The organism is Streptococcus sp. SM5 (assembly GCF_027497975.1).
This window is the reverse complement of sequence record NZ_JAJNSC010000010.1, coordinates 1-115,343: the sequence shown is the minus strand read 5'-3', so window position 1 is coordinate 115,343 and position 115,343 is coordinate 1. Positions and strand designations below refer to the sequence as shown.

Sequence of the window (115,343 nt, the reverse complement as noted above, 5' to 3'; positions counted from 1 at the left end):
TTGAAGATTTTGGTTGGATACTTAAAGCGCAGGTGACGTTTGACATCACGGTTAAAATACTCTGAATCTGAATACTTGATGGGTGTCTTCAAGTCCACCAAGTCCGCATTCCCAGTTACCATGTCCACCTTGATATACTCACCGATTCCCTTGGCCTGATTGTTAAACCATTTGATAGGATCTGCGTATTCTAGTGGCGTCACTCGATAAGGTTTCCCATCAATCGTCAATTGGGTATAGGTATCTGCCGCCACATACTGCGAAACCTTATCCGTTAGGGAACCCAAGTAGCGGTCCCCAATTTTTTCAGCAGTACTTCTATCCAAAATAGGAACCTTACTGGTGTCACTCTTAGGAAATTCAGTAAAGTCTTTTTCCGTAACCGTGACTACATTGGCATAATTTTTAGCCTGAAAAATACTGGAAGTCACCAAGGAAACCAAGCCAGCCAAGAGCAAAATTCCTCCAATAGAAGCTAGAAGAATTTTCCCTAACCGATTGATTTTGACATCCTCTAGATTTAAGGCAGCTTCCGCCTTGCCGTGGCGCACATGAACCGTTTTGACCAGATTGATTCCTCTGCCAAAGCCAAATAAAACTGCTACAACCAGTAAATGCCCACAGAGGAAAAAGAGAAACTCCCAGCTGGTCAGGTTAAGAGGCGGTAAAAATATATACCAAGTTGTTGCGATAAAAATAAGTTCGAAGACTATTCGTTTCATTTGCTTTCCTCCTAAATGATTCGTCCTTCCAAGTGATCCAGTTCATGCTGGCAAATCTGGGCTGGGAAGCCTGTCAAGGTAATGGTCTGTTCCTGCCACTTGCTGTCACGATAGGATACCGTAATCGTTTCATAACGGGTCGTCGATCGAACCCCAGTCAAAGACAAACAGCCTTCTTCTGTCTCATAAGGTCCTTCAAAGGACAGAAGTACTGGATTAAACATGACCACAGGAACCAAACCAAGATTAAAGATAATCACGCGCTTCTGCACCCCAATCATATTGGCAGCCAGACCGACACAAGTCTCACGATTTGCTAAAAGCGTATCCTGTAAATCTCTGGCAAGATAAAGGTCTTCCTGACTTGCCGGCTGAGATACCTGAGATAAAAACAAAATATCCTTCACAATTTTCTTTTCCACTTCCTCACACCCCTCTTGCTTTTTACTATATTATAGCAATTATAGCACAAAAGCCGATAACTGCAAGCCCTTTCCCTCAACTGTAGCAAAAAGCCATCCGAAGATGACTTTTTCTTTTTAAATCGCATTCTTGTCAAAACCGAGTTTACGTTGAACAAACTTAACGATTTCAACAATGATAATCATTGAGAAGCTACCGCCCATAACGATTCCCCATTGTGACAAGTCTAGTTTGGTTACGTGGAAGATTCCTTCAAGCGGTTCTACGACGATTGTTGCCATGAGAAGAATGAAGGATACCAAGATGGACCAGTTGAAGGTCTTAGACTTGAATGGGCCAACTGTCAAGATGGATTGGTAAACAGACTTGACATTGTAGGCATGGAAGAGCTGAATCAAGCCAAGGGTTGCAAAGGCCATAGTAAGAGCATCCGCATGAATGGCATGATTGTCACCCACATGAACTGGGTAAAGAAGGGCAAGACCATAAACACTCATAACAATTGCTGCTTGGAGTACACCTTGATAGATGATAGAACTCAAAACACCACCTGAGAAGAAGCTTGCCTTGCGTCCACGTGGTTTATGGTTCATGACACCAGGCTCAGCAGGTTCAACACCAAGAGCGATAGCTGGGAAAGTATCCGTTACCAAGTTAATCCACAAAAGATGAACTGGCTGTAAGACATCCCAACCAAACAAGGTTGATAGGAAGATAGTTAATACTTCAGCAGTATTGGCAGAAAGCAGATACTGGATAGTCTTTTGAATATTTGAGAAGACCTTACGTCCTTCTTCAACTGCGACGATGATAGTCGCAAAGTTATCATCTGCAAGAATCATGTCAGATGCCCCCTTAGAAACCTCTGTACCAGTGATTCCCATACCGATACCGATATCGGCTGTTTTCAGAGCTGGCGCATCATTGACACCATCACCTGTCATGGCAACGACTTTACCTTGTTTTTGCCAAGCCTTGACGATACGAACCTTGTGTTCTGGAGACACACGGGCATAAACAGAGTATTGACCAACGACTTTTTCAAAGTCTTCATCAGATAGTTCGTTGAGCTCAGCACCAGTTAAAACGTGTCCTTCTGTATCATTTGCATCAATGATTCCCAAACGTTTGGCAATAGCTTCTGCAGTATCTTGGTGGTCACCTGTAATCATAATTGGACGAATTCCCGCTTCCTTAGCCACACGAACAGCCTCAGCAGCTTCAGGACGTTCAGGGTCAATCATCCCAATCAAACCAGTAAAGATTAAATCATTTTCAAGCTCTTCAGAGATCAGGTTTTCTGGAATACTATCGATAATCTTATAAGCACCTGCAAGGACACGCAAGGCTTGGTGGGCCATTTCAGAGTTGTTTGTGTGAATGAGGTTTGTAACCTTCTCGTCAATCGGAGCAATATCCCCAGCCTTATCACGAAGAACACAACGTTTCAAGAGTTGGTCTGGCGCACCTTTAACAGCTACGAGGAAGCGTCCATCTGCAAGTGGATGAACTGTTGACATGAGCTTACGTTCAGAATCAAATGGCAACTCAGCCACACGTGGATATTTCTCTAAGAAACCTTTAACATCGTAGCCCTTGTCCAAGGCATACTGGATGAAGGCTGTTTCAGTAGGGTCACCAATCAGATTGCCTTCGACATCAATCTTAGTATCGTTAGCTAAGACTACTGAACGTAGAAGCGGCATTTCAAGACCCAGTTCAATGTCACCAGCTGAGTCATGTAGGACTGCATCATAGAAGACTTTTTCAACGGTCATCTTGTTCATGGTCAACGTACCAGTCTTATCAGAAGCGATGATTTCTGTTGAACCAAGAGTTTCAACTGCTGGCAACTTACGAACGATTGAGTTTCGTTTGGCTAAAACTTGAGTACCAAGGGCAAGAACAATAGTTACGATAGCTGGGAGCCCTTCTGGAATAGCTGCAACGGCAAGGGCAACAGAGATCATCAACTCACCGAGTGGATTTTTCCCTTGAATGAAAACACCCACTACAAAAGTAACAAGTGCAATAACCAAGATAGCATAGGTCAAGACTTTAGAAAGGTTGTTCAAGTTTTGTTTAAGTGGTGTATCTGTCTCATCCGCATCTTGAAGCATACCAGCGATATGACCAACTTCAGTGTACATCCCTGTATTGACAACAACACCCATCCCACGACCATAGGTCACGTTTGAGTTTTGGAAGGCCATATTGACACGGTCCCCAATACCAGCATCTGCAGCAAGTTCAACTGTCAAGTCTTTTTCGACTGGCACAGACTCACCTGTCAAGGCAGCTTCTTCGATCTTAAGAGAATTAGCTTCTAGCAAACGTAGGTCTGCAGGTACTACATCACCAGCTTCGAGAGCGACGATATCACCTGGTACCAATTCTTTAGAATCAATCTCCGCCATATGACCATCACGAAGAACGCGGGCAGCTGGACTAGACATGGATTTGAGGGCTTCGATAGCTTCTTCTGCTTTCCCTTCTTGGTAAACACCAAAGGCAGCATTGATGATTACCACGGCTAAGATGATAATGGCATCTGCGATATCTTCCCCACCAGAAGTCACGACTGACAAGATTGCTGCAGCAACTAGGATGATAATCATCAAATCCTTAAATTGCTCGATAAATTTGACCAGGATTGATCGTTTCTCGCCTTCTTCGAGTTCATTGTGGCCAAATTCTGCAAGGCGCTTTTCCGCCTCACTTGATGACAAACCTTGCTCGGTCGCATCCACAGCCTTCAAGACCTCTTCAGGACTCTGAGTGTAAAACGCTTGGCGTTTTTGTTCTTTTGACATGTGTCTCCTCCTTGACATTGTGTGCAAAACAGACTCTCTTTTCCCTCATCGCATCTTTTCACGACAAACAAGAAGAGACCTGTTAATCATAACAAGTCTCGCTGTTTAAGATAGTGCCGGAAAGCATACTTTTCAGTATAAAATTCGGAATGACGACACTATCACAGGTTTCTGCCAGCTACTCCCTTGAGTAGTACTATTATACCAAATTTTGAAAAGTTTTCAAAGAGTAAAAAATGACTTATTTGAATTTTCCCTTGAAAACCAGTATAATGGTAGAATGCTATATGACTAGAAAGGAAGTTGAATGAAGCAATCTATCTCAAATCTCAAGTTAGCTGAGCGTGGGGCCATTATCAGTATTTCGACCTATTTGATCTTGTCTGCAGCCAAATTAGCAACTGGTCACCTCCTTCATTCATCCAGTTTGGTGGCCGATGGTTTTAACAACGTGTCGGACATCATTGGAAATGTGGCCCTCTTGATTGGAATCCGGATGGCGCGCCAGCCTGCAGACCGAGACCACCGTTTTGGCCACTGGAAGATTGAGGATTTGGCTAGCTTGGTCACTTCCATCATCATGTTCTATGTTGGTTTTGATGTTCTAAGGGATACCATTCAAAAGATTCTCAGTCATGAAGAAACGGTTATTGACCCTCTGGGTGCAACTCTAGGAATCATTTCTGCAGCGATTATGTTTCTAGTTTATCTCTACAATACTCGCCTCAGTAAGAAATCCAACTCCAAGGCACTCAAGGCTGCCGCCCAGGACAATCTTTCTGATGCTGTTACCTCACTTGGTACTACCATTGCCATCCTGGCCAGCAGTTTCAATTATCCCATTGTGGATAAACTGGTTGCCATTATCATCACTTTCTTTATCTTGAAGACTGCCTATGATATCTTTATCGAGTCTTCCTTTAGCCTTTCCGATGGTTTTGACGACCGCCTGCTTGAGGACTATCAAAAGGCCATTATGGAAATTCCCAAAATTAGCAAGGTTAAATCTCAAAGAGGTCGCACCTACGGTAGCAACATTTACCTTGATATTACGCTAGAAATGAATCCTGACTTGTCTGTTTTTGAGAGTCATGAAATCGCGGATCAAGTCGAGTCTATGCTGGAGGAACGTTTTGGCGTCTTTGATACCGATGTCCATATCGAGCCAGCACCTATCCCTGAGGATGAGATTTTAGACAATGTCTATAAAAAATTGCTCATGCGCGAACAATTGATTGATCAGGGAAATCAACTGGAAGAACTCTTAGCTGACGATTTTATCTATATTCGTCAGGATGGAGAGCAGATGGATAAAGAGGCTTATAAAGCTGAAAAAGATTTGAATTCAGCTATCAAGGATATTCAGATCACTTCCATCAGTCAAAAGACCAAACTCATCTGCTATGAGTTAGATGGTATCGTCCATACCAGTATCTGGCGTCGCCACGAAACTTGGCAAAATGTCTTTCATCAAGAGACCAAAAAAGAATAGAGAAATCCTGTCATGAGACGGGATTTTTCTATTCTTCTAGCTATCAAATTCACTTAAATATTCATAGCGTTCGTATTTTTCAAGGAGTGCTTCGTTTTTCTCATCCAGTTCTTTTTGAAGAGTAGCTAGCTTACCAAAGTCAGAACCATTGGCCTGCATCTCCTCTTCAATAGCAGCGATACGATTTTCCAAGACTTCAATATCGCCTTCAATGCTTGCCCACTCCTGCTTTTCTTGATAGGTCATGCGTTTCTTGTCTTCACGCACCTTGACCACTTTTTCTTTTTCAGCCTTTTGCACTTGATTGGCCATCTCTGTTTCAAAGGCCTTTTCATCAAGGTAGTCAGTATAATGACCAAAGAATGGACGAATCTTGCCATCCTCAAAAGCTAGAATCTTGGTCGCTACCTTATCCAAGAAATAACGGTCGTGACTAACTGTCAAAACAGGTCCCGCAAATCCTTGCAAGAAATTCTCTAAAACTGTCAAGGTTGCAATATCCAAATCATTTGTCGGCTCGTCCAAGAGAAGAACATTTGGTTTTTCCAATAGCAATTTGAGGAGATAAAGACGCTTTTTCTCTCCACCAGACAATTTCTCAATCAAGGTTCCATGCGTCGAACGTGGGAAGAGGAACTGCTCCAGCAACTCTGCAATCGAAGTAGTAGAACCACCGCTGGTCTTGACCTCTTCTGCAACTTCCTGCAAGTAATTGATAACTCGCTTGCTTTCATCCAAGCCCTCAATTTGTTGAGAGAAATAGGCGATACGAACGGTTTCCCCAATCACCACTCGTCCTGCTGTCGGCTCAAGACCTCCTGCAATCAGGTTGAGTAGGGTTGATTTTCCAACACCGTTGTCTCCAACAATTCCGATACGGTCTTTGGCCTGCACCAAGAGATTAAAATCTTGCAAAATGGGCTTGTTTTCATAGGAGAAGGAAACATCCTGAAACTCGATGACTTTCTTCCCAATCCGACTAGTCTCAAAATTCATGGTTAAGTCTGTCTCAGCAACACCACCTGAAACTTCTTTCTTCAGGTCATGAAAACGATTGATACGAGCCTGTTGCTTGGTCGCACGCGCCTGCGGTTGTCTGCGCATCCAGGCCAATTCTTGCTTATAAAGCTGTTCTTTTTTGTGAAGAAGAGCCGCGTCGCGCTCATCCTGTTCTGCCTTTAGGCGAACATAGTCCTGATAATTGCCCTGATATTCGGTCAAGCCTGCGCGATCCAATTCGAAAATCCGAGTTGACAAAGCGTCTAGGAAATAACGGTCGTGGGTAATAAAAAGGACTGTCTTCTTGGAATTTTTTAAAAAGAGGGTCAGCCACTCAATAGTCGAAATATCTAAGTGGTTGGTCGGCTCGTCCAGCAGCAAGAGGTCGTGGTTGCCAAGTAAGACTTGTGCCAACTGGACCCGTCTTCTCAGACCACCTGACAATTCCCCAACAGGAGTCGACAAGTCCTGAATCCCCAGCTTGCTAAGAACCGTCTTGACCTGACTCTCAATTTCCCAAGCTTGGAGAGAGTCCATTTCTGCCATGACACGTTCTAAACGAGCCTGCTTGTCCTCACTGTAGTTGAGCATGATCAATTCATACTCACGAATGAGCTGGATTTCCTTGAGATCGCTAGATAGGACCGTATCCAAGACCGTCTTGCTATCATCAAAATCAGGATCTTGAGTCAAGTAACCAATCTGGTAATCATTCTTAGCTGAAAAGGGACTGACATCCCCATCAAAGCCAGAAACACCAGAAAGAACATCTAAAAGGGTGGTCTTCCCAGTCCCATTGACACCAATCAAACCAATTCTGTCTAGGTCATGGATGATAAAGGAAATATCCTTAAAAACGGTCTTGTCACCGACGGATTTACTTAGTTTTTCAACGATAAAATCACTCATTTTTTCTCCCTCAGATAAGCATGGATGGCTTGACGGTCATTTTCCAATTCTCCATCGACAATGGCATACTCAATCTCTGTTAAAATCTCTCCCAAATCCGGACCTGGTTGATAGCCATATTCCTTAATCAAAATGCCACCATTAATCTGAATTTCTTTCTTATCATGAATGGTCAAACTCTGGTAAGTTTCAGTGATGGCTTGTGGGTTGACTGGTTTCCCTTGAGCCTGACGGAGATTTTCAGCCTGTAAAAGAAAATCCAAGTCAAAGCGATAACAATCGCGCTTGCTCAATTCTCCCTTTTCACGCAAGGCCAAAATAGTCAGTAAATCCTGAACTTGCTTAGCAAACTGACGTGAGGTCTTCCAAGCCTTCAAAAATGGCTGCGCATTTTCAATCTCCAAAGCCCACAGTAGAGCAGCCCAGGCTTGCTCTGAAGATTCAAAGGTGAAATCAGTCTCCAAATCAAACAGTCTGTTAAGTTTGTCTTTGCTAGATGCCATATCAGGGAGATAGTCATAAGCTTGACTCTCAATCATGGAAGCCAAACCCCTTCTCCAAAATGGAGCCAGCAAGAGTTTATCAAACTCAACGAAGGTACGCTCCACAGAAATTTTCTCCAAAAGTGGCGTCAAGGTCTTCATTGCTTTAAACGTTTCTGTCTCAAGTTCAAAACCAAGACTGGCTTGAAAACGGAAACCACGCATAATCCGCAAAGCATCTTCGTTGAAACGCTCACTTGCCACTCCAACTGCTCGTAAGACTTGCTTTTCCAAATCTTCTAAACCATGAAACAAGTCAATGATTTCTCCTGTATCGTCCAAGGCAAAGGCGTTGACTGTGAAATCACGGCGTTTGAGGTCTTCTTCTAGCGAGCGCACAAAAGAGACCGCACTGGGTCTGCGATAGTCCACATAGACATCCTCTGTCCGAAAAGTAGTCACCTCATACTCCTCGTCCCCATCTAAGACCAAGACAGTTCCATGCTCGATTCCGATATCGGCTGTTCGCGGAAAAATCTGCTTGGTTTCTTCTGGATAAGAAGACGTCGCAATATCCACATCATGGATAGGACGATTGAGGAGGGCATCTCGAACAGAACCTCCAACAAAATAGGCCTCAAAACCTGCTTCTTTAATTTTTTCTAATACTGGTAAAGCCTTCTGAAATTCAGAAGGCATTTGCGTTAATCTCATAATAAGTGTTCTAATCCATAGACAAGCTCATGACGCTTGACAACTTCTTTAATTCCCAAATTCACCCCTGTCATGAAGGAGCTGCGATCATAGGAGTCATGACGGAGTGTCAATCCTTCTCCCTGATTACCAAAGATGACTTCCTGATGGGCTACCAAACCTGGCAAACGCACTGAATGGATCCGCATGCCATCAAAGTTAGCACCACGAGCTCCTGCAATCAATTCTTCCTCATCAGGCGCACCTTGCTGGATAGACTCTCGAACTTCTGCCATTAACTCAGCTGTTTTAATAGCTGTTCCACTCGGAGCATCCTTTTTCTTGTCATGATGGAGCTCGATAATCTCCACATTTGGGAAATATTTAGCAGCCTGCCTTGCAAATTGCATGAGTAAAACAGCACCCAAGGCAAAATTTGGAGCGATCAAACCACCCAAATTTTGTTCACGAGAAAATGCTTTCAGCTCTGCAATTTCTTCACTCGTGAAACCAGTTGTTCCAACAACTGGAGCAAAGCCATTCTCAAGAGCAAAGCGTGTATTTTCATAGGCAACAGCTGGTGTAGTAAAGTCTACCCAGACATCCGCTTCAAAACCAACCAAATCAGCCTTATCCTTGAAAACAGGAATTCCCTGCCATTCTGACTCAGACTCAAAAGGATCCAAAACTGCTACCAAGTCCAAGTCTGGATCAGCCAAGACCATCTGACAAGCAGCCTGACCCATCTTTCCCTTAAAACCAGCAATAATTACTCGAATACTCATCTCTACTCCTGACTAAGATACGAAGGACGTTAGCTGCCCTTGAAAAATAGGGAATGACGCTGACTTTCCATGAAAGGCAAGACAGGTATCTTTTTTTATGAGGCAGGTAGTCCGTGTTCAATTTCTAAGATACAAAGCCTGTAAGAACACAAAGTGAAAATAAGAGGTCTGATCAATGAGTAGATACTCCTTGGAAGAACTATCTTTTTCACACAAGGTTTCAGGCGTGTTCATTTGTTAACTTCTTAACTAAGCTAAAAGTCCCAACTAAATCACTGGAATATAGCCTAGAGCAATGCTTCCTGCTCCTAGGTGTGTGCCAATGACACTACCAAATGTAGCAAGTGAAACATCCGTACCTACTCCAGATTCAAGTAAGTGCTGACGCAATTCCTCAGCCTTTTCAGGGGCATTTCCGTGAATAACAATGATACGGTATTGGCCTGAAGCTGTGGCTTCCTTGATAATTTCAATTAAGCGCTTGGTTGCTTTCTTTTCAGTACGAACTTTTTCGTATACTTCAATTACACCTTGGTCATTGAAATAGAGGATTGGCTTAATGCTTAGCAGATTGCCCAAAATCGCAGCTCCATTTGAAAGGCGTCCACCTTTAACCAAGTGGTCCAAATCATCCACCATGATGAAAGCAGATGTATGACTAATCTGAATAGCTAGCTTATCCTGAATAATGGCAAAGTCATCACCCTGGTCTCGCCAGTTAAAGACACTTTCAACCATGATACCCAGAGGAGCACTTGTAATCAAAGTGTCTGGGAAGGCAATGGTTAAGCCCTCATAATCATCGACCATGTACTGGATATTTTGGTAAAAACCTGAAATTCCAGAAGATAGGAAAAGCCCCAAAGCATGTGTATAACCTTGTTCTTTGAGCGAAATTAGAATCTCATCTAACTTGGCAATACTTGGTTGACTGGTCTTAGGCAATTCAGAAGCCTGAGCCATTTTTTGGTAAAATTCCTCAGCAGTCAGATTAATACCCTCGACATACTCCTCACCATCAATATTGACAGGAATATCCAAGACATATAAATCTTCTCTTTGCAGGGTCTCTGCACTGAGATAGGCAGAGGAATCTGTGATAACAGCTAATTTCATATTAGAACTCCAAATTGATTCCTGGTAAGTCTAATGCAATTTCAGTTACTTCGTAAGTCAAACGGTTGAGCATGTTCAAACATGGACGAGCCAAAGTTTCAACTTCCTCTTGATTAAACTCACTTGGTTCATTTACAATACGACCTTCCACATGGTTAACTTGGGAAATCGTTCCACTGATAACAAATTTGTCAAAGACAATCATAAAACTTAAGACAACCACTAAAGATGTCACTTGATTTTCTTGGTCATGTTGGAGTAATTGGAAGTTCACATCCACCTTAGTTTCAGGAGTTCCATTTTCATTTTCCCATTCAAAATTACGCGCATCAAAATGATACTGACTGACAAATTCTTGTTCACGTTTAAGATTCATGTCTTTCTCCCTCGGCTACAATATTATAAGCTATTGTACCATAATTTTTTATTTTCATCTAGTTTTCTCGGATTTAGTCAATCCCGATTTCAGCTCGAACTACGTCTGCGATGGTATCAACATAGTAGTCCACTTCTTCTGTTGTAGGCGCTTCTGCCATGACACGCAAGAGGGGTTCTGTTCCACTTGGGCGTACTAGGATACGGCCATTCCCTGCCATTTCTTCTTCCATCTTCTCGATGATATCCTTGATAGCTGGCACTTCCATAGCCTTTTCCTTCATGGCATTTTCCACTCGGATATTGACTAATTTTTGTGGATAGATGGTTACTTCTGCTGCCAACTCTGACAAACTCTTACCAGTTTCCTTCATGATTTTTGTCAATTGAACAGCAGATAATTGGCCATCACCTGTTGTATTGTAGTCCATCAAGATGACGTGACCAGACTGTTCACCACCGAGGTTGTAACCTGATTTTCTCATTTCTTCAACAACGTAGCGGTCGCCAACTGCAGTGACTGCCTTGTTAATGCCTTCACGGTCCAAGGCCTTGTGGAAACCAAGGTTAGACATAACAGTTGTCACGATTGTATTTTGAGCCAATTGTCCTTTTTCAGAAAGGTATTTCCCGATGATGTACATGATTTTATCACCATCAACGATATCCCCATTTTCATCAACAGCAATCAAGCGGTCACTGTCTCCGTCAAAGGCCAAACCAATAGCTGATCCACTTTCTTTGACCACTTCTTGAAGGGTTTCTGGGTGGGTTGAACCAACATTAAGGTTGATATTAAGACCATCTGGTGTTTCCCCTATAACAGTTGATTGAGCTCCAAGGTCTGCAAAGATTTGACGGGCACTTGTAGAAGCGGCACCATTGGCTGTATCCAAGGCAACCTTCATTCCATCAAGAGGAGTTCCAGTTGAGACAAGGTAGCCCTCATACTTACGCAAGCCTTCTGGATAATCTACCAAGGTTCCCAAGCCTTCAGCACTTGGACGAGGAAGAGTATCTTCTGCAGCATCTAACAAGGCTTCAATTTCTGCTTCTTTTTCATCATCTAGTTTGAAGCCATCACCGCCAAAGAACTTAATTCCATTATCAAGGGCTGGGTTGTGGCTAGCAGAAATCATGACACCAGCACTTGCTCCTTCAGTTTTTACCAAGTAAGCTACTGCTGGTGTTGCAAGGACACCAAGTTTGTAGACGTGAATCCCTACAGAGAGGAGACCTGCCACCAAAGCAGATTCTAGCATTTCCCCTGAAATACGTGTGTCACGTCCTACAAAGACTTTCGGTGCTTCCGTTTCATGTTGACTAAGAACATAGCCTCCAAAACGTCCTAGTTTAAAGGCCAATTCTGGTGTTAGTTCTACGTTAGCTTCTCCACGGACTCCATCAGTCCCAAAATATTTACCCATTTTTATAAAATCCTTTTCCTATTTTTTAATTCGTTTTTGAACTATTTGATTTAGTTGACGAAGACGTCTCCGACGAACTACTTGCACTTGAATTAGATGCACTTGAACTTGGTGCTACTGGTTTTGTAGTCACCTTCATTGTTGTGTCGAACGGAGTAATAACTGCCGGTAAGACAACACCATTGCGATCGATTGCCTGCAAAGGTACTGAACCACTGTAATTACCGGTTATGCGTTCGCTGGTTGGTAAAAGCGCAATAATACGATCGATTTTAGCTAATGTTTCTTGGTCAGTTGTGACAGAAACTCGTTCGTTTGACACGGTTACACTATCAATTTGTAGCTTGGAATCAATCTGGCTTTGGTCAACTTGTGGCACAACAATCATCCCATCTCGCTTAACCTTCTTCCCAACTTTCACTGTAATCTTTTGAGGCGTTGCCACAGCGGTCAATCCGCTTGGAAGATTTTCAATATTCAAGGGAACTTCAATCGTTCCAACACTGGCATCCGTCAAATCCGCTGTGACCTTAAACTTACGAGTGCTCTCCTGCATTTCGCTGGCCAAGGTCACACGATTAGCTCCGGTTAATATCACTGAAACTTCTGATGCAAATCCACTAATGAAATACTGGTCATTATCATAGTGAATATCGATAGGAACGTTCGTTATCGTATTGGTGTAGGTTTCTGATTTGACCTGCCTTGCGGTATTGCTATTTTGAAAGTTGGTTGACGTTGCATAAATGAATAAGACACAAGCAAAAAAGAGAGATGAAATGATATATAGACTATTTTTTCTCATATTTCCAACCTCCTAGCAAACGGTCCTTGAAACTGACTTTTTCCTCAACAGCTGGCAAAAGAATTGCTCGTAGCTCTGCTTCAAATTCTTCAATCGTCAAGTCGTTCTTGAAAACACCGTTATAGGTAATAGAAATGCCTCCTGTTTCCTCTGAGACGATGAAGGTCAAGGCATCGGATACTTCTGACAAACCGATAGCCGCCCGGTGTCTGGTCCCAAATTCCTTGGAAATCCCTGTGCTTTCTGTCAAGGGAAGATAGGCAGAGGTTACTGCTATTCGATTTTCTCTGATAATCACAGCACCATCGTGTAGGGGAGTGTTGGGGATAAAGATATTAATAAGGAGTTCAGCTGAAATATTGGCATCCAAAGGAATCCCTGTCGCAATGTATTCTTGTAAGGTCCGAACTCGTTGGATGGCAACCAGAGCACCAATCTTACGAGGACTCATATATTCAACCGACTTGACAAAGGCACGAATCATTTGCTCCTCTGCACTAATTTGAGCAGTAGAAAAGAAATCTGTCGCCCTTCCCAAGCGTTCCAAACCAGTCCGAATCTCTGGAGAGAAGATAACAACCGCAGCAATAACCCCATAGGTGATAATCTGATTAATCAACCAAGAAATCGTTGTTAAATCAAGGATATTGGCCACAACCTGGGCTAATACAAAGATCACGACCCCACGCACCAAAATCATAATCTTGGTGCCAGCTATCGCTTTTGTAAAACGATATAAAATATAGGCCACAATCAAAATATCAAACAGATTGATGGCAATACTCCAAGGACTAGAAAACAAGCTAGTCCAATATTGCAGATTGGATAATTGTTGAAAGTTCATCTGCTGTCTCCTCTCTGTCCAAACACGTTCCTTTCTATTATACCATTTTTCTGGCATTTTTTTCCCTATCCTACTTCATTTTAAATTAAGGAAAAATATGATAAAATAAACTGACTAGAAAAAACAAAGGAGAAACCATGTCTCAACTCTATGATATTACCATTGTAGGTGGTGGTCCTGTCGGGCTTTTTGCAGCCTTCTATGCCCACCTACGCCAAGCCAAGGTCCAAATCATCGACTCTCTTCCCCAACTAGGTGGACAACCTGCTATTCTCTACCCTGAAAAGGAAATTTTAGACGTCCCGGGTTTCCCAAACCTGACTGGAGAAGAGTTGACTAACCGTCTAATCGAGCAATTAAATGGCTTTGATACCCCTATTCATCTCAACGAAACGGTTCTTGAGATTGAAAAACAAGAAGAAGGATTTGTCATCACAACTTCTAAAGGAAGTCATCTGTCTAAAACTGTTATCATTGCTATGGGGGGTGGTGCCTTCAAACCACGTCCGCTGGAACTAGAAGGCGTTGAGGGCTATGAAAATATCCACTACCACGTTTCTAACATTCAGCAATATGCTGGTAAGAAAGTGACGATTCTGGGTGGTGGGGACTCAGCTGTTGATTGGGCTTTAGCTTTTGAAAAAATTGCGCCAACTACCCTTGTCCACCGTAGAGATAATTTCCGCGCCTTGGAACACAGTGTCCAAGCTTTGCAGGAATCTTCTGTGATCATCAAGACACCATTCGTCCCTAGCCAACTCCTTGGAGATGGAAAAACACTCGATAAACTTGAAATCACAAAAGTCAAATCTGATGAAACAGAAACTATTGACCTAGACCACCTCTTTGTCAACTATGGTTTCAAATCTTCTGTTGGTAACCTTAAAAACTGGGGTCTGGACCTCAACCGTCACAAGATTATCGTCAATAGCAAGCAAGAATCTAGCCAAGCAGGTATCTATGCTATCGGTGACTGTTGCTACTATGACGGAAAAATTGATCTGATTGCGACAGGGCTTGGAGAAGCACCAACCGCTGTTAACAATGCCATTAACTACATCGACCCAGAACAAAAAGTACAACCAAAACACTCTACTAGTTTATAGAAAAAGAACCACGAGTCACATAGGATTCGTGGTTTTATAGTTCATCGGCTAATTTGTTAGCTCATATTTCCCCCTTCTTTAACAAAAATAAAAATGCCTATCAAACTGATAAAACATGTGATATAATAGGGACGGCACTAACAATACGCCTTGGAAAAGGAGGTATTACAGATGCTAGAACTTCTCAAAATAGTACTTATCGCAGTCATCGAGAGTATCATCTCATGGCTGGTGACTCGTTGGTTAGACGATCACTTCGACAAGTAACCTTCCTGGTTAGTGCTATCTAACCCAGAAAAAAATCCCCTCAGTATTGCAGTACCGAGGGGATTTCTGTTAGCACTAAAATGCTAGAACTTCTCAATTCCCCTTTATTATCTCACATACTCTATTTAATTGTCAAGAAAGAGGTGTTTTATATCTTTATAACTCATCGGCTATCTTATTGATTTTTCTGAGTCTGTGGTTAACACCACTTTTGGTCAGAGGGGCGCTAAGGCTATCAGCTAACTGCTGAATAGAATAGTCTGGGTGTTGAATCCGCAACTGCGCTACCTCCTGCAAATCCACTGGAAGGTTTTCTAAGCCCATGATATCTTTGATTTTACTGATATTGTTGATAGTCTTCATGCTGGCAGAAACTGTCCGAGCAATATTGGCTGTTTCTGCATTATTGGCCCTATTGAGGTCGTTACGGGTTTCTCGCAAAATCTTAACTCGCTCAAAATCGTCACGCGCCTGCATGGCTCCAATTACTATCAAGAAGTCCATAATGTCTTCGGCACGCTGGAGATAAGTCACAGCCCCCTTCTTGCGCTCAAGCACCTTAGCATCCAGTAAAAATTGCTGGAGAAGGGAGGCAATCCCTTGCGCGTGGTCCAGATAAACAGAACTGATTTCCAACTGGTACTTGCCTGACTCAGGGTCACGAATGCTTCCATTTGCCAAGAAAGCACCACAAATATAAGCACGACCTGCTTCCTCATCCGATAAAATCTCCTCATCAATACCTGTTTCCAAACCAAAGAAAGAGTCTGCCAAGTGCAAATCACTCAACAAGTCCTGCACTTTTTCATCTGTAAAAACAGTATAGACCCGATTTTTGCGAAGATTGCTCCTCTGGTGGTGGCGAATTTCCGATTTGATTTCATAGAAATGGAGAAAGGACTCATAGAGGTGACGAGCCAGCTTAGCATTTTCTGTCACGACAGACAAGGTCAAGCCCGAAGTCGAGAGACCGATACTGCCAGACATTTTGATAATGGCAGATAATTCATGCCGGCTCAGATGGTGCTGACCCAGGATTTCTTCTTTTACTGCTACTGTGAAACTCATTTTCTCACCTGTATAATCCGCATCAACTCGTCCACAATCAAATCCCCATCGTGGAAGGCACCTCCATTTTCCAGACGAAGGAAGTTGGATGAAATCACGCGCGGAACTTGCTTACAAAGACCAGTAAAGTCATGTTCCACCTGCACCAAGTATTCATCAAAACGGTTGGAATTCATGTATTCCTGAGGCACTTTTTCAATATTCACCAAGACAGTATCGATAAAAGGTCGACCAAGGTGACGATGCAAGACCTCCACGTGGTCACTATCTGTAAAGTGTTCCGTCTCCCCACGTTGGGTCATGATATTGCAGACATAGGCGATTTCTGCCTTGGTTTCCAAAAGGGCCTGCCCGATTTCTTTAATCACGATATTGGGCAAAATCGAGGTAAAGAGGGAACCAGGTCCTAGGACAATCATGTCACTTTCAAGAATGGTCTGCACCACTCGACGGCTAGCCAGAGGCGTATCATCGTTGAGGGTATTGGTCACATAGACATGGTCAATCATGCCTGGATGGTCTGCAATATGACTCTCTCCAGCCACTTCTGTACCATCCTGAAAGACTGCATGAAGGGTCAAGGGATGGTCACTGGAAGGATAAATCTTCCCTGTTGTATGGAAAAATTTGCTCAACAACTGCATGGCATTATAGGTTGAACCCTGCATTTCTGACAGCCCTGCAATAATGAGATTGCCCAATGGATGGCCAGCAAAGGCTCCCGCATCTTCAGAAAAGCGGTACTGAAAGACTTTCTCATAAAACTTAGGCATATCCGACATGGCCACAAGGACATTGCGAAGATCACCTGGCGGTGTCAACTGTTGCATATTTTTTCGGAGTTCACCTGATGAACCACCATCATCCGCCACCGTTACAATAGCCGCGATTTCCACATCTTTTTCACGCAGACTTTTAAGAATGACGGGGATCCCAGTCCCTCCACCAATCACCGTTATCTTTGGTTTTCTCATGAACGGTTTACCGTTTCCTTTCTTCGGTCTTTGTCACGATGTCCTTCATTGACAGGCCAATTCTTGGATAAGTCCTGTGCCAAGCGTTTGGCAAAGGCCACACTACGATGTTGTCCACCTGTACATCCCATGGCAATGGTCAAAACTGACTTACCTTCCTTTTGGTAACTTGGCAAAATTGGCTCAATCAAGGCCAACAAATGCTGGTAAAATTCTTCTGACTCGGGATGGTTCATGACATAGTCATAAACTGGTTCATCCACACCCGTTTGATTACGCAGTTCTGGTAGATAATAGGGATTTGGTAAGAAACGAACATCAAAGACCAAGTCCGCATCAATCGGAATTCCATATTTAAAGCCAAAAGACATGACTTCGATACGGAAAGACTGGGCTTGTTCTTGGTCTGAAAACTGCTCTGCGAGGGTTTTACGCAGCTCACGTGGAGTAAGTTCAGTTGTATCCACTACATTTTGACTCATATTTTTTAAAGGTGCCAAGAGCTCACGTTCCAGCTTGATTCCATCCAAAATCCGACCATCTGCAGCCAGAGGGTGGCTCCTTCTGGTTTCCTTGTAACGAGCGACCAATTCCTTATCTGCCGCATCCAAAAAGAGGATTTTAAAGTCCAGTTCTTCCTTGTTTTCCAACTCATCCAAAACAGCTTGAATCTCTGAGAAGAAAGAACGGCTACGCATATCCACTACCAAAGCCAACTTATGGTCGTCTTCCCTTGTTTCCACCAACTGCAAAAACTTAGGTAAGAGAGCTGGCGGCATATTATCAATAGTGAAATATCCCAGATCCTCGAAGGACTGAATGGCTACAGTTTTTCCTGCACCACTCATCCCTGTCACAATCACCAAGTGAAGTTGTTTCTTTGTCATCTATCTCTCCTTATATCAAAAGAAGTTTGGCAACACCAAACTTCAACTAGCTTATCCAATCTCTGCGATGACTTCAATTTCGACTTTTACATCACGAGGAAGACGAGCTACTTCCACAGCTGAACGAGCTGGAAATTCCTCTTTAAAGGCCGTTTGGTAAACCTCATTAAAAGTAACAAAGTCGTTCATATCGCTCAAGAAGCAAGTTGTTTTGACAACATGGTCAAAATCTGTTCCTGCTTCTGCCAAAATAGCACCGATGTTTTTCAAGACTTGTTCTGTCTGTTCTTGGATTGTTTCTCCAACGATTTCCCCAGTTTCAGGAGATAGAGGAACTTGACCGCTAGCAAACAAAAGATTGCCAACGATTTTTCCTTGAACATATGGTCCGATAGCCTTTGGAGCCTTATCTGTATGAATTGTTTTTGCCATTTCTTTCCCTCACAATTTTTCTAAGATTGCATCCCAAGCCTCATCCATCCCTGCCTTGCTGACAGATGAAAAGAGGATAAAGTCGTCACTTGGGTCAAAGTTTAATTTCTTTTTGATTACTGATTCGTGCTTATTCCATTTACCACGAGGAATCTTGTCCGCCTTGGTCGCCACAATGATGACTGGAATCTCATAATACTTGAGAAATTCATACATCTGCACATCATCTGCTGACGGGTCATGACGGAGGTCAACTAGACTGACTACCGCACGGAGATTTTCCCGAGTCGTTAAGTACTCCTCAATCATGCGCCCCCACTTTTCACGTTCCTTTTTAGAAACACGGGCATAGCCATAACCAGGCACATCCACAAAGCGCATCTTGTCATCAATGTTAAAGAAGTTGAGAAGCTGGGTTTTCCCAGGTTTCCCTGACGTACGAGCCAGATTCTTACGGTTCAGCATGGTGTTGATAAAGCTAGACTTGCCAACATTTGAACGCCCTGCTAGGGCAATCTCTGGCAGTTCATCCTGTGGGTAGTGGGATTTATTCGCCGCACTGAGCAAGATTTCAGCATTGTGTGTATTGATTTCCATAGTCACCTCTAGGCTGTTTCCAAGATTGGTTTATCCGTTCCATCGACAGCTTCTTTTGTGATGCGAACCAATTTCACATTTTCCTGACTCGGTACTTCAAACATGACGTCTAGCATGGTTTCTTCAATAATTGAGCGAAGACCACGCGCACCTGTCTTCCGTTCGATGGCCTTATTGGCGATTTCTTGAAGGGCTTCGTCGTCAAATTCCAACTCGACATCATCATAAGAAAGCAAGGTTTGATATTGTTTAACCAAGGCATTTCTTGGCTCTTTCAAGATACGAACCAAGTCATCAACCGTCAATTGCTCAAGAGCAGCAAAGACAGGCAAACGTCCAATCAACTCAGGGATAATACCAAATTTTTGAATATCTTCCGCGATGATTTCTTGCATGTATGAGCTGTTTTCATCAATCGCTTTATTGTTTTGGCCAAATCCGATGACTTTTTCACCAAGACGTTGTTTGACGATTTCTTCAATGCCATCAAAGGCACCACCCACGATGAAGAGGATATTTTTAGTATCCACTTGAATCATTTCTTGTTGCGGATGTTTGCGTCCACCTTGAGGCGGTACGCTGGCAACCGTTCCCTCAATAATCTTGAGAAGGGCTTGTTGCACTCCTTCACCAGAAACGTCACGTGTGATCGATACATTCTCGCTCTTCTTGGCAATCTTGTCAATTTCATCCACGTAGATAATGCCACGCTCTGCACGTTCAATGTTAAAGTCAGCAGCCTGCAAGAGTTTGAGGAGGATATTTTCCACATCCTCACCTACATAACCAGCCTCCGTAAGAGCTGTCGCATCCGCAATTGCAAAAGGTACATTCAAGCTCTTAGCCAAGGTCTGAGCAAGGAAAGTTTTCCCCGAACCAGTTGGGCCAATCATCAAGATGTTTGACTTCTGCAAATCCACATCTTCTGACTCTTCACGCGTATCGTGGAAATTGATGCGTTTGTAATGGTTGTAAACAGCTACTGCCAAGGCACGCTTGGCACGATCTTGACCGATTACGTAGTGGTTCAAGATATGGAGAAGTTCGATTGGTTTTGGAACTTCAGACAAGTCTGCCAAGACTTCCTCAGCCAACTCCTCCCGAATAATTTCCTGGGCTAACTCCACACATTCATTACAGATAAAGGCGTTGTTACCTGCGATTATTTTTTGTACTTCTTCCTGGCTTTTGCCACAAAATGAGCAATAAACCATCATATCATTATTCCTATTTGTAGGCATGATTTCCTTCCGTTCTATTCTATACTGTCATTCTATCTAAAATAAGGTCATGTAAAAAGCATGGATACTATTGACCAAATTGGTAAAGGCATTTAACCAGAGCAGGACAGAAAGTCCATAGCGCTTTTTACGAAAAGCCTGTACTCCTGCAAGTAAGCAGACCAAACACAGCATGGCTGTGAAAAAACCAAATATACTACGTTCCATTAGACTTCCTTTCTCTTGCGGTATTGGATGGTAAAATCATAAGGATTTTTGTCATCTTTGGTATAAGATTTGCTTGAAACCGTCTCAAAAAGAGACAAGTCAAACTCCTCAGGAAAATAGGTATCTCCTTCCACCCGAGCATGAATTTGAGTCACAATCACTTCATCAAGGTAGGATTCAAAAGCCTGAAAAATCTGCTTTCCACCAATAATATAGAGATTCTTTTCTTGAGCCTGATACCAGTCCAAGACAGACTGGACATCATGAAAAGTAGTAACCCCATCTATCTTTTCTACTGGATTACGAGTCAAAATCAGGGTCTCCCTTTTTGGAAGCAAGCGACGCTCCATTCCATCAAAGGTCACGCGCCCCATCAAGATGGCATGATTCAGAGTTGTTTCTTTGAAGTGTTGCAGTTCTGCTGGCAAATGCCAAGGCAGACGATTGTCCTTACCAATCACACCCTCTTCATCCTGGGCCCAAATAGCTACAATTTTCTTAGTCATGCTTCCATCCTTTTCACTGATAGTACTATTTTATCAAAAAACTCAAAAAAAGACTGGTTTGGAATGCGTTCAGTTTGATAGAAAAGAAGCAGGCTAGATTTAGCCTGCTTCTCCGGTCCCTAGGACATGCGTTTTTTTGCTTCTGATTCAATTTTTTTGACTACTTCTTGAATACTTAGTCCAGTTGTGTCAAGGTAAACTGCATCCTCTGCTTGTTTGAGAGGTGAAGTCTCACGATGACTATCCTTGTAGTCACGCGCAGCAATTTCCTCTTTTAGCGTTTCAAGGTCTGTTTCAATTCCCTTGGCAATATTTTCCTTGTAACGGCGCTCTGCTCTTTCATCAACAGAAGCTACTAGGAAAATTTTCAATTCTGCTTGTGGCAATACAACAGTCCCAATATCGCGACCATCCATGACAATCCCACCTTGCTGGGCAATCTCTTGTTGGAGGGAAACTAGTTTCTCACGTACTTCAGGAATTGCTGCAATAGCAGAAACATGATTGGTCACTTCATTTTCACGAATAGGATGAGTAATGTCCACATCTCCTACAAAGACAAGTTGTTCTCCAGTTTCTGAGCGCCCAAAGCTGATTGGATGCTGGTCCAATAAGTCTAGAAGTGCTTCAACTTCTTCAACTCCTAATTGGTTCTTGAGAGCCATGTATGTTGCTGCACGATACATAGCACCTGTATCAAGATAGGTATAACCAAAATCCTTAGCAATAATCTTTGCGACTGTACTCTTACCACTTGAAGCAGGACCGTCAATAGCAATTTGAATTGTTTTCATATCAACTCCTATTTGATTTTGATAACATCACCTGGATTAGCAAACCAAGACCCTGTAGCCATATGCCCAGGATTCAAGGCCTCTAGCTGAGCAATCGAGATTCCTGCACGAGCGGCAATGGTTGCTTCTCCTTCTCCAGCCTGAACTGTAATTGTCCCTTCACTATCAGTATGCTCTTCAGAATGACTTTCACTAGATGAGCTCTCTGTAGAAGTTGCTTCTTCACTCTTGCTAGATGAAGATGCAGATTCTTCTGTTACAGAGGTTGAAACAGGGGCAGATGAATCATAAAAATCTTTCAAGGCTGCTGTACGATTACTCCCTCCACTTGAAAGGTAAATCAATACTATTATCATTACTACAACAATCACGAAAAAGAGACTAGCTAGAATCGTCAAGACACGATTTGCAACAATACCTGTACCTTTTTGATTACGTTGACGTCGTTCCGTTCTTATCTGTTCTTCCTGATTCTCATAAATATCTTCTTGCCACGGTTCTTTTGCCATACCTTACTCCTTGTTTTTTTTTACTTTTCTTATTACAATATAAATATGAAAATCACACTTATACCTGAACGCTGCATTGCCTGTGGGCTTTGTCAAACTTATTCTGAATTATTTGATTACCACGATAATGGAATCGTGCGTTTTTACGATGATCCTGATCAACTAGAAAAAGAAATTTCTCCTAGTCAGGACGTCGTAGAAGCTGTTAGAAACTGTCCGACACGTGCCTTGATTAAAGATCAACTCTAATATCGACAAGAACGTTCCACTCCTTCTAGTTTAGCATATTTCCATGCAAAATTATAGTCTTTTCTCTTTATTTTTTTCTGTAAAATCAGGAAGATCACTTTTTTCTTTGATAAGATAAAGTGGTCTTTTTTTGGTCTCTAGATAAATCTTACTGATGTACTTGCCGAGAATCCCAATGGTCAAGAGTTGAATCCCACCAAGGAAGAGAATAACAGCCATCAGAGAGGTCCAACCTGACGTCGGATTGCCCAAAATAAGAGTCCGAACCACAACAAAAAAAGTCATTAGTAGAGAAATAAAACAAGATAGGAGACCTGCCACAAAGGCTATAATCAAGGGAAAATCTGAAAAATTAACAATCCCTTCAATGGAGTAGAAAAAGAGTTGCCTAAAACTCCAACTGGTCTTGCCGGCCTGTCTTTCGACATTTGGATAGTCCAGATAGTGGGTTTTAAAACCGACCCAGGCAAAAAGTCCTTTAGAAAAACGATTGGACTCAGTCAAGCTTAAAATGGCATCGACCACAGACCTTCTCATCATGCGAAAATCACGGACACCTGACGGCAAGGCTACTGGACTAATTTTTTGCATAAGGCGATAAAAGAGATTAGCGCAGAGACTACGTAAAACTGGTTCTCCCCCTCGACTGGTTCTCCGTGTTCCTACACAGTCCAAATCTGCATTTTGGTCTAGTAAGTTTTTCATCTCAAGCAACATACTAGGAGGATCCTGGAGGTCTGCATCCATCACCACCACTAGGTCTCCTGTCGCATATTGTAAGCCTGCATACAGAGCTGCTTCTTTGCCAAAATTTCGTGAGAAAGAAATATAATGCACTGCCGGATTTTGCTCCCGATAGGCCTTTAAGAGTTTCAAGGTCCCATCACTTGATCCATCATCGACAAAGACGTACTCGATTTCCGTTTCCAAATCTGGAAGTAAAGCTTCCAAAGCCTGATAAAAAAGAGGAAGTACTTCCTCTTCGTTTAAACAGGGGACAATGATTGACATCACCATCTTAGTCTTCAAATCCATTTGGATGCTTGCTCTGCCAACGCCATGCGTCTTCACACATTTGAGTGATGCCGAGTTCTGCTTCCCAGCCCAGTTCTGCTTTAGCTTTTGCAGGATCTGAATAGCAGGCTGCGATATCACCTGGGCGGCGTTCAACGATACGGTAAGGAATTGGGCGCCCCACTGCTTTTTCCATGTTTTGGATAATTTCAAGAACAGAATAACCTTTACCTGTTCCAAGGTTATAAACGTTTAGACCTGAACCTTTTTGGATTTTTTTCAGTGCTGCAACGTGACCTTTAGCCAAATCGACAACGTGGATATAGTCACGAACACCAGTTCCGTCTTCCGTATCGTAATCATCCCCAAATACTTGCACTTGCTCTAATTTACCAACGGCTACTTGAGTCACATATGGCAAGAGGTTGTTTGGAATACCGTTTGGATTTTCTCCCAAATCACCACTCTCATGGGCTCCGATTGGGTTGAAATAACGAAGCAAGACCACATTCCATTCTGAGTCTGCCTTGTAAATATCCGTCAAAATTTCCTCAAGCATAAGCTTAGTGCGGCCATAGGGATTGGTCACTGAAAGTGGGAAATCTTCCAAGATTGGCACTGTATGAGGATCTCCGTAAACTGTCGCAGAAGAACTGAAGATGATGTTTTTACAGTTGTTTTCTTCCATAACTTTCAAAAGGCTAACAGTCCCTGCGATATTGTTATCATAATAGGCAAGAGGAATACGAGTAGATTCACCGACAGCCTTCAAACCAGCAAAGTGAATAACCCCTGTTGGTTCTTCTTGCTTGAAAATATCTCTGAGGGTATCAGTGTCACGGATATCTGCCTCATAGAAAGGCACTTCAACTCCTGTGATTCTCTCAACAACTTCTAAACTTTTTCTGTTACTATTAACAAGGTTATCCACCACAACAACTTGATGACCTGCTTGGATTAACTCAATAACAGTGTGGGTTCCGATAAATCCTGCTCCACCCGTTACCAAAATCTTTTCTTGCATCTTCTTTCCTCGATTCTCGGATTATTTTTTCTTATTTTACCATTTTTGATAGGGAATGTCATTTGCCATCCTAGAGGGATGACTAAAATTTTAGTAAAATGCTTATTCGCTTTTTACCCGTTTGACATAGTTTTCAATTGGGTAGTTTAGAGGGTCCAAGGTTAACTCCCTATCTTGAATCAGTTGAGCTAGATGGTAACCAATGATAGGACCAGTTGTGAGACCTGATGAACCTAGTCCACTAGCAACATAGACACCTGCTAAGCCAGGTACTTGCCCAAAGAAAGGAGAGAAATCGCTGGTATAGGCACGGATTCCCACTCGTTCACTTCTGGAAGTCGCTTCCGAAAAAACAGGATAGTGGGGCAAGGCTGCCTCCTCCATTTGTTTGAGCAAGGTTTCATCTACCGTCAAATCAAATCCCATATCATTTTCATGGGTAGCGCCTAGGGATAATTTCCCACCTGCAAAAGGAATCAAATCCCACTCCCCTTCTGGCATAACAACAGGGTAAGCTTCCATGTCTTGGGCAAGTTGATAATCTCGGAGTTGCCCCTTTTGGGGACGAACATCTACTTCATAACCTAAAGGCTCTAACAGGTGTCCCAACCAAGCTCCCGTCGCCAAAATAACCTGATCAAATACCTCTTCGTCAATCTGGTAACCTGATGCTAAAGGTGTCAGAGTTACTTTTTCTTTGACCAGTTTGACCTGACTAGCTTCTAGCAAACGAGTCACTAAGAGTTGACCATCTACTCTCGCTCCACCAGAAGCATAGAGCAAGCGATCAAATCCCTGCAAACCAGGGAATAATTCGTTAGCTGATGCTTGGTCCAGAATGGCTAATTGCCCTATCAAAGGAGATTCTTCCCTGCGCTGGAAGGCTAGTTGATAGAGTTCTTCCAACTTAGTTCCATCCTTTTTCAGGAGAAAGACTCCCGAACGCTGGTAAAAGTCGATTTCTTGCCCTGACTTCTCTAAATCAGCCAACAAATCCACATAAAAGTCAGCCCCCAAGCGCGCCATTTTGTACCAGGCCTTATTGCGACGTTTGGAAAACCAAGGGCTGATAATTCCTGCTGCAGCCTTGGTTGCCTGACCTTGTCCATGATCAAAAACGGTCACCTCTAGGTCACTTTCTTGTGAGAGGTAGTAGGCAGCTGTTGCTCCCACAATTCCTGCTCCGATAATAGCAACTTTTTTCATTGTTTTCACTTTCTAACTAGATATGGTGGAAAGGATTGGTCGATGCTTGACTAGGTACAATATCGATTGTCCAGCCATTTTCTCCTTTCCATTGACTAAGGAGTGCTGCGATTTTTTCCACAAAAAGCACTTCGATATAGTGACCTGGGTCCAATGCTAGCAAGCCATCAGACAGCATATCCTGGGCAGTGTGGTAGTAAATATCACCAGTGATATAGACATCCGCTCCTTTAGCCAAAGCATCCTTATAGAATAACTGCCCACTTCCACCACAGATGGCCACTCTTGAAATAGGCTTCTGCAAATCTCTCTCTTGATAATGCACCAATCGAAGGCTATCTAAACCAAAGACTTGCTTGACATGCTGGGCCAATTCCCCAAATGTCTGAGGCTGAACATTCCCAATACGTCCAATTCCACGTTCAGGACCTGTCTCCTGCAGATAGGTCGTTTCTTCGATACCTAGCATCTGACAGAACCAATCATTGAGACCATTTTCAACGATATCAATATTGGTATGGCTGACATAAACTGCAATGTTATGCTTGATGAGGTCGATGTAAATCTGATTTTGCGGACGGCTAGATACCAAGTCCTTGATAGGACGGAAAATCGGCGCGTGCTTGGCAATAATCAAGTCCACACCCTTTTCAATGGCTTCAGCCACCGTTTCTTCACGAATATCGAGAGCCACCATGACCCTTTGGATATCCTTGTCCAAAGTGCCAATTTGCAGACCACGACTGTCTCCCTCCATGGAAAATTCCTGAGGACAAAAGGCTTCATACACGTTAATCACTTCACTTGCTAACATGGAGCACCTCCTTGATGGCTTGAATTTTATCTACTAGAACTTGACGTTCTTCCAAATTTTTTTCAGGGATTTGTCCAAGGGCGAACTCTAGCTTAGCAGCTTCTTTTTGCCATTTTTGGACAAAGACTGGACTGATCTCTTTGGACAAGAAAGGTCCAAAGCGAACATCACTGGCTGATAGCTTCATTTGTCCTGCTTCCACCACCAAAATCTCGTAAAACTTGCCAGCTTCTTCTAAGATGCTTTCAGCTACAATCTGAAATCCGTTCTCTTGTAGCCAGATACGCAAGTCGTCTTCACGATTATTGGGCTGAAGGATCAATCGTTCTACATTAGCTAACTTGTCCAAGCCTTCTTCTAAAATCCTAGCAATCAAACGACCACCCATACCAGCAATGGTAATGACAGACACTTGGTCTGACTCTTCAAAGGCTGCCAAGCCATTGGCTAAACGAACCTGGATTTTCTCCTTTAGGCTGTGAGCCTCAACATTTTTGACTGCAGATTGGTAGGGACCTTCCACCACCTCACCTGCAATGGCACTTTCGATTTTTCCTCTTTCGACCAAGTCGATAGGCAGATAAGCATGGTCACTTCCCACATCTAGTAAAATAGCTCCCTGTGGCACAAAGGAAGCCACTAATTCTAATCTCTTTGAAATCATTTTCTCTCACTTTCCAAAACTCTATTACCTCTTATTATACCACATTTCAGCTGGCAATCTTGTACCTAAAAAGACCGCAATCCACAGATTGCAGCCTTTCTTTATTTTCTGGCTTGATAGCGACTAGTCAGGATGAAAATCACGGTAAAGACCAACATCATGACACCATAAACAGGTAGTGTTTGTCCTGTCAAGGTTGAAATTTCAAGCAGTTTTTGAATTCTTGGGAAGAGAGCTGTGGCTAGGAATCCTCCTACTGACCAAACAATCAAGAGGACACGCCATAGGGTAAATGGCATGCAGGCTCTAAATACGGATAAGAAACCGATAGACCCCAGTAGATAATAGAGGAGGGTTGAGATTTCTAACTCAGACCAGCCTTGGCTACTTCCAAATATTTTCACAAAGAGAACGCTGAAGACGACCATGAGAGCGCTTGGTAGGGCACGAAGCATGGATCTTCTGAGGAAGTTTGGCTCGACAGGTTTGATATTTCGCTCAAAAGTCAGAACGAATGGTGGGAAACCTTCCACGAACTGGTCTATCATGGTAATCTGGATTGGAATGAAGGGGAAAATTAAGATCCATTCAGACCGTCCCAGAAGAGCACTGGCAATACAGATAACTGCCAACAGGAAGGAATAGATAGTTTTAATCAAGAAAATCGGTGCGATGTGGGCAATGTTATTGACCACCCGACGGCCTTCGAAGAGAATCTCAGGAACATCATTAAAGTCAGAGTTCAAGAGAACCAGATTGGCAATCTGACGAGTCGCAGGATCTCCCTCAGCCATCACGATGGAACAATCTGCCTCACGAAGGGCCAGAATATCATTGACCCCGTCCCCTGTCATAGCTGTTGTATGACCCGCTTTTTTCAGCGTTTGGATGATGAGTTTCTTTTGATGAGGGGAAACACGTCCGAAAATAGCTGTCTCTTCAGCTATAGCAATCAATTCCTCATCCGTCATTTTCGAGCAATCTACATAACTGTGGTAGTCCGCAAAACCTGCCTTCTGAGCAATGCTGGAAACCGTAACGGGATTGTCACCAGAGATAATCTTGAGGCCCACTTCCTGAGAACGGAGATAGTCCAGCGTCTCTGCTGCTCCCTCTCGAATGGGGTCCAAGATTTCCAGCAAGGCTAGAGCCTGAATATCAGATGGTTTTTGTGGCTTGTGATAGTCAAGTTTTTCTTGACTGAGCGCTAAGACCAAGACACGAGATCCTCGTTCAAGAGCTTCTCTGGCTTCTGGGACTTCAGCATCCAACAACATCTCCGGTGCGCCTAGGAAAACAGTGCCTAGACCTTCTAACTCCATAGCTCCCCACTTTCGGTCGCTTGAGAAAGGAAGATTCGAAAGCATAGGGTAGGCTACCTGATCTTGGAAACGCTGGCGAATAGCTTGAGCTGTTGGATTTTTATCCTCACTATGGGCTATATAGCTGGCCAAGATGCTAGCAAGCGCTGACTCTCCATACTCTTCGGTCAAAGGAAGAACAGACTCCACCTGCATCTTTCCTTGGGTAATGGTACCCGTCTTGTCCAAACAGAGCATATCCACACGCGCCAAGGTCTCAACAGAGTACATCTCCTGTACCAAGACTTTTTTCAAGCCAAGCTTAATCACCGCGGTAAGGAGCGAAGTAATGGTCAAAAGGGCGATTCCTTTGGGCAACATCCCCAAAAGGGCTGTAGACGAATTTACAACAGATGACTTAAGTGGCAAGCCTTTTAAAAGCAAGGCTTCTAGCAAGAGAGCTAGACCAAAAGGAATGATAATCTTTCCAGTAAAACCTGCTAACTTATCCAGCGATTTCATAATTCGGGAGTTGATAGGTTTCACTGTCTTTGCTTCCAGCATGAGTTTGGCAGCATAGTTGTCTGCACCGACATGGTGAACTTGAGCTAAAACTGCCCCACTGGCTAAGAAACTTCCTGACAAAAGTAAGGCATCCACTTCCTTTTGCACCAAATCACTTTCTCCCGTTAGCATGGCTTCATTAACCTCCGCAAAGCCTTCCAAAACCAAGGCATCACTAGGAATCTGCTCTCCTGCAGACAAACGAATGACATCTCCTAACACCAATTCTTCAGGATTCAGAGACACTTCTTGGCCATCACGGATAGTTTTGACCTTTTCCTTGGTCATGAGATTAAGCTTGTCCACCATATGTTTGGCGCGTAGCTCGGTCACAATTCCAGAAAAAGCGTTAAAGCAGATAACAGCAAAGAAGACCAGATTGCTCCAAGCCTGCACAAAGGCTAGTGCCAAAGCAATGGCAAAGTTCAAAGCGTTAAAAAGAGTAAAGACATTTCGTTTGATGATTTGCCAAGTGCTGGTACTGGCCGAAGCAGTAAAATCATTGACCAAGCCCTTAGCCTGTCTTTCCTTGACTTCTCTTTGGGTTAATCCCATAATCTTATTTTTATCCATAAATTCTATCATATCATTTTTTCTAAAAGAATTCTAATCTCATCCCAAATATGCATCTAGTCAAGGGAAAAGTTTGCCAGCCCTCCTTTGATAAGGTATAATAATAACAAGAAATAATCGAAGGAGATCGCATGTTTTATACTTATTTACGTGGATTGGTTGTATTGCTCCTATGGTCTGTTAATGGCAATGCCCACTATCATAATACTGATAAAATTCCTAATCAAGATGAAAATTATATCCTGGTTGCACCTCACCGCACTTGGTGGGATCCAGTTTACATGGCTTTTGCGACCAAGCCAAAACAGTTTATCTTTATGGCCAAAAAAGAGCTCTTTACCAACCGTATCTTTGGTTGGTGGATTCGTATGTGTGGTGCCTTTCCTATCGACCGGGAAAATCCTAGCGCTTCTGCCATCAAATACCCTATCAATGTTCTCAAAAAAAGTGACCGCTCTCTCATCATGTTTCCAAGTGGGAGCCGTCACTCAAACGATGTAAAAGGTGGCGTAGCTCTGATTGCCAAAATGGCCAAGGTCCGTATCATGCCGGTTACCTACACAGGTCCCATGACCTTGAAAGGCTTGGTTAGCCGTGAGCGTGTCGATATGAACTTTGGAAATCCAATCGATATCTCCGATATCAAGAAAATGAATGATGAAGGCATTGAAACAGTAGCCAATCGCATTCAAGCAGAATTCCAACGTTTGGACCAAGAAACGAAACAATGGCACAATAATAAAAAACCAAACCCACTCTGGTGGCTTATCCGCATCCCTGCCCTCATCCTTGCCATTATCCTCGCTATCCTAACCATCATCTTTAGCTTTATCGCAAGCTTCGTATGGAATCCAGATAAGAAAAGAGAAAAACTTATTTAAATAAATACAACAATCCCTTGGCAAAAGCCAAGGGATAAATCTTTTATTCGATTTTCCATTTTTGAGCTAACCAGTTAGAAAAAGCTAGAAATCTCTCATCCACTTGTTCATGATGCCCATAAGGGTCAAAGACAAACTGACAGTTCGGATAGTGTTTCTGAAGACTGGTATGGATCTGCTCAGCATAGACTGGTGCTTGAGCCAAGCGATTAGTATGGTGTGCTCCTTCTGTTTGACCGTTCTGTAAATACAGCAAACAGTCCAAATTTTTCACTGTCTCTGTCTTGCAGTAAGTCACAAAATCAGGATACCAAAAGGAACCGCAGATCGAAAAGACACAGGAAACCTTGTCAAAGCTGAAAAGACTGTAGACTGCCGCTAAACCACCTAGTGAATAACCTCCATAAGCAAGGCGTGCTTCATCCAGGCGATAAAGCGACTGCAACTTGTCTAAAAGACCTCCAAATAAATGATCATGATAGACGTTGGCCTGACCTCCAAACTCTGGAGCTCCATCTCTCAGAGCAGCTGCCTTCCAAGGAGTGTAGTCATCTAGGCGATTTTTAGAGGTCAATCCCACTAAAATCACAGATTCGGAAAGGGACGATAGGAAGTCCAAGTTTCCATCATTCAATAAAATTGCCGGATAGATTTGATTGGGGTCGTAGTTAGAAGGAAGGCTGATTTTAACTTGAATTCCTTCCCAATCAAACTCATTATTTATTGATAAAGTCATTGATTTTCTCAAGGGAATCAATCACTGCTGGACCATAGTCCATCAATTCATCGTAAGAGATGGTCATGATTTTTTGATTCTTAATAGCAGGAACGCTTTCCAAAACAGCATTTGCCTTCATCAACTCTACTGCTTTTTCATCCAATTTTTTATTGCGGTCGCTGGTTACATAGATAATCAATTCAGGATCCATTGACACGAGATTTTCCAAGGTCAAGCCTGATGTACCCGTAGCAACGTTTGTATAACCAAGTTGGTTCAGCAAACTTTCTTGCAAAGCAGACTTGTAGGCACCGAAGGTTTCATCATTATAGGCAACCATAATCAAAGCCTTTTTCTTTTCACCTTGACTTGCTGGGTTTGCTTTCTTAACAGCATCAATTTTAGTTTGTAATTGGGATGCGTATTCATTAGCCTTGTCCTGAACATTAAAAATCATGCCAAGATTTTTGACATCTTCTACGATATTCCCCAAATCTTGCTGAATTGTAGAGAGAGAAGCTTTTTGCGTATAAATTGGGATTTTGTTTTCATTCCAAGCGCTAACTGTCCCCAAGGATTTTTCAGAAAACATCATGTTTCGCCCCATCACAGCGTCCGGCTCATAAGAAAGGACTGTCTCTTGTGAGACTGTTTTTTTATCCCCAATTTGAGGAATCGTCGCAATCGCGTCCTTGTATTTGTCCGTCACAGCATTGTCTGGATTGAGCATGCCAACAATTTTATCCTTCAACCCCAACTCCAATAAGATTTCAGTGGTTGAAAGATTGTTGGTGATAACTTTTTCAGGTGCCTTGTCAAAAACTTGTTCGACTTCATTTCCTTTAGCATCATAGGTTTTGATAGTTAGCGGATAAGTCGTCTCTGCTTTAGCCTTTTGACTTGTCTCTGTGCTAGATTGTGTGGTAGCTTTTTCTGTAGTAGTGTTACCACAAGCTGCCAAAGTTAAGGTAGCTACTGTTACGAGTAAAATGCTTAGTGTTTTTTTCATTTTGTTTTCCTTTTCATTCTTATAAATAGTGAATCATGGCTTGCTGGTCCTCGGTCCAAGTCACCTGACTTTGAACTCCGTATACAGTTTGCAATGACTCAGGGGTGATGGTCTCCTTTGGAGTCCCTTGGTAAAGGATTTCTCCCTCTTTCATCAGATAGAGATAATCCGAATAGCGACAAGCAAGTTGAATATCATGTAGGACAGCTAGAACATTGACCTTGAGCTCCTTCACAATAGCCAACAAGTCTAGCTGATACCTGATATCCAGGTGATTGGTTGGTTCGTCCAGGAGCAAGAGAGTCGGTTCTTGCGCCAAAGCGCGGGCTAGTAAGACTCGCTGTTTCTCTCCCCCTGACAGGGACGAATAGAGACGAGTTTTCTTCTCAAGCATATCCACCTTGACAAGAGCATCTTGAACGAGGGCATAATCTCTTTCCCTTTCCTTCTGTAAAAAAGAGAGGTGGGGAGTTCTTCCCAGCAAGACGATTTCTTCAACTGTACAATCAAACTGCAATTGATTAAACTGAGTCACAACTGCCATTTGCTTGGCTGTTTCTTTGAGTGACCAATGTTCCAGTGGCTTTCCATCTAGGCTTATCAAGCCTTTGTCCGCCTTTTCCTGACGATAGAGGAGTTTAAGTAGACTGGTTTTCCCGCTTCCATTTGGTCCTAGTATCGTGTGAAATTGATGCTCCTCAACCTTAAGAGAGACTCCTTTGAGGATTTTTTTCTCTCCTAGTCCAAAGTGGATATCCTGACAAATCAAGTCCATATCAGACCCTCACCTCCCTTCGCCGACCTCCAACAATGTAGATGAAGAAGGGAGCACCTACTAAGGCTGTGAAAATACCAATAGGAAGCTCTGCGTTTGGAATGATGATACGAGAGAGTACGTCTGCCCAGATGACAAAGAGGGCACCTAGCAAGGTTGCAACAGGAAAAAGCCTCTTGTAATTCGTTCCTACTAACCCTCGAGCTAAATGTGGAGTAATCAGACCGACAAATCCAATAATCCCACAGGTTGCCACTAAGACTGCTGTCAGCACAGCCACCATGGTCACATAAAGATACCAATAAAAGCGTAAAGGAATCCCCAAAGTTAAAGCAGCCTCATCTCCCATCATCATCGCATTGAAAACACGATACTGAGTAGAGAAAAATAGAAAGGCTATTCCTACTACTATAGTTGGCAGGACCAAGTCTGCCCAGGAAGTCCCAGCGAGCGAGCCCATGGTCCAAAACTTAATGGTCATCACGCTATCCGCATTAGCGCCAACTGAGATAATAAAGTTGGAAAAAGCCAGAAAGAGAGCGTTGACCACCGTTCCCGATAAGATTAGACTAGAAATCGTCATCCTTCCCTGCATAGAGGCAATGATGAGGACAGCAATTGTTGCCAAAATAGCTCCAAGAAAAGCTCCAAGGCTAATCATCACTTTTAAACCAAGAATGATGCTCAAGGTTGCCCCTAGAGTTGCACCCGCAGAGATGCCTAAGACATAAGGCTCAGCGATGGGATTGTTCACTGTAGACTGCATCACGCTACCACACATAGAAAGGCCTGCTCCTACTATCAGACCTAACAATACTCGAGGGAATCTCATGTTCCATACAATGGCAAGAGTAGACTTAGAAACCTCTCCTATCTCAAGAGGAAATCCTAACCTGCTCAAAATAATCCGATAGGTATCTCCTAGATGAATCGCAACGGATCCCATTGAAACTGCTAGAAAGAGGGAAATTCCTAAAACACCTAGTAAAATACCTAAAAGCAATACAAATTGCAGGTCCTGTCGGCTTCCAGAAAATTTGGAAAGCATGCAAACCTCCTTTGATAGAATCTTAAAAATTTAGAAAATTCTCATGAAAAGTATACCATATTTTCAACAATGGAACAAGCTGAGAAAAATGAATATAGTTGGTCTCACAGTGCTAATAATCGTAACCGAAGATTATACTTGAGTATATAGAGGTAAAGTGACAACATAAAAAGCCCTCTGAAGTCAGAGAGCTGATTTGAGCTCGGGCTAAAATCAATACAAAAAAAGCTACCCAATTTAGAGTAGCTTCATTATCAAGATATGCTCAATTGAACACGGCCTAAGCACTTGGCAAAAAAGATAAAATCTCCTAGAAACTGAAGTTTCTTCGTCAATTTTCCTATTTTTGCTTTGTGCTTTTGACGGCCTTTGTATCTTGAATTAACGACGAAGTCCTAGAGAGTTGATTAACTCACGGTAACGGTTAACGTCGTTTTTACGCAAGTATGCAAGCAAGTTACGACGGCGACCGATTTTCTTCATCAATCCACGGTAAGTAGCGTGGTCTTTTTTGTGTTGTTTGATGTGTTCGTTAAGGTGGTTGATTTCCCAAGTAAGGACAGCAACTTGAACCTCTACTGAACCTGTATCACCTTCGTGACGTGCATATTGTGCGATGATTTCATTTTTTTTCTCTTTTGAGATTGCCATGATGTTTCTCCTTTTTATTTGGCTTCATCCGAGTGACAGGTTGGCATGCCTGTAACCAAGAAGAAGTTATTTGTCTTTACGACAGTTCTTATTCTACCAAGAAGCAGAGACTTTGTCAACTGATTTACTTTTTAAAAACTTGATCTACTCTACTGATTTCAGGGCTTCAAGCATATCCACCTTTCTCAAGTGGTGATTGACAAAGAGACCCAGTAAGGCTAAGATTACAGTCACTGCGATGATTGGAAGAGCATAGACTTCCCAGCTGACTCGTGGATAAAAAAGTATGGTGGCAGGTGAGATCATTTGAATCAAAAATTGATGTAAATAGTAGCCAGCTACCAAACCGAGAACAATCCCCACAAAGGACAGCACCATGGTCTCGCGGTAGATATAGAGGGTCACTTCTTTATTATGGAAACCGAGAACCTTGATGGTCGAAAGTTCACGGATACGTTCTGCCACATTGATATTGGTGAGATTGTAAAGAATGACAATGGCTAGCAAGACGGAAACAAGGACAAGGATTGCCATGGTTTTATTGAGAGAATTGGCTACAGATTCAAAAAGGTGGATAGCCGTTGCATTTTGGATCACCCCAGAAACAGCAGTTTTTTTCATAAAGGCCGCAGCTTCTTTCTCCGTATTGGATGGTGTTGGCTCTTTTAATTTTACTAGGTAGGTATTGTCTTTCGGACTGGTACCGTAGACTTGTTCGTATGTCGCTCGATTGAGATAAACAAAGTGTCCAACATAGTTTTCAGAAATAGCCGCGACCCTGATTTCTTTCCCATCAAGCTCCAGCTTGTCTCCAACCGTAACATCTGCTAGTTGAGCTAATTTTTGACTCACGACTGCTCCATCTGTGACCTGCACCTCTTGGCCATTTTCCTCTAATGCGATAAAGGGGTTGAAATTTTCTCTGCTTGTAACCATTATGGTGATAGTCTGAAGTCCTGCTTTTCCTTTGAAATCTTTTTCAATGGATTTAGAGTAAATCTTTTGATAAGCATGGATAGGCTCAGCTTGCAAGGCACTTTCTAGGTCTGCTTTTTCTTGCTCCGTTACACTGCTCTTTTCCGCTACAATCATCTGGTATTGCTGGATTTGTTCAAATTGACGCTCGACAACTCCTCCCACAGAAGACTGAATGCCAAGACCTGCAAATAGGAGAGCAACCGAACCCGCAACTCCAAAAATGGTCATCAACATCCGTTGCTTATAACGGAAAATATTTCGCGCCGTAACCTTATGAGTGAAGCTCAAACAACTCCAAATAAAGCTCAGGCGTTCCAGCAAAATCTTTGATCCCTTAACGGGAGGTTTAGGAAGTAAGAGTTGGGCTGCTTCATCGTGTAGTTCCCTCCGTGCCACTAGATAAGCTGGCAAGACACTGGACACCCAACTTAAGGCCAGGGCAAGAAGGCTATAAGACCAGTAGAAATACTCCTGACTTTTCCCAACGACCATTCCAGCTGTTATAACATCCGAAATCACGCCTGCAAGGATATAATGTCCTAGAAGCGTTCCTAAAACGGTTCCCACAGTTCCTGCAAGAAAACCATAGAGGACAAACTTGGCAACAATATCTTGATTCTGGTAACCTAGAGCCTTGAAAATACCAGCATTGGTGCGTTCTTCATCCACAAAGCGAGTCATAGTTGTAAAGGTTACCATTGCAGCAACCATAAAAAGCACCACGGGAAAGATATTACCGACAGAACGAATACTTGCTGAAGCGTTACTGTACATGAGATAGCCTTGACCGCCTGGCATGGTTTGGCGGTTGTATACATGGTAAGTAGGTTCTGCCAGTTCATCAAACTCTTTCTGTCGTTGTTCAAGCTTCTCTTTTTCCTTGGCTAGATTACTCTCTGTCTGAGCCATTTTTTCTTTTTCTGTAGCCAATTCTTCCTTAGCTTTTGTCAATTGCTCCTTGGCTTGACTCTTTTGAGGCTCAGGCAAAGTGGTCACTTGTTCTTCTTGAGTTTTCAATCGACTTTCAGCCTGTTCTAACTGACTCTTGCCTTTTTGAAGGTTACTTTCAGCTGTTTGGAGCTGCTCTTTCCCATCTTCCAAGCTCTTTTGCCCATTTGTTTTGATACTTGCCAATCTTTTTTGACCATTATCGGCAAGCAAGTTTTGTAAGTCTTCCTGGTGTTGATCTCGTTTTCTTCTATATTCTGATGAAAAAGCATCCAAATTTTTTAAATCGTCATAGCGCACACGCGCAATGCTGTACACTTCTGTATCAAACTGACTGGGTAAAATCACTCCATAGCCAGCCAAGCTTCCATTTCCACTACTAGCTCCTCCTAAATCTTCTTTAGAAAGGATCTCACCCGACTGAACAAATCCAGTAATGGTGAAAGATTGGGATTTTATGACGGTCTTCCCTTCTTCTGTCTTGCTAAAGGTGATAGTCTGCCCAACCTGATAACGGTCTTTCCAGAAATCTGCCAAGGAAATTTCCCCATCAGCCTCTGGAAGTCGCCCTTCTGTCACTTGGAAGGTTGAAATTCCCTCCGGCTTGGAATAAAGTCGAACCGCTTCTTCACTATTTTCAACTGTTAGGTCTGCCATATAGCCAAACTCAACACTTGCTCCTTGAAGGGTCTTTAGTTCGTCTTGATCCTTTTTATCCAATCCATAATCAGCTATCACTGCCAGATCCAAGGTATTTGCTTTACGGAGATAATCCTCAGCCGTACGTTCCATATTCGGGCTAGTCACTTTGAGACCTACTAGAGCTAAAGACCCCAGCATCATCAAGGTCAAGATAGATAAAAAGCGTCCCTTAGAAGCAGTCACCGACTGGAGCAAGTCTTTTCGGTATGTTTTTTTCATGCTAATACTCCAATGTATCGATAGCCTGTGGATGCTCATTGATTGTTACTCTCATAACAGTAGCATCACGCATGTGAATCACCCGATCTGCGATAGGAGCTAGCGAGCTATTGTGAGTCACGATAATTACCGTCGCTCCCTTTTGACGAGACATGTCTTGGAGAATCTTCAAGACTTGCTTGCCTGTCTGATAATCCAAGGCTCCAGTTGGTTCATCACAAAGGAGAATTTTAGGATTTTTGGCTACCGCGCGTGCAATAGAGACTCGCTGTTGCTCTCCTCCAGAAAGCTGAGCTGGAAAGTTATTCATCCGATGAGCAAGACCCACATCTGTCAAGACCTGTTCAGGATCCAAGGCATCCATCACGATTTCTGAGGCCAGTTCCACATTTTCCTTAGCTGTCAGATTGGAAACTAGATTATAAAACTGAAAAACAAAACCGACATCATTTCTACGATAATTGGTCCTCTGGTGGGAACTATAATCTGCAATATTGGCACCATCAATCCAGATTTCCCCCTCGTCATTGGTATCCATTCCCCCAAGAAGATTAAGAACCGTTGACTTGCCCGCACCAGATGCACCTAGAATGATAACCAATTCACCCTTTTCAATCTCAAAATTCACATCGCGATTGGCCACAATCTCCGTGTCCCCAACCTGATAACGCTTGTAACAGTGTTTCATCTCAATATAAGCCATCATCAACCTCACTTTCTTTAACTACTTCTTAATATCATTATAACGCTTTTTCGAAGAGTTGGATACTAGAATAAAAAGAAAAACCTAGGTATTCCTAGGCTTTCTTTTTACAAATTATTTTCCAAGATAGTATTCAGAAACTACGTTCAATGTTTCGTCAAATTCGAATACCAATGGTGGGAAGTTAGGGATTTCCACATCCATGATTTCGTCATCTGACAAACCTTTGATGTGTTTTACAAGAGCACGGATTGAGTTACCGTGAGCTCCTATGAATACGTTTTTACCATCTTTAAGAGCTGGAGCGATTTTATCTTCCCAGAATGAACGGGTACGTTCCAAAGTCAATTTCAAGTTTTCAACATCTGGGATAACTGAGTCGTCAAGTGAAGCGTAACGACGGTCAGTGTAAGCTGAGTGCTCATCATCACGGTCCATACATCAAATTTCATTTCAGATTCTAGATTAATTTACTGTCTAACCCCAGAAAGCATCTTCTACTGCTTGATCTGATGAAAAGAGCCAAACTTCCTTGATTTTTCCATCTTCTATGCGGAAAAGATCAATACCGTTCATGTTGAGTTCTTCACCATCTGGACGAGTTCCGACAAAGGTCACACTGGCTGCTACAAGGTCAGTATTATCAGATACCCAGTTAGTCAATACTTTAAAGGTACCGTTTGTTTTTTCTGAAAATTGAGCTAAGTGGACTCCAAGAGCTTCTTTTCCAACCACTGTACCAGAAGTACTATTCTGACCTGGCTGATGCCAGATGATATCATCTGCCATAGTCTCAAAAACAGCTGGAAAATTACCTGTTATAAGACCATTGTTATACGCGTTAAAAATTTCTAAATTTACTGACATGAGTTACTCCTCGTTTCTTTTATTTATGATATAATTTTATCATCTACTAACAAAAAAACAAGTAGGCACTTTATTATTATTTAGTATCAAATAAGATACTATTATTGACAAATAAGAGAATATTTTTTAAAAAAATTTGGAGGAATAATGGTAACTAAAGTCAGTGAATTTGGAATTTGCCCTTTTGCCACAACACAGCGTGTGCTAACAGGTAAGTGGGCTCTAGTCATCATCTATCAACTCAGTACGGGAACTAAGCGGTTTAATGAACTACAACGGCTGATTCCTGGCATTACCCAAACCATTCTAACACGACACCTCAGACAGCTCGAAAAGGATAAAATCGTGGAGCGTAAGGTCTATGCTGAAGTTCCTCCACGGGTCGAATACAGTCTAACTGAAATGGGGAGAAAATTTCAAGATGTCCTAGATGCCATTGAAAGCTGGGGACTGGAGTATATAGAAATTCTAAACTGATTATCTCCTCTATTCGTCTCACCTTATAAAGTAAGACAAATAGAGAGACACTTCACAAAAAAAGGCAGAATAAATCCTGCCTTTTATCATTTATAATTATTTTCCAAGGTAGTATTCAGAAACTACATTCAATTTTTCGTCAAATTCGAATACCAATGGTGGGAAGTTAGGGATTTCCACGTCCATGATTTCGTCATCTGACAAACCTTTGATGTGTTTTACAAGGGCACGGATTGAGTTACCGTGAGCTCCTACGAATACGTTTTTACCATCTTTAAGAGCTGGAGCGATTTTATCTTCCCAGAATGGAAGGGCACGTTCCAAAGTCACTTTCAAGTTTTCAGCATCTGGAATAACTGAATCGTCAAGTGAAGCGTAACGACGGTCAGTGTGAGCTGAGTGCTCATCATCACGGTCCATGTTTGGAGGCAATACATCGTATGAACGACGCCAGATGTGAACTTGCTCATCACCAAATTGTTCAGCAGCTTCAGCTTTGTTTTTACCAGTCAAACCACCGTAGTGACGTTCGTTCAAACGCCATGATTTTTCAACTGGAACCCACAATTGGTCAGAAGCTTCAAGAGCCAAGTTAGTTGTTTTGATCGCACGTTTCAATACTGAAGTGTAAGCTTGGTCAAATTCGATACCAGCTTCTTTGATCAATTTACCAGCGTCAATCGCTTGTTGTGTACCTTTTTCAGACAAATCAACATCAGCCCAACCAGTGAAAAGGTTAGCTTTGTTCCATTCAGACTCACCGTGGCGAGCAAAAACCAATTTTACCATTAGATGGATTCTCCTTTAAATTTTCCGAGGTTTCCCCTCGTTTATCTATTCTATTTTACACAATTTTTCACAAAAAAGCTAGTTAAAATCGACAAGTTCTGACAGTCAGGAAGTAAAGTCCTCTCATCCTGATTAGGAACTTCTATAATTCATTACTTTTTATTTGCAAAAATAGAGGTTCTAAAATCATTTGTTTGGTCTAGGTAGGCTTTAAAGACTGCTCTCTTAAGTTTATGGACAGCACTGTCAGTTTCTGGGTTATAGTCACTCCAACGCGTACCTTCTGCATCCTTGAGAACAGCTTTGTCCATGAGTTCTTGCAACTCATTTACTCTTTGAATGGTTTTCGTGGCATTGCTCATCCATGATTGCATCGGATCTTTAAAAGTAATTTTATTCAAATGATCAAACTGAGCAACGCGCTCTTGATACATAGCTTTTTTAAAGGCTGCCCAAGATGAATATTGACCACCAAATAGCTTTTCTAAAACAAGCTTATCTGTCACTAATCCTTGCTTTTTACCGTAGAGGTTGATTGTCTGACCATTTTGTTTAGCAATTTCTTCATATTGGTTGGAAATATATGGGACCATACCATCTTTAAATCCTTTAGCAGCTAAGAGTTCATAAGCTATCCTACGTCCCATAAGATCTCCAGGAGTACCTTTCTCACTGCTCAATGCTGAAAAGATTGGTGCAAAGAGTTTAATCGTAAAATAGCCATTTCTCTCATAAGTACCAGCCTGATACTCACGAGCCGAAAGAATATTATTGTCAATCAAACTCTCAAAGCTCGTCAATTTTTTAGCTTCATCTTCAGTCAAATTTTTCACAACATTAGTAGCATAGACATCATTGCCATCAGCAGGATCTGTTAGATAGTGATTCTCGATTTTTCTGAGAGCTTCCATTTTCTGGGAAACATTCAGTTTCTTAACGATCGATTGCCCTTCAAGATATTCCAACAGATAGATGAGGTCAAACATATTATGAGCGTATTTCTGGAGATCGGATGCATCTTTGAATCGTTCCGTCGGATCTAAGACTTGTAGACGGGATCCTTCCATGCTATCTGATTTTGAATGTTTCAAGATTGAGTTAATGGTAATGGTTGCATCATTTGGATGATCTGGCGCTTGTAATAAGCCTTTAGCAAAGAATTCAGGACCAAGACCACTTCTTCTACCATAACCACCAAGATAGATATCCTGATCTGAATCATGGGTCATCTCATGGGTATACGTAATAGCGCCATCCTTATCCAACATACGGTAAGACATATAATAGACACCATCTCCTGTTGCGTATGCACCGTGATGATTATGAACCACCTTGTTACCAACTGGTCCAAAGAAATGTTGCATTGCAGGATTTGAATTCTCAAAGTCTGCGATTGTTGAAGCCTTTCCTTCAGTATGATCATCACCAAACTTATAGGCATCATAAAGCAGGATCGTACGATAGAGTTTTTCACGTCCCTGATTATCTAAAATACGATACCAATAATCGTAGTGATCTCGCTGACGCTTGGCTGTTTCACGCGCATTATCTTCAACAAACTTATTGAGTTTATCTCCAGCCTTATAGTCACTGTTGCGGTAGCGATCGTAAGCGCCAAATCCTAGACTAGACAAGGTTGAAATGACAAATACAGATCTTTCTGGCAAAGTAAGGAGAGGCAAGACCATATTGCGGTATTTCCAAGTGCTACTAGTAATTCGGTCATAAACACCGATAGAGTACTTAGTTCCTGCTTGCTCTTGCTTGGCTTTGACCTCTGCAATAGTGGATTTTTCTTCGACAATGAAAGCTTTGGTCTGGGATTTAAACCAGTCATTGTTGCTAGTATTTGGTAAAAAGACTTTTCGGTAATGTTCTAGCGTGCTAAACAGATCTGTTGTTCCATGATGGCTGGCAAGACTGATACCATAAGTATCAACGTTGTTCTTAGCAAGCAGATTATTAAATCCTGATTTCCCTAACTCAATCAAAGTATCTAACGGAGATGCATTTCCTTTACCAAAGAAATCAAGGTGATACAAGACCAAGTCTTTAATATTGACCTGACCATAGCTAAAGTTATACCAACGCTCTAAGTAACTCATACCAAGAAGCAAGGCTTCCTTGTTGCGCTTGATTTTATCTACGATGTAACCTGTCATTACTTGATTGTTTTCCACTAGACCAGCATCCGCTGACAAGAGTTTTCTCAGACTTTCTTCTAGATGTTCCTTCGTTTTAGTAAACTGTTCTTCTAAATAGAGCTCGGTTTGCTTCACTTTTGGTGAAATACCAAGTGTGTTTCTAATAGCGTCTGAATGATAATTTACCTTCTTCAATTCTGGTAAGACTTGCTGGATAATCGTTTCTTGATTATACAAGAATTGGTTTGGCGTATAGAGAAGCCCCGTATCTCCTAGACTATATTCTGCTAACTTAGCAAAATCAGTCTGGTACTTGAGCTGGAATGTTTCAGAGGAATGATCCTGGTAATGGAGCAAGAGTTTATTGGCACTTTTTTTATTGGTTACAATGTCCGTAATTACTTGGTCATCCTTCATCATGACTGCAGACAAGAGTGCTTTTTTATATAAAAGACTGTTCTCATTGACCAGGTTTCCGTATTTGACGACGGTTGCCTTGTTGTAGAAAGGTAGCAATTTTTCAATATTTTTATAAGCTAAGGCGCGCTGAGCTTGATAATGCTTCACCTTAGAAAAATCACTTTCTTTACTACCACTTGTTGAAAGAGGCTCCACTGTTGGAGGAGCGAGAGGATTGATTTCTGCTTTTTTATTAGTCACTTCAGAAGCATCTAAAATTGTTCCTCTTTCCACAAATGATTCCTTGCTGACGACTTCTTCCCTGACCAAGGTGACATTGTAGACTCTATTAGCTTTGTTGCTGAATGTATTAGACACCTTCATTTCATTATAGTGGTAACCGGTAATAGCATTCCCGTTGGTTACATTGACATCACTTAGTACATTGGTCAATCTTCCTGCATGCTGTTCCTCATTCGTCTTCCGATCCCACAAATATCCAGCTACACCCGCAACTCTACCAAAGTGCTTGACATTGTTGATATCACCTTCAGCATAGCTATCCTGTATATGCGCATCTTGGTCTACTAGACCTGCTAGCCCACCAACAGTCTGATCTGAACTATTCGTATTGGATGAAATGGCTACTGTCGCTTTTGACTTAGTCAGTGAAGCTCTGCCTCCTGTCAAATGACCGACCAGACCACCAATATTGTATGCAGCAGTCGTTTCGTAGGTATTAACAATTCTTCCCTTAAAACTGCTCTCTGTAATGCTTGATTGGTCTGCCTTAGCCAACAAACCACCGATACCACGTTCCCCAGCCAGAACACCATCGACATGAACTTGCTTAATCTTTGTGTTATCCGTAGCTTCATTTGCCAGTGAACCGATATCATCTTTACCTGAAATAGAGACATTTTTTAGGCTCAACTTTTCTACTGTGGCCCCTCTCAAGCTTTCAAAAAGAGGCTTTTTCAAGTTGTAAATAGCATACCGCTTACCATCTTTTTCACCAATCAACTGACCAGTAAAGGTGCCTTTGATGTAAGATCTGTCATCAGGTCCCAACTCCACTTCGTTGGCATTCAAGCTAGCCGCTAAATGATAGGTTCCAGAGAGATTCTTGTTGATTGCTTTAACCAAGTTGCTAAAGGAAGTGAAGGTTGTTGTTTCTTCTGTGGCCTTTTTTGCGAGATAGAAAGTGAAATTATCGACATATTTATTTTCTAGCTCTTGCTGGAGTTTCTCAGCTTTGGCTATGATTTTATAAACTGATTGTCCATTTTTTATTTCTACAGTTATTGAAGCGACAGGTAGATAGACATCTTTGAATGACGACGATTTGACCTTAACAAAGTAAGTGTCTATATTACTTGGAACACTGTCTAAAGAAACATGTTGTTTGTAAGTACCATTGGTCTGACTATATAACTCCAGATCAGAAACATTTCTTAATTCAAGTGTTTTTTCTGGATCTTTTTCTTTTGGTTTTTCAGCCGGATTTTCTGGTTTTTCTTGCTCAATATTGCCAGTATATTCTGGAAGAGGGGCAATTTGTTCGGGTTCAACAATCGCTCCGGATTGGGTACCTGTATAAGATGGTTTCGATGGTACCTGTTCTGGTTCGACTATTGCTCCAGATTGAATGCCAGTATATTCTGGTTTTTCATTTGTCTCAGGGGCTACAACAGCTCCCGATTGCTCACCTTTATATTCTGGCAAGGAAGGCTGAGTCTCTGGTTCGACGATGGCACCAGCTTGAGTTCCCTTGTACTCTGGTTGTGGAGCTACTTGCTCTGGTTCAACAACCGCTCCGGACTGGGTACCTGTATAGGATGGCTTATCAGCCGTTTCTGGTTCGACGATGGCTCCAGATTGAATTCCTGTATATTCTGGTTTTTCATTTGTCTCAGGGGCAACTATTGCACCAGATTGCTCACCTTTATATTCTGGCAGGGAAGGCTGAGTCTCTGGTTCGACGATGGCACCAGATTGAGTTCCCTTATACTCTGGTTGTGGAGCTACTTGCTCTGGTTCGACTATTGCTCCAGATTGCTCGCCTGTATAGGATGGCTTATCAGCCGTTTCTGGTTCTACCAAAGCCCCTGATTGAGCACCTCCAACCTCTGGTTCCTGCTTTTCAGGTTCAACAATCGCACCAGATTGAATTCCTGTATATTCTGGAAGAGGAGAAACCTGCTCAGGATCTACTATTGCTCCAGATTGGGTGCCAGTATATTCTGGTTTTTCATTTGTCTCAGGGGCTACAACAGCTCCCGATTGCTCACCTTTATATTCTGGCAGGGAAGGCTGAGTCTCTGGTTCGACGATGGCACCAGCTTGAGTTCCCTTGTACTCTGGTTGTGGAGCTACTTTCTCGGGTTCGACTATTGCTCCAGACTGAGTTCCTGTATAGGCTGGTTTATCAGTTTTCTCAGGGGCTACAACAGCTCCCGATTGCTCACCTTTATATTCTGGCAGGGAAGGCTGAGTTTCAGGTTCGACGATGGCACCAGCTTGAGTTCCCTTGTACTCTGGTTGTGGAGCTACTTTCTCGGGTTCGACTATTGCTCCAGACTGAGTTCCTGTATAGGCTGGTTTATCAGTTTTCTCAGGGGCAACTATTGCACCAGATTGCTCACCTTTATATTCTGGCAAGGAAGGCTGAGTCTCAGGCTCTCCTTTTCTTGCAGACTGGGGTGCTTCACTCGGAGCAACTGCCTTCTTAGTCCCTTTTTCTACTATACGTGGTAAGGCTTCTTCTACCTTGGTCGAGAGGATCTCACGAGTAATTTCTTGGTTTTCAACAGTGAAAATACGAACAACCTCAACCTTCTTCCCAGCACGACCTTCTTGTTTGACACGAACGGTTCCCTCTGCTAGTTCGGGATTTTCTTGAACCACTTCTAAAACATCTAGTTTTGTTACAATCTCTTGGTCTTTGTATAGGAGCTCTGGTTTGTTCACGCGACCAGCCAAGACTTCGTCCTGAGGATCCACACTAGCAATACCAGACGGCTTTTGATTGGGTGAATCTTGAGAAGGGATTGACTTGTCAGCAGGGTTTGTTGGAGACGGATTTTTCCGCTCATCTCCTACCTTTTGCCTACCTTCATTGGTCTGAAAATGAGGTTGAAGCATGTCGTCTAGTTTCTGACCTCTAGCAGCAGTTTCTTGCAGACTAGCTTCCTTGTCTTGCTTAATATAACCTAGATAGGTATAACCTGACAAGACTCTTGGCAAAGGCAGACTATCTCCTTGGGATAATTGATATTCTTGATTATATTGGAGCAAGAGTTGATTTTCAATAGCCTGAACCGAAGAAACCAAACCGCTCCCCATGCCTGTTATCAAAACAACCTTCAACAGTGCTTTCTTCTTGCCTTTCTTTCTCGAAACAGCAAAAATAAGGAGTCCAATCGAAGCGAGGGCTCCACCCGAAAGGACGGTAACCAGATTACTGTGCTCACCGGTATGAGGCAACTGACCTAGTTGGGCTTTCTCATCCATACGGTAGACTAGATAGTAAGTGCTCTCACTATCTTCAGCCACTTTAGGAAAATCCTTTACAATCAAGTCCTTCTCATAACTACTCAGTTCTGTATCCGTCACGTATTTGTAGTGAACAGATACATTTTCTTGAGCAAATACAGTCCCACTGCTAGCAATGGACACAAAAAATAAGCTCGAAATTGAAGCAGACACAAGACCAATCGCCAACTTTCGTAAGGAAAAACGATGCTGCTTCTCTCCAAAAAATTTTTTCATTCTATATCCTCTCTATTATTTTATCCATTTCAAAATAGAAGAAGCATTTTGCTTCCTCACTATGATAAACTTACAAGAAACAAAAATACTTCGATATATATTTTGATATATTCAATCTACAACCATCATTATACTATAAAAAGAGTTCCTTGTCTCAAATAAATGCTTTAGATTTTACGAATGAAATAGCTTATTTATCCTATAAAATTTTCCGTCAATTGGTAACAAAAAAATAAGACTAACCACCTTCATACTGTAATAAGTATTTCTAACAAAGATTCAATTCATCCCACCTCAATTCGAAAGATATGATTCTTCAATTTCGAATTTTTTCAAAATTTCAAAGTATAGGAATTGCCAATAATTGTCATAATTTATCCTATCTAGTCCACGAATGGGATCAATCCAACAGAACTACCTACGATAAACAATACAGACGGTGCAGGAGTCACACGCTCATCGTCCTTGAAATACACAATAGCCACAATTCTTAAAACTAAAATAGTAACTTTCATCAATCATGAAATCATTGAAAAATCGTCAACGCCCTTCAATTACCCTATTCTAACTCCAAATCAGAAGCGACCAATAATCTCATCAAACTTATCGAACGAAATGCCTTTGGTTTTCGAAACTTTGAAAACTTCAAAAAACGATTTTTATCGCTCTGAACATCAAAAAAGAAAGGACGAAATTTGTCCTTTCTCTATCTTAGCTTTTCTTTAATCCACTACTGCTGACAAAGAACCAATTTTAGAGTTTCTCCATTTACTCTACTTGACAAAAACTCTATTTATAGTTCAACTTTAAATTTTTTGAGGCTTCCTAAAAATAATGAAGCACCAACAATAATGACGATTCCCCCTATCCATCCTAAGAATGGAACCAATGAAAGTGCAGAACCAACAATTAATAAGACTGAGGGTGCAATTGAAATTCTATTATCATCTTTATAGTATATTAGTGAGAGAATACCTAGAATTAAAATTCCAATTTTTACTAAACTAAAAATAATAAAAATAATTCCTAAGATGACACCAACAACTTCTTCATTATCAAATATAGAGGCAATCATAATTATAATAATTGGCAAAATGGCTAGAATAGTTCCTGCAACTAAACCAATGATACCATCTAATTGAGCAAGTGTTTTCTTTTTCATCAATACTTCCTTTTCATTAAAAATTAATATTATACATTAATTTTGTTTAATATTTTCTTTTATATTAAACTAAAATACACACACAGAAAACATTTTCAATCTATCATTCGATTATTTCTCTTCAAATCCTTCTGCTACTGCGTCTGCAAAGTTTTCTTCTACGATGCTTGCACAGTGGTCACAGATGACTGCGTGGTAGCTGCGTTCTGCTGTTGTTGGGTCGATTCGACGGCAACGGTCACATACTTCACCTGCAGCGCGTTCAACAGTGAAGGCCACATCTTCGAAGCTAACAGCAGTTTCTGGAGCTGGTCCTTCTGCGATGGTCAATTCAGACACGATCAAAAGTTGAGCTACATTGCTGTTTACTGCTTCGAGTAGAGTTTTCACAACTTCGTTTGGATAAACTGTCAAGTGTGCTTCAAGTGATTTACCGATAACTTTGGCATTACGCGCTTCTTCCAAGGCTTTTTGAGCTTGTCCACGGAAATCCATGAAGGCTGCCCAGGTATCCAAGATTTCTTCTTGGTTAGCAAACGTCTCTGCTTCTGGCAATTCTGACAATTGAACGAAGTCTTCTGCTTCAAACTCAAGGTATGACCAGATTTCTTCCGCAGTGTGAGGAAGGATTGGTGTCAAGAGTTTGGTAATTTTTACAAGAATGTCATAGAAGACAGTCTGCATTTGACGGCGTTCCAATGATTTGGCACCTTCGATATAAACAACATCTTTGGCAAAATCAAGGTAGAAGGCTGACAGGTCAACGTTGATAAAGTTCACCAAGGCCTTATAGATTGTCAAGAATTCAAAGTTTGCATAAGCATCACGAATGGTCTTAACAAGCTGGTTAAATCGAATCGTCATGTACTTATCAACTGAACGAAGCTCATCGTAAGCTACTGCATCCTCAGCTGGGTTAAAGTCAGATGTATTAGCAATCAAGAAACGAAGAGTGTTACGAATCTTACGGTAAGTTTCAGAGACTTGGCTCAAGATATCCATAGAGATACGCACGTCGTTGCTTGAGTCTACACTTGTTACCCAAAGACGCAAGATTTCTGCACCAAATTGTTTTTCAACATCGCTTGGAGCAATGGTATTTCCAAGAGATTTAGACATCTTCTCACCTTTACCATCAAGGGCAAAACCTTGTGACAAGATTTGTTTGTAAGGTGCTACACCATGGTTAGCAACAGATGTGATCAATGATGAGTTAAACCAACCACGGTATTGGTCTGAACCTTCTAGGTAAAGGTCTGCTGGGTAAGTCAATTCAGGACGGTTTACCACAACTCCATTCCATGATGAACCTGAGTCAAACCAAACGTCCATGATATCTGTTTCTTTCTTGAATTCACCATTTGGAGAACCTGGGTGAGTATATCCTTCTGGCAAGAGTTCCTTAGCATCACGTTCCCACCAAATGCTTGAACCATGTTCCTCAAAGAGTTGAGCCACGTGTTCAATAGTTTCAGCAGTCATAATCGCTGTACCGTCTTCAGCGTAGAAGATTGGAAGTGGAACACCCCAAGCACGTTGACGAGAAATAACCCAGTCACCACGGTCACGAATCATATTGTACAGACGGACTTTACCCCATTCTGAGTGGAATTTCACTTTTTCAATTTCATCCAAGATTTCTTGGCGGAATTTAGAAACTGAGGCAAACCATTGTGGTACTGCACGCCAGATGATTGGTTTCTTAGTACGCCAGTCAAATGGGTATGAGTGAGAGATTTCTTCTTGGGCAAGAAGGAGGTTACCAAGTTTTTCAATAACAGTTGGAACTACCTTTTCATAGAATTGACCTTCAAACTCAGAACCAGCATTCTTCATCATGATACCACGTTCGTCAACAGTCACTGCGACTTCAAGATCATTAGCAATACCAACATTGTAGTCATCCTCACCAAAACCAGGGGCTGTATGGACGATACCTGTACCAGAATCAGTCGTAACGTGGTCACCAAGGATAACAAGCTCATCTACAGCTGTATCCCATGGGTGTTCTGTTACGATGTGGTTCAATTCTTGACCACGGTAAGTTGCCAATACTTGAACATCAGCCCAACCAAATTTCTCAGACAAGCTAGTCAACAATTCTGCAGCAACCACAAACTTACGAGCTTCACCAGCAGATTGAACCAAGACGTAATCAATATCCGCTCCGACAGTCAAACCACGAGAAGCTGTGATGGTAAATGGAGTTGTTGTCCAGACTACGATATAAGTATCTGTATCTAGAACACCTTTGCCATCTTTTACCTTATTAGCATAGTATAGGGAAGTTGAAACCAAATCATGGTATTCAATCTCCGCTTCAGCAAGAGCCGACTCAGATGACCAAGACCAGTAAACTGGTTTTGCACCACGATAGATATAACCTTTGTTAGCCATCTCACCGAAGACACGGATTTGTGCTGCTTCATAATCAGGAGTCAAAGTCACATATGGATTTTCCCAGTCACCAGAAACACCCAAACGTTTAAAGTCTTCACGTTGTTTATCTACTTGAGAAAGAGCGTATTCACGGCAAAGTTTCAAGTACTCAACCAAGTCCATTTCTTTACGTTTGACACCTTGTTTTGCCAAAACTTGCTCGATTGGCAGACCATGTGTATCCCAACCTGGGATAAATGGTGCGTAAAAACCTGACATAGATTTTGAACGAACAATGATATCTTTTGAAATCTTGTTCATAGCATGTCCAACGTGGATATTTCCGTTAGCATATGGAGGGCCATCATGCAAGGTGAAATGAGGTTTTCCTTGGTTCAATTCTTGACGACGTTGGTAAAGTTTTGCATCTTCCCATTCCTTTTGCCAAACTGGCTCTTTGGTAGGAAGACCTGCACGCATTGGGAAAGCTGTTTTCCCAAGATTAAGGGTATCTTTGAGTTTCATGGTATCTCCTTTATAAATAATAACAAATTAAAAACCACGACTTCCAAAAAGGACGAAAATCGTGGTACCACCTTTATTCGGAAAAAGATTTAGTCTTTCTCCCTCATTTCCCGTAACGTGGGGAACGTCAAATCTTACTAGCTTCAGACTTGAGTTTTTGAGAGGATAATCTTATCGTTAGGGAATGCAGGACTCACACCATCTCCTGCTCGCTGGAAATATAAGGATAAGATATTGTTCTCACATATCACTATTCATTATAAGATAAGGACAGATTCTTTATTTGTATCTTCCTCATTCGATGAAGGGCCTTCGACTTCAACTGGCTCTAAATGTTCTTCCACATAATGATGTTGTTGAGCTTCAAATTCAGCTAATTCTCTATTACCAGCCTCAATTCGAGCTTGTAACTCAGCCATTTCTTCAGGTGTAAATTGACGAGTCATATCGATTTGTTCTTCTTCTGGTTGTGAATATACCGATTCACCAAGAACTTCACCAACAACTTCTTTAAATGCTTCATCACTTGTCTGAAGATAGGTAGCTGTTGGGCGCAGAATATCTTCCCAATCTGAAGATTCAACAATTGCTAACTGGCTCTCAATTGTAGATTTAAGACGTTGATGGAAGACACGACTCTTGTTCTTCAATTCTTCTGTTTCAACAGCAACTTTCTTAGCATTGTCAGTTGCTTGACGAAGAATTTCATTTGCTTTGTACTTGGCTTCTTCCAACAAACGTTGTGCATCTTGCTCTGCTTGTTGGATAATATTGTTTGAACGTTCCGTTGCAGCTTGTTTTACTCGCTCAGCTGTATCTTGTGCAATCAATACAGATTGACTCAATGAGTCTTTCATCTCATCAAAGTAAGACAAACGCTCTTCCAAACTCTTAATATGTAAATCCTTATCATGATTAGAGCGAACCAAATCTTCATAATCACGGACTACAATATCTAAAAACTCATCTACTTCTTCTTGATCAAACCCTCTGAAGCGTGTGCTAAAAGTTTTATCTTTGATTTCTAACGATGTAATTGGCATATTTTTCCTCACTTACTTAATAACAATTGGACCGTTAATTTCTTTTTATCTTTTTTTGTTTGCCCATTATCTCTAACAAGTTTCAATCGACCAAATTTCCTAACACTAATCAAATCACCAACTTGAACTGCATAATCTGATTTTTCAACTAAATGGTAATCGACTTGGACTGCCTGTTTTTCAATTAACTGACTTGCCTGATTTCTAGACAGCTTGAAGACACCTGCTAGAAAAACATCTAATCTAGAACTAGCAATACAAATATCTAATTCTTGATAATCTTCTACTGTAGTAATTTTCTCAGTAAAATCCCGTTCTTCTAGACGAACCGGTAAACGAGCAATTTTCGTAATGCCGTCTTGAAAAAGGAGCATAAACTGTCGATTTATGATAATCTGTGCTCTCTCTTCGTTGACTAAGATATCACCAAATAGCTTCCTATCGATTCCTAGCTGATTTAAAACAGTCCCTAATATTTTTGCATGCGTTAGGCGTTCAAACTTATTAGGATAGACAATTTCTTGCAAGGAAAGTTCAAAATCAGAGAATCCCGGCTCAAAATAATCAGGATACAGGAGTACCCGTACATATTCAGTTTCAAGAAACTGCCGACTGCTCATATAGGAGATGCCGTTGGTTGATGCTAGCACCTTTAAAATCTTTTCTTGATGGGGATTTACAAAAGGTGTTAAAAAAGGAGAATAAGAATCTTCTACCTTTTTTATCCATTCTAATCCCTTATCAATAAAAGACGAATCATTCTTAGAAAAGTGTTGATAAATCATCTTGTTCATAGAAAGATCACTAAAAGTCGAATCAACTGCTCCCCTAGGAAGTGAACTAGTAATACCGCAATCCAGACAGATAAGTCAAGACCTGCAATCTGGAGGGGTAAACGTTGCAAGGGAGCTACTATCGGTTTCACTAAACTAATAATCAAGCGTCCAAGACGTGATTCATAAGCATTGGGAAACCAAGACATCAGAGCAAACACGATTAAAATCAGTGAATAGATATCCACTGCATTTTGAACAAAACGAATGAGAAAGATCATTATCTCACTCTCGTACGTTTCATATCAAAGCCAAATTCACCATTTTGTGATTCATCTGGAATTTTGATGTCTTCAATATTGACGACAACATCAACTGGTGTCAGCAGGTACATAGTAGATGCTACCTTTTTCATGTTACCAGCTAAAACATGGCGTGCCCCGTCCAGATAATCCAAACAACGACGTGCTTGAACTTCTGTCATATATTGGAAATCAATCAAAATACTTTCGTTACCAGCTAATAAATCAACAATATCTGTGGCATCTTCGTATTTACGTGGATAACGAACATCAATTGTCACCTTATCAGTAGAACGTTGACTTTGCATAGCCAACTCTTGTTGACGGGCATGAAGACGAGTGATGTTTTTATCTTTAGATGGCGTGCTACCAGCTTGTTGAGGCAACTCTTGAACAGAAGGGACTGGAGTCACAATTGGCTCTTCAGCTTTAGGCTGATATGCAGTACCAACATCTTCTCCATCTTCTGTAAAATAATCTATAAATTTATCAAATCTATCTTTTAAAGACATATTTCTTTCCTATTTAAAAAATGCTGTACCAATTCTGACAAATGTTGAGCCAAATTCAATCGCTTCCTTGTAGTCACGACTCATACCCATACTCAAGTCCGTCATTGGCATATTGGGAATTTGTTTTTCTCTAATTTCTAGTTGCAAATCCTGCGTAGCTTTAAAAATTTCTTTCAACTCATCACTACTAGCTTCAAAAGGAGCCATGGTCATCAAGCCGACATATTCAATTTTATCTAAGGTGGCCAATTCTGGCAAGAGCTCTAATAGTTCTTCCCTTGAAAAACCATGTTTGCTCTCTTCCCTTGAGATATTTACTTGTAAGAAACACTTAACAACTCTGTCACTTCTTTTTTGAATTTCTTCTGCTAGCTTTAATGAATCCAAAGCGTGGAAATAATCAACATACTGAATGACATCTTTGACCTTGCGTCTTTGCAAGGTTCCAATCAAATGCCAGGTAATATTTCTATCTTTTAAAGCTTCATATTTCTCAAGAAATTTATCCACACGATTTTCACCAATATGATGCACACCTAGCGGAAGCAAGGCCTCCGCTGTCGGTATGTCTACATATTTTGTAACAGCAACAACCGAAACAGAATTGGCTTCTCTTCCTGACTGCTGACTTGCATCTTTTATTTGTTGAAAAACACGTTCTGTATTTTCTTTCAAATTCATTTACTTAACGATTTTTGAAAAATGGAGGAGTGTCTAATTCATCCTCATCGTGTAAAGATGGCGCTTCGAAACGTTCAACTGGTGATACCACTGAATCAGTTGGTCGAACAATTGTCTCACGACGCAAGTCCCAATCACCAAATGCTGAAGTTTGAGAAGTTTCTGTGCGACGAGGTGCTGGACTTGGAATTTCTGCAGTTTCAGCCATATCAAACTGACGATTATGATTGTGTGCATGACTAGGACTTACTTGTTCATGACGAACAGCTTGTCTTGGTGCATGGCCCACAACTTTTTCCACACGATCTTGACGAACACCAGTTGCAACGACTGTAACACGGATTTCATCTTTCATGTTTTCATCGATTGATGTTCCAAGCCAGATGTTCACTCCTTGGCCAGCTGCTTGGTTGACGATCTCTGAAGCTTCTTCTGCCTCAATCAAAGTCAAGTCGAGACCACCAGTAACGTTGACGATGACATCCTCAGCACCGTCAATAGTTGTTTCAAGAAGTGGTGAGTAGATTGCCTTACGAGCTGCTTCTACCACACGTTCTTCACCACTACCGATACCGATACCCATTAGGGCGTTTCCTTTATTTGCCATAACTGTTTTCACATCGGCAAAGTCAAGGTTAATCAAACCAGGATTTGTAATCAAATCAGTAATCCCTTGAACACCTTGGCGAAGTACGTTATCTGCTTCGCTAAGAGCTTCAAGAAGTGGAGTTTTCTTATCAACAATTTCAAGCAAGTTGTTGTTTGAAATAATCAATAGAGTATCCACATGCTCACGAAGTTGATTGATTCCTTCTACAGCGTACTGACCACGTTTGCTTCCTTCAAAACCGAAAGGACGTGTCACAACACCAACTGTAAGAGCACCTAAATCTTTAGCAATGCGGGCAATAACAGGAGCAGCACCAGTACCTGAGCCACCTCCCATACCTGCAGTAATGAAGACCATGTCTGCTCCAGTAATAGCTTGAGTCAAGGCTTCTTCGCTTTCTTCGGCTGCCTTTTGACCGATTTCAGGTCGACCTCCAGCACCCAAACCACGAGTCAATTTAGGACCTAACTGAATTACAGTCTCAGCTTTTGTACTACTCAAAGCTTGTACATCTGTGTTTGCTGCGATAAATTCTACGCCTGCAACACCTTCGTCAACCATGCGGTTAATGGCGTTTCCGCCACCTCCACCAACACCGATTACTTTAATAACTGCACCTTGAGCTGCTGCTGTATCAAATGAAAATGTCATAGTTTATTTTTCCTCTTTTATTCATCAAACATGCTTCCGATTAAGCCACGGAAACGATCTGCGATTTTTGGTTTATTTTGAGAAGATACTTTATCTTCTTTGGGAGCAACTACGTTCGTAGAAGCTGATTGCTCTACCTCAGTATTTTGAACTGGTTGAATAGGGGTAGGTTGTGCTACTTGCGTAACGCGTTGAATCATCCCACCAAAATTAATTGGTTGGTGACGCAAAGTATCCTCACCCTTAACTGCTCGTTGTGCCAATAAATGCACTTCAGTCAATTGACCAGCAAATTCAGACAAGCTAATCACATGAGCAAAGGCAGGGTTACGGATTCCAACTTGATTTGGAACGTAAAGTTTAACACCAACGCCAAAGACTTCCTGTGCAAGTTCTACAATACCTGGTAAAATAGCATTTCCACCAATCAGAACAATCCCACCTGGAAGATCCAACAAATGTCTTCTTTCCAACTCTTGTTTGATTTGTTCAAAAATGTGTTTAATGCGAGCTGAAATAATCTCTGCTAGGTAGCTTTCTGTAACTTCTACAGGTTCTACTTCACCAATTACTTCAACTTGGAAGGTTTCATTGCTTGCAAGTGAAGGGTAGGCTTCACCATAGTTTAATTTCAATCCTTCAGCTAATTTCTGTGAAGTCTTCAAGACTTTAGAGATATCTTTTGTGACATAATCTCCACCTTCTTGAAGAATATTTGTAAACTGGAGTTCTTGGTTACGGATTGTAGCAACAGTTGTTTGACCTGCTCCCATATCAATCACAGTAGCTCCAAATTCACGCTCTCCTTCGTTCAAGACTGAACGAACCAAAGCCAATGGTGAAATAATAATATTTTCAACTTGAACACCTGAGCGCTCAACTGTCTTACGTAAATTGTGAAGAATAGTACGTGGACCTGTGTAAAGCAAACCACGCATTTCAAGACGAACCCCCATCATACCACGTGGGTCACGAATACCTTGGAAACCATCTACGATAAATTCTTCTGGAATAAAAGTAATGACTTCACGATCTGGTGTCATACTCTTTGTCAAGGCTGATTTAACAACATTTTCAACATCTTGATCTGTAATTTCTTTTGTATCAGATGTAACTGGAATCATACCTTGAGTTGGTTCTACTTGCAAAAGATTTCCAGGCAAACCAACATTCACTGATTTGATTGAAATGCCAGCTTTCTCTTCTGCTTGGGAAATAGCTGACTTGATAGCAGTTGCTGCTGCTTCAATATCAACGATAATCCCATCCTTTACACCTTTACTCTTGGCATTACTTACACCAATTACATTAAGTTCACCATTTCTATGCTCGGCAACCAACACTTTAATCGAATTAGTTCCGATATCTAAGCCTGTAAAAAAACCATCTCTAGCCATTACATCGCATCCTCTCTCTTCCAAGTTTCAAACTTCTATTCAATATAGCTAAAATAGGGCATAGCTATTCACAGAATATTATAACACAAAAAATCCAATCGTGCTTAGTTTTTCCTAAATTTACTTACCATTTTTTCACATTCTTTCCTTAGCTTTTTTTATTTTCCAAACAAGTTATAAAAAATCAGATTTATGAAAAAAAGAAAGCTCATTTCTAAGCTTTCTTTGCAATCATTTTTTCTGCTTCTTGTTCTAAAAATAGTTCCAAGATTTTCTTTGTTAACGTAATCGCTGCTGATAAGGCCAGGGAAACGATTAAATAATTAGCTACTAAGCCATGGTCTCCAACCAATGGTGGTTTTGTCAAGAATCCGTAATCTCCACCTGTTACTAAATTGACCACAAAAATCAAGGCATTTAGGGCAAAAGTCATGATAAAAATTCTTTTCACATCTAGCATTCTCGAGTCGTACTGTCTCAAGAGATAAACCAGTGAATTTCCCAAGAGTGCTAAGTGTCCAAAGATAAAGGATAAAATCGCAATATGCGGGAATGGATAAGGATCTGGCACGGGATAAACAAAGGCTGCTAATGTCCCAAATGTTCCTAGTAATGCAAAATACTGCCGATATTTGGATTGACCAGGAAGCAAAAGCACCACAAACATAGCCATACGGCAATGGTAAAAGGGTAAGCTTTCTGACAGTGGCATATGATTAACCCCGTACCATCCATAAAGAAGGATTAACTGAACTGCCTGCAAGATTTGGAAAAATCGTTGATAAGCCTTCTTTTCACGATAACGATAGGCTGTATAAAAGGTCAAAGCCAAGAGTGTAAATATACTGACATACCAAAAAAGATCAAACTTGGGTGGTTCTGTTGCTTGGGTCGTAAAGAAAATATCCCATAAATTCATCTAGTATTCCTCATGATTCAAAATTTTCCTGCATTTTATTATACCATGCTATTTAAGAAAAATGAATTTAGAAATACGATAATCATCTTCTTAGTCAAGATATTGCTCCTTCTGACCTTTATAAACCTGCCAAAGAATCTCTATTTGCTCCTTGGTAATGCGTTTTTCAGATAAGGTCGGCAGTTGGTCAATGGCAAAAAATTGAAGGTCAGCGATTTCTTGATTTTCTTGGAATTGTCCATCAAGAAGCTTACATTCAAAAACAAACTTTGCATATTGCTTGCTCTGTAGTTGGAAATGATTGGTATCAAAAACAGCTAGTAGTCTTTCAACTTTGGCTTTAAAACCGGTTTCTTCTTCAATCTCCTTGAGAATATTTTCTGTTGGAGAATAGCCAACCTCGCCAAAACCACCTGGCAAAGCCCAACTATCCTCTCCTTGTCCCCTAACCAGACAAATCTTCTCATCCTCAACAATCCAAGCACGGACGTCCATTAAAGGAGTCACATAAGCGGAAGTTGGTTTCAAGACTTCTGCTACTTCTTCTGCATCCAAGTCTGATGCTTGATTCAACATTTCAGATAAAAGACTTCGCAAGTCCTCGTAGCGCTCACGGTCGAAGGGATCTTTTGTAAAGGTTAATCCAGTATCTGTAAGGGTAATCATTCTTTGCAAATATTTAACAAAATCACTTGGCTTCATTTTCTAAACTTTCTACCAACTTTGCTAGATTCATAGAGTTAGATCCCTTGAGCAGGATTTGATCATGGGATCCAAGGCTTTCTTTGACCTGCTTGACTAGGTCTTCAAATTGGTCCTCGTCGGCTGTTTTTTTGAAGTAGTAAACATGGCCGATTGGGAACATTTGACTAGCCAATTGGGCTAATTCAGCAATGTCTTCTCCATAGAAAATAACGGTATCCAACACATCTGGCGAGAGACTCAAAATCATCTGGTTATGGAGCTGAACAGACTGGTCACCGAGTTCCTTCATGTCCGCCAAGACAGCGATTTTCTTGCCCCCTTCATTGGCTGGGATGGCAGAAAATGTCTCCAAAATCAACTTCATAGCAGTTGGATTGGCATTGTAAACATCTGACAAGATATCTGCTCCATTTGCTGCTTTCTTCCACTCAGTACGGTTACGCGTCAATTCAAGATTTTGGAAGGCCTGATGAATTTGCTCCTCTAAAACTCCTTCTTGTAGGGCAACATAAGACGCAATCATAGCATTAGTGGCATTGTACTTGCCAGTCACTGGCAAATCAAGGGCTTGTTCCAAGAAATTAGCCTTAAAGGTCAGACTATCCTTGCGCTCAACCAAGTCTGTGATTTCCAGCTCTGCTCCTTGCCCAAAACGGACTACCTTTTTATCGGTTGGCAAGTAGTCCTCTACAATCGAGTCAGCTGGTGCTAAAAGCAAGGAACCTGAAGCCATACCATCTGCAATTTGCATTTTTCCTTTGGCGATTTCCGAACGGTCTTTGAAAAAGGCTAAATGAGCCTCTCCAACCAAGGTCACAATGGCTGTTTTTGGATGGGCCAATTCTGACAAGAGATGAATATCTCCCAAGTGATCCTGCCCCATCTCCAAAACCAACTTTTCTGTCCCCTCAGGCATGTGCAGAACTGTGTAAGGAAGGCCAATCTCGTTATTGTAGTTTCCTTGTGTTTTGTAGGTTTTGTAGATTGTTGATAGTAAATGCGCCAACATATCCTTGGTCGTCGTCTTGCCATTTGAACCTGTAACTGCAAAGACATCAACAGCCGTTTTCTCAAGATAGTAGGCAGCTAGTTGTTGAAAAGCAGTCAAAACATCATCTACTAAAATATAAGGATGATTTGCGACCTCTTTCTCAGACAGGGTTACTACTGCACCATTTTCAAAAGCTGTTTCGATAAAGTCATGACCATCACGCGCACCTTTAAGTGGCACAAACAAATCTCCTGTCCCAATCAAACGACTGTCAAACTCAGGCTTTTCTAACTGAGCATCCGCAAAAAGACTAACATCATTTTTAGCTCCAACAGCTTGGGCAACTTCGTAAATTGTAAGTTTCATTTCTACTCCTTTAAAAAGGGTCGAAGTCCGAGAACTCTAATCACCTTACAGTGACGGTTCTGGCTTCTACCCTCTCTTTCATTTTTATAGCAAATGCGCTTCGCGCTTATCAAAACTTTCCTTAGCAAGGTCAACCAAACGCTCGATTAAGTCTGGATAGCTGATTCCCATATTATCCCAAAGCAGTGGATACATAGACCATTGGGTGAATCCAGGCATAGTATTAAGCTCATTTAGGAAAATCTCGCCCTTATCTGTATAGAAGAAATCGCAACGAGATAGACCTAGTCCACCAATCGCACGGAAGGCTGTTTCTGCATTATGACGCATGACAGCTACCACATCATCACTGATTTTGGCAGGAATATCCATGGTAATCTTATTATCAATATACTTGGCATCGTAGTCATAAAAGGCAACATCCTTGACCACTTCTCCTGGCAACGTACTCTTGACATCGTAGTTGCCCAAGAGACCAACCTCGATTTCACGGGCATTCACCCCTTGCTCAACCAAGACACGGCTGTCATATTGGAAGGCAAGTTTCAAAGCTTGACGGAGTTCTTCTTGATTTTCAGACTTAGAAATACCGACACTTGAACCCATGTTTGACGGTTTTGTGAAGACTGGATAAATCAATTTTTCTTCAACTTCAGCGATTTTAGAAGTCACATCATCGCCTTCAACGATAGCCACATAAGGAACTTGAGCAATACCAGCAGATTCCAAAACACGCTTGGTCGTGATTTTATCCATGGCAAGACTAGATGACAATATGTTACAACCAACATAAGGCATTTTCAAAACTTCGAGGAAGCCTTGAACAGAGCCATCTTCTCCCATCGGACCGTGAAGGACTGGAAAGACCACTGCTCCCTCTTCGTATATAGCACTTGGTGAAACTTGCTTATCCCAATCAATGGTTTCATTGGTCATGAGACGGTCTTCTTGACCTGGAGTCTGGCTAAATTCTTGCGTTTTAATAAAGTCACCTGACTGGCTGATGAAGAAAGTCTTGACTGTGAAACGGTCGTAGTTGACCGCACGCATCACACTTTCAGCTGAAAGGACAGAGACTTCACGCTCTGCACTACGTCCACCGTATAAAAGAATAATCGTTTGTTTCATATTATTGGTTCCAATTCTAATAGAATACTCGTTCTTTAGTATATCATATTTGCTTCTTTTTTGAAACTTGAACCTGATACTGGTCTTCAATAAATCTAAAAAGAGACCGATAAAACAACTGTCGGTCTCCGTGATTTTTGTATAAATGAATTGAGTGTGTTAATTTGTCTACACTTACAACTCTGTTCGATTTTCAATGGCTCGTAAGAGTGTAACCTCATCCGCATACTCAATGTCCGCTCCCACAGCGAGGCCACGTGCCAGGCGCGTAACCTTGATGCCAGCTGGTTTGAGCAAACGTGAAAGATACATGGAAGTTGCTTCTCCATCTGCTGTAGCATTGGTTGCTACGATTACCTCTGAAACTTCACTCTCCATAAGACGAGTCATGAGGCTCTTGAGATTGATATCATCTGGACTGATACCATTCATGGGAGATATGAGTCCATGTAAGACATGATAAAGTCCATGGTATTCTTGAATATTCTCCATAGCCGCCACATCGCGACTATCCTCGAGAACTAAAATGGTTGTCTGGTCACGACTTGGATCGGTACAGATAGAGCAAGGATCATCATCAGTCAAACGACCACAGATGGAGCAATAGGTCAGCTCTCTCTTAGCAGAAAGGAGGTTTTTGGCAAATTCATTGACATCGTCATCAGACATTCCAATCGTATAAAAGGCCAGACGTGTAGCCGTCTTGATCCCGATACCCGGCAACTTGGAATAACTGTCAATTAGTTTGGCAATAGGTGTTGGATAAAGCATAAGTTCCTTTCTAATTCATTGGATGATGTTGGTTATAGAGGTTGATAATGTCGCGCGCAATGGAAGGTCCGACACCATTTGTAAGATTGGTGTTATGCGGGAAGACAACAGCTACAGCGATTTGTGGATTATCGGATGGAGCATAGGCCACGGCATTGGTATTGGTTGCTTGCTGACCATCTGCTACATAACTTTCGGCTGTACCCGTTTTTCCGCTAATAGATACAGCTGCACCATTTGAAAAGGCACGGCCAGTTGTCAATCCACTAGTCCCATGGGCAACCTGATAAAAACCTTGTTGCAAAATACTCATATCGGAGGCGGATATATTGACCTTATTCATCTCTGACGGTTGCAGTTGTTGAATCAGGTCGCCCAATCCTCCTTTATCATTATTGCCATAAATTCCCTCAACAATACGGGGAGCCATACGGACACCATCATTTGCAATAGTTGCTACATACTGAGCTAATTGCATTGGGGTATAGTTATCAAACTGACCAAATGAATTTGTAATATAATTAGCAAGATCATAATCTTTAGGAATAAAGCCGGTGGATTCATCTGGTAAATCAATACCTGTAGATGATCCTAAACCATACTCACCAAAGGTTGAACGTAATTTCCCCATAGCCGAGTCTAAATTTCCAATTCCTGCAATCATATTCGGTTGATAAGTCAATCCCATAATCCCTAAAGCTGTTTGGACCATATAAGTATTAGATGAATACTCCAAAGCTTGAACTGCCGTAATCGGCATTGGCCCAGAAAAGGCAGTATACCACGAATTGATAGGGGGTGAACCTTGGAAGACAATAGACTGATCCGTCAAGGTCTGGTTCCCTGATAAGACTCCATTCTCCCAACCGGAACTGATGGTTGCAGCCTTAACGACCGAACCTGGTACAAAGACATTGGTTACCGTTCCCAAAGAATCAGGCGTCAACTCTCCCGTTTTCAGATCATGTTTAATTCCTGACATGGATAAAACTGCACCTGTTTTGGGGTTCAAAGCAACTGCATAGACACCTTCAGAATACTTAGCTCCTCCATTTCCTAGTTCGGAAGTGAAATAACTCTTAAGAAGATTGTCCACGCTATCTTGGAAGGCCAAATCGATGGTCAGTTTGATATTGTTCCCTTTGGTACCATCTTCAATATTTTCGACACTTTCCATATTGCCATACTTATCTAGATGAATTTCCTTCACCGAGCGTTTACCTTGCAAGGTTTCTTCATATTGTTTCTCTAGATAAGAGGTACCAACCCGATCATTTAGAGAATAGCCCTTTTTAATATAAGCATCAGCTTCTTCAGCTGGGAGACCAGCTTTTTCACCGGATACACTTCCCACTATAGAAGAGAGAGAAGTCTCTAGAACCTTTCGATCCCACGTGCTTGAAATACTGATACCAGGTAAATTCTTAGAAGCCGAAGCAATCAAGGCAATCTGTGTATCTGTCAAGGAATCTGTCGCAATGGCTCCTGTCTCAAAGTTTCCAACAGCATTTAACTGGCTAAAAAGATAGATTTCTTTCTTATCATCCTCTGTATAGTTTAATTGACTCGTTTGGACACTATCGACCGCATTGTTATAGAGTTCTGATTCGGATAGACGATTGCCATCTGAATCAAGACGTTTCTCACGTGGTAAGCTTTCCACTACTTTCTTATAGACATCTTGATCTGCTAGATAATAGTCCGCCAACTGTCGGTCAGTCAATGTTGGAGAAGTAACTCCTACATAGGCTAACAGCTTCTTAGCTGTTTCTTTTAAATCTGCAGCCGTCATTTTGTTGTTTCGAGTAAAGGAAACAACTTGTTTCACAGTATTTTCAACTAAGGGCTTGCCACTGGCATCATAAATTTCACCTCGAGCTGAACTAGTAGTCACCTTTGTTTTACTAGCCGATGCTAGTTTTGTCTCATAAAAATCCTTGTTCAAAACCTGCATATAAAGCAGGCGACCAATAATGGTCATAAAGAGTAAAATGATGATTGAAAACAATAAATTAAGCCGAATCGGAATCGAATGGCTGTTAAATTTCCTCATACAAATCAGTCTCATTTCTATTTAAAATCTTACTCTTCATTGTACCATAATTTAAGAAGAAATTTTGGAAAAGAAGGGAGCTTTTCCCATTTTACAGGAAAATACGATTTTATTTATCCATCCCTACATTATATGATATAATAAGTGTAAAAGTTCGATGACTCAGTCTTTTTCCAATATGACTCATTTAAAGGAGCCTTCCCTATGGACAAACCAGATATAGCAACCCTCATTGATTCTCACTTCGAAGAAATGACAGACCTAGAGCAAGAAATCGCTCGCTATTTTTTGCAAGCTGAAACCATTGCAGATGATTTATCTTCTCAGCAGGTCACTCAAAAATTACATATCTCTCAAGCTGCTCTGACCCGCTTTTCTAAAAAATGTGGTTTTACAGGCTATCGAGAATTTATTTTCCAATACCTGCACCAAGCAAAGAAACAGGACACTCATTCTCACAAACATAGTCCTTTAACCAATCGAGTTCTTAGAAGCTATAGTAATATGCGGGAACAAACACAGGGCTTGATTGACGAAGAACAACTGGAACGAATCGCCCAGTTAATCGAAGATGCTGATCGTGTCTACTTCTTCGGAACAGGGAGTTCTGGCCTCGTAGCTCGTGAAATGAAATTACGCTTTATGCGTCTAGGTGTGGTCTGCGAGGCTTTGACCGATCAAGATGGTTTTGCTTGGACAACCAGTATTATGGATGAGAATTGTCTCGTACTCGGTTTCTCACTTTCTGGCTCAACTCCTTCTATTTTAGATAGTCTATTAGACGCGAAAGAGATGGGGGCACAGACTGTACTTTTTACAAGTGTTCCCAATAAAGATAGTCAGGCCTATACAGAGACTGTTCTTGTAGCCACACACAGCCAGTCATCCTACATCCAACGAATATCCGCTCAACTCCCTATGCTCTTCTTTATCGATTTGATTTATGCCTACTTTTTGGAAATCAATCGTGAAAGCAAGGAGAAAATCTTTAATAGCTATTGGGAAAATAAAAAACTCAATGGCTATCGTAGACAAAAACGTGTAAGAAAATCCTAGTTTGGTCTAGCCAAACTAGGATTGTTTTGTCTTAATACTCTTCGAAAATCAAATTCAAACCACGTCAACTTCGCCTTGTCGTACTCAAGTACTGCCTACGGCTAACTTCCTAGTTTGCTCTTTGATTTTCATTGATTATAAAATGATAATAAGCACCCAACATACCTGCTGTATTTTGATGATGGGCAAATTCTAATCGTGTTTTTTCAGCTAGACTTGGCACCAAGGCTTCTTTCAAGGCTGTACGGATTTTGGGTTTGAGGATAGCCTCTTGTCCCATGATACCGCCACCGAGAATGACTACTTCTGGATTAGCCACATAGCAAATATTTGCCAGACCTTTTCCTAGATAGTCTACCATACGGTCAATACCAGCCATACAAATCTTGTTGCCTTCAGTGGCTTCCTTAAAGATGCGTCGGCCATTCCACTGATCAACATCTTCTCCATGTGCTTCAGCTACATACTTCACTAAAGCTGTTGTAGAAGCGAGATCTTGGAACGCTCCATCCTGCATATGCATATAACCAACTTCACAGGATGAATTGCTAAATCCATGGAAGACTTTCCCATCCATAATCAAGCAACCACCGATACCTGTTCCAATAGTCAAGCAAAGGGTCACACTTGCTCCCTTGCCTGAACCAGATACCGCTTCAGCAAGACCTGCACAGTTGACGTCATTCTCAATTTCACAAGGAATCGCAAAGCTAGTCTCGATTTCCTTTTTGAACTGGGTGCCTGCGTAGTTAGGGATTTGAGGCCCAGCATAGAAAATCTCACCCTTATCAGGATCCACCATCCCAGCAGAAGAAATAGCAACACCTACTACTGGGCCTTGTTCTAAATAGCTAGCTACGATATCTTTGGTCTTTTGTAAGATATGAGGACCACCCTTATGCGCCTCAGTTGGCATTTCATGCGATTCAACAAGTTGGCCTTCTTGGTCGATCAAACCATATTTGATATTGGTTCCACCGATATCAATTGCAACGTAGTGTGTCATAAATACCTCCTTATGGATTAGAGGAAGCGCTCCTTGGTTTCGCGAATCAAGGCTGCAGCTGCTTCTACAACTGGACGATCTTCTTCAGTCACTGGTGTCAATGGTGAACGAACAGAACCAATGTTCAGTCCTTCATTGATCTTCAAGACCTCTTTGATGACACCGTACATATTTCCATGTGCAGAAGTGAGTTTACCAATGATAGCGTTGATAGCATACTGCAATTCACGCGCTTTTTCCAAATCTTTGTCAGCAATCAACTGGTTGAGTTTCAAGAAGAGTTCTGGCATAGCACCATATGTACCACCAATACCAGCTTTAGCACCCATGAGACGGCCACCTAGGAACTGCTCATCTGGACCGTTAAAGACGATATGGTCTTCCCCACCAAGGCTTACAAAGGTTTGGATATCTTGAACTGGCATAGAAGAGTTCTTAACACCGATAACACGTGGGTTTTTCAACATTTCTGTGTAAAGGCTTGGAGTCAAAGCAACACCTGCTAATTGAGGAATGTTGTAAATCACGTAATCTGTATTTGGAGCTGCAGAACTGATATCGTTCCAGTACTTAGCAACTGAGTATTCTGGCAAGCGGAAATAAATCGGCGGAATCGTTGCAATGGCATCTACTCCTAAGCTTTCAGCATGACAAGCAAGTTCCATACTGTCTTTGGTATTGTTGCAAGCAACGTGAGCAATAATGGTCAATTTACCTTTGGCAACTGCCATCACTTCTTCCAAAATCAACTTGCGGTCTTCAACGCTTTGGTAGATACATTCACCAGAAGAACCATTAACATAGAGGCCTTGAACACCTTTATCAATGAAGAATTGAACCAAGGCACGCGTACGCTCTGGACTTACTTCTCCTTGATCATCATAACATGCGTAGAAGGCTGGAATGACACCTTCGTATTTTTTTAAATCTGACATAGATTTTCTCCTAAGTTTTCTTTTTTTCTGCTAACAGCAGGATTTATTCTTTACGTGTTTAGTATACACCTTGTGAAAAACGCTTTCAATATCTTGTGTACACTTAGATTTTAGTTTCGATGTGAATTTTGAAATGTTTATGTCTTGAAAGTAGTTTCAGAAACAAGCCATGCTATTGGTATTTTGCGAAAATTTTCTCCATCAATCCAGTCTGAATAAAGACCAAGAGCCCAAACCCAAAAAGCAGGAAGGCTGAGCCACCTAAAAGCAAACTGAAGGCGGACAGATAAAGAACCATCACAATGAGAAAGAGAATAACTAACATAAGGAAGAACCAAGGAAAGTTAAAACTTGCCAAGATAAGTCCTTTTTGTAGCACTTCTTTCCAAGTCAAATCATAGCGCGCAGCGATGGGATAGCTAGCCAACATCACGATAGTGAGGAAGATAAGAACGCCTAGACAGATAGCTTTCACCATTTGGAAAGGCATAGCTGTCTGACCCCAAAAGAGATAGAGGTCTAGAAGACTTAATGAGACAATGCCCAACTCAAGCAGACCTAACTGAAGACCTAGTTTCAGATTTTGCTTGAAAGCTCTTAGATAGATTTTAAAGACAGGCACGCGTCTACTCTTCTTAATCTCAAACATAGTCTCGTAGAGACTAATTTTAGCCACTCCAATCGTCACGATGGGCAAACAAGAGACGACAAAAAGAAGATTGGCTGTCACGATATCCAAGACCTTCTCACTAAAACGCATGAGAAAGTTATCTGTATCAAATGCTGCCTTGATAAGGCTTACTCCTTTTTGTGCCATATTTGCTCCTCCTGATTTTTTAATCAATCAAAATTTTAAAGAGATATTTGCGAACCTTCTCTTCCATACCTGCATAGCCATTTGGCTGGTGTGGTTCTCCTGGAAAGAAAATCGCAAAATTGTGATAACCCAACAATAGTGGGTAGTGTTCATGACAATGAACAAAGCCAATGTCACTCGCTTCGTCGAATGCTACTGCCTCGTCTTTGATACGTGAACCGTAGCTCGAATATTCATGCCCATCTACCAGCAAATGCAAGTCAGCATAGTTTTGATGATGCTCAAATTGATCATTTTCAGCTTGATTGAGGACATTTTCCTGAACAACTAGGAAGACCTTGTCCCCATCAATCTCATACTTACCTAGTTCAAATGAATCTTTACGATGCTGATAGAGATAGTCGATAGCCTTGTCTAGATTGGGATGAATCCCTTTGTAAAAGGTGATGTTTTTCAAATCGTCAAAAATCATACTCTTTCCTTCGTTTCTGATAGTTAACTAAAATCATTCTTAAGTTTATAAGTGTCTGACAAAATCTTTATGGTAGACAAATACCCAACATTTTGTAGACACTTATAACTCTGTATTCTATTATACTCAATGAAAATTGAAGAGCAAACTAGGAAGCTAACCGCAGGCAATACTTAAGTATGGCAAGGTGACGCTGACATAGTTTGAATTCGATTTTCGCAGAGTATTATCCTTTGACCGCTCCCATAGTAATACCCTGAGTGAAGGATTTTTGGAAGACAAGGAAGACTGTTACGATTGGCACAGCTGCAAGGGCAGCTCCTGCCATAATCAAACCATAGTTGGTTGCCATTTCAGCCTGCATAGTCGCAACACCGAGTGAAATGGTCAAATTGTTACGTGAAGTCAACATAACCAACTGCATGAAGTAGTCATTCCATGTATTGATGAAGGTAAAGATTGCAAGGGCTGCAAATCCTGGTTTCACAATTGGAAAGGCTACACTCCAGAAAGTACGAATCTCACCACAACCGTCGATTTTAGCTGATTCAAGCAATTCTGTTGGGATGTTTTCACTGAATTGTTTCATGAGGAAGACCCCGAATGGCCATCCAATCAAAGGCAGGATAACTGCCCAAAGAGTATCATGGATTCCCATGAAGTTGACGATACGTACCAATGGTACAAGGACAACTTGTTTTGGAAGCGCCATGGCTGCAATGAAGATTGCAAATAGAATGCGTTGCCCATAGAAACGTTTTTTAGCTAGTACATAACCTGCTAAAGAAGAGGTCGCACAAACTAAGAACATGGTTACCAATGAGATAAACACAGAGTTCCACATCCACTGCATAGCAGGGTTTTGCACCATGAGTTGTTGGAAGTTTTCCATGGTTGGCATTTTAGGGAACCATTGTGGCGGAATCATAATGGTATCAGGCTGTGACTTGAAGGCACCTGTCAGAATCCAGTAGAATGGAAAGATGAACAGCACGGTCAACAAGAGCAAGATAATAGTTGAAATAACAGTGAAAGCTGTTAAAGGTTTCTTTTGTGTAGATTGCATAGCTGTCTCCTTTCTTTAGTATTCTACGTCGTTTCCAAGTACTTTAAATTGAACAAAGCTTACGATAGCGATCATGACTGCCAAGAAGACACCGATGGTGTTGGCATAGCCGTATTCTGTCAATTGGAAGGCTTTTTCGTAAAGGTAGTACATAAGTGTACTTGTTGAGTAGTTTGGACCACCAGATGTCAACAACTGAATCAAGGCGAAACACTGGAATGAGTTGATTGTTGTAATGATTGCGATGTAAAGTGTTGTTGGAAGGAGGCTAGGCCATTTAATCTTCCAGAAGACTTGCAATTCAGTCGCACCATCAACCCGAGCTGCTTCTACCAATGAATTGTCAATATTCCCCATAGCAGCGATATAAAGGATAATCGGCTGACCAACAGATGTAGTCAAAAGGATAATCATAATCGCCATCAAAGCCCAGTTTTTATCTCCCAACCAAGAAATGTTCTGGCTGATGATGTGGCTTGACTTAAGGACAAAGTTTAAAATCCCTGACAGTGGGTCATAAATCCATTTCCAAACAACTGTTACGGCAACACTACCTGTTACAACAGGAAGGAAGAAGACGAAACGGTAGAAGGATCTGGCAATGGCATTTTGATGATAAGTCTGAGATGCTACAAAGAGTGAGAATAGAACAACAACTGGTACAGATCCAATAACCAGAATCACGGTATTGATCAAAGACTTCATAAAGACAGGGTCTTTAAACATACGAACGTAGTTGTCCAAGCCCACAAACTCAAATTTAGTCATTGAGTAGTTAAAGAAACTTGTAATGAATCCCATAATCATAGGAGCCAATACAAAGATGACAAAGAAGAATAATACTGGTGCTAGGAAAGCATAGGAAATCACTGTTTCCCGCATACGAATTTTATTGACTTTCACAGTCGGCACCTCTCTTTCACAAATAAAATATTTTAGATTTTCTTAAACTGTTTTAAAATCAAAATGAAATTTTTTAAGATTCACTTATGTAAGAACTTCATTTTAATTTCGTGACAGTTCCTTACATTTCAAACAAAATCCTCCCTTTTCTTACATAGACTATGCACAGGGAAAAGGGAGGAGTCAATCTGATTTAGTGCTTATTGTTTTGTAGCTTTTTTAATTGTTTCGTTAGCTTTTTCAGTGAAGGCTTTCAAAGCATCCGCTGGTTTTTCGTCACCATTTGATACAGATTGCAACATTGGGAACCAAAGTGTTCTCATTTCAGCAAAACCGTTGATAGTGTTGTAGTATGGTGAGTAGTATTGAGTCCAACCACTGATTGTTTCCATACGTTTGTCTTCATAAACTTTGCCAAATGAAGTACGAACTGGGAAAGCACCTGTACGAACAACGTCTTTTGGACCCCATTCTTTGTCATCTGCGATGAATTGAACGAATTTCTTAGATGCTGCAACTTTCTTGTCGTCCTTGTTGTTGAATACTGCAAATCCGTTTACAAGGTATTCAAGAGCTGGTTTACCTGAATCTGATGGGAATGGTACTTCTACCACTTCTACTTTACTTGCTTCCAAGAGTTTAGCTTGGATACCGTTTTGAGATGGTGCCCAAAGGATTGTGTAAGATGTTTGACCGTTGGCAAAGTTTTGGATATCTGCTCCACCGTCAAATTGTGAACCGTTGTTCAATAAACCGTCTTTAATCCAGCTAGCTGCTTTTTCAAGACCTTTGACGAATTTAGGATCATCAGTTGTATATTTTGTTACATCTTTATCTGTTACAGAACCGCCATAAAGGTTTGCAATGAAGGCACGTGTTCCTTGGTCTCCCCCTTGACCAGAACTGAACAATGAACCTGGTGTGTAGCCTTTATCTTTAAGCGCTTTCAAAACTTTTTCAAAATCATCAGTAGTCCAACCTTCTTTTACAAGGTTTGCAACTCCAGCATCTTCCAACATTTTCTTGTTCATGGCCATGTAGAATGGTGCTGAACTGATTGGATACATATAAGCTTTGTCTCCAGCTTTACTTGCTTGTACAATGTTTTCATTGTTAACATCTTTGACGAATTCGTCTGTGAAGAGGTCGTTCAGCTCAGCCAATTTACCGTTTTTACCGTATTGGATGATACGTCCTGGTGCGTCAAAAAGTACGTCTGGAGCTGTTCCTGCTTCGATAGCTGTTGTGATTTTTTCAGGACCTGACTTGAAGTCGATGGTTTCCAATTTCACTTTTACATCTGGATTTGCTTTTTCAAACGCTTCGATGATTGATTTTTCATATGTTCCAACACCGTCACCAGTTTTTTCTTGTGTGAAGACTGGGAATGCCCACCAAGTGATTTCTGTTTTTCCGCTATCGCTACCAGATTTTGCAGCATCTTTACTTCCGCCAGAATTACCACATGCAGCAAGGCCAAGAACCGCAGCACCCGCAAGTACTGTACAAGCTAGTTTTCTAAATTTCATTTGTATTCTCCTAATTGATAAGCGTATCCATATTGGATAATGAGTTCTTTGTGTTTGTATACGTTTTCATTTTATCCGACGCATCCACCACTCTCCTCTGTTTTGAGATTGTGTTATTTGAGACCAGCAACAAAGCGTTCTGTGATCTCTTTTGGTCTAGTAATAGCGCCACCAACAACAATACCTCGCACTCCATATCCTAGGATTTGTTTGGCTTGTTCTGGTGTATGAATTTTCCCTTCTGCAATGACATCTACACCAGCATCACAGAGTTTTTTGATTAATTCAAAATCGGGACCATCCACTTTAGGACTGTAAGATGTATATCCTGATAAGGTTGTTCCGACAAAGTCAATTCCTGCTTCAACGGCTGCCAATCCTTCCTCGAAAGTACTTGTATCAGCCATCAAGAGCTGGTTAGGATATTTTTCCTTAACCTGACGAATGAACTCTTGAATCTCCAAACCATCATAGCGTTCACGCTTGGTACAATCCAGAGCAATGACCTCTATATCAAGTTCTGCCAATTCATCAACTTCTTTCATAGTAGCAGTGATGAAGGGTTCTTGCGGTGGATAATCTCGTTTAATTATCCCAATGATTGGAAGGTTTGTAACCTCCTTGATTTCCTTGATATCGCGAACACTATTTGCTCGGATACCGACTGCTCCACCTTGCTCAGCCGCTTTGACCAGCAAGGGAATGACTCCTCCCGCTTCTGTATAGAGCGGTTCGTGAGGAAGGGCCTGACAAGAAACGATGATCCCATCTTTGATTTGTGCAATCAAGGCTTCTTTAGTAATCTGTGGCATCCTCTTTCCTCCTTTTCTTTGTTCTTATGAGTTCATTATATATTATTTTTAAAACGCTTTCAATACTTTGTAGTAGAATAGATTTCAGTTTCAAAAGTATTTTATAGAACAGCTGTTTCTGAAAGTAGTTTCAGCTCGATCTTATTTTCAATTCGCTCAGTATATAAAATGATAAAAAGAGATAGCCATCTTTCAAATGGGCCATCTCTTTTATCATTAACGATGAGCAAAATTCATTTTATTCAAGACCTAATCTAGTCCTCTTTTCGTTTCTTCCCAAATGTCAAAACAGATAAGAGACCTGCCACTAATTCTAGAGAAATAAAGGTTGTATTTTCTTTGCTTCCAGTATTTGGAAGCTCATTTTGTTTAGCCGCTGGTGCTTGATAAGTAGCACCTTGTCCAAGAGATAACTTCTTAGCTGGACGTTCGTTTGCAGCTGCTAAGACTGGTTTGGTTTCTCCCTTGTACTCTGGCACTTCATGGATTGCTGCCTCAGCTCCATTGACACCTCCTTTATACTCAGGAAGAGCATTTGAAGCTGCCAAGACAAAGTTAGCACCACCTCTATATTCCGGAACCTCATTTGAAGCTGCTAGAACTGAATTTACACCCCCTTTGAATTCCGGTTTTTCTACTGTTGGTGCTGGCTCTTCTCCCACTGTTGCTAAGGGACCTGTGTATTCAGGAATTTCTGTTACAAGAGCTTCTACTCCATTCACTCCACCTGTAAACTCCGGTTTTTCTACTGTTGGTGCTGGTTCTTCTCCCACTGTTGCCAATGGACCTGTATATTCAGGAGCTTCTTCAGTTACTGCAGCCTCAACGCCATTAACTCCACCTGTAAATTCTGGTTTTTCTACTGTTGGTGCTTCTTCTCCTGCTGTCGCTAATGGGCCTTTGTATTCAGGAGCTTCTTCAGTTACTGCTCCTTCTTCACCATTAACGCCACCCGTAAATTCTGGAACTTCATTTGTCGCAGCTTCGCTTCCATTTACACCATGAGTAATTTTAGAACCAACTACTGAAACAGGCAAATTATGCATACTTTCGATAGCTCCTTCTGCTAAGCCTTTAACTTTTTGACCAATATCCTCTGGATCTACTGTAAACAATAGAGTCTTCGTATCATACTGCGTCATAAAAGTAGCTGTTTTACCATTGGCAAGTTGTAAAGTTGGTGCTTGATTGACCAATACTTCTGAATCAAATTCCATGGCAATAATGCCTTGCCCCATATGAACTGCATGTGTAACTTTTGCTTCGGTTGGAGAAACCATATCCTTGCTTAAGAAATCCCAATTAAATTTCTTATAAGACAAGGTATATTCGTTTTGGTTGTTATCTGCATGCTCATAAAGCAATCCATATTCGCTATTCCCGAGATCTTGAATAGAATTGTAGGCAAACTTACCACTTTGAATAGGATTATGCTTAAGCCAAGTCAGCTCTCCATTTTCTTCGACACGGGCTAAGTGTACCAAACCGTTGAAACGTCCTGGTCCACCTGCATTACTAAGAACAATATACTCTTTTCCATCATGCATCGTATGAATAGCAGCCAATTGAACATAAACATCCTTGACATCCGCATAACGTTTTATATCATTTTCCCAAGTTACTCCACCATCTTTACTAGTAGCAACTTGAAGGTCCCCTGTCAAGCCACGCATGAAGAGCTTGAGATCTCCATTATTTAATTGTACAACAGAGGACTCGGTATTTTGAGCATAATAATTACTCATGGTACTTGAGTCAATCACAGTGCCATCAGTCAACGTACGATGGTCGTTCACACCACCTCCCATATGCCAAGTCTTACCATGGTCATCTGAGTAGATAACCCGAGATGATTGAGAACCGTTTAAGTGGTTGGTCTGATTAGTTGTATAAGTAGGTACAATGATTCGACCTTTATGAGGTCCGGTATGAAGAGTAATTCCTGTTCCAGGCCCAACCCCTAAGAATTTCATCCAATCAGCTTTTACCATTGGGGTAATATCTTGAGGTGCTGACCAAGTCTTACCATCATCATCACTGTAAGACATCCATAGATAAGAATCCTTAGCAACTCTAAATGGAGACGTTTTATTGCTTGTGAAATAAATATTTCCTAATAGTTGATTCCCTTGATACAAATCACCCTTATCGCTATAAGCTGGTTTAACTGGGTTTACAACAACACGATAATCGGTTGCTTTCCCATCTGGAGTATAAACTGTGCCATTTTCGCGTATTGTATAGGAACCTTCTTCGCCTTCTTTGTAGAGAATTTGGTAAGTTTTGCCATCGATTTGTTTATAGGCTTCTTCTCTTTGAGCAGCCATTCCAAAGATTCCTTTCCCTTCTGGGAACATATCATAGATAGAAAAAATTCGTTTTGTTGCAGGATCTTGAACCAAAACAATATCGATGTTCACTGGTGAACCGATTGATGGATCAGAGGCTTTTGGATTGTCTCGTAAATTTGTAATAGTTACTCGGTCGCTCCATGTCTTCCCCTTATCCTCACTTCGTCTAACGACCATGCCGATATCACCCCAGTCACTTGAATGAAGACGGCGTTCATCTGCACCAGCAATCAGAGTGCCTTTATCTGTCTTAAGAAGAGCAGGAATACGATAACTCTTGATGCCATCTTTATTTGGTTGGTTATGCATACCACTCTCAAAGACATCTTGTTTTTCAGTAAGTTTAGCTCCCTCAGGTAGCTTTTGCTCCAAATCAGATCTTTCAAATAATTGGCTACGTTTTTGAACTTCATCAGGAGTCAGTACTCGGTCATAGACACTTAAATTACGAACCTGTAGATTTGCTCCCCAAACTGAATTTCCTGCCCGATTTGTTGCACCAATTTGAGCATGTGTAATATCTGGCATATCCTTGATAAATTTACCAGACTTCAAGCTAGTACGCGATAAAACACCGTTTACATAGAGTCTAACTTTTCCTTCTGGATTGTCTGCATTTGGTCTTTCTACAGTAAAGGTAACCGAATTCCACTGCCCAGGCTTAATTTTCAATGGAGCATCCGTATATTTATCATAAAATTGTGCTCCATTTGCATCACGCCCCTCAATTAATGCTGTATTATTGAGAACAGCCATTGTGAAGTACTCATCTTTTTTCTTATCACTAGACACTGAGAATAGATTATAAAATGCTGGAGCTTTGGCATCTGGCTTGAATTCCATATGAATGGTCGCATTTTGAAGTTTCTTCAATGTATCTAATTCACTGGCTAGGTCTACACGCTGACCATTTTCCGAATTTGTTTCAACATCTTCTTTTTCTACTACTGGAGTTGCATTTGCGATGTCTCTAGCATAATAATCTCGAGGAAGTACTCCCTCTTCTTCTTTATTTTGCTCCTTGTTACTTGCTTCTGTAGTTGCAGAATCTGTTTCTGGTTTATCAGCAGGAGCTGGTGTATTGTCAGCTGCAGGTGTATTTGTTGGAGTGGTTGTCTCTGCTTCAGCAGTCTCATTTTTCTTCAACTTATCCTGGTCAACTTCCACACCATTATCTTTCGCTGTTGCCAATTTTCCAGCTAATTCACTATCTAAATTTGCAAGACTTCCTGAAGAAGCTTCTTTTGGTAATTCTGATAAACCTTGATTATTATTTTCAGCAGCGGTTACAGTTGAGTTTCCTTGTTCATTTGCCAATACAGGGTTTACTCCAAACACCACTGCACCAATGGTTACAGAGGCTACACCCACTGCAAATTTACGAATACCATATCTTTGTTTTCTGTCAAAATTCTTCTGATTCATCTTTCTACCTTTCAATATCACCAAAAAATAAAGCGCTTTCTTTTTGTTTTAAAATTTTTACTCCCCACCATAGGAAAACACAAGAAAGTAATTAATAAACGAGAGTTCCTCTCCTTCTCTCTTTCAATATTTAGCTAGCTGCAGTCCAAATAGTAGCTCTTTCACTCCTTTCCTAGAGACTTTTTCTTTATTATACAATAAAGTCATAGGTTTATCTCGAGCTTGCGATAGAATAGATTTTACTTTCAGTAATATTTTAATATTTTAATATTTTTAAAAGTACTTTCAATATTTATAACAAAAAGAGAGCTACTGGGCTCTCTCATTCATCACTTTATATACTTAAAAGAAATCTCACTACCACATAGCCAATTGTAGACTTGATCATTGACAAGTACATTCATGGCTTCGTGGGCATACTCAGGCATGATGCGATAGGCTTTATCACAGGTCAGGCGGTTGTAAATCGCAAACTGGGTAATAGGATAGCAAACATCATCGTCCAAGCCCGTAATCATCTTAACCTCACCATTAATACGATGGGCAAGATTTTTCACATCGATATAGGCAAGGGTCGCCATAATCTCTTCCTCAGTTTCATGGAAGGGGTCGTGGAACTTGAAATAACGAAAAAGTTCGTCATACGCTTCACTTGTATTACCAATCTCAAGCACTCGTCTAAAGTCTGATAAGAAAGGATAGATGGCAACTGTTTTCTGAATCCGAGGATTGAGTGCTGCTGCAACTAGGGCTAAAGCCCCTCCTTGCGAGGCACCATAGCTAGAAAGACGCTTCCCATCAACCTGAGGCAGACTGGCAACAATTTCGACCAACTGGTAAATATCCAGATAAACATCCTTATAAAAGAGATGCTCCCGACCTTCCACAGCACCACGGATAATATGTCCCTTAACCGTATTTCCTAAAGGAGAACGCAAACCGTCCTGTGAATAACCTGACTGTCCCCGCACATCCATGGAAACAACACCGTAACCAGCCACAGTATAGGCCAGCATGTCAGCCCAGTCCCAGCCACGTCCCATATAACCATGGAAATGGAAGATTAGAGGAACTTTTTCCTCACTCTTTGGAAGAACGACGCGCGCATAGACCTTACCTTCCTTGCTTCCTTCAAATGTTAACTCATAGCACTTGACTTGAGGAATGTGGAAATTTCTTTCCTCCAACTGATAAGCTGGAAGATTGGAAACTTTTTTCACTTCCCCATCCCAGAAAGCATCAAAGTCTTCTGGAACCTCATCCCGTCCTCTATAAGTCTTGATTTCTTCTAACAAAGCTGGATTTTTCATAACATACTCCTTTTTTTGTAATCGCTATCACCACTCTAGCATATCTAGAAAAGCAATGCAAGAAAGAAGGACAAATAGAAAGAGATTTTAGATTCTCTACTTTTAGGATGATGGGCTGAAAGTAGTTTTAGAAACAAAAAAAGAGCATTTCGCTCTTTCTTCTCCTATTCAGTCTTAGTTTTTTGCTTCTTTCTTTTGGAAAGTGGTTTGGTAATTTACTTTAATCGTTACTGTCATATGAGAGTCCTCGTTTCTTTTTGATGACTCTAGTATAAGGACCAAACCTGAAAGCTAGCTTAAGATTTCCTTATAGAAAGCTTATACTCAATGAAAATCAAAGAGCAAACTAGGAAGCTAGCCGTAGGCAGTACTTGAGTACGGCAAGGCGAAGCTGACGTGGTTTGAATTTGATTTTCGAAGAGTATTAATCTAAATGTTCTTTCTTTTCCATATGAAGGGCAATCATGCGCCATTCTGGATCCTCTTGCCAAGCTTCTATCGAACTAATGTAGCTAGCAACCTTTCTGGCTTCTTCTAAAATTGGAAAATCTTCGATAATATCAGCTACTTGGAACTCTGGAAGTCCTGACTGTCTGGTTCCAAAAATCTCACCTGAACCACGCATTTTCAAATCTTCCTCAGCAAGAACAAATCCATTGGTCGTTTCTGTCATGATGCGCATGCGGTCTTTCCCAGAATCCGTCTTGGGATTGGCAACGAGAACAGCATAGGACTGCTTGTCTCCCCGACCGACACGACCTCTGAGCTGGTGAAGTTGGCTAAGCCCGAAGCGATCGGCATCCATGATAATCATAACGGTCGCATTTGGAACATTAACCCCAACCTCGATAACCGTTGTCGAAACTAGAATATCCGTTTTTCGCTCTTTGAACTCCTGCATAATCTGGTCTTTTTCGTCACTCTTCATCTTACCATGTAGAAGAGCCACCTCTGCCTTACCATCAAAATGAGCCGTCAATTCCTCTGATAAGGCAATGGCATTTTTCAGATCCAGAGCTTCTGATTCTTCAATCAAAGGAGAGATGACGTAAGCTTGAGAACCTTTTTGGATTTCCCCCTCTAACCAAGTCAAGACCTGAGGTAATTGCTCATGTTTGATCCAGCGAGTCACAATAGGCTTCCGTCCTGCTGGCATCTGATCAATAATGGAAACATCCATATCCCCAAATGCTGTGATGGCCAGCGTCCGTGGAATAGGAGTCGCTGTCATCATAAGTACATCTGGATTATCCCCTTTTTCCCGTAAAATACGCCTTTGCCCTACACCAAAGCGGTGCTGCTCATCGATGATAATCAAGCCCAGACGAGCATAATCCACCCCATCCTGAATCAGAGCGTGGGTTCCAATAATCAAATCAGCCTCACCCTTGGCAATAGTCTCCAAGACTCCTCTCTTTTCTGCAGCTTTCAAGGAACCTGTCAAGAGACCGAGTTTTAGGTCTGGGAAGAGACTCTGTAGACTCTCAAAATGTTGCTCTGCGAGAATTTCTGTTGGCACCATGAGAGCAGCCTGGTAGCCAGCTGTCACTGCCGCAAACATGGCCAAGCCAGCGACTACCGTTTTTCCGCTCCCCACATCCCCTTGCAAAAGACGATTCATGTGGTGGTCCGACTTCATGTCGGTCAAAATTTCCTGCAAACTCTTTTCTTGAGCTTGAGTCAGGGCAAAAGGAAGGCTTTCCTTGACTGCTGTCACTTTTTCCTGAGACCAGTTCAGAACCAGACCACTTCCCTGAACTCTATTTTCAGACTTGAGCGTCTGCAACTGCATTTGGAAATAAAAGAGTTCCTCAAACTTGATACGGCGAAGGGCCTGCTTGTATTCTGCCAAATCCTTAGGAAAATGCATGGCACGAACGGCCTGACAACGGGACATGAGTTTGTATTTGTCCAGCAAGGACTGGGGTAGATTTTCCTCTATCAAGAGGTCCAGACCCTGATCAAAGGCCGTTTTGATGACCTTGACCAGACTGGCTTGACTGATTCCCTGAGTCAGACGATAGACAGGCTGGAGGTCATCTTCCACCTGAGCCAGGACCTTCATCCCAGTCAGACTAGCCTTGGCACGGTCCCATTTTCCAAAGACGGCAAGAGTTGCTCCCAACTCTATCTTATCAGCCAGATAGGGCTGGTTAAAGAAATTCACCGCAAAAACAACTTCTCCCTGCTTGAGACTAAAACGCAGTCGACTGCGCTTGAAACCATAATACTGAACACTAGCAGGAGTCACGACTTGACCAGACAAAACCGCCTTTTCTCCGTCTTCCAGCTCCAGCACCTGCTTGGTTTTAAAGTCTTCGTAACGGAAAGGAAAGTAGAGCAAGAGGTCTTGCAAGTTTTCAATTCCTAGTTTGGCGTATTTTTCTGCTGACTTTGGTCCCACACCAGGTAAGACATGCAAGGGTTGATGTAGATTCATGCTCCACTCCTTTCTTTTCTAATAATATTCTCTCGGAATGCGATCGCTGAGGAGACAAACGACCTCGTAGTTAATAGTCCCGCGATAGGTCGCTACCTGAGTTGCTGTGATTTCCTTATCTCCGTTAGAACCAATTAAGGTTACCTTTGTTCCTAAGGGATAAAGCTTAGGCAGACGAATGGTAATTTGGTCCATAGAAACCCGCCCGACTATTGGGCAAGCTTGGCCATCTACCAAGACAGAGAAATTCTGCATGTCTCGTGTCCAACCATCCGCATAGCCGATTGGCACAGTCGCGATGACTTGCTCGCTATCCGCCTGATAGGTAGCTCCGTAGCCCATACAAGCTCCAGCTGGAACTGTCTTGACATGGACCATAGAAGACTCCAAGGTCAAGGCTGGTTTCAAGTCATAGGGCAAGTCCAAGACCGCTCCGCTAGGATTCAGACCATACATAGCATCTCCCATACGAACCGCATTGAAAATAGTCTCTGCATGCCAAAGAGTCGTTGCAGAATTGCTAGCATGAACCAAGTCTGGAAGACCTTTCATACTGGCCAAAATAGTTTTAAACCGTTCTAACTGGACATTAAAGTAGTCATCTGATTCTTCGTCTGCAGTAGCAAAGTGGGTAAAAATCCCTTCAACACTAGCACCGTGTTGTCTGAGCAAGTCTTGAGCCTGCTCAGCTTCACTGGCATCTCGGAAACCAATCCGTCCCATCCCTGAGTCAATCTTGAGATGGACTGTCAATCCAGCTAGGTCCGCTTCCTTATCTAAGAGTGCTTGGATCCACTCCACCCCAGCAACAGTCAAGGTGATGTCGTATTCTTTAGCTAGAGCAACAGCTTCGATGTCAGAAACTCCTAAAATGAGGATTTTCTTACTGAGTCCAGCCTGTCTGAGTTCAATGGCTTCATCGATATTGGAAACGCAAAAGCCATCTACATCATCTTGAATCGCCTTGGCAACGGTAACAGCTCCATGACCATAGGCATTGGCCTTGACCACTGCCCACTTGAGCGTTCCTTCAGGGATATGATTCCCCATTTGCTGAATATTTTGTCGAATAGCTCCCAGATGAATCAGAGCCTTGGTTGGTCTATGTGGACTAGCTTTCATGATTTTCCTCCAAAATGACACTGGCTGTCACAAACTGATCGGTATGGCTGATAGACAGCCAAATCTTTCCTAAAAATGGTGCCTGACTAAAATAAGGCGCCCCGCGTTCATTATTCAAGACTTCCAAATCCTGAAAACCGATTTTTCCAATACCCGTTCCCATAGCCTTGGAAAATGCCTCCTTAGCCGACCAGCGACCAGCTAAATATTCGATTTGTCTGCGCCCTTTAAGACTGTTAAACCGTTCCATTTCCTTAGCGGTCAGCACGCGCTTGGCAAAGCCTTCATGTCGTGTAACTGCTCTTTCTATCGAAGCTAATTCCTCGATATCAATTCCGTGTCCAACTATCATTCTCATCAAAAGGAGTTGAGATTCCCCAACTCCATCCTTTTCACTTATTTTGTCAAGGTAGCGTAAATCTCTTCTACCAAGGCCTCTGTATTCTCCCAACCTAGGCAAGGATCGGTAATGGAACAACCAAAGACCTCTGGTTGGTTTTGACGACCATCTGCTAGGTAAGATTCAATCATAAAGCCTCGAACTATCTTTTTAATCTTCTCATTCCAATCACGATTTTGCAAGGTCTTACGAACCACTCGAATCTGCTCCATATATTGCTTGCCAGAATTATCATGGTTGGTGTCAATGAGGATAAAGGGATTTTCAAGTCCCATGGCTTCATAGCGCTCAATGGCATTCAACAAGGTTTCATAATAAAAGTTAGGCTCATTTTTCCCATATTCATTAACTGCACCACGAAGGATAACGTGGGCCAAGGGATTTCCTGAAGTTTCAACTTCTTGACCATGAAAGAGGAAGGTTTGTTTGTTCTGAGCGGCATAGATACCGTTAAACATGACCCCAAGGTTTCCAGAAGTTGGATTTTTCATCCCCACTGGTGCATCAATTCCTGAAGCCACAAAGCGGTGCTCTTGGTCTTCTACAGAACGAGCCCCAACAGCATGGTAGCTGACCAAATCATCTACCAAAACCAGATTGGACGGATAAAGCATCTCATCTGCCGTTGTCAAACCAGTCTCTGTAATCACGCGGTAGTGCAACTGGCGCACAGCCTGCAAGCCGTTAATCAGGCTTGGAGCCTTAGAAGTATCTGGCTGGTGAACCAAACCTTTATAGCCGTCTCCGTTGGTGCGAGGTTTAGCTGTATAAACACGCATAACCATGAAAATCTTGTCCGCCACCTTCTTCTGCAAGGCGGATAAACGGCGGGCATATTCCAAGACAGCCTCTTCATTGTCAGACGAGCAAGGACCAATCACCAAAAGGATCCGGTCATCTTCTCCTGAAATAATGTCTGCCAATTCTCTATCACGACGCTCCTTTAGTCGCAAGGCTTCCGCAGACAATTGGGTTTCTGCCTTGATTGCTTCAATATCGATTTCTTGACCTTTTTCAATAAATGCCATCTTATTCTCCTAGCGTTTGGTAAATTTCTCTGACAAGGACTTCCGTGTTTTCCCAGCCAAGGCAAGGGTCCGTGATAGACTTGCCAAATACTTCCGGTTCGTTCTGACGGCCGTCTTCTAGATAAGACTCAATCATAAAGCCACGAACGTACTGCTTGATTTTTTCATTCCAATCACGGTTAATCAAGGTCTGGCGGACAATTCGAATCTGATCCATATATTGCTTACCAGAATTGTCATGATTGGTGTCCACAATGATAAAAGGATTTTCCAAGCCCATTTTCTCATATTGAGCAATAGTATCCATCAAATTATCATAGTAGTAGTTAGGAATATTCTTACCATATTCATTGATTGCTCCACGAAGAATGGCGTGCGAAAGCGGGTTCCCAGTTGTTTCCACTTCTTTTCCTAGGAAAAGGAAACTTTGTTTGTTTTGAGCAGCATAAATCCCATTAAACATAACATTGAGATTTCCAGATGTCGGATTTTTAAAACCAGTTGCGAAATCTGCCCCACTTGCCACAAAGCGGTGTTGCTGGTCTTCAACTGAACGGGCACCAACCGCCATGTAAGAAATCAAATCATCTACAAGCGGAAGATTTTCAGGATAAAGCATTTCATCAGCTGTTGTCATACCTGTTTCTGTGATAACACGATAATGAAGATGGCGAACGGCTTTGATTCCATTGATAAGACTAGGCGCTTCTGTCACATTAGGCTGGTGAATCAAGCCCTTATAGCCATCTCCGTTGGTACGAGGTTTGGCAGTATAAACACGCATAACCATAAAGATACGATCTGCCACTTCTTCTTGCAAAGCTGCCAAACGCTTAGCGTACTCAAGAACAGCTTCTTCATTGTCAGATGAGCATGGCCCGATTACCAAGAGAATCCGCTGGTCTTCTCCACGTATAATGGCTTCTAGCTCTTTATCGCGCTGTGATTTTCTCTCCAAAGCTTGGCCTTCTAATTTTGACAAGGCACGAACTTCTTCAATATTAATTTTAGGACTTTTTGCTGTAAATACCATAACTCATCTCCTTATAAATCAAACGGATACCAAGTAAAAATTTACTTTTCACAAGGTATCCGCCTCTAAACTATCTCATTTTATTGTCTTTTACCGTGACAGTTTTTAAACTTCTTACCAGAACCACATGGGCAAAGTTCATTCCGTCCAATCTGGCTCAAATCCAAATCTTCTGGTATATTTGCTTGGTGGGCAGCGATATTACGAGTCGCTGTTGTACTGATATGGTGTTCTGCTTGTGGTCTTTCTTGTTCATGAATTTGTGCTTTCATCATCAAGCGTGTCACATCAAACTCAATCGAACCAATCATGTCATTAAACATACGGAAACCTTCTGCCTGATACTCAACAACAGGGTTGTTCTGAGCATATCCACGAAGTCCAACCGCGTTACGCAATTGATCGAGGGCATCGATATGATCTGTCCACTTGTTATCTACCACTCGTAGAATCAAGACTTTTTGGAATTCTTTGACTGCTTCTTCATCGCGTAATTTTGAAACCTGACTATCGTAAACTTGTAAGGCACGTTGGAAGAGTTCTTCCTTAATGGCCTTATCAGACAAGCCAGACAAGTCTTCCATCGTGATAGAATCTTCTGGAAGCAAGTTGTACTTAGCAAAGTTCAAAATTGCTTCGAGTTTTTCATCTTGTTTGGCACGCGCATGACCATCAACGACACGACCAATCGTGCGTTTAATCATAGCCTGAATTTCAGGTGCCAAGTCACGATCTGCAGTGATGACATCGTAACGTTGAGCATAGATAATCTCACGTTGTTCACGCATGACGTCATCGTATTGAAGGACTTGTTTACGGGTATCGTAGTTATTTCCTTCGACACGTTTTTGCGCTGCTTCAACCTGACGTGTCAACATACGAGACTCAATGGCCTCTTCAGACATGTTGAGACGTTCAAAGATTCCCTTCAAGCGTTCAGAACCAAAACGTTTCATCAAATCATCTTCAAGAGATAGGTAGAATTGTGACTCACCTGGGTCTCCTTGACGACCTGAACGTCCACGAAGCTGGTTATCGATACGACGGCTTTCATGACGTTCTGTACCAATCACACAAAGTCCACCCAATTCGCGAACTCCTTCACCAAGCTTGATGTCGGTACCACGACCGGCCATGTTGGTTGCGATAGTAACAGCACCACGTTGACCAGCATTCATGATGATTTGGGCTTCTTTATAGTGGTTTTTGGCATTTAAGACTTCGTGAGGAACGCCAGCTGCGACTAATTTCTTAGAAATGTAGTCACTAGTTTCAACCGCTACTGTACCAACCAAGACAGGCTGACCTTTTTGGTAACGAGCCTTAACGTCTTCGACAACCGCCTTAAACTTAGCCTCGATACTTGCATAAAGAAGGTCTGAGTGGTCAATACGTTGAACAGGACGGTTTGTTGGGATTGGAATAACACGAATGTTGTAGATTTCACGGAATTCTTCTTCCTCAGTCTTACCTGTACCTGTCATACCAGACAATTTCTTGTACATACGGAAAAGGTTTTGGTAAGTGATTGAGGCAGATGTCTTGGTTTCATCCTGAATTGGCACACCTTCTTTAGCTTCAATGGCTTGGTGCAATCCATCAGAATAACGACGACCTTCCATGGTACGACCTGTAAATTGGTCAACGATCAAGATTTCTTGCTCTTCGCTCACCACATAGTCAATATCGAGAAGCATGATGTAGTTGGCACGAAGGGCGTTATCGATAAAGTGAGTCAGAGCTACGTTTTCGATGTCATAGAGATTGTCAAGTTTGAAGTAGCTTTCAGCCTTGTCAATCCCTGAATCAGACAAACCAATAGTCTTAGACTGCACATCGATGATGTAGTCGTCTTTATCCAAAGATTTCACATAGTGGTCTGCCATGTGATACAACTGACTGGTTTCAACTGCGTTAGCACCTGATACGATCAAAGGTGTACGGGCCTCATCAATCAAGATTGAGTCAACCTCATCGACCAAGGCATAGTTAAGCGGACGTTGTACCATGTTTTCAGCACGGACGACCATGTTATCACGAAGGTAGTCAAATCCGATTTCTGAGTTGGTTGAGTAGGTAATATCACACTCATAGGCTTCTTTTTTCTCCATTGGAGATTTGGCAGCCAAGTTGATTCCTACTGACAAACCAAGCCAAGAGTACAATTCACCCATCTCAGTCGCGTCACGTTCTGATAGGTATTCATTGACTGTAACTACGTGGACCCCTTTACCGGAAAGGGCATTGAGGTATACGGGCATGGTCGCAGTCAAGGTTTTCCCTTCCCCTGTACGCATTTCAGGCACGTCACCATGGTGAAGAACGATTCCCCCCATGACCTGAACCTTATATGGGAAGAGGCCTAGGACACGTTTGGCACCCTCACGGACAACCGCAAATGCTTCATAAAGCAGTGAATCCAGTGATTCTCCATTTTGATAACGTTCTTTAAATTCAACTGTTTTTGCTTTTAGTTGGTCGTCAGTCAAAGCAGCCATTTGGTCTTCATATTTGAAAACTTTGTCAGCCATCTTTTCCAGACGACGGATTTCTCCTTTATCATTTTCGATAATTGTTTTTAAAATATTAGCCATGTTTTTCCTTACTTTAAATTCCGAATATTTTAGAATGTTCTTTTAATTTTAGCACAATTACTGATTATTTTCAAGGAAGAATCCCCATTTTGAAAAGGAAAAAGAGGCTAGTTTCCAAGCTAACCTCTCTGACTTTTATGATACTTTAATTGCCAAAAATCGGCAAAATGGCAAATAGGATAAATAGATTAATCCAAAGAGAAAAACAGCAGATCAATCCAAAAACAAAGAGACTGACTTTCTTGGACAGCAAGGCCATCAAAATAGACAGAATACCAAAAACTAGCAAGACTTTCTGTATGCTGAAGAGGTCAATCTTTCCCCCCAGAATCGGACTGCCCCAAGGAAGAAAGAAGAAAGCAATCCAGATCAACAGAACTAAACCAATATAGACCTTAGAATAGCGTGTAATAAATGATTTTAGATGTGCCATAAGCTACCTCCTATAAATAGAAACCGATATAAATCAATATCTTCCGCCTTTAGACTTCCCTAGTTCCCGTCTCAAGCGAAACATTTTTTTGAAAAAGATGTAGTCTAGCCAGTCACTTCCTAGGGATAGGACTATCAACAGCAACCAAACACCCCAAGCACTCATATCTGATTCATGTTTGAGAACAATAGGGAAAAATAAGAATGAAAAAATTGTCAGATCCAGACTAAACAGAGCTAAAAGGGAAAAATAAATCCAGTAGAAATAGTAGATGATGGGGAAAAACTTACTGTTTCTATCAGCATTGTCTATCCAATAGAAAAAGTAAAAACAAGGAAATAAGAGTATCAATTGATTAAACGACAGTTTCATTATCGACACCTCTCTTTGTTAGCGTTTTCTTCACCTTCATTCTATCAAAAAAATCTGGAAATGTCATTCCAGATTCTACTTTTTTATTTGCGTTTTCTTGCGATGAGATGGATTGGAGTTCCCTCAAAGACAAAGGCCTTGCGGATTTGATTTTCCAAGAAACGCAGGTAAGAAAAGTGCATAAGTTCTTCTTCATTGACAAAGATAACAAAGGTTGGTGGTTTAGTTGCCACTTGAGTCGCATAGAAAATCTTAAGACGTTTTCCTTTGTCTGTCGGTGTTGGGTTAATGGCAATAGCATCCATGATCACATCGTTCAAGACAGCTGATGGAATACGTGTATTTTGACTTTCACTGATTTGCTTAATCATCTCAGGAAGTTTGTGGAGGCGTTGCTTGGTCAAAGCTGATACAAAGATAATCGGTGCGTAAGGCAGGTATTGGAACTGCTCACGGATATCTTCTTCCCAGTTTTTCATAGTATGGTTGTCTTTTTCAAGAGTATCCCACTTGTTGACCACGATAATCATTCCTTTACCAGCTTCATGGGCAAATCCTGCGATACGCTTGTCGTATTCACGGATGCCCTCTTCCGCATTGATGACCATCAAGACCACATCTGACCGGTCAATAGCTCGCATGGCACGCATAACAGAGTATTTCTCAGTATTTTCATAAACCTTACCAGATTTACGCATACCAGCCGTATCAATCATGGTAAACTCTTGGCCATCTGTATCTGTAAAGTGGGTGTCAATGGCGTCACGAGTTGTTCCAGCAACAGGACTGGCAATGACACGGTCTTCTCCCAAAATAGCGTTAATCAAGCTTGATTTTCCAACGTTAGGACGACCAATCAAGCTAAACTTAATCACATCTGGATTTTCTTCTTCATATTCATTTGGAAGATTTTCTACGATGGCATCTAGCACATCTCCTGTACCGATACCATGGACAGATGAGATAGGCAATGGTTCACCCAAACCAAGAGCATAGAAATCATAGATATCATTTCGCATCTCAGGGTTGTCCACCTTGTTAACCGCGAGGATAACTGGTTTGTGGGTCTTATAAAGCTTACGAGCTACGTATTCATCCGCATCGGTAATTCCTTCCTTACCAGACACGACAAAGACGATAACATCGGCTTCTTCCATAGCAATTTCTGCCTGGTGCTTGATTTGTTCCATGAAAGGAGCATCGACATCATCGATTCCTCCTGTATCAATCATGCTAAAGGAACGATTGAGCCACTCACCCGTTGCATAGATACGGTCACGTGTCACTCCTTCGACATCTTCTACAATGGAGATTCGCTCACCAGCGATCCGATTAAATAGGGTTGATTTCCCAACATTGGGACGTCCTACAATGGCAATAGTTGGTAGGGCCATAATTTCTCACTTTCTACAATAACTTCTTCTGTTCAAGATTTTTTCTAGTTGAGCTTGGTTCAGCTTGACCAAACTGTTCTGCTAGGCGCTGACTCCAGCTTGTTGTCGCACGCGCCCCAGCATAGTCCGCCTGTACACGGTCATAAGCCTCAATCACATCAACTGTTTGTTCCTGATATTCTTCCTCAAAAACCACCTGATTCAATGGCAAGCGAGGTTTGACTTCATGTTCTTCATTTGGAAGACCCAGTGCCATCCCAAAGACAGGATAGGTGTAGTCAGGCAGGTTAAAGAGCTCTGCCACTTCTTCTGACTTGTAACGCACCAAGCCAATAATGACACCTCCATAGCCCAAACTTTCAGCTGCCAGCAGGGCATTTTGACCAGCAAGGGCCGCATCGACCGAACTAATCAAGAGACCTTCCACACCTTGGGGTTGGAATGAGTCTGTATGAAGTCGGGCTCCCTTTTCTGCTCGGTTCAAATCTCCAACAAAGAGAAGAAAAACAGCTGACTGGCGAATGGCTTCTTGAGGTACCAATTCATACAAGGCATCTTTCTTCTCTTGACTTCGTACCACAATCACAGAGTAGGATTGGAAATTCTTCCAAGACGAGGCCATTTGAGCTGCTCTCAGGATATCAGTCAAGTCTTCCTGAGGAAGAGCTTGCTCTTTAAATCTTCGAACAGACTTATGAGCTTTCATCAGTTTAATCGTTTCTGTCATCGACGGTTTACTCCTTCTAAACGAGTCTCCTCAGCCAAATAACGGATGCGTTCCATGACCCGTCTGGCTTCCCAGGTTTCGTCATTTCCATGTTTCCCTTTAGCGAAATGCAGCTCCAATTCTTCAAAGTTGAAGTTGGATGTGAAAAAGGTCGGTAAATTTTCCTGCATCCGATATTGGAGAATGACTTGCAGGATTTCATCCCGTACCCAAGCTGTTGATTGCTCGGCACCAATATCATCTAAAATCAGGACTTCAGACAGCTTAATCTCATCCACCAAGGTCTTGACATTGCCATCACCGATAGCATTTTTGACATCAATGACAAAGCTAGGATAGTGGAGGAGAGTTGATGAAACACCACGTTTTTCTGATAAATCATGGGCTAAGGCAGCCACCATGAAACTTTTACCCACACCAAAGTCTCCATAGAGATAGAGACCTTTTCGAATGGCTGGATATTGCTCCACGAAGGCTAATAACTTTTCAAAAACTGGCAAGCGACCCAAATCATCCAAATCTACTTGAGCCAAACTAGCTTGCTTGAGACTGGCTGGCAGATTAATTAACTTGAGGCGGTTCTTAATAGCCGCTTCTTTTTCCGCTGCGATTAGCTCAGGAGTTTCTTCATAAGAAACATCCGCATAGCCATGATTCATAACCAAAATAGGCTTGTAGCCTTTGGCAATATAATCCGTATCCCCACGGAGAAACTTGTCACGCTCGGTGATGTACTGATTAAACTTGGAGATACTGCGATTTAATTCCTCTGGAGTAAGGGATTCTTGCTGGATAAAGGCCGCAACATCAGGGTCCTTCATGATTTTCTGGACCAAATCTTGATAATGAAAACGGCTGGGTTGACGTTTGAGTACGTCTCCGACACTTTCCATCTAATCTCCTCCTTTTTCTAATCGAGCTAATAGTTCTTGTTTCTTACGTTCTAGTTCCAGACGAGTTTCCTCGCTGGTTTCATTCTTATAATCTGGGTTGCTCCACTTGGGTACATTGGACTTAGCAGGACTAGGGGTACTGCTTTTTTGAGCCTGATTCTTCTGCCCTCGCTCACGGATTCGTAAGACTGCCTCTTCTGCCGAATGAATCTTTTGATAGGCATAGTCATTGGCCACCTTCATGGCATATTTCTCATTGATATTTGCCGAATCAACCTTATTAAAGGTCAATAAGAGAATAATATTGATTACTTCATCCAGCAAGCCCAAACCAGCCATCTGTTGCAAGAGTTCTCTTTCTGTTTGGGTAATGGTTCCCTTGCGTGTCTGCTTGATTTCTGCCAAAAACTGCAGAGCAGTCTTACTTTTGGCTTCTTTGATAATAGTCGTTTCCTTAGGACTAAAGTCAGAGGAAACTGGTTTTTGAGCGATTTTTTCCCGCATGCGTTTGGTTGAAATGACCTGGGAAACAGCTGTTGACTTGGCCAACTGATAGGTCTCAAACCAGGTCCACTTCTTCTCCTCCGCAATGGCAAACAGGTTCAAGACATCGGACTGTTCATCCGCAAAACGAAGCCCATCTCGAGTCATGAGCTGACGAAAATGGTCCAAGTCAAAATCGTTGGCTACTTTCTTCCTGATACCAAGGTCTTCTTGACTACCTAGTTCTGCCAAATCTGGAAAGACTTGATTGAGCGAGACAGGTATTTCTTCTCCCTCAGCACTCTCAACTTTCAAATCCTCCACCGCTGCATCGCCAATCTTTTTCTCCAAAAGTCTGCGATAAACAGGATGCTCCAAGAACTCCTGACTCGAGAGAGGAGCATGGATAGCTAGCTGATAAACGTCCCCCTTTTGATAGAGGGTCAAGAGATTGAAAGCAGATAGGATTTTCAAGGATTTTATCAGTCTATCCATCCCAAAGTTGAGATGGTTGAGAATGCTTGAAAAGAGGTATTCCTTTCTGCCATTATCCCAAAAACTAATCGTATAAAGATAAAGGCTCAGTGCCTCCTGACCGATAATCGGGAGGTAGCACTGTACCAGAGATGAGGTATCTTGCGACACCCGATTATTCTTTAGATAAGAAAAACGGTCAATTGGCTTCATTTATCTTTCCTTTTTCTTTTTAGAGGACTGGGTGATTTGTTGGAGCAGGCTCTCTAGCTCACTGACATCCTTAAAACTACGATAGACACTGGCAAAACGCACATAGGTAATCTCATCCAACTCAGCCAACTCCTCCATGACGAGTGAACCAATGTCCTCACTTTGAATTTCATTTTCATTTCGACCACGGAGTTTCTGTTCGATACGATTGACTACCATGTTGATTTCATCACTTGACACAGGACGTTTCTGGGCTGAGCGGATAATTCCATTAAAGATTTTATCTCTGGAGAATTGTTCCCGTGTGCCATCTTTTTTAACAACAACTAAGGTTCTTTCTTCTACCCGTTCGTAGGTTGTAAAACGGTGTTGGCATTCATCGCACTCACGTCTTCTACGAATGGTGTTCCCTTCTTCTGCTTGGCGACTATCGATAACACTTGACTTGGTAGCCCCACATTTTGGACAACGCATCCTTTCCCTCCTTATCGTTTTCTTTTCATTATACCATTTTTTAAGCGATTCCCAAAACAATTCTTCTTTTTGCTTGACAAGTTTTTTGTTTTGTTGTATTATTTAATTAAGACAAAAGGATAAAAGAAAGGAGACCAAGATGTCCTGGACATTTGACAACAAAAAACCCATCTATTTACAGATTATGGAGAAAATCAAGCTTCAGATTGTTTCCCATACACTGGAACCCAATCAACAACTTCCAACCGTGAGAGAGCTGGCTAGCGAGGCTGGTGTCAATCCAAACACCATCCAAAGAGCCTTGTCAGACCTTGAACGAGAAGGATTTGTCTACAGCAAGCGCACAACTGGACGATTTGTGACTGAGGATAAGGAACTGATCGCCCAATCGCGCAAACAATTATCAGAAGAAGAATTGGAACACTTCGTTTCCTCCATGACCCATTTTGGCTATGAAAAAGAAGAACTACCAGGCGTAGTCGGCGATTATATTAAAGGAGTTTAAGCCTATGTCATTACTAGCATTTGAAAATGTATCCAAATCTTATGGAGCAACCCCAGCCCTTGAAAATGTTTCCCTTGACATCCCAGCTGGGAAAATTGTTGGTCTCCTTGGGCCAAATGGCTCAGGAAAAACAACCCTGATTAAACTAATCAATGGCCTCTTGCAACCAGATCAAGGACGTGTCCTTATCAACGACATGGACCCAAGCCCAGCAACCAAGGCCATCGTAGCTTATTTGCCGGATACGACCTATCTCAATGAGCAAATGAAGGTCAAAGAAGCCCTAACCTACTTCAAGACCTTCTATAAAGATTTCAATCTTGAACGCGCCCATCATCTACTTGCAGACCTGGGCATTGATGAAAATAGTCGTCTCAAAAAACTATCAAAAGGAAACAAGGAAAAGGTACAACTGATTTTGGTTATGAGCCGTGATGCTCGTCTCTATGTTCTAGACGAACCAATTGGCGGGGTGGACCCAGCAGCCCGTGAGTATATCCTCAATACTATCATCAACAACTACTCCCCAACTTCTACCGTTTTGATTTCTACCCATTTGATTTCTGATATCGAGCCAATCTTAGATGAAATTGTCTTCCTGAAGGATGGAAAAGTCGTTCGTCAAGGTAATGTAGATGATATTCGCTATGAGTCAGGTGAATCCATTGACCAACTCTTCCGTCAGGAATTTAAGGCCTAAGCAAAGGAGATTATTATGTTTTGGAATTTAGTTCGCTACGAATTTAAAAATGTTAACAAGTGGTATTTAGCCCTTTACGCTGCTGTTCTAGTCCTTTCCGTTCCTCTAGGAATGCAAGGACACTACTATTCTTATGTATCTTTCAAAGATAGCCAACCTTTCCTATTTGTCTTTCTGGCTCTCGTCTTTGGTGGCTTGATAATTACACTTGGGATTTCAACTCTTTTCTTGATTATCAAACGCTTCAAAGGAAGTGTATATGACCGCCAAGGCTATCTGACTTTGACCTTGCCAGTTTCTGAGCACTATATCATCACAGCTAAATTAGTCGGAGCCTTTATCTGGTCTATACTTAGCTCAGCTGTACTAGCTCTAAGTGCTTTTCTTATTGTGACTATAACGGTTCCAGAATGGATGTCAAATTATGACTTTATTCCACTTGTAAGAACATACCTTCCTCAACTCTCTCTTGTGGGGTTATCATTCCTACTAAATACCATTTCTGGAATCCTCTGCATCTACTTGGCTATTTCCATCGGACAACTTTTCAACGAATACCGCACAGCACTCGCTGTTGCAGCCTACATTGGTATCCAAATCGTCATTGGCTTTATTGAAGTCTTCTTCAATACCAGTGCTAACTTCTATGTCAATTCACTTGCAGGATTTAATGATAATTTCTATATGGGAGCAAGTACGGGCATTTTTGAAGAACTCATATTCATAGCTATTTTTTACCTCGGAACCTACTATATTTTGAAAAACAAGGTTAACTTACAATAGTTTTAAAGTCTAGCGACAATAACTCGCTAGACTTTTTTCGTTCTCAGAACTTTCATTTTTATATGACGTATTTGATAAAAAGGAGTATAATAACTTTAAAACTGATTACATGTATATCGATAAGGAGGTCAACTCTTTATGCTGAGAAGATTTGTTACCAAGAAACACCTCGTACTTTACTTCTTTTCTATTGCCATTACTTGGCTGGAAGCAATTATCACACCAGCCCTTGTTCAGAATATTGTTGCTAGTTTTACCAATCAAGAACTAGGCCTTCTTTGGAAAGTTTTGATTTTAGGAATCCTTGGTAATCTCATCCTCCTACTGGGTTTGGCTGGGAAACGCTATTACTACTCCCGTTTGATTACTGATTTTAAATATGGAATCAAGAGTGCTATTTTCAAGCGATTTTTAAACAGTTATGAGATTGATGAAAAGGATATTTTGTCTGACCTAGAAAACGACGTCAAGCAACTAGAAGAAAGCTATATTGAGCCAACGGTCATCATCATTTCTTCTCTGGGCTTTACCACTGTATCTATTCTCTATGCCCTGTGGACCAATTTTTACCTAGGCTTGATTTTCATCCTCTTCTACTCCTTTCCTGTCCTCTGCAGTGCTATAGGATCCAAGCGTTTGGATTCACTTTCTGAAAAGCGGTCCACTGTTAACCAGAGCTACTTAGCAAGCTTGACAAATTTTATTGGTGGTAGCCAACAAATTCGCCATTATCAAGGACAGGACTTCTTTTTTGATCGCTACCAAAAGCAATTACAAACCAGTCTAGATGCCGAAATCAACTATGAAAAACAACGCACTTTAAACAGTCTCTTGATCAATAGCATCGATGCCTTTTGTTCTGTCACACCAATCGTCATCGGTGGCTTTATGACCTACTATAATTATTTAGATGCGGCTAGTTTTGTAGCTATCTATCTGGTTTCCCATAATATCGGCTATCAATTCCAAGAGTTAGCCTACTTTACCAACACCCGAAAAGCGAATCGAACTCTTCTCAACAAATACCAAAAACTTTTGGATCAGTCTGACTCCATCTCGCCTAGAAGCATAGAAAATATTTTCCCTATCCAGCTTAACACCATCTCCCTAGAAAAAGATGGGAATAGCCTCCTGTCTCCGATTTCCATGCACATCAAGCAAGGAGAAAAAATTGCCATTATCGGGGAAAGCGGCTCTGGTAAGACGACCCTGCTCAATATCATTCATGGAGAAGAGACACCGACAAGTGGTCAGATTAGCTTTGCTGGTCAAAACCTGTCACGTCAAGAAATCACAAACTTTAGTTCCTATATCCTCCAAGATAGCCATTACTTTGACACGCTATCTCTGGAAGACAATATTCTTCTAGGACTGGATAAAAAACAAGAGACTTTAAATCATATCCTCAAAAAAACAGGATTAGAACATTTGAAAAATCGACCCCTCAGCAATGATAGTCTATCTGGTGGCGAGAAGCAACGCCTAGAAATCGCTCGCGCCCTCTACCATGATAGCCAACTCATCTTAGCAGATGAGATTAAGGCCAATCTTGACTTGGAAAATAGCAGAAAGATTAGCAACTTGCTCTTCTCCCTACCTCAAACAGTCATTGAAGTCATTCACCACTACACAGAAGAAGACTTAAAACACTACGACCAAGTCATTCACTTAAGCAAAGAAAAGTAATAGTCTATAACATACGATTTGAAAAAGCAAGGAACCCGAATTCCTTGCTTTTTAACTCAATATCAAACTAGCTACGATAGGGCTGACAAAGACATAGAGAATACCTGTGACACCGATAGCCAAACCACCCATGGCTCCTGCTACAGAGCCGTATCGAAAGGCTGTTCCTGTTCCGACTGCATGACCTGTTCCTCCAAGAGAAAGACCAACAGCTACTGGGTCGTCAATTTTCAACCACTTCAAAAGGGTTGGTCCGATAACACTGGTTAAAATCCCAGTTGCTACTACAACCACCAAAGTCACGGTCGTCAAGCCTTGCAATTTTTCTGTGATTCCCACTGCCATGGCGGTTGTTACTGACTTGGGAAAGAGAGAAATGGCTAGGAAAAAGTCCATGCCAAATATTTTCGCCACAAGGGCTGTGAAAGAGGTATTGACAACTACTGCTAACAGACTACCAAAGAGAATACTCCGAGCATGGTGCTTCATCAAGTGAAAACTCTTATAAAGCGGAATCCCTAGGGCCACGGTCGATGGGACAATCAAGTTGTTCAGATAAACCCCACCTTGGTAGTAATCTTGGTAAGAAATCCCCGTCACCTTTAGAAAGATGATAATAAAAACAGCTGACAAAAGCAAGGGCGTTGTCAATGGATGGGGAAAACGTCTGTAAATCAGCATTCCCACTAGATAGGCTAAGATAGACAGGGCCAGCCCAAACAGGGGATTGGAAACAAATTCACTCATTTAGCATCTCCTTTATCATAATCTCCCTCAAACCGTCGTTTGATAAACTGAACCACCAAGGCTATGAGGATAATATTGATGACTGCTGCAAAAAAGACAATCAAAACAATTGGCAAAAGATAGGGAGCAATCACATCAAACTTCTCCATGATTCCCACTGCTGGCGGTAAAAAGAGAATGGTCATATTGGCCAGCAAGAAATTCCCCACCATGTTGACATGCCTAGTTCTCAGCCACTTGAATTGTAGGGCTAGAAAAAGAATAATCAAACCGATAATACTGCCTGGGATGGGCAAATGAAAGAAACTAGAGATTCCCTCTCCGATTAGAGAAATCACAAAGAGAATCATTAATTGAACATATAATTTCATCCTAAACTCCACGAAATAGACTTCTTGCATACCAGTTTACTCTTTTTTCAGAAAATTTCAAGGAAATGCACAAGAGTTGATGAAAGTTTGAGAAGAAAGGGGATACAAACAATTCTTGACTTGTGAAAACAGGCATGATTTAGGATAAAATATTCCAGCGTCCTTCTTGCCAGCTCTTTTGAAAAGTAGTATAATTATTGCATGCGCAATCATCTTGTGATGCAGAGACTGTCCGTGAATGGACATTCTTCTATGTTATAACTCTAAAAAGAAAGGAGATACTATGACCTATTTGGAAAAATGGTTTGACTTCAATCGTCGTCAGAAAGAAATTGAAAGTCTCTTGGAAGAGACTATTGCCCAGCAGAGCGAGCAAAGTCTGACCTTGAAAGAGTTCTACCTGCTCTACTATCTGGACTTGGCTCAAGAAAAATCTCTACGCCAGATTGACCTGCCAGATAAACTTCATCTGAGCCCGAGCGCTGTTTCTCGGATGGTGGCTCGCTTGGAAGCCAAAAATTGCGGTCTACTTAGTCGCAGGTGTTGTGATCAAGATAGACGCTCTAGCTTTATCTGCCTGACAAGTGATGGACAAAATACACTGACCACACTACAAAAGGCTGTCGAAGCAAGCTTGGAAACTGGTTTGGATTTCTTGATTTAAGATGATTTTAGAAAAAAAGTTGCGTGCGCAATCATTTTTCTTGACATTCTCTTTTACAAGGAGTAAAATAAAATCATCATTAAACAAAGGAGTTTTAAACATGATTGAAATTACCTATCTAGATGCCAGCAAGAACGAAAGAACTGTAACTTTCGAATCTTATGAAGACTTTGATCGTTCACAACAAGCTTGCCTTATCGGCGTCGCAGACTACTACCCTGTCCAAAAATTGACTTATAACGGTCATGATTTGGACTACCATGGGACTTATGGAGATGTCTTCTTCTATCTCATGAAACAAGATTTAAGCCAATATAACTAAAAAGGAGAAATACAATGGCAAAAGCAATTACAGATGCAACATTCGAACAAGAAACAAAAGACGGTTTGGTCTTGGTAGACTTCTGGGCAACTTGGTGTGGTCCATGTCGTATGCAAGGTCCAATCTTGGATAAATTGTCTGAAGAACTTTCAGAAGATGTCTTGAAAATCGTTAAAATGGACGTTGATGAAAACCCAAACACAGCTCGTGCTTTTGGAATCATGTCTATCCCAACTCTTCTCTTCAAAAAAGACGGCCAAGTTGTCAAACAAGTTGCTGGTGTTCACACAGCAGAACAAATCAAGGCCATCGTTGCTGAATTGAGCTAATCACATTAGAGACCAATTACTTTCTTTGGTCTCTTTTTTCTTGCCCTTTGCCATTTTTCAAAAAATATGCTAAACTGTAGGTAGAATATTACGATGTTTGGGACATGCCATCGCTAAAAAAAACCTCTACTTGGTATTTTTTAGCTCCCTCAAGGGAGCTTTTTGCGTGCTCTGAACATTTCCCATTTTGGAAGGAGTACTATGAAACATCAATCAGCCTTGGTCGTCTTTAGCGGCGGTCAAGATTCTACAACCTGCCTCTTTTGGGCTAAAGAACACTATGAAACGGTCGAAGCCGTTACCTTTGCCTACGGTCAACGCCATCATCTCGAAATTCAAGTTGCTAGAGAAATCGCTAAGGAACAGGGGATTCGTCATCATATCCTAGATATGTCTCTGCTGGGGCAAATCACTGAAAATGCCCTGACCTCTGATATGGAGATTGAGCAAAAAGAGGGGGAGGTTCCCAATACCTTCGTTGATGGTCGCAACCACCTCTTTCTATCCTTTGCGGCAGTTCTTGCTAAGCAACGTGGCATTAAAGATATCGTGACAGGTGTCTGCGAGACAGACTTCTCAGGCTACCCCGATTGTCGAGATGTCTTTGTCAAATCCCTTAATGTTACCCTCAACCTTGCCATGGATTACGACTTTGTTATCCAAACACCTCTCATGTGGCTAGACAAGGCTGAAACTTGGGAATTAGCCGACCAACTCGGTGCCTTTGACTATGTTCGTGAAAAGACCTTAACCTGCTACAACGGGATTATTGGAAGTGGCTGTGGAAATTGTCCAGCCTGCCATCTACGTCAACATGGGTTAGATGTTTATCTCTCACAGAAAGGAGAGGCCTAATGTTTTTTGCACCCAAAGAAATCAAACAGGAAACCGGGGAGTCTCTTGTCTACAATCCTCACAGAACCTTGGTATCAAAAGAATTTACCTTTGACGCTGCCCACCACCTCTTTCACTATGAGGGAAAATGCAAATCCCTGCATGGTCACACCTATCATTTGCAGATTGCTGTCAGTGGATTTTTAGATGAACGTGGCATGACCTACGATTTCGGAGATATCAAAGCGATCTACAAGAACTACTTAGAGCCCCACTTAGATCATCGCTATCTCAATGAAACCCTGCCCTATATGAATACAACCGCTGAAAATATGGTTTACTGGATTTTCCAAACCATGAATCAAGAGTTACCAGATGAACGAGGTCTTCGTTTAGAATACGTTCGCCTCTATGAAACTCCTACTGCCTTTGCAGAGTTTAGACGGGAGTGGTTAGATGACTAGGGAACGTGTCCTCAAACTACCAGTTTTGGAAATTTTTGGTCCTACCTTTCAAGGTGAAGGCCGTGCTATTGGGCAGAAAACCATGTTTGTCCGCACTGCTGGTTGCGACTACCACTGCGACTGGTGCGACTCTGCCTTTACTTGGGATGGTTCTGAAAAGCCAACTCGTATGACAGCTGACGAAGTCATTGCTGCCTTGGATAAATTAGGGAGCTACGACTACGTCACCCTATCTGGGGGAAATCCTGCTATCCTAGCAGCCAACATGGCTGAGCTAGTAACCAAGCTCAAGGAACGTGGTGTCACTCTGGCTGTTGAGACCCAAGGCTCCCGCTGGCAAAATTGGTTAAAAGACATCGACCAGGTCACTCTAAGTCCCAAACCTCCTTCATCCAAGATGGAAGTCAACTTTGAGACCCTGGACTTTATCGTTTCCCAACTTGATCCAGACAAGGTCACCTTTAAAATCCCTGTCTTTGATGATGCGGATTTGGCCTTTGCTAAAGTCATTCAAGAGCGCTACCAACCAGATGTTCTCTTCTTATCAGCTGGAAATCCTGAGCCAAAAGCTACAGGTAATATTGTCCAAGACCAACTGGACCGCCTCAAAGAACTCTGGGAACGTGTCGCTACTGACGATAGCTGGGGCAATGTCCGCGTCCTTCCTCAACTACATACCCTCCTCTACGACAACCAACGCGGTGTTTAAGATTAGAAAGAAAAAATCATGTCACAACAAGAAGAATTGAAAAACCTAAGCCTACTAGGCAACAAAGAAACCAACTACATTTTCGAATATCAACCAGAGGTCCTCGAATCCTTTGACAATCGTCATGTGGAAAATGACTATTTCATCAAATTCAACTGCCCTGAATTCACCTCACTTTGTCCGATCACTGCTCAGCCAGACTTTGCGACCATTTATATTTCCTACATCCCTGACAAGCTCTGTGTCGAGTCAAAATCCCTCAAACTCTACCTCTTTAGCTACCGAAACCACGGAGATTTCCACGAAAACTGTATCAACACCATCGGGAAAGACTTGGTCAACTTGCTAGACCCTCGCTATTTAGAAGTCTGGGGAAAATTCACTCCGCGCGGTGGCATCTCAATTGACCCCTACTACAACTACGGTAAGCCTGGAACTAAGTATGATGGCTTGGCAGAACAACGCCTCTTCCAACACGACCTTTATCCAGAGAAAATTGACAACCGTTAAACTCATACTCAATGAAAATCAAAGAGCAAACTAGGAAGCTAGCCGCAGGTTGCTCAAAACATGGTTTTGAGGTTACAGATAAAACTGACGAAGTCAGTCACATATATAATCCAAGGTGAAGCTGACGTGGTTTGAAAAGATTTTCGAAAAGTATAATACGAAAAAGCCCTGTTCCTCAAGATGAGGAGCAAGGCTTTTTGAGTTTCAATTATTCTTCTGTTCCAAGGAAGTTTCTTGCAACAAGGGCTGCAAGAACTCCACCAACGATTGGTGCAAGGATGAAAATCCAAACTTGTTGAAGGGCTGCACCACCTACCAAAACAGCTGGTGCCAAGCTACGAGCTGGGTTAACTGAAAGTCCAGTAATGTTCAATCCAACAAGGATCATGGCCATCAAGGACAAACCGATTACCAAACCAGCAATCGCTCCATTTCCCTTGCTTTCTGAAGTCACAGTCATGATAACCAAGACAAACAAGAAAGTTGCGATGACTTCAAACAAGAATCCACCAAAGACAGTAACACCGTTTGCCAAGGCATTTTCACCAAGGCTAGCAGTTGACATACCTGAGTTCGCCAAGAGGAAGAAGACAGCGCCAGAAGCGATGAAAGCTCCAACAACTTGCCCAAGGATGTAGTTTACAAGTTCTGAAGATGACAAGCGTTTGTTTACAAACATAGCAATTGAAACAGCTGGGTTCAAGTGAGCACCTGAAACAGTTCCGATTGAGTAAGCAGCGACTACGATTGCCAGACCAAAGGCAAAAGCGATTCCAAGGTGACCTAGGCCATTAAGACCATTTCCAAAAACAACAGCTCCTGTCCCAATGAACACAAGCATGAAAGTACCGATTAATTCAGCAACAAATTTTTTCATTATCTTTCTCCTTTTTTCAAAAACTAGATACTAGTCTATCAAAAGAGGGAAAGGGTTTCAAGAAAATTGATTGGAAATTTTCAGGATAAAATTCTATAAAAACGGTAGTGTTTATTTGAAACATTTTTTCTAAAGGTATATAATGTCAATATAGTTCTAATAAGTTATTTATTCCCTAATTTGAACTAATTTTTACAACTTTTCTGTTCTTTTATGAACGTTTGAATGGTATCGTAGATACCAAGGAGGAATCATATGTCTAAAGTTGCTATTGTCACAGGTGCAGGTCAAGGAATCGGTTTTGCAATCGCAAAACGATTGGTTCAAGATGGCTTTAAGGTAGGAGTCTTAGACTACAATCCAGAAACAGCTGAAAAAGCTGTTGCCGAATTATCAGCTGAAAATGCCTTTGCTGTCGTGGCCGATGTTTCGAAACAGGCAGAAGTTGCACAAGCATTTCAAAAGGTTGTTGACCATTTTGGTGATTTAAATGTTGTCGTAAATAACGCTGGTGTTGCTCCAACTACTCCTCTTGATACAATTACTGAGGAACAATTTACACGTACTTTCGGTATCAACGTTGGTGGTGTCATTTGGGGTTCACAAGCTGCACAAGCACAATTTAAAGCACTTGGCCACGGAGGTAAAATTATCAACGCAACCTCTCAAGCCGGTGTAGTGGGCAATCCAAATCTAACTGTTTATGGTGGAACAAAATTTGCTGTTCGAGGAATTACGCAAACATTAGCACGTGATTTAGCTGACTCGGGCATCACTGTTAACGCCTACGCACCAGGTATTGTGAAAACACCAATGATGTACGATATCGCTCATGAAGTTGGTAAAAATGCAGGAAAAGATGACGAATGGGGTATGCAGACATTTGCAAAAGATATTACTCTAAAACGTCTATCTGAACCAGAAGATGTGGCTGCTGCTGTCAGCTTCCTTGCAGGACCAGATTCAAACTACATTACAGGACAAACCATTATCGTTGATGGTGGTATGCAATTCCATTAAGATACACAAAAAGAGGTTGGAAAATGATTCAACCTCTTTTATTAGTTCTCATTATTAGTTAGGAGGATACTTACTCAATACCTTTACATTTCTCAATAAGCTGTCCTTAAATGACTTAATATTAAATTCTCAATTAAATACAATCTGATAGAAAATGAAGTAAATAACTATCAATACCAGGTCTACAGCAAGTTCAAATTTAACATCACGACCTTCAACGGCGTGTTTGAAAATAGCTACAGCTAAAACAAATAGAATGACGCTTAACAAGCTCATAAACATCATTCTAGAACAACCTCTCTATTCCCCTTACTCTCCCAACTGGGCACTGTAGGCTATGATCTGGTCAACTGTGTCTGACAAGAATTGGATGGTATCACGGAGTGGTTTATCTGTAGAGATATCTGCTCCGATAATCATAGCTGACTCAAGTGGTGTCTTGCTACCACCGGATTTGAGAAGATTGAGCCAGTCTTCAGCTCCAGTTTCTGAATTTTTTAGATGAAGGTAACCAGCAGTCGAGATGACTAGTCCCGCTGAGTAAGTGTAGCTATACAAGCCCATGTAATAGTGAGCTTGGCGCATCCAAGTCAAAGCTGCAACATCGTCAATTTCAATGGCATCTCCCCAGAAATCCGTCAAGACTTCCTTCATGATGCTGTTGAGTTTGCTTGCTCCGAAAGTTTCTCCTTCTTCAATCAATGTATACACTTTACGCTGGAAGGCTGCTTCCAAAAGGTGGGTAATAAAGTTATGGAAGTAGGTGTCTGTTAAGCGGTGAGCCAGAGCAAAGCGTTTTTGACGTGGGTCATCAGACTGGTGCTCCAAGTAATCACTTAAAAGCAATTCATTGAAGGTTGATGGTGCTTCGACATAGTAAGTCGACATGTGGGCGTTGAAGTAACTTTGGTGATTATCTGAAAAGATAAATTGACCAGAATGACCGATTTCATGAATCAAGGTATAGACATCACTCAAACGACCTGTCCAGCTCATGAGGACATAAGGGTGTACACGATATGGATCCGCCGCATATCCGCCAGAATCCTTGCCACTATTAGCAGCAAAGTCCACCCAGCGCTCTTCTTGATAGCGAGCAACTTCCTGACAATATTCTTGCCCCAAAGGTTCTACTGACTTCATGACCAAATCATAGGCATCATCAATAGTCACTTCTGGATTCAGGGCGCTATCCAAGTCCAATTTCCAGTCTGCAAAGGTCATCTTTTCAAGACCATTGACCTTGGCAACATGCTTGAGGTATCTCTGAGCAACTGGCGCAAAATCCTTCATGATAAGGTCAATCTGGCGATCAAACATGGCACGGTTCACTTCTTGTTCAGCCAAAAGATAATCAAAGACTGAATCGTAGCCCTTCATATCTGCCAAGAGTTTTTCAGACTTAACCTGAGCTAAGTAGGCTGCCGCAGCTGTATTTTGGTGCTTACGAAGTCCTTCTGAGAAGGAACGGAAAGATTTCTCACGAACCTCAGCATCCTCGTGATTTTGGTAGAAATTCTCATAGGTCACAAAGCTGTTTTTGTAGGTCTTGCGATGGGCTTCAAAGTCAGCCATTTCAAAATCCCCAGCACGCATCTTAGTGTAAATATCCTGCGGACTGTAGAAAACTTCACCGAGATTGGTCAAGGCCTTCTCCACATCAGCCCCAAGATAGTGGGCTTTTTTGATTTTTGCCTGACGAATGGCCACCGTCAAATGAGGTAATTCACCCAAACGATCCAAGACTTCCTCATCAGCTTCCACCAAGGCATCGTCAAAGAAGGTCAAGGCTACACTAGCATCTGTTTCAAATTCCATCCCAGCTTGGGCAATGTTGGCAAATTCGTCATTGCTATAGTCTGTCGTCTGAGGCATAAAGCCATAGTTACCAATATGGCTCATCTGAATGTAGATTTGCTCCAGTTCCGCAAAAGCCTTTTCAAAATCCTCAAAAGTATGAAGATTGCCCTTGTAATCACGGCTAAATTGGTTAATATCTTCGCGAGCTTTCTCGATTGCACGCAAGAAATCCTCACGGTCTTGGTATAGGGCTGTTAAATCCCAAAGTTCCTTCTCTGGAAATTCTGAGCGGTGTTTTTGTTCCATTTTCTTCCTCTTATTTCTCTAATTCTAATAAAACACTAAGGGCTGATAAGGCGTAAAGTGGCGCTGTTTCTGCTCGCAAAATACGAGGACCAAGTCCTGCTATGACTGCTCCCTTAGCTTCAAAATTTTCGATTTCTGCAGGTGAGAGACCACCTTCTGGTCCAAAGATAAAGAGCAGTTTGGCTCCTTTTTCAAGACCAGAGACTGCTTGTAAGAGCGCAGCGGCTTCTCCTTCTTTAGCAGACTCTTCATAAGCTACTATGATAGAGTCAAACTGGTCCAACTGAGCTAGAAAATCGGTTTTTTTCTCGAAAAGCTGAATACTTGGGGCCAGATTACGCTTGCTTTGTTCTGCCGCTCCAAGGGCAATTTTTTCTAGTTTTTCGGCCTTTTTACCCAATTTTTTGCCATCCCATTTGGCGACTGACCAGTCTGCAGGAAAGGCCCAAATCTGGCTGGCACCCAGTTCGGTTACTTTTTGAGTGATAAACTCCAGCTTGTCTCCCTTAGGAAATCCAGATGCGATAGTCACTTGGATTGGTAGTTCTACATTGTCAGTTAATTCTTGGACCAACTCAAACTGACGATTTTCCACATCTAGCACGCGCGCCAAGCGCTTAATGCCATCATCAAAGACTAAGGTCACCTCATCCTCTTCTTTTAAGCGCATAACCTGAAACATATGCTTGCTGGTTTCCTTGTCCTCAATGGTCACAGGAGAGATTGCACTACCTTTGACAAAATACTGCTGCATGCTAGCCTCCAATCACACCTGAAATATCCTTAGTCTTCTTAAAGACACAGGCATTCCATTCCCCTTGAATCATGTGGGTTTCAAGGAAAAATCCAGCTGACTCAGCCGACTCGCGCACCATGTCCCACTTGTCCTTGATAATCCCACTCATGATGAGGTAGCCTTCATCCTTGACCAAGCGATAGGCATCCTCCGTCAGATGAATGAGGATATCCGCCAAGATATTAGCCACGATGACATCTGCCTCAATCTCAACACCCTTAAGCAAATCACCAGCAGCTACATGGATATTTTCCATGCCAGGGTTGAGCTCAATATTTTCCTGAGCAACACGAACCGCCACATCATCCAGGTCATAAGCGAAAATTTCCTTGGCACCCAGAAGCGAGCTGGCAATAGAAAGAACTCCTGAACCAGTCCCCACATCCAGCACCGTTTCGCCACCACGAAGAACCTGCTCCAAGGCAAAAAGGCTCATCTTAGTCGTTGGATGCGTCCCAGTACCAAAAGCCATGCCAGGATCCAGCTTGATAATCTTTTCTCCAGCAGTCGCCTCATAGTCTGTCCAAGACGGCACGATGGTCAAGTCATGAGTGATGCGAGCAGGTTCATAATATTTCTTCCAGTTGTCTGCCCAGTCTTCCTCAGCCAAGGCAGTCGTCCCCATCTTGACTTCACCCAAATCCATAAAATCTGTCAATTCTGCTAGACGAGCCTGCAAATCTGACTCAACCGTTGCTACATCAACCGTATCAGGGTAATAGGCTGTCACTACGATTTCTTCTTGCTGCTCGACCTCTGGGAAAATTTCGCCAAAACGGTCCACATTCCCCACATAGTCCATGCTGTCTTCAATCGCAACACCTTGTGCTCCCAACTCAATCAAGAGATTAGAGACCAACTCCTCTCCCTCACGCTTCACTGTAACTTTTAACTCTTGCCATGTTTCCATTTTATATTGTGCTTACCTTTCCATCAGGTTAAAAATAGTCTTTCCAATAACAACAATAAGATTATCTCTTAATTTCTTCTCTAACTCTAAATCAATACCACTATTCTGTATGAATTTATCTTCTACATTTCTATATAAGCGTTTCACCCTAGTGGGATTTCCTGGATCAAAATTAGGGACATAATGATAAATTATGACAGGAACAGAACTGCTGATTGATCTTTCAGCAATCTGACTCCAGATATACTTATCAGTCTCTCCCAAAGAAACCCCATAAAGAATAATAATATCAGAATTTTTAATAATATCACTATTTTTCACATCCATATTTTCTCTATAGTTCTTCAAAACTAAGTTTTTTACGAGGGATTCTTTTTGTTCTTCTTCAAAACTATTTGAAATTTGTGTTTCATCGCTAACTCCTAAAACAGTACAGATATCTACTGTCCCATGTGCATGAATCGGAGATTTAATATGAAAATTATAATCATTAGTTCTTAATTTGTTTACAAAAGATTTTCCAGATCTATCGTATAATCTATCTAACACATTTGTATAGTTAAGGGTTAATATATTCACGATGTCGTGTTGATATAGATTTTCTTTAAATTTTTTATCGATAGTAAATTGATTTAATACAGGGAGAGAATTTTTCAAATCATTTAGAGTACTTTCAAAGTCAATTACAATACCTTCCTCAAGATTTTGCTCTTGTTGTAATCGTAGATATTCTCTTAAATCGTCAACTACCTCACTAAAATCGTCTATAAACTTCTCCTTCATTTCTATATTTGAGGAGATGAAGTCGTGATCTTTTGTTAATTGGCCTATTGAATATTCAAAATCTGACCAATTTTCATAATTATTTTCTTTATCAGAGAATAGAGATTCATAAATTAAATTTGAATATTTTTCCTCGTTCTCTTTCCTACTTATGTAAGCCTTATTTTGAAATTCATAGAAATCCTTGTATTTTGTTTTTAAACCATATTGTAAATCTAAACCATTTCCGACGATATAAGTAATATTCATATCTTTGCCCTCTTATGTTCCTAAGATCTAGAATAAGGATAAAATATCCACTATTCAAATTCAATTTCTTCATTTAAACTATTAAAGAGGTCTACTTGAGCTTCTACCTGCAATCTATTAACTAGCCAACCTCGTAATTCGGCTTGTTGAATAAAATCTTCGATTCTATTGACACCATTCAACTCCTTTAGAGTAACAACTACTCCAAAACGAATACCATAACCATCACCATTTTTTAACCGTTCAATTGTTTTTACACTCATTCCCCATTGAGGATTAGAAGGATTCAGAATCGGCTTAGCTTTTTTACGAGAAGAAAATTTTTCTCCTAAATGTTTGACATTATCCCATTTCCTAAAAACATTTCGTGCCGACTTTTCTCTCACATATCCTGGTGCATTTTCAGAATATTGATTGTCGTTATTAATTGTTTTAATGCCTTTCTTATCTAAAACTCCCAAACTAAGTTGCATTTCCGTATTAGTATAGTCAACTCCTTGATTTCTAGAACACTTTGGAAAATAGCACATAGTGGCCTTTGCTACATATGGATAGTGTTCTTTAGAAATTGGAACTGGGAAATCATAATTATAAGTTTCATATGCTCTAGAAACATCTGAGACTATAAATTTAATTTCATCATCAGGTGTAGACAAAATATCTTCTATTTTGATTGGCACAACCCCATATCCAAGTAAAGAAATGTCTGCGAATGTTTTTTTATCATTCCATGGTATCGCTGAATCAATTAATAAAGCCTTTGCTTCTTCACGACTTAATCCCATAATATGAATGAGGTAAGCCATTTTTCTAGCAATAAATGGAGCCGCAAAACTGGTCCCAGCTACTCGAGCCAGCCCTAGTGGTTCACAAACATTTATGAAGTCTCCGTTCCCCCCGCCATAGTATGAAACATCAGGTTTGATAAAGAAAGACAGGACAACTCCTTCGCGTGAATAAGAAACGACTTGATTGCTAAAATCAACAGAATTTACAATAATTGAATTGAGTGAATCTGCTGGTGCTCCAATCTTTTTTCGTTGTCCATCAGGGGCAATCCCATTAGTGCCTGCAATAATAAAAATTACATCGTTATCAAATTGAATCTCGTCTAACAACGAACCCTCGACAGAAATAAAGTTTTCCCTAATTTCATCATTTGATCCAAGCGAAAGATTCCAAACCTTAATATCAGGATTTTGAGATACAATTTCTCTAATCTGTTTGATAATTGTGAAGGAGTTGAAACCACTCTGTAAAGATATCCCAAAATGTCTGACTCTAAATCTTCCACATCCGTCATCTAGTTTTGGATTCAAACTAGCTCCATCTACTATTACCGAGGAAACTGCTGTACCGTGCTTATAGTCTTGACTTCCTTTGCTAATATCTGGTGAAATTAAATCATGATACTCTACCCACTCATTGAAATAAACTCTATCATCAAACAACGTATCGATGACACCAATAATAGGTTCATTAGTTGGAAAAGGGAGATTATTATAAAAAGTGTTCCCATCATTATAAAAATTCTCTGGTGACAGGCTAGAAAAATCTTCTACTATCATTGATACTAGATAAGGTGCTTTTAGCAGTAGTAACTCAATATTTTTTTCGTCAAGTAAAACAGTTGTCTGGTCCATGATGTTAGCTTCTGAAACATCAATATCAAGTTGTTTAAGTAATATTAAGAGATTAGTTTTTACATCGTAGATTGTTACAATAGAATTACGTATAGTAGACATATCTGCCTGTTCAATACCAAATCCTTTGACAAAGCAAGCGTCTCTTAAGTATTGTTTGAATTTTGATTTCGACAGACCATACTTAGAATAATCAATTTGATTAAATTTTGAAGAGTCGGAGAACACCATACTCGTCATGGGAGCACTAGTAAAATAATCTTTGAATATTGTTATAACTTTTTTAGTATGCTCAATTGTCTTATCTAACACTTCCTTTGAAATGTAGTGTGTAATAATATGCTTACTCTTATCATTACTAAATTTTGCACCCACAATCGTTTCATTTGGAATTGCATTTCCGCCACCCACATTAAAAAAACCATCGATACGATTGCTCTTAGCTAGGACACGATTATAATACACACTGACAAGTACTCCATCAATGATTGTGTTATTAGACCAATATTCTTTTACTCGTTCAAGGGATGTATAAAGTTCATTTAAATGGTTTAGCGTAACAATAGAATCTGCGGGAATCGTTATCGATCCTCTCCCCTTTGCTGACTTTGGTGTAAAACTTTTACCTCGTAATGTCAATAATGTATTCATTTTAATCCTCGCTTAACTCTCGTGATACACTACTCTTAGAAACACCTGTCAAAATCTCAATTTCTCTAACAGTAAAACCTAGCTTCGATAATTTAGAAATAGATAAATTTCTACCATTATGTAAACTTCTGAGCAGGCGTTTTTGGTAATCATGCGGATCTGATGGATCACTAAATGCCAATGACGTTCTTATTGCATTTCTCAAATCACCAGGATTCGGTATTACATTGGCACTATTGATAATTTTTTTAAATAATTTTAAATCTCTAGCTACATTCTTAAATTGCTTTAATAACTCATTTAAAATAATAGTAGCTACTTCTACTTTATCTTCATCAGTATAACGGTCAAAGTCAATTATGGCATCGAATCTTCTCGTAACTGCTTTATCAAGATTTTCAAAAAGATTTGTTGTTGCAATTAATACAATTTCTGGTGATAGCCTATCCAACTCCTTTAAAAAGGCAGAAGTCACTCGTCCCATTTCTCTTAAATCATTCTGATTAACCCTATCCAGTACTATGGAATCAATTTCATCAAATAGGATGATATAATTTTGCTTGAAAGGAAGATTATTGATTTCATTAAAAAGAGTTGCTAAGTTTTTGACTGTTTGCCCCAGCTTACTATCTACTAAGTGACTGAAATCTACTACAAGTAATTCCTTGCCAATAAGTCTAGCCACCTGCTTTACACTTTCAGTTTTTCCAGTACCTGGAGATCCCACAAATAAAAATTTATTTATTCCAATATGATGATTAACAGCGTTTATTATTCCTTTTAAATCATTCATAATTGAAAGAGGCAATGGGAGAGGACCAATATCTAGTTTAGCAGGAGTCAAATACTCACTAGGATTTTCTATTTGTGGCATGAATCTATCACTTTGAGACATTAACCCCATAATATATTGTGCTAATTGTGTATCACCATGTTTATTGAAGTTCCGAGCAATTGCTATAGATTGATTTCTAAATTCTGTCTCTCTGCCCTCATAATGATACTTTATTAAATCAAGAACATCCGATTTTTTCATGATTCATTCCTCCTTACACAAATAATACTATATTTTTGGGACAAAATCAATTATTTTGGGACAAAATAAAAAAGAATAACCTTGAAAGGATATTCTTGTAATGCAAAACTATATCAGATTTTCCCTGACACTCTTTCCACCACCGGGTAGTTCCCACATACTGGGCCAGGGAATGTTTGCCTTATCATCTCGTAAGATGGTCAAGAGCCTATCCCCACAAAACAAAGCAATCTTACAGCCTGTGAAATCAGATATTTCTAGTTTCATCTTCAGTTCCTTCTGACATTTCCTTTTCCAGCTCGGCTAACCAGTTTTGATAATAGCTTTTCTCATCCCGTAACATCCGGCTGCTATTCATTTTCTGTCTAGCAATCTTCATAACCTTGTGAGTTTGAACTACATCTTTCCTTACCTTAAATTGATACCAAGCTTGAATGATCTGTATATCTGCTGTTTTTAGAGATAAAAAGGATTTGACCCCTCGAATACTTGCATATTCTTCCGCTTTCTTATTATCTCCTTCCATCAGAGCAATTTGAAGAAGGTATAATTGACAAATAGTTTTAGACATTGGATTATCTGTTTTCTCTAGCACAGATTGAAACTGTTGCTTTGCAAGTTCTATATTATCATCCAATATGAATACCAACCCCTGAAGAGTTTGAATACTTTCTGCAAAACTCCCACTTGCATCCTCAGAAACAGGCATGGTAAAGTCTTTCAAATCGTACTCTTGAGGAGCCAGCAAAGTTTGAGCAGAATGCCTCAACACCATGTAGGCGTATTTGGTATTTTCAGGGTGTTGTAGCAATTCCCAGATTTTTGCTCCATCGGTGATGCCGACTGGCAAAGCGTTGTTTAGAAAGAAAGACAAATTAAGAAAAATCCAAGTACCAGCAAAATACCAGCTTTTTGTCAAAAATCCAAACACTATCGCCAATAATATCAAACTAAGATGAACCATCAATCCTCCTGAAAGCATCAGGATGATTCTTTGATCACTTTCATCTTCTTTCAATCCAACGTACTGAGCACCAACATTTTTCAGAACGGCTGTTCGACTAAAATAAAACCTGCCTGACTTTTTGGTCAAAAGGAAATGTCCTAATCCAAAAGCCACCAGCCGATAGCCTGTCAAGTAGCCACAAAAAGCATGACCCAGCTCATGAAGAATAAAGATTAAATACATACTTAGAAGAGCGAAGGTATAACCAAAAGTAAAGGCTAAAAATGCGGAATACCCCAACTCTGCAAATGCGATGGTTCCACAAGCAAAAGCTAGCATAATAAGGACAAAAGCTAGCACATAAACCAAATAAGTCCCAATTTTTTTCATAAAGTCACCAACCAACTCCTAGTACCTCGGATAAGGATAAAATTCTCCCTCTTCCAAGCCGACTTTTCCTTCTTCAAAGACTTCTTGGTTCCATTCCATGACGAATTCTTCTGCTTCTGAGTCTTCCAAAAAGTCCATAAGGGCATCTAGTCCAACCTCGGCAGTATCTTTGAGGAAAAGGGCAAAATAAGCTAAAAACTCACGAGAAAATCCTTTTTTAGGCAGGTAAGGGATGACAGTCAAATAATCTCCCTCATTAACTGTTGACTTAGCAGGATTGTAGAAAAGAACTGCTTCCTCAAAGAGGATATCGTCTGATGAAACCTCCCCGTCTTCATCCACCATCTCCACACCTGCAGCGTTTTGCGCTTCCAATAGAAAACTCACTTCAACCGCATGATTACGCTTGTCCCAACTAATCTCAAAGTCAAAGGGAAAATTCTTCTCCAACTCTTCCTCTAAAACATCTAAAAATCCATATGTTGCCATTTTGTCCTCTTTCTATGCGACTCTTAATCGCCCCGATTACTCGGAAATGTGCTAAAATAGATACTACCATCTTACCACATATACATCAGAAAATCCACGTTAGAAAGGACTGCTATGCCAGACAATCTCGCGCTTCGCATGCGCCCTAAAACCATCGACCAGGTCATCGGCCAGGAGCATCTGGTCGGACAAGGAAAAATCATCCGTCGCATGGTGGAAGCCAACCGCTTGTCTTCCATGATTCTATATGGACCTCCGGGAATCGGCAAGACCAGTATTGCCTCTGCCATCGCAGGGACGACCAAGTATGCCTTTCGAACTTTCAATGCGACAGTTGATAGTAAAAAACGACTGCAAGAAATCGCCGAAGAGGCGAAATTTTCTGGTGGCCTCGTCCTATTACTAGACGAAATCCATCGTCTTGACAAGACCAAGCAAGACTTTCTTCTTCCACTCTTGGAAAGTGGACTGGTCATCATGATTGGCGCTACGACTGAAAATCCTTTCTTTTCTGTCACTCCTGCCATTCGTAGCCGTGTTCAAATTTTTGAGTTGGAACCTCTGTCTAACCAAGACGTCAAAGAGGCCCTGCAGATAGCTCTAAGTAACCCTGAGCGTGGTTTTGATTTTCCAGTAGAACTAGATGAGGATGCGCTGGATTTCATTGCTACCTCTACAAACGGAGACCTTCGCTCTGCCTTCAACTCACTGGATTTGGCAGTTCTTTCTACCCCTGAGAATGACAAGGGCATTCGCCATATCACCCTAGACATCATGGAAAATAGCCTGCAGCGGAGCTACATTACCATGGATAAGGACGGAGATGGCCACTATGATGTTCTCTCAGCCCTGCAAAAGTCTATCCGTGGCTCAGATGTGGATGCTAGTCTTCACTATGCTGCCCGCTTGATTGAGGCTGGTGATTTGCCAAGTCTCGCTCGTCGTTTGACTGTTATCGCTTATGAAGATATCGGTTTGGCCAATCCTGAAGCCCAGATTCACACTGTGACTGCTCTGGATGCTGCACAAAGGATTGGTTTCCCAGAAGCCCGCATTCTCATTGCCAATGTCGTGATTGATTTGGCCCTTTCTCCAAAATCCAACTCAGCCTATGTAGCTATGGATAAGGCGCTTGCCGACCTCAAAACATCAGGGCACTTGCCTATTCCGCGACACCTGCGTGATGGGCACTACAGTGGAAGCAAGGAACTGGGGAATGCCCAAGACTATCTCTATCCACACAACTATCCTGGAAATTGGGTCAAGCAAGACTATCTACCAGAAAAAATCCGCAATCATCACTATTTCCAAGCAGAAGATACTGGTAAATATGAACGGGCTTTGGCTCAAAGAAAGGAAGCTATCGACCGTTTGCGAAAAATCTGAAATCCTTTTCAAAAAATTGCACTTTCCTCTTGATTTTTTTTGAAAAAGTGGTATTATATAAACATAGAAACGCTGTGGTGTACGACTTCACACTTAAGTGTTGACCGACTATTTTTTGTATTATTAGGGAAACAAAAGTCTTCTAACAGCATGTAGGCCGTCTCACACGGAAACAGCTTCAGTTAGAGCGAGTTGCCCACCTGCTTAATTGCGCGGGTTCAAACAAACCGTGAAGTTTCGGCACCAATACAGCTTTTTTCTTTGCCTCCTTAGCTCAGCTGGCAGAGCAGCGGACTCTTAATCCGTGGGTCACAGGTTCGATCCCTGTAGGGGGCATCTAAATACAACAGGAAAAGCCTTGATAACCAAGGCTTTTTTGCTTATCTATAACTGATTTGCCTCATCATTTGCCCCACTTTTAAATCTATCTTTTCTTTTTGAACCAAATTACATCTTAACAAATAGTGTAAAGCCAGTTACTTTTGCTTTGATGCCATACAATATTTTCATGTAGAGAAGACAAATTTTATCTTCTCTTTTTATTTTCAAAATAATAAAAACTGATTTTCTTTTCATAAATCAGACTGAAACTTCCAAATTTTCCATTTTGTTTATTGATATTTCCTCTAAAAAGGTGTATAATATTTTTATTATCAAACTATACTATACTATATAGGGGGTATTGAAATGAAATTTTCTAATCGTTTACTGCTATTCCTTGCAGGAGTTGTTTTTGTCCTTTTAGCACTCTTTCTATTTACAGACCCAGTAGCTAATCTTGTTGCTTACAGCTGGTGGATTGCATTTGGTTTACTGGTTGCTTCTATAGCAGCTATTTTAGGCTATTTCTCTGTACCAAAAGTGCTTCGCTCACCAGCTCATCTTTTCCAAGGGATTGTTAATCTTCTCTTGGCTCTTTACCTCGTTGCCTATGGCTTTGTGACGCTACCAGTTGTCATTCCAACTATTTTAGGAATTTGGTTAATTGTAGAAGCCATTATAGCTTTCTTTAAAGGCAATCGTCTGGGATTGATTTTCCCTATTATTGGCAACCATATCATGTGGATAGCGTTGCTTGCATTTTTACTAGGTCTAGTGATTTTGTTCAATCCAGTAGCTACAAGTGTCTTTGTCGTTTATGTCGTTGCCTTTGCATTTTTAATTGTTGGTTTCACCTATATCCTTGATGCCTTTCGTAAATAATCTAGCTGCCATTTTGGGCATATTAAAAAAGCTGGGAAGTTACATTCTCAGCTTTTTATTTGCCTTCTTAGATCAGTCGGTAGAGCAGTAGACTCTTAAGCTATGGGGCGCAGGTTCGAGCCTTGTAGGGGCATCTAAATCAACAGGAAAAATCCTTGGTTGCAAGGCTTTTTTTGACGTCCAATAGCTTTTTGTAGCAAAGTATTTAAAAATAAAAGAGAAGAGAATCTCTCACTCTCTTCTCAGTATATCTTATTAAATTTAGTTTTTCTTAATCTACCTGATTTTCCTTTGCGACGACAAATTCTTTAACCAGTCGATAGATAACAGCAAATACGGGGGTAAAGAATATCATTCCAAGTAGTCCGAAAAGATTCCCTCCAATACTAGCAGCCGCAAGTGTGAAAAGAGCTGGCAAACCAATAGACTGACCTACAACTTTTGGATAAATAAGGTTTCCTTCAATCAGCTGTATAACTTGATATAGAAGAAGAGAAAGTAAGGCTTGAGTAGGACTCACTGTGAAGATAAAAATCGCTCCCA

General features: G+C 41.4%; 108 protein-coding genes, 1 tRNA gene and 3 pseudogenes (1 of these 112 running past the window's edge). 22 read left to right on the top strand and 90 right to left on the bottom strand.

The window, feature by feature from the left end; translation table 11 throughout:
* The 3 genes from PAN07_RS09315 to PAN07_RS09305 all read right to left on the bottom strand — a co-directional run.
* Positions 1–722: the beginning of a hypothetical protein gene (locus PAN07_RS09315; protein ID WP_269797734.1), read on the bottom strand. Its footprint begins 874 nt before the window's first position; only the first 722 of its 1,596 coding nucleotides appear in the window; it begins with the start codon at positions 720–722; its stop codon lies beyond the left edge, outside the window.
* 11 nt (positions 723–733) lie between these two features.
* Positions 734–1,144 (bottom strand): peptide deformylase, encoded by a 411-nt coding sequence (locus PAN07_RS09310; RefSeq protein ID WP_269797733.1) that lies wholly within the window; start codon positions 1,142–1,144, stop codon positions 734–736.
* Positions 1,145–1,261: 117 nt separating this feature from the next.
* Positions 1,262–3,958: a cation-translocating P-type ATPase gene (locus tag PAN07_RS09305; protein ID WP_269797732.1), complete on the bottom strand. Its 2,697-nt coding sequence runs from the start codon at positions 3,956–3,958 to the stop codon at positions 1,262–1,264.
* A 307-nt stretch (positions 3,959–4,265) separates the two neighbouring features.
* Here PAN07_RS09305 and mntE point away from each other — a divergent pair, with 307 nt between their 5' ends.
* A complete protein-coding gene (gene mntE, locus PAN07_RS09300) occupies positions 4,266–5,450 on the top strand; it encodes a CDF family manganese efflux transporter MntE (protein WP_269797731.1) in 1,185 nt (394 codons plus the stop codon).
* Between the two features lie 36 nt (positions 5,451–5,486).
* Here mntE and PAN07_RS09295 read toward each other — a convergent pair whose 3' ends face one another.
* The 8 genes from PAN07_RS09295 to cdaA all read right to left on the bottom strand — a co-directional run bounded on the left by PAN07_RS09295 (position 5,487) and on the right by cdaA (position 13,885).
* Positions 5,487–7,358, bottom strand: a complete 1,872-nt coding sequence (locus PAN07_RS09295) for an ABC-F family ATP-binding cassette domain-containing protein (RefSeq protein WP_269797730.1) — start codon at positions 7,356–7,358, stop codon at positions 5,487–5,489.
* Positions 7,355–8,554 carry a CCA tRNA nucleotidyltransferase gene (locus tag PAN07_RS09290; protein WP_346658452.1) on the bottom strand — a complete coding sequence of 400 codons (1,200 nt, stop codon included), beginning with the start codon at positions 8,552–8,554 and terminating at the stop codon, positions 7,355–7,357. Before PAN07_RS09290 ends, PAN07_RS09295 begins: the two co-directional genes overlap by 4 nt.
* Positions 8,551–9,318, bottom strand: coding sequence for a 4-hydroxy-tetrahydrodipicolinate reductase (gene dapB, locus PAN07_RS09285; protein WP_261105310.1), 768 nt, complete (start codon positions 9,316–9,318; stop codon positions 8,551–8,553). Before dapB ends, PAN07_RS09290 begins: the two co-directional genes overlap by 4 nt.
* 267 nt (positions 9,319–9,585) lie before the next feature.
* On the bottom strand, positions 9,586–10,434 hold the full coding sequence (locus PAN07_RS09280; protein ID WP_261105311.1) for a DegV family protein: 849 nt from the start codon (positions 10,432–10,434) through the stop codon (positions 9,586–9,588).
* Between the two features lies 1 nt (position 10,435).
* Positions 10,436–10,810, bottom strand: coding sequence for a DUF1149 family protein (locus tag PAN07_RS09275; protein WP_136937592.1), 375 nt, complete (start codon positions 10,808–10,810; stop codon positions 10,436–10,438).
* 73 nt (positions 10,811–10,883) lie between these two features.
* Positions 10,884–12,236 (bottom strand): phosphoglucosamine mutase, encoded by a 1,353-nt coding sequence (glmM, locus tag PAN07_RS09270; RefSeq protein ID WP_269797729.1) that lies wholly within the window; start codon positions 12,234–12,236, stop codon positions 10,884–10,886.
* 25 nt (positions 12,237–12,261) lie between these two features.
* Positions 12,262–13,041, bottom strand: coding sequence for a CdaR family protein (locus tag PAN07_RS09265; protein ID WP_269797728.1), 780 nt, complete (start codon positions 13,039–13,041; stop codon positions 12,262–12,264).
* The gene (gene cdaA / locus PAN07_RS09260; RefSeq protein ID WP_269797727.1) at positions 13,028–13,885 is read right to left on the bottom strand and encodes a diadenylate cyclase CdaA; all 858 of its coding nucleotides are present in this window, start codon (positions 13,883–13,885) and stop codon (positions 13,028–13,030) included. Before cdaA ends, PAN07_RS09265 begins: the two co-directional genes overlap by 14 nt.
* Positions 13,886–14,022: 137 nt before the next feature.
* Between cdaA and PAN07_RS09255 the strand changes: the two genes are divergently transcribed.
* Positions 14,023–14,991, top strand: coding sequence for an NAD(P)/FAD-dependent oxidoreductase (locus PAN07_RS09255; RefSeq protein WP_000081015.1), 969 nt, complete (start codon positions 14,023–14,025; stop codon positions 14,989–14,991).
* Positions 14,992–15,414: 423 nt separating this feature from the next.
* Here PAN07_RS09255 and whiA read toward each other — a convergent pair whose 3' ends face one another.
* The 10 genes from whiA to PAN07_RS09205 all read right to left on the bottom strand — a co-directional run bounded on the left by whiA (position 15,415) and on the right by PAN07_RS09205 (position 22,473).
* Positions 15,415–16,326, bottom strand: a complete 912-nt coding sequence (gene whiA / locus PAN07_RS09250; protein ID WP_269797726.1) for a DNA-binding protein WhiA — start codon at positions 16,324–16,326, stop codon at positions 15,415–15,417.
* Positions 16,323–17,300 (bottom strand): YvcK family protein, encoded by a 978-nt coding sequence (locus tag PAN07_RS09245; RefSeq protein WP_001231080.1) that lies wholly within the window; start codon positions 17,298–17,300, stop codon positions 16,323–16,325. The genes whiA and PAN07_RS09245 overlap by 4 nt, the downstream gene beginning before the upstream one ends.
* Positions 17,297–18,187: an RNase adapter RapZ gene (gene rapZ, locus PAN07_RS09240; protein WP_125454992.1), complete on the bottom strand. Its 891-nt coding sequence runs from the start codon at positions 18,185–18,187 to the stop codon at positions 17,297–17,299. Before rapZ ends, PAN07_RS09245 begins: the two co-directional genes overlap by 4 nt.
* A gap of 51 nt (positions 18,188–18,238) precedes the next feature.
* Entirely contained in the window at positions 18,239–18,619 is a 381-nt protein-coding gene (locus PAN07_RS09235; RefSeq protein WP_269797725.1) for a RidA family protein, read from the bottom strand.
* A 9-nt stretch (positions 18,620–18,628) separates the two neighbouring features.
* Positions 18,629–19,216: a ribosome biogenesis GTP-binding protein YihA/YsxC gene (gene yihA / locus PAN07_RS09230; RefSeq protein WP_269797724.1), complete on the bottom strand. Its 588-nt coding sequence runs from the start codon at positions 19,214–19,216 to the stop codon at positions 18,629–18,631.
* Positions 19,217–19,224: 8 nt separating this feature from the next.
* Positions 19,225–20,457, bottom strand: coding sequence for an ATP-dependent Clp protease ATP-binding subunit ClpX (gene clpX, locus PAN07_RS09225; protein WP_012972566.1), 1,233 nt, complete (start codon positions 20,455–20,457; stop codon positions 19,225–19,227).
* 36 nt (positions 20,458–20,493) lie between these two features.
* Positions 20,494–20,664: a hypothetical protein gene (locus tag PAN07_RS09220; RefSeq protein ID WP_045612102.1), complete on the bottom strand. Its 171-nt coding sequence runs from the start codon at positions 20,662–20,664 to the stop codon at positions 20,494–20,496.
* Positions 20,664–21,170, bottom strand: coding sequence for a dihydrofolate reductase (locus PAN07_RS09215; protein ID WP_045612103.1), 507 nt, complete (start codon positions 21,168–21,170; stop codon positions 20,664–20,666). The genes PAN07_RS09220 and PAN07_RS09215 overlap by 1 nt, the downstream gene beginning before the upstream one ends.
* Before the next feature lie 119 nt (positions 21,171–21,289).
* Positions 21,290–21,964: a (d)CMP kinase gene (gene cmk / locus PAN07_RS09210; protein ID WP_269797723.1), complete on the bottom strand. Its 675-nt coding sequence runs from the start codon at positions 21,962–21,964 to the stop codon at positions 21,290–21,292.
* 8 nt (positions 21,965–21,972) lie between these two features.
* Positions 21,973–22,473 carry an SAG1386/EF1546 family surface-associated protein gene (locus PAN07_RS09205; protein ID WP_269797722.1) on the bottom strand — a complete coding sequence of 167 codons (501 nt, stop codon included), beginning with the start codon at positions 22,471–22,473 and terminating at the stop codon, positions 21,973–21,975.
* Between the two features lie 45 nt (positions 22,474–22,518).
* On the opposite strand from PAN07_RS09205, the gene PAN07_RS09200 reads away from it, so the two are divergent.
* Positions 22,519–22,722, top strand: a complete 204-nt coding sequence (locus PAN07_RS09200; RefSeq protein WP_162496576.1) for a ferredoxin — start codon at positions 22,519–22,521, stop codon at positions 22,720–22,722.
* Between the two features lie 51 nt (positions 22,723–22,773).
* Here PAN07_RS09200 and PAN07_RS09195 read toward each other — a convergent pair whose 3' ends face one another.
* The 6 genes from PAN07_RS09195 to PAN07_RS09170 all read right to left on the bottom strand — a co-directional run bounded on the left by PAN07_RS09195 (position 22,774) and on the right by PAN07_RS09170 (position 29,882).
* Positions 22,774–23,739: a glycosyltransferase family 2 protein gene (locus tag PAN07_RS09195; protein ID WP_031237605.1), complete on the bottom strand. Its 966-nt coding sequence runs from the start codon at positions 23,737–23,739 to the stop codon at positions 22,774–22,776.
* 1 nt (position 23,740) lies between these two features.
* Positions 23,741–24,760, bottom strand: coding sequence for a UDP-glucose 4-epimerase GalE (galE, locus tag PAN07_RS09190; RefSeq protein WP_120718596.1), 1,020 nt, complete (start codon positions 24,758–24,760; stop codon positions 23,741–23,743).
* Positions 24,761–24,862: 102 nt separating this feature from the next.
* On the bottom strand, positions 24,863–25,966 hold the full coding sequence (locus tag PAN07_RS09185) for an FAD-binding oxidoreductase (protein WP_269797721.1): 1,104 nt from the start codon (positions 25,964–25,966) through the stop codon (positions 24,863–24,865).
* A 16-nt stretch (positions 25,967–25,982) separates the two neighbouring features.
* Complete coding sequence (locus PAN07_RS09180) at positions 25,983–26,780, bottom strand: Nif3-like dinuclear metal center hexameric protein (RefSeq protein ID WP_269797720.1); 798 nt, start codon at positions 26,778–26,780, stop codon at positions 25,983–25,985.
* Positions 26,767–27,444 (bottom strand): tRNA (adenine(22)-N(1))-methyltransferase TrmK, encoded by a 678-nt coding sequence (locus PAN07_RS09175; RefSeq protein WP_201058882.1) that lies wholly within the window; start codon positions 27,442–27,444, stop codon positions 26,767–26,769. The genes PAN07_RS09180 and PAN07_RS09175 overlap by 14 nt, the downstream gene beginning before the upstream one ends.
* A 101-nt stretch (positions 27,445–27,545) precedes the next feature.
* Positions 27,546–29,882 (bottom strand): cation-translocating P-type ATPase, encoded by a 2,337-nt coding sequence (locus tag PAN07_RS09170; RefSeq protein ID WP_269797737.1) that lies wholly within the window; start codon positions 29,880–29,882, stop codon positions 27,546–27,548.
* Between the two features lie 131 nt (positions 29,883–30,013).
* On the opposite strand from PAN07_RS09170, the gene PAN07_RS09165 reads away from it, so the two are divergent.
* A complete protein-coding gene (locus PAN07_RS09165; RefSeq protein WP_269797719.1) occupies positions 30,014–30,763 on the top strand; it encodes a 1-acyl-sn-glycerol-3-phosphate acyltransferase in 750 nt (249 codons plus the stop codon).
* 43 nt (positions 30,764–30,806) lie between these two features.
* On the opposite strand, the gene PAN07_RS09160 is transcribed toward PAN07_RS09165, so the two are convergent.
* The 9 genes and pseudogenes from PAN07_RS09160 to PAN07_RS09120 form a co-directional block, all read right to left on the bottom strand.
* The gene (locus tag PAN07_RS09160; RefSeq protein ID WP_218493623.1) at positions 30,807–31,499 is read right to left on the bottom strand and encodes an alpha/beta hydrolase-fold protein; all 693 of its coding nucleotides are present in this window, start codon (positions 31,497–31,499) and stop codon (positions 30,807–30,809) included.
* Positions 31,480–32,490, bottom strand: a complete 1,011-nt coding sequence (locus PAN07_RS09155) for an ABC transporter substrate-binding protein (protein ID WP_125448162.1) — start codon at positions 32,488–32,490, stop codon at positions 31,480–31,482. The genes PAN07_RS09160 and PAN07_RS09155 overlap by 20 nt, the downstream gene beginning before the upstream one ends.
* A 19-nt stretch (positions 32,491–32,509) precedes the next feature.
* Positions 32,510–33,265, bottom strand: coding sequence for an ABC transporter ATP-binding protein (locus tag PAN07_RS09150; RefSeq protein WP_125448163.1), 756 nt, complete (start codon positions 33,263–33,265; stop codon positions 32,510–32,512).
* Between the two features lies 1 nt (position 33,266).
* On the bottom strand, positions 33,267–34,313 hold the full coding sequence (locus tag PAN07_RS09145; RefSeq protein WP_269797718.1) for an iron ABC transporter permease: 1,047 nt from the start codon (positions 34,311–34,313) through the stop codon (positions 33,267–33,269).
* 381 nt (positions 34,314–34,694) lie between these two features.
* Positions 34,695–34,964, bottom strand: a complete 270-nt coding sequence (gene rpsO / locus PAN07_RS09140) for a 30S ribosomal protein S15 (protein WP_001018251.1) — start codon at positions 34,962–34,964, stop codon at positions 34,695–34,697.
* A gap of 144 nt (positions 34,965–35,108) precedes the next feature.
* A complete protein-coding gene (locus tag PAN07_RS09135; protein WP_346658453.1) occupies positions 35,109–37,817 on the bottom strand; it encodes an FtsX-like permease family protein in 2,709 nt (902 codons plus the stop codon).
* Complete coding sequence (locus tag PAN07_RS09130) at positions 37,813–38,514, bottom strand: ABC transporter ATP-binding protein (protein ID WP_269797736.1); 702 nt, start codon at positions 38,512–38,514, stop codon at positions 37,813–37,815. The genes PAN07_RS09135 and PAN07_RS09130 overlap by 5 nt, the downstream gene beginning before the upstream one ends.
* 114 nt (positions 38,515–38,628) lie before the next feature.
* Positions 38,629–38,952, bottom strand: a pseudogene (locus PAN07_RS09125) (2,3-bisphosphoglycerate-dependent phosphoglycerate mutase); the annotation flags it as partial.
* 39 nt (positions 38,953–38,991) lie between these two features.
* Entirely contained in the window at positions 38,992–39,381 is a 390-nt protein-coding gene (locus tag PAN07_RS09120; RefSeq protein ID WP_004262393.1) for a nuclear transport factor 2 family protein, read from the bottom strand.
* 147 nt (positions 39,382–39,528) lie between these two features.
* Here PAN07_RS09120 and PAN07_RS09115 point away from each other — a divergent pair, with 147 nt between their 5' ends.
* Positions 39,529–39,858: a helix-turn-helix domain-containing protein gene (locus PAN07_RS09115; protein ID WP_004262396.1), complete on the top strand. Its 330-nt coding sequence runs from the start codon at positions 39,529–39,531 to the stop codon at positions 39,856–39,858.
* A gap of 96 nt (positions 39,859–39,954) precedes the next feature.
* Here the strand turns inward: PAN07_RS09115 and PAN07_RS09110 are convergent, their stop codons facing one another.
* Both PAN07_RS09110 and PAN07_RS09105 read right to left on the bottom strand, forming a co-directional pair.
* Positions 39,955–40,647 carry a phosphoglycerate mutase gene (locus PAN07_RS09110; protein ID WP_000240129.1) on the bottom strand — a complete coding sequence of 231 codons (693 nt, stop codon included), beginning with the start codon at positions 40,645–40,647 and terminating at the stop codon, positions 39,955–39,957.
* Between the two features lie 152 nt (positions 40,648–40,799).
* The gene (locus PAN07_RS09105) at positions 40,800–46,961 is read right to left on the bottom strand and encodes a ZmpA/ZmpB/ZmpC family metallo-endopeptidase (RefSeq protein ID WP_269797716.1); all 6,162 of its coding nucleotides are present in this window, start codon (positions 46,959–46,961) and stop codon (positions 40,800–40,802) included.
* A 533-nt stretch (positions 46,962–47,494) separates the two neighbouring features.
* On the opposite strand from PAN07_RS09105, the pseudogene PAN07_RS09100 reads away from it, so the two are divergent.
* Positions 47,495–47,676: pseudogene (locus PAN07_RS09100) on the top strand (transposase); the annotation flags it as partial.
* A gap of 78 nt (positions 47,677–47,754) precedes the next feature.
* Here PAN07_RS09100 and PAN07_RS09095 read toward each other — a convergent pair.
* The 15 genes from PAN07_RS09095 to pbp2b all read right to left on the bottom strand — a co-directional run bounded on the left by PAN07_RS09095 (position 47,755) and on the right by pbp2b (position 63,944).
* Positions 47,755–48,123 carry a hypothetical protein gene (locus PAN07_RS09095; RefSeq protein WP_084861778.1) on the bottom strand — a complete coding sequence of 123 codons (369 nt, stop codon included), beginning with the start codon at positions 48,121–48,123 and terminating at the stop codon, positions 47,755–47,757.
* A 111-nt stretch (positions 48,124–48,234) separates the two neighbouring features.
* Positions 48,235–51,027, bottom strand: a complete 2,793-nt coding sequence (gene ileS, locus PAN07_RS09090) for an isoleucine--tRNA ligase (protein WP_269797715.1) — start codon at positions 51,025–51,027, stop codon at positions 48,235–48,237.
* A gap of 257 nt (positions 51,028–51,284) precedes the next feature.
* On the bottom strand, positions 51,285–52,070 hold the full coding sequence (locus tag PAN07_RS09085; RefSeq protein WP_084861774.1) for a DivIVA domain-containing protein: 786 nt from the start codon (positions 52,068–52,070) through the stop codon (positions 51,285–51,287).
* Between the two features lie 8 nt (positions 52,071–52,078).
* The gene (locus PAN07_RS09080) at positions 52,079–52,864 is read right to left on the bottom strand and encodes an RNA-binding protein (RefSeq protein ID WP_024057155.1); all 786 of its coding nucleotides are present in this window, start codon (positions 52,862–52,864) and stop codon (positions 52,079–52,081) included.
* Positions 52,861–53,124, bottom strand: coding sequence for a YggT family protein (locus tag PAN07_RS09075; protein WP_000576496.1), 264 nt, complete (start codon positions 53,122–53,124; stop codon positions 52,861–52,863). The genes PAN07_RS09080 and PAN07_RS09075 overlap by 4 nt, the downstream gene beginning before the upstream one ends.
* Positions 53,124–53,657 carry a cell division protein SepF gene (locus tag PAN07_RS09070; protein WP_000053356.1) on the bottom strand — a complete coding sequence of 178 codons (534 nt, stop codon included), beginning with the start codon at positions 53,655–53,657 and terminating at the stop codon, positions 53,124–53,126. Before PAN07_RS09070 ends, PAN07_RS09075 begins: the two co-directional genes overlap by 1 nt.
* A 9-nt stretch (positions 53,658–53,666) precedes the next feature.
* The gene (locus PAN07_RS09065; protein ID WP_024057152.1) at positions 53,667–54,338 is read right to left on the bottom strand and encodes a YggS family pyridoxal phosphate-dependent enzyme; all 672 of its coding nucleotides are present in this window, start codon (positions 54,336–54,338) and stop codon (positions 53,667–53,669) included.
* A 4-nt stretch (positions 54,339–54,342) separates the two neighbouring features.
* Positions 54,343–55,599 carry a cell division protein FtsZ gene (ftsZ, locus tag PAN07_RS09060; protein WP_024057151.1) on the bottom strand — a complete coding sequence of 419 codons (1,257 nt, stop codon included), beginning with the start codon at positions 55,597–55,599 and terminating at the stop codon, positions 54,343–54,345.
* Between the two features lie 17 nt (positions 55,600–55,616).
* Positions 55,617–56,996: a cell division protein FtsA gene (ftsA, locus tag PAN07_RS09055; protein ID WP_000090252.1), complete on the bottom strand. Its 1,380-nt coding sequence runs from the start codon at positions 56,994–56,996 to the stop codon at positions 55,617–55,619.
* A 214-nt stretch (positions 56,997–57,210) separates the two neighbouring features.
* Positions 57,211–57,915, bottom strand: coding sequence for a TIGR02206 family membrane protein (locus PAN07_RS09050; RefSeq protein WP_084861772.1), 705 nt, complete (start codon positions 57,913–57,915; stop codon positions 57,211–57,213).
* Positions 57,916–58,005: 90 nt separating this feature from the next.
* Positions 58,006–58,617: an NUDIX hydrolase gene (locus PAN07_RS09045; RefSeq protein ID WP_084861771.1), complete on the bottom strand. Its 612-nt coding sequence runs from the start codon at positions 58,615–58,617 to the stop codon at positions 58,006–58,008.
* Positions 58,604–59,977: a UDP-N-acetylmuramoyl-tripeptide--D-alanyl-D-alanine ligase gene (gene murF, locus PAN07_RS09040; protein ID WP_265465402.1), complete on the bottom strand. Its 1,374-nt coding sequence runs from the start codon at positions 59,975–59,977 to the stop codon at positions 58,604–58,606. Before murF ends, PAN07_RS09045 begins: the two co-directional genes overlap by 14 nt.
* Before the next feature lie 84 nt (positions 59,978–60,061).
* Positions 60,062–61,105 carry a D-alanine--D-alanine ligase gene (locus PAN07_RS09035; protein ID WP_265471053.1) on the bottom strand — a complete coding sequence of 348 codons (1,044 nt, stop codon included), beginning with the start codon at positions 61,103–61,105 and terminating at the stop codon, positions 60,062–60,064.
* 174 nt (positions 61,106–61,279) lie between these two features.
* Positions 61,280–61,876: a recombination mediator RecR gene (recR, locus tag PAN07_RS09030; RefSeq protein ID WP_049487334.1), complete on the bottom strand. Its 597-nt coding sequence runs from the start codon at positions 61,874–61,876 to the stop codon at positions 61,280–61,282.
* Positions 61,877–61,886: 10 nt separating this feature from the next.
* A complete protein-coding gene (gene pbp2b / locus PAN07_RS09025; protein WP_269797714.1) occupies positions 61,887–63,944 on the bottom strand; it encodes a penicillin-binding protein PBP2B in 2,058 nt (685 codons plus the stop codon).
* Positions 63,945–64,133: 189 nt separating this feature from the next.
* Here pbp2b and PAN07_RS09020 point away from each other — a divergent pair, with 189 nt between their 5' ends.
* Positions 64,134–64,985: a MurR/RpiR family transcriptional regulator gene (locus tag PAN07_RS09020; RefSeq protein WP_049487332.1), complete on the top strand. Its 852-nt coding sequence runs from the start codon at positions 64,134–64,136 to the stop codon at positions 64,983–64,985.
* 109 nt (positions 64,986–65,094) lie between these two features.
* Here PAN07_RS09020 and PAN07_RS09015 read toward each other — a convergent pair whose 3' ends face one another.
* From PAN07_RS09015 to nrdR, 23 genes are all read right to left on the bottom strand, one after another.
* Positions 65,095–65,991 carry an ROK family protein gene (locus PAN07_RS09015; RefSeq protein WP_269797713.1) on the bottom strand — a complete coding sequence of 299 codons (897 nt, stop codon included), beginning with the start codon at positions 65,989–65,991 and terminating at the stop codon, positions 65,095–65,097.
* 17 nt (positions 65,992–66,008) lie between these two features.
* Positions 66,009–66,926: a dihydrodipicolinate synthase family protein gene (locus tag PAN07_RS09010; RefSeq protein ID WP_269797712.1), complete on the bottom strand. Its 918-nt coding sequence runs from the start codon at positions 66,924–66,926 to the stop codon at positions 66,009–66,011.
* Positions 66,927–67,098: 172 nt separating this feature from the next.
* Positions 67,099–67,743, bottom strand: coding sequence for a DUF624 domain-containing protein (locus PAN07_RS09005; protein ID WP_084927190.1), 645 nt, complete (start codon positions 67,741–67,743; stop codon positions 67,099–67,101).
* A 19-nt stretch (positions 67,744–67,762) separates the two neighbouring features.
* The gene (locus PAN07_RS09000) at positions 67,763–68,215 is read right to left on the bottom strand and encodes a YhcH/YjgK/YiaL family protein (RefSeq protein ID WP_153219966.1); all 453 of its coding nucleotides are present in this window, start codon (positions 68,213–68,215) and stop codon (positions 67,763–67,765) included.
* Positions 68,216–68,441: 226 nt separating this feature from the next.
* Positions 68,442–69,281, bottom strand: coding sequence for a carbohydrate ABC transporter permease (locus tag PAN07_RS08995; RefSeq protein WP_001192119.1), 840 nt, complete (start codon positions 69,279–69,281; stop codon positions 68,442–68,444).
* Between the two features lie 15 nt (positions 69,282–69,296).
* The gene (locus PAN07_RS08990) at positions 69,297–70,163 is read right to left on the bottom strand and encodes a sugar ABC transporter permease (protein ID WP_153198773.1); all 867 of its coding nucleotides are present in this window, start codon (positions 70,161–70,163) and stop codon (positions 69,297–69,299) included.
* Between the two features lie 221 nt (positions 70,164–70,384).
* Positions 70,385–71,713 carry an ABC transporter substrate-binding protein gene (locus PAN07_RS08985; RefSeq protein WP_153219967.1) on the bottom strand — a complete coding sequence of 443 codons (1,329 nt, stop codon included), beginning with the start codon at positions 71,711–71,713 and terminating at the stop codon, positions 70,385–70,387.
* Between the two features lie 113 nt (positions 71,714–71,826).
* Complete coding sequence (locus PAN07_RS08980) at positions 71,827–72,525, bottom strand: N-acetylmannosamine-6-phosphate 2-epimerase (RefSeq protein WP_001135679.1); 699 nt, start codon at positions 72,523–72,525, stop codon at positions 71,827–71,829.
* Positions 72,526–72,779: 254 nt separating this feature from the next.
* On the bottom strand, positions 72,780–76,301 hold the full coding sequence (locus PAN07_RS08975) for an SIALI-17 repeat-containing surface protein (RefSeq protein ID WP_269797711.1): 3,522 nt from the start codon (positions 76,299–76,301) through the stop codon (positions 72,780–72,782).
* Positions 76,302–76,630: 329 nt separating this feature from the next.
* Positions 76,631–77,611 carry an acetylxylan esterase gene (locus PAN07_RS08970; RefSeq protein WP_268718377.1) on the bottom strand — a complete coding sequence of 327 codons (981 nt, stop codon included), beginning with the start codon at positions 77,609–77,611 and terminating at the stop codon, positions 76,631–76,633.
* 424 nt (positions 77,612–78,035) lie between these two features.
* Positions 78,036–80,051, bottom strand: coding sequence for an ATP-dependent DNA helicase RecG (recG, locus tag PAN07_RS08965; protein ID WP_269797710.1), 2,016 nt, complete (start codon positions 80,049–80,051; stop codon positions 78,036–78,038).
* A gap of 18 nt (positions 80,052–80,069) precedes the next feature.
* On the bottom strand, positions 80,070–81,173 hold the full coding sequence (gene alr, locus PAN07_RS08960) for an alanine racemase (protein WP_261228737.1): 1,104 nt from the start codon (positions 81,171–81,173) through the stop codon (positions 80,070–80,072).
* Positions 81,163–81,525: a holo-ACP synthase gene (acpS, locus tag PAN07_RS08955; RefSeq protein WP_261228738.1), complete on the bottom strand. Its 363-nt coding sequence runs from the start codon at positions 81,523–81,525 to the stop codon at positions 81,163–81,165. The genes alr and acpS overlap by 11 nt, the downstream gene beginning before the upstream one ends.
* Positions 81,526–81,569: 44 nt before the next feature.
* Positions 81,570–82,601, bottom strand: a complete 1,032-nt coding sequence (locus PAN07_RS08950; RefSeq protein ID WP_042900513.1) for a 3-deoxy-7-phosphoheptulonate synthase — start codon at positions 82,599–82,601, stop codon at positions 81,570–81,572.
* Position 82,602: 1 nt separating this feature from the next.
* Positions 82,603–83,634, bottom strand: coding sequence for a 3-deoxy-7-phosphoheptulonate synthase (locus PAN07_RS08945; RefSeq protein ID WP_084861744.1), 1,032 nt, complete (start codon positions 83,632–83,634; stop codon positions 82,603–82,605).
* Between the two features lie 80 nt (positions 83,635–83,714).
* Positions 83,715–86,228, bottom strand: coding sequence for a preprotein translocase subunit SecA (secA, locus tag PAN07_RS08940; RefSeq protein ID WP_004258556.1), 2,514 nt, complete (start codon positions 86,226–86,228; stop codon positions 83,715–83,717).
* A gap of 145 nt (positions 86,229–86,373) precedes the next feature.
* Complete coding sequence (locus tag PAN07_RS08935; protein WP_050251535.1) at positions 86,374–86,661, bottom strand: hypothetical protein; 288 nt, start codon at positions 86,659–86,661, stop codon at positions 86,374–86,376.
* 33 nt (positions 86,662–86,694) lie between these two features.
* Positions 86,695–87,033 (bottom strand): hypothetical protein, encoded by a 339-nt coding sequence (locus tag PAN07_RS08930; protein ID WP_084861742.1) that lies wholly within the window; start codon positions 87,031–87,033, stop codon positions 86,695–86,697.
* A gap of 83 nt (positions 87,034–87,116) precedes the next feature.
* The gene (gene der, locus PAN07_RS08925) at positions 87,117–88,427 is read right to left on the bottom strand and encodes a ribosome biogenesis GTPase Der (protein WP_001207696.1); all 1,311 of its coding nucleotides are present in this window, start codon (positions 88,425–88,427) and stop codon (positions 87,117–87,119) included.
* Positions 88,428–88,440: 13 nt separating this feature from the next.
* The gene (locus PAN07_RS08920) at positions 88,441–89,154 is read right to left on the bottom strand and encodes an NADPH-dependent oxidoreductase (RefSeq protein WP_084861739.1); all 714 of its coding nucleotides are present in this window, start codon (positions 89,152–89,154) and stop codon (positions 88,441–88,443) included.
* The gene (dnaI, locus tag PAN07_RS08915) at positions 89,151–90,047 is read right to left on the bottom strand and encodes a primosomal protein DnaI (RefSeq protein ID WP_016398880.1); all 897 of its coding nucleotides are present in this window, start codon (positions 90,045–90,047) and stop codon (positions 89,151–89,153) included. Before dnaI ends, PAN07_RS08920 begins: the two co-directional genes overlap by 4 nt.
* Positions 90,048–91,217 (bottom strand): replication initiation and membrane attachment family protein, encoded by a 1,170-nt coding sequence (locus tag PAN07_RS08910; RefSeq protein ID WP_265465321.1) that lies wholly within the window; start codon positions 91,215–91,217, stop codon positions 90,048–90,050.
* Complete coding sequence (nrdR, locus tag PAN07_RS08905; protein WP_001203672.1) at positions 91,218–91,691, bottom strand: transcriptional regulator NrdR; 474 nt, start codon at positions 91,689–91,691, stop codon at positions 91,218–91,220.
* A gap of 139 nt (positions 91,692–91,830) precedes the next feature.
* Here nrdR and PAN07_RS08900 point away from each other — a divergent pair, with 139 nt between their 5' ends.
* From PAN07_RS08900 to PAN07_RS08885, 4 genes are all read left to right on the top strand, one after another.
* Positions 91,831–92,196 carry a GntR family transcriptional regulator gene (locus PAN07_RS08900; protein WP_000119149.1) on the top strand — a complete coding sequence of 122 codons (366 nt, stop codon included), beginning with the start codon at positions 91,831–91,833 and terminating at the stop codon, positions 92,194–92,196.
* 4 nt (positions 92,197–92,200) lie between these two features.
* Complete coding sequence (locus PAN07_RS08895) at positions 92,201–92,896, top strand: ABC transporter ATP-binding protein (RefSeq protein WP_000054197.1); 696 nt, start codon at positions 92,201–92,203, stop codon at positions 92,894–92,896.
* A 15-nt stretch (positions 92,897–92,911) separates the two neighbouring features.
* Positions 92,912–93,679, top strand: a complete 768-nt coding sequence (locus tag PAN07_RS08890; RefSeq protein WP_084861735.1) for a hypothetical protein — start codon at positions 92,912–92,914, stop codon at positions 93,677–93,679.
* Positions 93,680–93,817: 138 nt separating this feature from the next.
* Positions 93,818–95,365 carry an ABC transporter ATP-binding protein gene (locus tag PAN07_RS08885; protein WP_269797709.1) on the top strand — a complete coding sequence of 516 codons (1,548 nt, stop codon included), beginning with the start codon at positions 93,818–93,820 and terminating at the stop codon, positions 95,363–95,365.
* Between the two features lie 51 nt (positions 95,366–95,416).
* Here PAN07_RS08885 and PAN07_RS08880 read toward each other — a convergent pair whose 3' ends face one another.
* Together PAN07_RS08880 and PAN07_RS08875 are read right to left on the bottom strand one after the other, a co-directional pair.
* Positions 95,417–96,112: an LrgB family protein gene (locus PAN07_RS08880; protein WP_001288952.1), complete on the bottom strand. Its 696-nt coding sequence runs from the start codon at positions 96,110–96,112 to the stop codon at positions 95,417–95,419.
* Positions 96,109–96,483 carry a CidA/LrgA family protein gene (locus PAN07_RS08875; protein ID WP_084946844.1) on the bottom strand — a complete coding sequence of 125 codons (375 nt, stop codon included), beginning with the start codon at positions 96,481–96,483 and terminating at the stop codon, positions 96,109–96,111. Before PAN07_RS08875 ends, PAN07_RS08880 begins: the two co-directional genes overlap by 4 nt.
* A 283-nt stretch (positions 96,484–96,766) precedes the next feature.
* On the opposite strand from PAN07_RS08875, the gene PAN07_RS08870 reads away from it, so the two are divergent.
* From PAN07_RS08870 to queF, 7 genes are all read left to right on the top strand, one after another.
* Positions 96,767–97,147 carry a MarR family transcriptional regulator gene (locus PAN07_RS08870; RefSeq protein WP_192855161.1) on the top strand — a complete coding sequence of 127 codons (381 nt, stop codon included), beginning with the start codon at positions 96,767–96,769 and terminating at the stop codon, positions 97,145–97,147.
* A gap of 100 nt (positions 97,148–97,247) precedes the next feature.
* Positions 97,248–97,469, top strand: a complete 222-nt coding sequence (locus PAN07_RS08865) for a DUF4649 family protein (protein WP_000570256.1) — start codon at positions 97,248–97,250, stop codon at positions 97,467–97,469.
* A gap of 14 nt (positions 97,470–97,483) precedes the next feature.
* On the top strand, positions 97,484–97,798 hold the full coding sequence (gene trxA / locus PAN07_RS08860) for a thioredoxin (RefSeq protein ID WP_001029581.1): 315 nt from the start codon (positions 97,484–97,486) through the stop codon (positions 97,796–97,798).
* A gap of 201 nt (positions 97,799–97,999) precedes the next feature.
* Positions 98,000–98,653, top strand: coding sequence for a 7-cyano-7-deazaguanine synthase QueC (gene queC, locus PAN07_RS08855; RefSeq protein WP_269797708.1), 654 nt, complete (start codon positions 98,000–98,002; stop codon positions 98,651–98,653).
* Positions 98,653–99,096 carry a 6-carboxytetrahydropterin synthase QueD gene (gene queD, locus PAN07_RS08850; RefSeq protein ID WP_000464573.1) on the top strand — a complete coding sequence of 148 codons (444 nt, stop codon included), beginning with the start codon at positions 98,653–98,655 and terminating at the stop codon, positions 99,094–99,096. Before queC ends, queD begins: the two co-directional genes overlap by 1 nt.
* Entirely contained in the window at positions 99,089–99,805 is a 717-nt protein-coding gene (queE, locus tag PAN07_RS08845) for a 7-carboxy-7-deazaguanine synthase QueE (RefSeq protein ID WP_049550633.1), read from the top strand. The genes queD and queE overlap by 8 nt, the downstream gene beginning before the upstream one ends.
* Before the next feature lie 18 nt (positions 99,806–99,823).
* Positions 99,824–100,315 (top strand): preQ(1) synthase, encoded by a 492-nt coding sequence (gene queF, locus PAN07_RS08840; RefSeq protein WP_049550634.1) that lies wholly within the window; start codon positions 99,824–99,826, stop codon positions 100,313–100,315.
* Positions 100,316–100,523: 208 nt separating this feature from the next.
* Here queF and PAN07_RS08835 read toward each other — a convergent pair whose 3' ends face one another.
* Positions 100,524–101,192, bottom strand: coding sequence for an aquaporin (locus PAN07_RS08835; RefSeq protein WP_269797707.1), 669 nt, complete (start codon positions 101,190–101,192; stop codon positions 100,524–100,526).
* A 255-nt stretch (positions 101,193–101,447) separates the two neighbouring features.
* Between PAN07_RS08835 and PAN07_RS08830 the strand changes: the two genes are divergently transcribed.
* The gene (locus tag PAN07_RS08830; protein ID WP_000048147.1) at positions 101,448–102,212 is read left to right on the top strand and encodes a (S)-acetoin forming diacetyl reductase; all 765 of its coding nucleotides are present in this window, start codon (positions 101,448–101,450) and stop codon (positions 102,210–102,212) included.
* Between the two features lie 129 nt (positions 102,213–102,341).
* On the opposite strand, the gene PAN07_RS08825 is transcribed toward PAN07_RS08830, so the two are convergent.
* The 10 genes and pseudogenes from PAN07_RS08825 to PAN07_RS08785 all read right to left on the bottom strand — a co-directional run bounded on the left by PAN07_RS08825 (position 102,342) and on the right by PAN07_RS08785 (position 112,211).
* Positions 102,342–102,488, bottom strand: a complete 147-nt coding sequence (locus tag PAN07_RS08825) for a hypothetical protein (protein WP_265471044.1) — start codon at positions 102,486–102,488, stop codon at positions 102,342–102,344.
* A 33-nt stretch (positions 102,489–102,521) separates the two neighbouring features.
* Positions 102,522–104,318: an oligoendopeptidase F gene (pepF, locus tag PAN07_RS08820; protein WP_269797706.1), complete on the bottom strand. Its 1,797-nt coding sequence runs from the start codon at positions 104,316–104,318 to the stop codon at positions 102,522–102,524.
* 10 nt (positions 104,319–104,328) lie between these two features.
* Positions 104,329–105,072: a 16S rRNA (uracil(1498)-N(3))-methyltransferase gene (locus PAN07_RS08815; protein WP_033684843.1), complete on the bottom strand. Its 744-nt coding sequence runs from the start codon at positions 105,070–105,072 to the stop codon at positions 104,329–104,331.
* 1 nt (position 105,073) lies between these two features.
* Positions 105,074–106,024, bottom strand: coding sequence for a 50S ribosomal protein L11 methyltransferase (gene prmA, locus PAN07_RS08810; protein WP_265465685.1), 951 nt, complete (start codon positions 106,022–106,024; stop codon positions 105,074–105,076).
* A 12-nt stretch (positions 106,025–106,036) separates the two neighbouring features.
* Positions 106,037–107,056 (bottom strand): AbiH family protein, encoded by a 1,020-nt coding sequence (locus tag PAN07_RS08805; protein ID WP_265472641.1) that lies wholly within the window; start codon positions 107,054–107,056, stop codon positions 106,037–106,039.
* A 50-nt stretch (positions 107,057–107,106) separates the two neighbouring features.
* Positions 107,107–109,350 (bottom strand): S8 family peptidase, encoded by a 2,244-nt coding sequence (locus PAN07_RS08800; protein WP_265465562.1) that lies wholly within the window; start codon positions 109,348–109,350, stop codon positions 107,107–107,109.
* Between the two features lies 1 nt (position 109,351).
* Entirely contained in the window at positions 109,352–110,386 is a 1,035-nt protein-coding gene (locus PAN07_RS08795; RefSeq protein WP_138337876.1) for an ATP-binding protein, read from the bottom strand.
* A gap of 132 nt (positions 110,387–110,518) precedes the next feature.
* A pseudogene (locus tag PAN07_RS17450) lies at positions 110,519–110,653 on the bottom strand (DNA mismatch repair protein MutT); the annotation flags it as partial.
* Entirely contained in the window at positions 110,634–111,722 is a 1,089-nt protein-coding gene (locus PAN07_RS08790; RefSeq protein WP_265465495.1) for a M50 family metallopeptidase, read from the bottom strand. The pseudogene PAN07_RS17450 and the gene PAN07_RS08790, both read right to left, overlap by 20 nt.
* Positions 111,723–111,740: 18 nt before the next feature.
* Entirely contained in the window at positions 111,741–112,211 is a 471-nt protein-coding gene (locus PAN07_RS08785; RefSeq protein ID WP_064276289.1) for a DUF3013 family protein, read from the bottom strand.
* 114 nt (positions 112,212–112,325) lie between these two features.
* Between PAN07_RS08785 and PAN07_RS08780 the strand changes: the two genes are divergently transcribed.
* From PAN07_RS08780 to PAN07_RS08770, 3 genes are all read left to right on the top strand, one after another.
* Entirely contained in the window at positions 112,326–113,597 is a 1,272-nt protein-coding gene (locus PAN07_RS08780; RefSeq protein WP_033684837.1) for a replication-associated recombination protein A, read from the top strand.
* A 263-nt stretch (positions 113,598–113,860) separates the two neighbouring features.
* Positions 113,861–113,933 (top strand) — tRNA-Lys (locus tag PAN07_RS08775).
* 351 nt (positions 113,934–114,284) lie between these two features.
* Positions 114,285–114,800: a DUF308 domain-containing protein gene (locus PAN07_RS08770; protein ID WP_020900386.1), complete on the top strand. Its 516-nt coding sequence runs from the start codon at positions 114,285–114,287 to the stop codon at positions 114,798–114,800.
* A 271-nt stretch (positions 114,801–115,071) separates the two neighbouring features.
* Here PAN07_RS08770 and PAN07_RS08765 read toward each other — a convergent pair.
* Positions 115,072–115,343 (bottom strand): AI-2E family transporter (locus PAN07_RS08765; RefSeq protein ID WP_269797705.1); only part of this gene is annotated, 272 nt, incomplete at its 5' end.

What these genes read in the sequence shown, in the direction of transcription:
- PAN07_RS09275 (WP_136937592.1), bottom strand. Translation starts at nt 10,810, where the DNA reads ATGAATCTTAAACGTGAACAAGAATTTGTCAGTCAGTATCATTTTGAT.
- PAN07_RS09065 (WP_024057152.1), bottom strand. Translation starts at nt 54,338, where the DNA reads ATGAATTTGAAAGAAAATACAGAACGTGTTTTTCAACAAATAAAAGAT.
- queC (WP_269797708.1), top strand. Translation starts at nt 98,000, where the DNA reads ATGAAACATCAATCAGCCTTGGTCGTCTTTAGCGGCGGTCAAGATTCT.
- PAN07_RS09170 (WP_269797737.1), bottom strand. Translation starts at nt 29,882, where the DNA reads ATGGATAAAAATAAGATTATGGGATTAACCCAAAGAGAAGTCAAGGAA.
- PAN07_RS09290 (WP_346658452.1), bottom strand. Translation starts at nt 8,554, where the DNA reads ATGAGATTAACGCAAATGCCTTCTGAATTTCAGAAGGCTTTACCAGTA.
- PAN07_RS09085 (WP_084861774.1), bottom strand. Translation starts at nt 52,070, where the DNA reads ATGCCAATTACATCGTTAGAAATCAAAGATAAAACTTTTAGCACACGC.
- murF (WP_265465402.1), bottom strand. Translation starts at nt 59,977, where the DNA reads ATGAAACTTACAATTTACGAAGTTGCCCAAGCTGTTGGAGCTAAAAAT.
- PAN07_RS08945 (WP_084861744.1), bottom strand. Translation starts at nt 83,634, where the DNA reads ATGGTATTTACAGCAAAAAGTCCTAAAATTAATATTGAAGAAGTTCGT.
- PAN07_RS08890 (WP_084861735.1), top strand. Translation starts at nt 92,912, where the DNA reads ATGTTTTGGAATTTAGTTCGCTACGAATTTAAAAATGTTAACAAGTGG.
- PAN07_RS08835 (WP_269797707.1), bottom strand. Translation starts at nt 101,192, where the DNA reads ATGAAAAAATTTGTTGCTGAATTAATCGGTACTTTCATGCTTGTGTTC.
- recG (WP_269797710.1), bottom strand. Translation starts at nt 80,051, where the DNA reads ATGAATCTACATCAACCCTTGCATGTCTTACCTGGTGTGGGACCAAAG.
- PAN07_RS09175 (WP_201058882.1), bottom strand. Translation starts at nt 27,444, where the DNA reads ATGATTTCAAAGAGATTAGAATTAGTGGCTTCCTTTGTGCCACAGGGA.
- PAN07_RS09200 (WP_162496576.1), top strand. Translation starts at nt 22,519, where the DNA reads ATGAAAATCACACTTATACCTGAACGCTGCATTGCCTGTGGGCTTTGT.
- PAN07_RS09005 (WP_084927190.1), bottom strand. Translation starts at nt 67,743, where the DNA reads ATGGCACAAAAAGGAGTAAGCCTTATCAAGGCAGCATTTGATACAGAT.
- PAN07_RS09245 (WP_001231080.1), bottom strand. Translation starts at nt 17,300, where the DNA reads ATGAGAAAACCAAAGATAACGGTGATTGGTGGAGGGACTGGGATCCCC.
- PAN07_RS08975 (WP_269797711.1), bottom strand. Translation starts at nt 76,301, where the DNA reads ATGAATCAGAAGAATTTTGACAGAAAACAAAGATATGGTATTCGTAAA.
- PAN07_RS09050 (WP_084861772.1), bottom strand. Translation starts at nt 57,915, where the DNA reads ATGAATTTATGGGATATTTTCTTTACGACCCAAGCAACAGAACCACCC.
- PAN07_RS08995 (WP_001192119.1), bottom strand. Translation starts at nt 69,281, where the DNA reads ATGCAATCTACACAAAAGAAACCTTTAACAGCTTTCACTGTTATTTCA.
- PAN07_RS08880 (WP_001288952.1), bottom strand. Translation starts at nt 96,112, where the DNA reads ATGAGTGAATTTGTTTCCAATCCCCTGTTTGGGCTGGCCCTGTCTATC.
- PAN07_RS09020 (WP_049487332.1), top strand. Translation starts at nt 64,134, where the DNA reads ATGGACAAACCAGATATAGCAACCCTCATTGATTCTCACTTCGAAGAA.
- PAN07_RS08875 (WP_084946844.1), bottom strand. Translation starts at nt 96,483, where the DNA reads ATGAAATTATATGTTCAATTAATGATTCTCTTTGTGATTTCTCTAATC.
- PAN07_RS09075 (WP_000576496.1), bottom strand. Translation starts at nt 53,124, where the DNA reads ATGATCTTTCTCATTCGTTTTGTTCAAAATGCAGTGGATATCTATTCA.
- clpX (WP_012972566.1), bottom strand. Translation starts at nt 20,457, where the DNA reads ATGCCTACAAATAGGAATAATGATATGATGGTTTATTGCTCATTTTGT.
- nrdR (WP_001203672.1), bottom strand. Translation starts at nt 91,691, where the DNA reads ATGCGTTGTCCAAAATGTGGGGCTACCAAGTCAAGTGTTATCGATAGT.
- rpsO (WP_001018251.1), bottom strand. Translation starts at nt 34,964, where the DNA reads ATGGCAATCTCAAAAGAGAAAAAAAATGAAATCATCGCACAATATGCA.
- PAN07_RS09010 (WP_269797712.1), bottom strand. Translation starts at nt 66,926, where the DNA reads ATGTCAGATTTAAAAAAATACGAAGGTGTCATTCCAGCCTTCTACGCA.
- PAN07_RS08805 (WP_265472641.1), bottom strand. Translation starts at nt 107,056, where the DNA reads ATGAATATTACTTATATCGTCGGAAATGGTTTAGATTTACAATATGGT.
- PAN07_RS08950 (WP_042900513.1), bottom strand. Translation starts at nt 82,601, where the DNA reads ATGGCATTTATTGAAAAAGGTCAAGAAATCGATATTGAAGCAATCAAG.
- PAN07_RS09165 (WP_269797719.1), top strand. Translation starts at nt 30,014, where the DNA reads ATGTTTTATACTTATTTACGTGGATTGGTTGTATTGCTCCTATGGTCT.
- PAN07_RS09150 (WP_125448163.1), bottom strand. Translation starts at nt 33,265, where the DNA reads ATGGACTTGATTTGTCAGGATATCCACTTTGGACTAGGAGAGAAAAAA.
- glmM (WP_269797729.1), bottom strand. Translation starts at nt 12,236, where the DNA reads ATGGGTAAATATTTTGGGACTGATGGAGTCCGTGGAGAAGCTAACGTA.
- PAN07_RS08930 (WP_084861742.1), bottom strand. Translation starts at nt 87,033, where the DNA reads ATGAAACTGTCGTTTAATCAATTGATACTCTTATTTCCTTGTTTTTAC.
- PAN07_RS08800 (WP_265465562.1), bottom strand. Translation starts at nt 109,350, where the DNA reads ATGAATACATTATTGACATTACGAGGTAAAAGTTTTACACCAAAGTCA.
- PAN07_RS08900 (WP_000119149.1), top strand. Translation starts at nt 91,831, where the DNA reads ATGTCCTGGACATTTGACAACAAAAAACCCATCTATTTACAGATTATG.
- PAN07_RS09110 (WP_000240129.1), bottom strand. Translation starts at nt 40,647, where the DNA reads ATGGTAAAATTGGTTTTTGCTCGCCACGGTGAGTCTGAATGGAACAAA.
- PAN07_RS09280 (WP_261105311.1), bottom strand. Translation starts at nt 10,434, where the DNA reads ATGAAATTAGCTGTTATCACAGATTCCTCTGCCTATCTCAGTGCAGAG.
- PAN07_RS09180 (WP_269797720.1), bottom strand. Translation starts at nt 26,780, where the DNA reads ATGTTAGCAAGTGAAGTGATTAACGTGTATGAAGCCTTTTGTCCTCAG.
- PAN07_RS09070 (WP_000053356.1), bottom strand. Translation starts at nt 53,657, where the DNA reads ATGTCTTTAAAAGATAGATTTGATAAATTTATAGATTATTTTACAGAA.
- PAN07_RS09145 (WP_269797718.1), bottom strand. Translation starts at nt 34,313, where the DNA reads ATGCTTTCCAAATTTTCTGGAAGCCGACAGGACCTGCAATTTGTATTG.
- queE (WP_049550633.1), top strand. Translation starts at nt 99,089, where the DNA reads ATGACTAGGGAACGTGTCCTCAAACTACCAGTTTTGGAAATTTTTGGT.
- PAN07_RS08830 (WP_000048147.1), top strand. Translation starts at nt 101,448, where the DNA reads ATGTCTAAAGTTGCTATTGTCACAGGTGCAGGTCAAGGAATCGGTTTT.
- queF (WP_049550634.1), top strand. Translation starts at nt 99,824, where the DNA reads ATGTCACAACAAGAAGAATTGAAAAACCTAAGCCTACTAGGCAACAAA.
- PAN07_RS09185 (WP_269797721.1), bottom strand. Translation starts at nt 25,966, where the DNA reads ATGAAAAAAGTTGCTATTATCGGAGCAGGAATTGTGGGAGCAACAGCT.
- ftsA (WP_000090252.1), bottom strand. Translation starts at nt 56,996, where the DNA reads ATGGCTAGAGATGGTTTTTTTACAGGCTTAGATATCGGAACTAATTCG.
- rapZ (WP_125454992.1), bottom strand. Translation starts at nt 18,187, where the DNA reads ATGACAAAGAAACAACTTCACTTGGTGATTGTGACAGGGATGAGTGGT.
- PAN07_RS09155 (WP_125448162.1), bottom strand. Translation starts at nt 32,490, where the DNA reads ATGAAAAAAACACTAAGCATTTTACTCGTAACAGTAGCTACCTTAACT.
- dapB (WP_261105310.1), bottom strand. Translation starts at nt 9,318, where the DNA reads ATGAGTATTCGAGTAATTATTGCTGGTTTTAAGGGAAAGATGGGTCAG.
- PAN07_RS09035 (WP_265471053.1), bottom strand. Translation starts at nt 61,105, where the DNA reads ATGAAACAAACGATTATTCTTTTATACGGTGGACGTAGTGCAGAGCGT.
- PAN07_RS09095 (WP_084861778.1), bottom strand. Translation starts at nt 48,123, where the DNA reads ATGAAAAAGAAAACACTTGCTCAATTAGATGGTATCATTGGTTTAGTT.
- PAN07_RS09130 (WP_269797736.1), bottom strand. Translation starts at nt 38,514, where the DNA reads ATGGCTTATATTGAGATGAAACACTGTTACAAGCGTTATCAGGTTGGG.
- whiA (WP_269797726.1), bottom strand. Translation starts at nt 16,326, where the DNA reads ATGAGTTTCACAGTAGCAGTAAAAGAAGAAATCCTGGGTCAGCACCAT.
- PAN07_RS09000 (WP_153219966.1), bottom strand. Translation starts at nt 68,215, where the DNA reads ATGATTTTTGACGATTTGAAAAACATCACCTTTTACAAAGGGATTCAT.
- ftsZ (WP_024057151.1), bottom strand. Translation starts at nt 55,599, where the DNA reads ATGACATTTTCATTTGATACAGCAGCAGCTCAAGGTGCAGTTATTAAA.
- yihA (WP_269797724.1), bottom strand. Translation starts at nt 19,216, where the DNA reads ATGGAAATCAATACACACAATGCTGAAATCTTGCTCAGTGCGGCGAAT.
- PAN07_RS09120 (WP_004262393.1), bottom strand. Translation starts at nt 39,381, where the DNA reads ATGTCAGTAAATTTAGAAATTTTTAACGCGTATAACAATGGTCTTATA.
- PAN07_RS08970 (WP_268718377.1), bottom strand. Translation starts at nt 77,611, where the DNA reads ATGAAAAATCCAGCTTTGTTAGAAGAAATCAAGACTTATAGAGGACGG.
- PAN07_RS08825 (WP_265471044.1), bottom strand. Translation starts at nt 102,488, where the DNA reads ATGAGCTTGTTAAGCGTCATTCTATTTGTTTTAGCTGTAGCTATTTTC.
- PAN07_RS08935 (WP_050251535.1), bottom strand. Translation starts at nt 86,661, where the DNA reads ATGGCACATCTAAAATCATTTATTACACGCTATTCTAAGGTCTATATT.
- PAN07_RS09045 (WP_084861771.1), bottom strand. Translation starts at nt 58,617, where the DNA reads ATGAAGCCAAGTGATTTTGTTAAATATTTGCAAAGAATGATTACCCTT.
- PAN07_RS08920 (WP_084861739.1), bottom strand. Translation starts at nt 89,154, where the DNA reads ATGACAGAAACGATTAAACTGATGAAAGCTCATAAGTCTGTTCGAAGA.
- PAN07_RS08895 (WP_000054197.1), top strand. Translation starts at nt 92,201, where the DNA reads ATGTCATTACTAGCATTTGAAAATGTATCCAAATCTTATGGAGCAACC.
- PAN07_RS09205 (WP_269797722.1), bottom strand. Translation starts at nt 22,473, where the DNA reads ATGGCAAAAGAACCGTGGCAAGAAGATATTTATGAGAATCAGGAAGAA.
- PAN07_RS08990 (WP_153198773.1), bottom strand. Translation starts at nt 70,163, where the DNA reads ATGCGGGAAACAGTGATTTCCTATGCTTTCCTAGCACCAGTATTATTC.
- PAN07_RS09235 (WP_269797725.1), bottom strand. Translation starts at nt 18,619, where the DNA reads ATGGCAAAAACAATTCATACAGATAAGGCTCCAAAGGCTATCGGACCA.
- cmk (WP_269797723.1), bottom strand. Translation starts at nt 21,964, where the DNA reads ATGAAAACAATTCAAATTGCTATTGACGGTCCTGCTTCAAGTGGTAAG.
- acpS (WP_261228738.1), bottom strand. Translation starts at nt 81,525, where the DNA reads ATGATAGTTGGACACGGAATTGATATCGAGGAATTAGCTTCGATAGAA.
- PAN07_RS09220 (WP_045612102.1), bottom strand. Translation starts at nt 20,664, where the DNA reads ATGGAACGTAGTATATTTGGTTTTTTCACAGCCATGCTGTGTTTGGTC.
- PAN07_RS09215 (WP_045612103.1), bottom strand. Translation starts at nt 21,170, where the DNA reads ATGACTAAGAAAATTGTAGCTATTTGGGCCCAGGATGAAGAGGGTGTG.
- PAN07_RS08780 (WP_033684837.1), top strand. Translation starts at nt 112,326, where the DNA reads ATGCCAGACAATCTCGCGCTTCGCATGCGCCCTAAAACCATCGACCAG.
- PAN07_RS09160 (WP_218493623.1), bottom strand. Translation starts at nt 31,499, where the DNA reads ATGACTTTATCAATAAATAATGAGTTTGATTGGGAAGGAATTCAAGTT.
- pepF (WP_269797706.1), bottom strand. Translation starts at nt 104,318, where the DNA reads ATGGAACAAAAACACCGCTCAGAATTTCCAGAGAAGGAACTTTGGGAT.
- secA (WP_004258556.1), bottom strand. Translation starts at nt 86,228, where the DNA reads ATGGCTAATATTTTAAAAACAATTATCGAAAATGATAAAGGAGAAATC.
- queD (WP_000464573.1), top strand. Translation starts at nt 98,653, where the DNA reads ATGTTTTTTGCACCCAAAGAAATCAAACAGGAAACCGGGGAGTCTCTT.
- prmA (WP_265465685.1), bottom strand. Translation starts at nt 106,024, where the DNA reads ATGGAAACATGGCAAGAGTTAAAAGTTACAGTGAAGCGTGAGGGAGAG.
- PAN07_RS08870 (WP_192855161.1), top strand. Translation starts at nt 96,767, where the DNA reads ATGACCTATTTGGAAAAATGGTTTGACTTCAATCGTCGTCAGAAAGAA.
- PAN07_RS08865 (WP_000570256.1), top strand. Translation starts at nt 97,248, where the DNA reads ATGATTGAAATTACCTATCTAGATGCCAGCAAGAACGAAAGAACTGTA.
- alr (WP_261228737.1), bottom strand. Translation starts at nt 81,173, where the DNA reads ATGAAAGCTAGTCCACATAGACCAACCAAGGCTCTGATTCATCTGGGA.
- pbp2b (WP_269797714.1), bottom strand. Translation starts at nt 63,944, where the DNA reads ATGAGACTGATTTGTATGAGGAAATTTAACAGCCATTCGATTCCGATT.
- PAN07_RS08790 (WP_265465495.1), bottom strand. Translation starts at nt 111,722, where the DNA reads ATGAAAAAAATTGGGACTTATTTGGTTTATGTGCTAGCTTTTGTCCTT.
- PAN07_RS09115 (WP_004262396.1), top strand. Translation starts at nt 39,529, where the DNA reads ATGGTAACTAAAGTCAGTGAATTTGGAATTTGCCCTTTTGCCACAACA.
- dnaI (WP_016398880.1), bottom strand. Translation starts at nt 90,047, where the DNA reads ATGGAAAGTGTCGGAGACGTACTCAAACGTCAACCCAGCCGTTTTCAT.
- PAN07_RS08980 (WP_001135679.1), bottom strand. Translation starts at nt 72,525, where the DNA reads ATGCCACAGATTACTAAAGAAGCCTTGATTGCACAAATCAAAGATGGG.
- PAN07_RS09265 (WP_269797728.1), bottom strand. Translation starts at nt 13,041, where the DNA reads ATGAGAAAAAATAGTCTATATATCATTTCATCTCTCTTTTTTGCTTGT.
- PAN07_RS08770 (WP_020900386.1), top strand. Translation starts at nt 114,285, where the DNA reads ATGAAATTTTCTAATCGTTTACTGCTATTCCTTGCAGGAGTTGTTTTT.
- trxA (WP_001029581.1), top strand. Translation starts at nt 97,484, where the DNA reads ATGGCAAAAGCAATTACAGATGCAACATTCGAACAAGAAACAAAAGAC.
- PAN07_RS09295 (WP_269797730.1), bottom strand. Translation starts at nt 7,358, where the DNA reads ATGAGTGATTTTATCGTTGAAAAACTAAGTAAATCCGTCGGTGACAAG.
- PAN07_RS08785 (WP_064276289.1), bottom strand. Translation starts at nt 112,211, where the DNA reads ATGGCAACATATGGATTTTTAGATGTTTTAGAGGAAGAGTTGGAGAAG.
- ileS (WP_269797715.1), bottom strand. Translation starts at nt 51,027, where the DNA reads ATGAAACTCAAAGATACCCTTAATCTTGGGAAAACAGCTTTCCCAATG.
- PAN07_RS09015 (WP_269797713.1), bottom strand. Translation starts at nt 65,991, where the DNA reads ATGACACACTACGTTGCAATTGATATCGGTGGAACCAATATCAAATAT.
- cdaA (WP_269797727.1), bottom strand. Translation starts at nt 13,885, where the DNA reads ATGAACTTTCAACAATTATCCAATCTGCAATATTGGACTAGCTTGTTT.
- PAN07_RS09305 (WP_269797732.1), bottom strand. Translation starts at nt 3,958, where the DNA reads ATGTCAAAAGAACAAAAACGCCAAGCGTTTTACACTCAGAGTCCTGAA.
- galE (WP_120718596.1), bottom strand. Translation starts at nt 24,760, where the DNA reads ATGCAAGAAAAGATTTTGGTAACGGGTGGAGCAGGATTTATCGGAACC.
- PAN07_RS08795 (WP_138337876.1), bottom strand. Translation starts at nt 110,386, where the DNA reads ATGAAAAAATCGGATGTTCTTGATTTAATAAAGTATCATTATGAGGGC.
- PAN07_RS09105 (WP_269797716.1), bottom strand. Translation starts at nt 46,961, where the DNA reads ATGAAAAAATTTTTTGGAGAGAAGCAGCATCGTTTTTCCTTACGAAAG.
- der (WP_001207696.1), bottom strand. Translation starts at nt 88,427, where the DNA reads ATGGCCCTACCAACTATTGCCATTGTAGGACGTCCCAATGTTGGGAAA.
- PAN07_RS09195 (WP_031237605.1), bottom strand. Translation starts at nt 23,739, where the DNA reads ATGGTGATGTCAATCATTGTCCCCTGTTTAAACGAAGAGGAAGTACTT.
- mntE (WP_269797731.1), top strand. Translation starts at nt 4,266, where the DNA reads ATGAAGCAATCTATCTCAAATCTCAAGTTAGCTGAGCGTGGGGCCATT.
- recR (WP_049487334.1), bottom strand. Translation starts at nt 61,876, where the DNA reads ATGCTTTATCCAACACCTATTGCCAAACTAATTGACAGTTATTCCAAG.
- PAN07_RS09080 (WP_024057155.1), bottom strand. Translation starts at nt 52,864, where the DNA reads ATGAACAAGATGATTTATCAACACTTTTCTAAGAATGATTCGTCTTTT.
- PAN07_RS08885 (WP_269797709.1), top strand. Translation starts at nt 93,818, where the DNA reads ATGCTGAGAAGATTTGTTACCAAGAAACACCTCGTACTTTACTTCTTT.
- PAN07_RS08910 (WP_265465321.1), bottom strand. Translation starts at nt 91,217, where the DNA reads ATGAAGCCAATTGACCGTTTTTCTTATCTAAAGAATAATCGGGTGTCG.
- PAN07_RS09255 (WP_000081015.1), top strand. Translation starts at nt 14,023, where the DNA reads ATGTCTCAACTCTATGATATTACCATTGTAGGTGGTGGTCCTGTCGGG.
- PAN07_RS08815 (WP_033684843.1), bottom strand. Translation starts at nt 105,072, where the DNA reads ATGCAGCAGTATTTTGTCAAAGGTAGTGCAATCTCTCCTGTGACCATT.
- PAN07_RS08985 (WP_153219967.1), bottom strand. Translation starts at nt 71,713, where the DNA reads ATGAAATTTAGAAAACTAGCTTGTACAGTACTTGCGGGTGCTGCGGTT.